The organism is Halorubrum rubrum (assembly GCF_024494685.1).
GTDB classification, from domain to species: domain Archaea; phylum Halobacteriota; class Halobacteria; order Halobacteriales; family Haloferacaceae; genus Halorubrum; species Halorubrum rubrum.
Window position 1 is genome coordinate 1 of the sequence record NZ_JANHDM010000003.1, and the last position, 110555, is coordinate 110555.

121 protein-coding genes, 4 tRNA genes and 5 pseudogenes (1 of these 130 running past the window's edge) are annotated in these 110555 nt (G+C 66.7%); 80 read left to right on the forward strand and 50 right to left on the reverse strand.

All coding sequences use genetic code 11. From position 1 onward, the window contains the following. From NO889_RS04150 to NO889_RS04160, 3 genes and pseudogenes are all read right to left on the reverse strand, one after another. Window positions 1-1266, reverse strand: a pseudogene (locus tag NO889_RS04150) (RNA-guided endonuclease InsQ/TnpB family protein); the annotation flags it as partial. Window positions 1267-1638: 372 nt separating this feature from the next. Next, window positions 1639-2061 (reverse strand): CoA-binding protein, encoded by a 423-nt coding sequence (locus tag NO889_RS04155; RefSeq protein ID WP_256411004.1) that lies wholly within the window; start codon window positions 2059-2061, stop codon window positions 1639-1641. A 41-nt stretch (window positions 2062-2102) separates the two neighbouring features. Next, the gene (locus NO889_RS04160; RefSeq protein WP_256411005.1) at window positions 2103-2702 is read right to left on the reverse strand and encodes an RAD55 family ATPase; all 600 of its coding nucleotides are present in this window, start codon (window positions 2700-2702) and stop codon (window positions 2103-2105) included. Between the two features lie 263 nt (window positions 2703-2965). Between NO889_RS04160 and NO889_RS04165 the strand changes: the two genes are divergently transcribed. Further along, window positions 2966-3040 (forward strand) — tRNA-Arg (locus NO889_RS04165). Between the two features lie 166 nt (window positions 3041-3206). Here NO889_RS04165 and NO889_RS04170 read toward each other — a convergent pair. After that, a complete protein-coding gene (locus NO889_RS04170; RefSeq protein ID WP_256411006.1) occupies window positions 3207-4397 on the reverse strand; it encodes an amidohydrolase family protein in 1191 nt (396 codons plus the stop codon). Between the two features lie 200 nt (window positions 4398-4597). Here NO889_RS04170 and NO889_RS04175 point away from each other — a divergent pair, with 200 nt between their 5' ends. Next, window positions 4598-5800 carry a redox-regulated ATPase YchF gene (locus NO889_RS04175; RefSeq protein ID WP_256411007.1) on the forward strand — a complete coding sequence of 401 codons (1203 nt, stop codon included), beginning with the start codon at window positions 4598-4600 and terminating at the stop codon, window positions 5798-5800. A 50-nt stretch (window positions 5801-5850) separates the two neighbouring features. Here the strand turns inward: NO889_RS04175 and NO889_RS04180 are convergent, their stop codons facing one another. Beyond that, entirely contained in the window at window positions 5851-7797 is a 1947-nt protein-coding gene (locus NO889_RS04180; RefSeq protein ID WP_256411008.1) for an aldehyde ferredoxin oxidoreductase family protein, read from the reverse strand. Between the two features lie 134 nt (window positions 7798-7931). On the opposite strand from NO889_RS04180, the gene yqeC reads away from it, so the two are divergent. Further along, a complete protein-coding gene (gene yqeC, locus NO889_RS04185; RefSeq protein WP_256411305.1) occupies window positions 7932-8687 on the forward strand; it encodes a selenium cofactor biosynthesis protein YqeC in 756 nt (251 codons plus the stop codon). Window positions 8688-8747: 60 nt separating this feature from the next. Here the strand turns inward: yqeC and NO889_RS04190 are convergent, their stop codons facing one another. Together NO889_RS04190 and solA are read right to left on the reverse strand one after the other, a co-directional pair. Beyond that, window positions 8748-10250, reverse strand: a complete 1503-nt coding sequence (locus tag NO889_RS04190) for a hypothetical protein (protein WP_256411009.1) — start codon at window positions 10248-10250, stop codon at window positions 8748-8750. A gap of 112 nt (window positions 10251-10362) precedes the next feature. Continuing rightward, a complete protein-coding gene (solA, locus tag NO889_RS04195; protein WP_256411010.1) occupies window positions 10363-11508 on the reverse strand; it encodes an N-methyl-L-tryptophan oxidase in 1146 nt (381 codons plus the stop codon). Window positions 11509-11649: 141 nt separating this feature from the next. Here solA and NO889_RS04200 point away from each other — a divergent pair, with 141 nt between their 5' ends. Together NO889_RS04200 and ptsP are read left to right on the forward strand one after the other, a co-directional pair. Then, the gene (locus NO889_RS04200; protein WP_256411011.1) at window positions 11650-11988 is read left to right on the forward strand and encodes an HPr family phosphocarrier protein; all 339 of its coding nucleotides are present in this window, start codon (window positions 11650-11652) and stop codon (window positions 11986-11988) included. Next, complete coding sequence (ptsP, locus tag NO889_RS04205; protein ID WP_256411012.1) at window positions 11985-13733, forward strand: phosphoenolpyruvate--protein phosphotransferase; 1749 nt, start codon at window positions 11985-11987, stop codon at window positions 13731-13733. The genes NO889_RS04200 and ptsP overlap by 4 nt, the downstream gene beginning before the upstream one ends. Window positions 13734-13751: 18 nt before the next feature. On the opposite strand, the gene NO889_RS04210 is transcribed toward ptsP, so the two are convergent. Genes NO889_RS04210 through dhaK form a run of 3 tightly spaced genes read right to left on the reverse strand, consistent with a single transcriptional unit; the run spans window position 13752 to window position 15888 of the window. Next, on the reverse strand, window positions 13752-14171 hold the full coding sequence (locus NO889_RS04210; RefSeq protein WP_256411013.1) for a PTS-dependent dihydroxyacetone kinase phosphotransferase subunit DhaM: 420 nt from the start codon (window positions 14169-14171) through the stop codon (window positions 13752-13754). Beyond that, the gene (dhaL, locus tag NO889_RS04215; protein ID WP_256411014.1) at window positions 14168-14893 is read right to left on the reverse strand and encodes a dihydroxyacetone kinase subunit DhaL; all 726 of its coding nucleotides are present in this window, start codon (window positions 14891-14893) and stop codon (window positions 14168-14170) included. The genes NO889_RS04210 and dhaL overlap by 4 nt, the downstream gene beginning before the upstream one ends. Further along, entirely contained in the window at window positions 14890-15888 is a 999-nt protein-coding gene (dhaK, locus tag NO889_RS04220; protein WP_256411015.1) for a dihydroxyacetone kinase subunit DhaK, read from the reverse strand. The genes dhaL and dhaK overlap by 4 nt, the downstream gene beginning before the upstream one ends. 414 nt (window positions 15889-16302) lie before the next feature. On the opposite strand from dhaK, the gene NO889_RS04225 reads away from it, so the two are divergent. Next, window positions 16303-16788 carry a universal stress protein gene (locus tag NO889_RS04225; RefSeq protein WP_256411017.1) on the forward strand — a complete coding sequence of 162 codons (486 nt, stop codon included), beginning with the start codon at window positions 16303-16305 and terminating at the stop codon, window positions 16786-16788. On the opposite strand, the gene NO889_RS04230 is transcribed toward NO889_RS04225, so the two are convergent. After that, window positions 16789-17826 (reverse strand): bifunctional biotin--[acetyl-CoA-carboxylase] ligase/biotin operon repressor, encoded by a 1038-nt coding sequence (locus NO889_RS04230; RefSeq protein WP_256411018.1) that lies wholly within the window; start codon window positions 17824-17826, stop codon window positions 16789-16791. Between the two features lie 151 nt (window positions 17827-17977). Here NO889_RS04230 and NO889_RS04235 point away from each other — a divergent pair, with 151 nt between their 5' ends. The 3 genes from NO889_RS04235 (at window position 17978) to NO889_RS04245 (ending at window position 20652) form a co-directional block, all read left to right on the forward strand. Then, window positions 17978-19462 carry a cobyrinic acid a,c-diamide synthase CobB gene (locus tag NO889_RS04235; RefSeq protein ID WP_256411019.1) on the forward strand — a complete coding sequence of 495 codons (1485 nt, stop codon included), beginning with the start codon at window positions 17978-17980 and terminating at the stop codon, window positions 19460-19462. Window positions 19463-19465: 3 nt separating this feature from the next. Continuing rightward, window positions 19466-19858 (forward strand): 2Fe-2S iron-sulfur cluster-binding protein, encoded by a 393-nt coding sequence (locus NO889_RS04240; protein WP_256411020.1) that lies wholly within the window; start codon window positions 19466-19468, stop codon window positions 19856-19858. A 191-nt stretch (window positions 19859-20049) separates the two neighbouring features. Then, window positions 20050-20652, forward strand: a complete 603-nt coding sequence (locus NO889_RS04245; RefSeq protein ID WP_256411021.1) for a hypothetical protein — start codon at window positions 20050-20052, stop codon at window positions 20650-20652. A gap of 78 nt (window positions 20653-20730) precedes the next feature. Here the strand turns inward: NO889_RS04245 and NO889_RS04250 are convergent, their stop codons facing one another. Both NO889_RS04250 and NO889_RS04255 read right to left on the reverse strand, forming a co-directional pair. Continuing rightward, a complete protein-coding gene (locus NO889_RS04250) occupies window positions 20731-21645 on the reverse strand; it encodes a DUF8054 domain-containing protein (protein ID WP_256411022.1) in 915 nt (304 codons plus the stop codon). A gap of 69 nt (window positions 21646-21714) precedes the next feature. Further along, on the reverse strand, window positions 21715-22686 hold the full coding sequence (locus tag NO889_RS04255; protein WP_256411023.1) for a DMT family transporter: 972 nt from the start codon (window positions 22684-22686) through the stop codon (window positions 21715-21717). A gap of 183 nt (window positions 22687-22869) precedes the next feature. Between NO889_RS04255 and NO889_RS04260 the strand changes: the two genes are divergently transcribed. After that, window positions 22870-23352, forward strand: a complete 483-nt coding sequence (locus tag NO889_RS04260; protein WP_256411024.1) for an Lrp/AsnC family transcriptional regulator — start codon at window positions 22870-22872, stop codon at window positions 23350-23352. Window positions 23353-23371: 19 nt separating this feature from the next. Here the strand turns inward: NO889_RS04260 and NO889_RS04265 are convergent, their stop codons facing one another. The 3 genes from NO889_RS04265 to NO889_RS04275 all read right to left on the reverse strand — a co-directional run bounded on the left by NO889_RS04265 (window position 23372) and on the right by NO889_RS04275 (window position 24721). Further along, on the reverse strand, window positions 23372-23704 hold the full coding sequence (locus NO889_RS04265) for a methyl-accepting chemotaxis domain-containing protein (protein ID WP_256411025.1): 333 nt from the start codon (window positions 23702-23704) through the stop codon (window positions 23372-23374). A 563-nt stretch (window positions 23705-24267) separates the two neighbouring features. Then, window positions 24268-24340 (reverse strand) — tRNA-Arg (locus NO889_RS04270). A gap of 66 nt (window positions 24341-24406) precedes the next feature. Then, window positions 24407-24721: a Sec-independent protein translocase subunit TatA/TatB gene (locus NO889_RS04275; protein WP_256411026.1), complete on the reverse strand. Its 315-nt coding sequence runs from the start codon at window positions 24719-24721 to the stop codon at window positions 24407-24409. A gap of 163 nt (window positions 24722-24884) precedes the next feature. Between NO889_RS04275 and NO889_RS04280 the strand changes: the two genes are divergently transcribed. From NO889_RS04280 to NO889_RS04440, 33 genes are all read left to right on the forward strand, one after another. Beyond that, window positions 24885-25022: a hypothetical protein gene (locus NO889_RS04280; RefSeq protein ID WP_256411027.1), complete on the forward strand. Its 138-nt coding sequence runs from the start codon at window positions 24885-24887 to the stop codon at window positions 25020-25022. Beyond that, window positions 25015-25488 carry a hypothetical protein gene (locus tag NO889_RS04285; RefSeq protein ID WP_256411028.1) on the forward strand — a complete coding sequence of 158 codons (474 nt, stop codon included), beginning with the start codon at window positions 25015-25017 and terminating at the stop codon, window positions 25486-25488. The genes NO889_RS04280 and NO889_RS04285 overlap by 8 nt, the downstream gene beginning before the upstream one ends. A gap of 181 nt (window positions 25489-25669) precedes the next feature. After that, on the forward strand, window positions 25670-27766 hold the full coding sequence (locus NO889_RS04290; RefSeq protein ID WP_256411029.1) for a minichromosome maintenance protein MCM: 2097 nt from the start codon (window positions 25670-25672) through the stop codon (window positions 27764-27766). Between the two features lie 2 nt (window positions 27767-27768). Next, window positions 27769-28221 carry a hypothetical protein gene (locus tag NO889_RS04295; protein ID WP_256411030.1) on the forward strand — a complete coding sequence of 151 codons (453 nt, stop codon included), beginning with the start codon at window positions 27769-27771 and terminating at the stop codon, window positions 28219-28221. Further along, window positions 28218-28682: a hypothetical protein gene (locus NO889_RS04300; RefSeq protein ID WP_256411031.1), complete on the forward strand. Its 465-nt coding sequence runs from the start codon at window positions 28218-28220 to the stop codon at window positions 28680-28682. Before NO889_RS04295 ends, NO889_RS04300 begins: the two co-directional genes overlap by 4 nt. A 95-nt stretch (window positions 28683-28777) precedes the next feature. Continuing rightward, entirely contained in the window at window positions 28778-29077 is a 300-nt protein-coding gene (locus tag NO889_RS04305) for a hypothetical protein (protein ID WP_256411032.1), read from the forward strand. Then, a complete protein-coding gene (locus NO889_RS04310; RefSeq protein WP_256411033.1) occupies window positions 29074-29340 on the forward strand; it encodes a MarR family transcriptional regulator in 267 nt (88 codons plus the stop codon). The genes NO889_RS04305 and NO889_RS04310 overlap by 4 nt, the downstream gene beginning before the upstream one ends. Before the next feature lie 181 nt (window positions 29341-29521). Beyond that, window positions 29522-30157, forward strand: coding sequence for a peptide ABC transporter substrate-binding protein (locus NO889_RS04315; RefSeq protein WP_256411034.1), 636 nt, complete (start codon window positions 29522-29524; stop codon window positions 30155-30157). Continuing rightward, a complete protein-coding gene (locus NO889_RS04320) occupies window positions 30154-30333 on the forward strand; it encodes a hypothetical protein (RefSeq protein WP_256411035.1) in 180 nt (59 codons plus the stop codon). Before NO889_RS04315 ends, NO889_RS04320 begins: the two co-directional genes overlap by 4 nt. Next, window positions 30324-30395: transfer RNA gene (locus NO889_RS04325), tRNA-Phe, on the forward strand. Before NO889_RS04320 ends, NO889_RS04325 begins: the two co-directional genes overlap by 10 nt. Before the next feature lie 320 nt (window positions 30396-30715). After that, entirely contained in the window at window positions 30716-32179 is a 1464-nt protein-coding gene (locus tag NO889_RS04330; RefSeq protein WP_256411036.1) for a helix-turn-helix domain-containing protein, read from the forward strand. A gap of 290 nt (window positions 32180-32469) precedes the next feature. Further along, window positions 32470-32784: a hypothetical protein gene (locus tag NO889_RS04335; RefSeq protein WP_256411037.1), complete on the forward strand. Its 315-nt coding sequence runs from the start codon at window positions 32470-32472 to the stop codon at window positions 32782-32784. Then, window positions 32784-32945 carry a hypothetical protein gene (locus NO889_RS04340; protein ID WP_256411038.1) on the forward strand — a complete coding sequence of 54 codons (162 nt, stop codon included), beginning with the start codon at window positions 32784-32786 and terminating at the stop codon, window positions 32943-32945. The genes NO889_RS04335 and NO889_RS04340 overlap by 1 nt, the downstream gene beginning before the upstream one ends. 21 nt (window positions 32946-32966) lie before the next feature. After that, complete coding sequence (locus NO889_RS04345; protein WP_256411039.1) at window positions 32967-33521, forward strand: hypothetical protein; 555 nt, start codon at window positions 32967-32969, stop codon at window positions 33519-33521. A gap of 56 nt (window positions 33522-33577) precedes the next feature. Further along, window positions 33578-34327, forward strand: a complete 750-nt coding sequence (locus tag NO889_RS04350) for a hypothetical protein (protein WP_256411040.1) — start codon at window positions 33578-33580, stop codon at window positions 34325-34327. Then, a complete protein-coding gene (locus NO889_RS04355) occupies window positions 34324-34947 on the forward strand; it encodes a hypothetical protein (RefSeq protein ID WP_256411041.1) in 624 nt (207 codons plus the stop codon). Before NO889_RS04350 ends, NO889_RS04355 begins: the two co-directional genes overlap by 4 nt. Window positions 34948-34949: 2 nt before the next feature. Beyond that, complete coding sequence (locus NO889_RS04360; protein WP_256411042.1) at window positions 34950-36593, forward strand: hypothetical protein; 1644 nt, start codon at window positions 34950-34952, stop codon at window positions 36591-36593. Window positions 36594-36604: 11 nt separating this feature from the next. After that, the gene (locus NO889_RS04365) at window positions 36605-36853 is read left to right on the forward strand and encodes a hypothetical protein (protein ID WP_256411043.1); all 249 of its coding nucleotides are present in this window, start codon (window positions 36605-36607) and stop codon (window positions 36851-36853) included. Further along, the gene (locus NO889_RS04370; RefSeq protein WP_256411044.1) at window positions 36846-38567 is read left to right on the forward strand and encodes a hypothetical protein; all 1722 of its coding nucleotides are present in this window, start codon (window positions 36846-36848) and stop codon (window positions 38565-38567) included. The genes NO889_RS04365 and NO889_RS04370 overlap by 8 nt, the downstream gene beginning before the upstream one ends. After that, the gene (locus NO889_RS04375; protein ID WP_256411045.1) at window positions 38564-38977 is read left to right on the forward strand and encodes a hypothetical protein; all 414 of its coding nucleotides are present in this window, start codon (window positions 38564-38566) and stop codon (window positions 38975-38977) included. The genes NO889_RS04370 and NO889_RS04375 overlap by 4 nt, the downstream gene beginning before the upstream one ends. Then, a complete protein-coding gene (locus tag NO889_RS04380) occupies window positions 38977-39312 on the forward strand; it encodes a hypothetical protein (protein WP_256411046.1) in 336 nt (111 codons plus the stop codon). The genes NO889_RS04375 and NO889_RS04380 overlap by 1 nt, the downstream gene beginning before the upstream one ends. Next, window positions 39309-39998, forward strand: a complete 690-nt coding sequence (locus tag NO889_RS04385; protein ID WP_256411047.1) for a hypothetical protein — start codon at window positions 39309-39311, stop codon at window positions 39996-39998. The genes NO889_RS04380 and NO889_RS04385 overlap by 4 nt, the downstream gene beginning before the upstream one ends. 98 nt (window positions 39999-40096) lie before the next feature. Then, window positions 40097-41131, forward strand: coding sequence for a hypothetical protein (locus tag NO889_RS04390; RefSeq protein ID WP_256411048.1), 1035 nt, complete (start codon window positions 40097-40099; stop codon window positions 41129-41131). Further along, complete coding sequence (locus NO889_RS04395; protein WP_256411049.1) at window positions 41128-42363, forward strand: hypothetical protein; 1236 nt, start codon at window positions 41128-41130, stop codon at window positions 42361-42363. Before NO889_RS04390 ends, NO889_RS04395 begins: the two co-directional genes overlap by 4 nt. A gap of 6 nt (window positions 42364-42369) precedes the next feature. After that, window positions 42370-42585 carry a hypothetical protein gene (locus NO889_RS04400; protein ID WP_256411050.1) on the forward strand — a complete coding sequence of 72 codons (216 nt, stop codon included), beginning with the start codon at window positions 42370-42372 and terminating at the stop codon, window positions 42583-42585. Between the two features lie 7 nt (window positions 42586-42592). After that, window positions 42593-43363, forward strand: coding sequence for a hypothetical protein (locus NO889_RS04405; protein ID WP_256411051.1), 771 nt, complete (start codon window positions 42593-42595; stop codon window positions 43361-43363). Between the two features lie 6 nt (window positions 43364-43369). Further along, window positions 43370-44080: a hypothetical protein gene (locus NO889_RS04410; protein ID WP_256411052.1), complete on the forward strand. Its 711-nt coding sequence runs from the start codon at window positions 43370-43372 to the stop codon at window positions 44078-44080. Beyond that, window positions 44077-44343, forward strand: a complete 267-nt coding sequence (locus tag NO889_RS04415) for a hypothetical protein (protein ID WP_256411053.1) — start codon at window positions 44077-44079, stop codon at window positions 44341-44343. The genes NO889_RS04410 and NO889_RS04415 overlap by 4 nt, the downstream gene beginning before the upstream one ends. Next, on the forward strand, window positions 44340-44813 hold the full coding sequence (locus tag NO889_RS04420; RefSeq protein WP_256411054.1) for a hypothetical protein: 474 nt from the start codon (window positions 44340-44342) through the stop codon (window positions 44811-44813). Before NO889_RS04415 ends, NO889_RS04420 begins: the two co-directional genes overlap by 4 nt. Continuing rightward, window positions 44810-45334 (forward strand): hypothetical protein, encoded by a 525-nt coding sequence (locus tag NO889_RS04425; protein WP_256411055.1) that lies wholly within the window; start codon window positions 44810-44812, stop codon window positions 45332-45334. The genes NO889_RS04420 and NO889_RS04425 overlap by 4 nt, the downstream gene beginning before the upstream one ends. A 52-nt stretch (window positions 45335-45386) precedes the next feature. Further along, complete coding sequence (locus NO889_RS04430) at window positions 45387-46346, forward strand: phage tail tube protein (RefSeq protein ID WP_256411056.1); 960 nt, start codon at window positions 45387-45389, stop codon at window positions 46344-46346. Beyond that, window positions 46346-46891, forward strand: a complete 546-nt coding sequence (locus NO889_RS04435) for a hypothetical protein (protein WP_256411057.1) — start codon at window positions 46346-46348, stop codon at window positions 46889-46891. Before NO889_RS04430 ends, NO889_RS04435 begins: the two co-directional genes overlap by 1 nt. Window positions 46892-46999: 108 nt before the next feature. Next, window positions 47000-48301, forward strand: coding sequence for a hypothetical protein (locus NO889_RS04440; protein WP_256411058.1), 1302 nt, complete (start codon window positions 47000-47002; stop codon window positions 48299-48301). On the opposite strand, the gene NO889_RS04445 is transcribed toward NO889_RS04440, so the two are convergent. Continuing rightward, window positions 48298-48483, reverse strand: coding sequence for a hypothetical protein (locus NO889_RS04445; protein WP_256411059.1), 186 nt, complete (start codon window positions 48481-48483; stop codon window positions 48298-48300). The genes NO889_RS04440 and NO889_RS04445 overlap by 4 nt on opposite strands. A 69-nt stretch (window positions 48484-48552) precedes the next feature. Here NO889_RS04445 and NO889_RS04450 point away from each other — a divergent pair, with 69 nt between their 5' ends. The 7 genes from NO889_RS04450 (at window position 48553) to NO889_RS04480 (ending at window position 57881) form a co-directional block, all read left to right on the forward strand. Next, complete coding sequence (locus NO889_RS04450) at window positions 48553-49218, forward strand: hypothetical protein (RefSeq protein ID WP_256411060.1); 666 nt, start codon at window positions 48553-48555, stop codon at window positions 49216-49218. Then, the gene (locus tag NO889_RS04455; protein WP_256411061.1) at window positions 49215-50399 is read left to right on the forward strand and encodes a hypothetical protein; all 1185 of its coding nucleotides are present in this window, start codon (window positions 49215-49217) and stop codon (window positions 50397-50399) included. Before NO889_RS04450 ends, NO889_RS04455 begins: the two co-directional genes overlap by 4 nt. Continuing rightward, window positions 50399-52867, forward strand: coding sequence for a fibronectin type III domain-containing protein (locus tag NO889_RS04460; protein WP_256411062.1), 2469 nt, complete (start codon window positions 50399-50401; stop codon window positions 52865-52867). Before NO889_RS04455 ends, NO889_RS04460 begins: the two co-directional genes overlap by 1 nt. Continuing rightward, window positions 52867-55650: a fibronectin type III domain-containing protein gene (locus tag NO889_RS04465; RefSeq protein ID WP_256411063.1), complete on the forward strand. Its 2784-nt coding sequence runs from the start codon at window positions 52867-52869 to the stop codon at window positions 55648-55650. The genes NO889_RS04460 and NO889_RS04465 overlap by 1 nt, the downstream gene beginning before the upstream one ends. A 185-nt stretch (window positions 55651-55835) precedes the next feature. Continuing rightward, the gene (locus tag NO889_RS04470) at window positions 55836-56501 is read left to right on the forward strand and encodes a hypothetical protein (RefSeq protein WP_256411064.1); all 666 of its coding nucleotides are present in this window, start codon (window positions 55836-55838) and stop codon (window positions 56499-56501) included. A gap of 61 nt (window positions 56502-56562) precedes the next feature. Continuing rightward, on the forward strand, window positions 56563-56829 hold the full coding sequence (locus NO889_RS04475) for a hypothetical protein (RefSeq protein ID WP_256411065.1): 267 nt from the start codon (window positions 56563-56565) through the stop codon (window positions 56827-56829). 236 nt (window positions 56830-57065) lie between these two features. Then, window positions 57066-57881: a S8 family serine peptidase gene (locus tag NO889_RS04480; protein WP_256411066.1), complete on the forward strand. Its 816-nt coding sequence runs from the start codon at window positions 57066-57068 to the stop codon at window positions 57879-57881. A gap of 57 nt (window positions 57882-57938) precedes the next feature. On the opposite strand, the gene NO889_RS04485 is transcribed toward NO889_RS04480, so the two are convergent. Beyond that, window positions 57939-58076, reverse strand: a complete 138-nt coding sequence (locus tag NO889_RS04485; RefSeq protein WP_256411067.1) for a hypothetical protein — start codon at window positions 58074-58076, stop codon at window positions 57939-57941. A 629-nt stretch (window positions 58077-58705) separates the two neighbouring features. On the opposite strand from NO889_RS04485, the gene NO889_RS04490 reads away from it, so the two are divergent. Continuing rightward, window positions 58706-59269, forward strand: a complete 564-nt coding sequence (locus tag NO889_RS04490) for a hypothetical protein (protein ID WP_256411068.1) — start codon at window positions 58706-58708, stop codon at window positions 59267-59269. Window positions 59270-59637: 368 nt separating this feature from the next. Here the strand turns inward: NO889_RS04490 and NO889_RS04495 are convergent, their stop codons facing one another. From NO889_RS04495 to NO889_RS04525, 7 genes are all read right to left on the reverse strand, one after another. Further along, window positions 59638-59793: a hypothetical protein gene (locus NO889_RS04495; protein WP_256411069.1), complete on the reverse strand. Its 156-nt coding sequence runs from the start codon at window positions 59791-59793 to the stop codon at window positions 59638-59640. A 78-nt stretch (window positions 59794-59871) separates the two neighbouring features. Next, on the reverse strand, window positions 59872-60099 hold the full coding sequence (locus NO889_RS04500) for a hypothetical protein (protein ID WP_256411070.1): 228 nt from the start codon (window positions 60097-60099) through the stop codon (window positions 59872-59874). A gap of 1 nt (window position 60100) precedes the next feature. Next, window positions 60101-61138 carry a hypothetical protein gene (locus NO889_RS04505; protein ID WP_256411071.1) on the reverse strand — a complete coding sequence of 346 codons (1038 nt, stop codon included), beginning with the start codon at window positions 61136-61138 and terminating at the stop codon, window positions 60101-60103. Between the two features lie 167 nt (window positions 61139-61305). Then, entirely contained in the window at window positions 61306-62946 is a 1641-nt protein-coding gene (locus NO889_RS04510) for a hypothetical protein (protein ID WP_256411072.1), read from the reverse strand. Window positions 62947-63044: 98 nt separating this feature from the next. Continuing rightward, a complete protein-coding gene (locus NO889_RS04515) occupies window positions 63045-63275 on the reverse strand; it encodes a hypothetical protein (RefSeq protein WP_256411073.1) in 231 nt (76 codons plus the stop codon). A gap of 2 nt (window positions 63276-63277) precedes the next feature. Continuing rightward, complete coding sequence (locus NO889_RS04520; RefSeq protein WP_256411074.1) at window positions 63278-65068, reverse strand: ATP-binding protein; 1791 nt, start codon at window positions 65066-65068, stop codon at window positions 63278-63280. Continuing rightward, on the reverse strand, window positions 65052-65294 hold the full coding sequence (locus tag NO889_RS04525; RefSeq protein ID WP_256411075.1) for a hypothetical protein: 243 nt from the start codon (window positions 65292-65294) through the stop codon (window positions 65052-65054). Before NO889_RS04525 ends, NO889_RS04520 begins: the two co-directional genes overlap by 17 nt. A gap of 200 nt (window positions 65295-65494) precedes the next feature. On the opposite strand from NO889_RS04525, the gene NO889_RS04530 reads away from it, so the two are divergent. The 13 genes from NO889_RS04530 (at window position 65495) to NO889_RS04590 (ending at window position 71066) form a co-directional block, all read left to right on the forward strand. Next, complete coding sequence (locus NO889_RS04530; protein ID WP_256411076.1) at window positions 65495-65863, forward strand: hypothetical protein; 369 nt, start codon at window positions 65495-65497, stop codon at window positions 65861-65863. Beyond that, a complete protein-coding gene (locus tag NO889_RS04535; RefSeq protein ID WP_256411077.1) occupies window positions 65863-66330 on the forward strand; it encodes a hypothetical protein in 468 nt (155 codons plus the stop codon). Before NO889_RS04530 ends, NO889_RS04535 begins: the two co-directional genes overlap by 1 nt. Continuing rightward, on the forward strand, window positions 66323-66718 hold the full coding sequence (locus NO889_RS04540; protein ID WP_256411078.1) for a hypothetical protein: 396 nt from the start codon (window positions 66323-66325) through the stop codon (window positions 66716-66718). Before NO889_RS04535 ends, NO889_RS04540 begins: the two co-directional genes overlap by 8 nt. Next, a complete protein-coding gene (locus tag NO889_RS04545; RefSeq protein ID WP_256411079.1) occupies window positions 66711-67082 on the forward strand; it encodes a hypothetical protein in 372 nt (123 codons plus the stop codon). The genes NO889_RS04540 and NO889_RS04545 overlap by 8 nt, the downstream gene beginning before the upstream one ends. After that, window positions 67082-67594, forward strand: coding sequence for a hypothetical protein (locus NO889_RS04550; protein ID WP_256411080.1), 513 nt, complete (start codon window positions 67082-67084; stop codon window positions 67592-67594). The genes NO889_RS04545 and NO889_RS04550 overlap by 1 nt, the downstream gene beginning before the upstream one ends. Then, window positions 67587-67871, forward strand: a complete 285-nt coding sequence (locus NO889_RS04555; protein ID WP_256411081.1) for a hypothetical protein — start codon at window positions 67587-67589, stop codon at window positions 67869-67871. Before NO889_RS04550 ends, NO889_RS04555 begins: the two co-directional genes overlap by 8 nt. Beyond that, on the forward strand, window positions 67871-68044 hold the full coding sequence (locus NO889_RS04560; RefSeq protein WP_256411082.1) for a hypothetical protein: 174 nt from the start codon (window positions 67871-67873) through the stop codon (window positions 68042-68044). Before NO889_RS04555 ends, NO889_RS04560 begins: the two co-directional genes overlap by 1 nt. Beyond that, window positions 68041-68286: a hypothetical protein gene (locus NO889_RS04565; RefSeq protein WP_256411083.1), complete on the forward strand. Its 246-nt coding sequence runs from the start codon at window positions 68041-68043 to the stop codon at window positions 68284-68286. The genes NO889_RS04560 and NO889_RS04565 overlap by 4 nt, the downstream gene beginning before the upstream one ends. A gap of 66 nt (window positions 68287-68352) precedes the next feature. Continuing rightward, window positions 68353-68859 (forward strand): hypothetical protein, encoded by a 507-nt coding sequence (locus NO889_RS04570; protein ID WP_256411084.1) that lies wholly within the window; start codon window positions 68353-68355, stop codon window positions 68857-68859. Then, window positions 68834-69418, forward strand: a complete 585-nt coding sequence (locus tag NO889_RS04575) for an alkaline phosphatase family protein (RefSeq protein WP_256411085.1) — start codon at window positions 68834-68836, stop codon at window positions 69416-69418. The genes NO889_RS04570 and NO889_RS04575 overlap by 26 nt, the downstream gene beginning before the upstream one ends. A 71-nt stretch (window positions 69419-69489) precedes the next feature. Continuing rightward, window positions 69490-70557, forward strand: a complete 1068-nt coding sequence (locus NO889_RS04580; RefSeq protein ID WP_256411086.1) for a Cdc6/Cdc18 family protein — start codon at window positions 69490-69492, stop codon at window positions 70555-70557. A gap of 37 nt (window positions 70558-70594) precedes the next feature. Continuing rightward, window positions 70595-70852: a hypothetical protein gene (locus NO889_RS04585; protein ID WP_256411087.1), complete on the forward strand. Its 258-nt coding sequence runs from the start codon at window positions 70595-70597 to the stop codon at window positions 70850-70852. Between the two features lies 1 nt (window position 70853). Continuing rightward, window positions 70854-71066 (forward strand): SH3 domain-containing protein, encoded by a 213-nt coding sequence (locus NO889_RS04590; RefSeq protein ID WP_256411088.1) that lies wholly within the window; start codon window positions 70854-70856, stop codon window positions 71064-71066. 5 nt (window positions 71067-71071) lie between these two features. Here the strand turns inward: NO889_RS04590 and NO889_RS04595 are convergent, their stop codons facing one another. Then, window positions 71072-71329 carry a PhiH1 repressor gene (locus NO889_RS04595; RefSeq protein WP_379787388.1) on the reverse strand — a complete coding sequence of 86 codons (258 nt, stop codon included), beginning with the start codon at window positions 71327-71329 and terminating at the stop codon, window positions 71072-71074. Between the two features lie 472 nt (window positions 71330-71801). Between NO889_RS04595 and NO889_RS04600 the strand changes: the two genes are divergently transcribed. The 6 genes from NO889_RS04600 to NO889_RS04625 all read left to right on the forward strand — a co-directional run bounded on the left by NO889_RS04600 (window position 71802) and on the right by NO889_RS04625 (window position 74913). Next, window positions 71802-72539 carry a hypothetical protein gene (locus tag NO889_RS04600; protein WP_256411090.1) on the forward strand — a complete coding sequence of 246 codons (738 nt, stop codon included), beginning with the start codon at window positions 71802-71804 and terminating at the stop codon, window positions 72537-72539. Next, a complete protein-coding gene (locus NO889_RS04605; protein WP_256411091.1) occupies window positions 72529-72741 on the forward strand; it encodes a hypothetical protein in 213 nt (70 codons plus the stop codon). Before NO889_RS04600 ends, NO889_RS04605 begins: the two co-directional genes overlap by 11 nt. Window positions 72742-72743: 2 nt before the next feature. Continuing rightward, window positions 72744-73652, forward strand: a complete 909-nt coding sequence (locus tag NO889_RS04610; protein ID WP_256411092.1) for a helix-hairpin-helix domain-containing protein — start codon at window positions 72744-72746, stop codon at window positions 73650-73652. Then, window positions 73649-73783 (forward strand): hypothetical protein, encoded by a 135-nt coding sequence (locus NO889_RS04615; RefSeq protein WP_256411093.1) that lies wholly within the window; start codon window positions 73649-73651, stop codon window positions 73781-73783. Before NO889_RS04610 ends, NO889_RS04615 begins: the two co-directional genes overlap by 4 nt. Then, a complete protein-coding gene (locus NO889_RS04620; protein WP_256411094.1) occupies window positions 73773-74483 on the forward strand; it encodes a hypothetical protein in 711 nt (236 codons plus the stop codon). The genes NO889_RS04615 and NO889_RS04620 overlap by 11 nt, the downstream gene beginning before the upstream one ends. Before the next feature lie 88 nt (window positions 74484-74571). After that, the gene (locus tag NO889_RS04625; protein ID WP_256411095.1) at window positions 74572-74913 is read left to right on the forward strand and encodes a hypothetical protein; all 342 of its coding nucleotides are present in this window, start codon (window positions 74572-74574) and stop codon (window positions 74911-74913) included. 145 nt (window positions 74914-75058) lie between these two features. Here the strand turns inward: NO889_RS04625 and NO889_RS04630 are convergent, their stop codons facing one another. Beyond that, window positions 75059-76336, reverse strand: a complete 1278-nt coding sequence (locus NO889_RS04630; protein ID WP_256411096.1) for a tyrosine-type recombinase/integrase — start codon at window positions 76334-76336, stop codon at window positions 75059-75061. A 134-nt stretch (window positions 76337-76470) separates the two neighbouring features. Between NO889_RS04630 and NO889_RS04635 the strand changes: the two genes are divergently transcribed. Next, a complete protein-coding gene (locus NO889_RS04635) occupies window positions 76471-76953 on the forward strand; it encodes a redoxin domain-containing protein (protein WP_256411097.1) in 483 nt (160 codons plus the stop codon). Window positions 76954-76981: 28 nt separating this feature from the next. On the opposite strand, the gene NO889_RS04640 is transcribed toward NO889_RS04635, so the two are convergent. The 8 genes and pseudogenes from NO889_RS04640 to NO889_RS04665 form a co-directional block, all read right to left on the reverse strand. Beyond that, on the reverse strand, window positions 76982-78994 hold the full coding sequence (locus tag NO889_RS04640; protein WP_256411098.1) for an AMP-binding protein: 2013 nt from the start codon (window positions 78992-78994) through the stop codon (window positions 76982-76984). Between the two features lie 114 nt (window positions 78995-79108). Continuing rightward, window positions 79109-79483 (reverse strand): hypothetical protein, encoded by a 375-nt coding sequence (locus NO889_RS04645; RefSeq protein ID WP_256411306.1) that lies wholly within the window; start codon window positions 79481-79483, stop codon window positions 79109-79111. Window positions 79484-79514: 31 nt separating this feature from the next. After that, window positions 79515-82016: a DNA gyrase subunit A gene (gene gyrA, locus NO889_RS04650; protein WP_256411099.1), complete on the reverse strand. Its 2502-nt coding sequence runs from the start codon at window positions 82014-82016 to the stop codon at window positions 79515-79517. Next, window positions 82013-82432 (reverse strand): annotated as a pseudogene (locus tag NO889_RS16420) (DNA topoisomerase IV subunit B); the annotation flags it as partial. The gene gyrA and the pseudogene NO889_RS16420, both read right to left, overlap by 4 nt. A gap of 6 nt (window positions 82433-82438) precedes the next feature. Beyond that, a pseudogene (locus NO889_RS16575) lies at window positions 82439-84127 on the reverse strand (helix-turn-helix domain-containing protein); the annotation flags it as partial. Next, window positions 84113-85621 (reverse strand): annotated as a pseudogene (locus NO889_RS16580) (DNA gyrase subunit B); the annotation flags it as partial. The pseudogenes NO889_RS16580 and NO889_RS16575, both read right to left, overlap by 15 nt. 76 nt (window positions 85622-85697) lie before the next feature. Further along, window positions 85698-86912 (reverse strand): threonine synthase, encoded by a 1215-nt coding sequence (locus NO889_RS04660; RefSeq protein ID WP_256411101.1) that lies wholly within the window; start codon window positions 86910-86912, stop codon window positions 85698-85700. A 283-nt stretch (window positions 86913-87195) separates the two neighbouring features. Next, window positions 87196-88851: an NADH-quinone oxidoreductase subunit D gene (locus NO889_RS04665; protein WP_256411102.1), complete on the reverse strand. Its 1656-nt coding sequence runs from the start codon at window positions 88849-88851 to the stop codon at window positions 87196-87198. Window positions 88852-88935: 84 nt separating this feature from the next. Between NO889_RS04665 and NO889_RS04670 the strand changes: the two genes are divergently transcribed. Next, entirely contained in the window at window positions 88936-89604 is a 669-nt protein-coding gene (locus NO889_RS04670; RefSeq protein WP_256411103.1) for a helix-turn-helix domain-containing protein, read from the forward strand. 55 nt (window positions 89605-89659) lie between these two features. Here NO889_RS04670 and NO889_RS04675 read toward each other — a convergent pair whose 3' ends face one another. The 6 genes from NO889_RS04675 to NO889_RS04700 form a co-directional block, all read right to left on the reverse strand. Beyond that, window positions 89660-90403, reverse strand: a complete 744-nt coding sequence (locus NO889_RS04675; protein WP_256411105.1) for a ThuA domain-containing protein — start codon at window positions 90401-90403, stop codon at window positions 89660-89662. Between the two features lie 82 nt (window positions 90404-90485). Next, on the reverse strand, window positions 90486-91325 hold the full coding sequence (locus NO889_RS04680) for a DUF7847 domain-containing protein (RefSeq protein ID WP_256411106.1): 840 nt from the start codon (window positions 91323-91325) through the stop codon (window positions 90486-90488). 62 nt (window positions 91326-91387) lie between these two features. Continuing rightward, window positions 91388-91840 carry an ArsR/SmtB family transcription factor gene (locus NO889_RS04685; RefSeq protein ID WP_256411107.1) on the reverse strand — a complete coding sequence of 151 codons (453 nt, stop codon included), beginning with the start codon at window positions 91838-91840 and terminating at the stop codon, window positions 91388-91390. A 90-nt stretch (window positions 91841-91930) separates the two neighbouring features. Next, a complete protein-coding gene (locus tag NO889_RS04690) occupies window positions 91931-92734 on the reverse strand; it encodes a DUF7847 domain-containing protein (RefSeq protein WP_256411108.1) in 804 nt (267 codons plus the stop codon). A 205-nt stretch (window positions 92735-92939) separates the two neighbouring features. Then, window positions 92940-93077 (reverse strand): chemotaxis protein CheW, encoded by a 138-nt coding sequence (locus tag NO889_RS04695; protein WP_256411109.1) that lies wholly within the window; start codon window positions 93075-93077, stop codon window positions 92940-92942. Next, window positions 93074-94030, reverse strand: coding sequence for a methyl-accepting chemotaxis protein (locus tag NO889_RS04700; protein WP_256411110.1), 957 nt, complete (start codon window positions 94028-94030; stop codon window positions 93074-93076). Before NO889_RS04700 ends, NO889_RS04695 begins: the two co-directional genes overlap by 4 nt. Before the next feature lie 143 nt (window positions 94031-94173). On the opposite strand from NO889_RS04700, the pseudogene NO889_RS04705 reads away from it, so the two are divergent. Then, a pseudogene (locus tag NO889_RS04705) lies at window positions 94174-94374 on the forward strand (IS5/IS1182 family transposase); the annotation flags it as partial. Window positions 94375-94411: 37 nt separating this feature from the next. Further along, window positions 94412-94612, forward strand: coding sequence for a hypothetical protein (locus tag NO889_RS04710; protein ID WP_256411111.1), 201 nt, complete (start codon window positions 94412-94414; stop codon window positions 94610-94612). Window positions 94613-95006: 394 nt separating this feature from the next. Here the strand turns inward: NO889_RS04710 and NO889_RS04715 are convergent, their stop codons facing one another. The 5 genes from NO889_RS04715 to NO889_RS16585 form a co-directional block, all read right to left on the reverse strand. Continuing rightward, window positions 95007-95174 carry a DUF1059 domain-containing protein gene (locus NO889_RS04715; protein ID WP_256411112.1) on the reverse strand — a complete coding sequence of 56 codons (168 nt, stop codon included), beginning with the start codon at window positions 95172-95174 and terminating at the stop codon, window positions 95007-95009. Window positions 95175-95654: 480 nt separating this feature from the next. After that, a tRNA-Trp gene (locus tag NO889_RS04720) sits at window positions 95655-95828 on the reverse strand. Window positions 95829-95909: 81 nt separating this feature from the next. Next, a complete protein-coding gene (locus NO889_RS04725) occupies window positions 95910-96134 on the reverse strand; it encodes a DUF5795 family protein (RefSeq protein ID WP_256411113.1) in 225 nt (74 codons plus the stop codon). A 77-nt stretch (window positions 96135-96211) separates the two neighbouring features. Continuing rightward, entirely contained in the window at window positions 96212-97207 is a 996-nt protein-coding gene (locus NO889_RS04730; RefSeq protein ID WP_256411114.1) for a DUF5794 domain-containing protein, read from the reverse strand. Beyond that, entirely contained in the window at window positions 97208-97411 is a 204-nt protein-coding gene (locus tag NO889_RS16585) for a DUF8099 family protein (protein WP_465261018.1), read from the reverse strand. It lies immediately after the preceding gene. A gap of 342 nt (window positions 97412-97753) precedes the next feature. On the opposite strand from NO889_RS16585, the gene guaB reads away from it, so the two are divergent. The 4 genes from guaB to NO889_RS04750 all read left to right on the forward strand — a co-directional run bounded on the left by guaB (window position 97754) and on the right by NO889_RS04750 (window position 103199). Then, window positions 97754-99241 carry an IMP dehydrogenase gene (gene guaB, locus NO889_RS04735; protein ID WP_256411115.1) on the forward strand — a complete coding sequence of 496 codons (1488 nt, stop codon included), beginning with the start codon at window positions 97754-97756 and terminating at the stop codon, window positions 99239-99241. A 73-nt stretch (window positions 99242-99314) separates the two neighbouring features. Further along, the gene (locus tag NO889_RS04740) at window positions 99315-100415 is read left to right on the forward strand and encodes a TrmB family transcriptional regulator (protein ID WP_256411116.1); all 1101 of its coding nucleotides are present in this window, start codon (window positions 99315-99317) and stop codon (window positions 100413-100415) included. Window positions 100416-100565: 150 nt separating this feature from the next. Next, on the forward strand, window positions 100566-101150 hold the full coding sequence (locus NO889_RS04745) for a response regulator transcription factor (RefSeq protein WP_256411117.1): 585 nt from the start codon (window positions 100566-100568) through the stop codon (window positions 101148-101150). A gap of 75 nt (window positions 101151-101225) precedes the next feature. Beyond that, window positions 101226-103199, forward strand: a complete 1974-nt coding sequence (locus NO889_RS04750) for a DEAD/DEAH box helicase (protein ID WP_256411118.1) — start codon at window positions 101226-101228, stop codon at window positions 103197-103199. Between the two features lie 61 nt (window positions 103200-103260). Here NO889_RS04750 and NO889_RS04755 read toward each other — a convergent pair whose 3' ends face one another. From NO889_RS04755 to NO889_RS04765, 3 genes are all read right to left on the reverse strand, one after another. Further along, a complete protein-coding gene (locus NO889_RS04755; RefSeq protein ID WP_256411119.1) occupies window positions 103261-104328 on the reverse strand; it encodes a phytoene/squalene synthase family protein in 1068 nt (355 codons plus the stop codon). Window positions 104329-104414: 86 nt separating this feature from the next. Beyond that, window positions 104415-106253: a PH domain-containing protein gene (locus NO889_RS04760; RefSeq protein ID WP_256411120.1), complete on the reverse strand. Its 1839-nt coding sequence runs from the start codon at window positions 106251-106253 to the stop codon at window positions 104415-104417. Further along, window positions 106250-106714 carry a PH domain-containing protein gene (locus NO889_RS04765; protein WP_256411121.1) on the reverse strand — a complete coding sequence of 155 codons (465 nt, stop codon included), beginning with the start codon at window positions 106712-106714 and terminating at the stop codon, window positions 106250-106252. The genes NO889_RS04760 and NO889_RS04765 overlap by 4 nt, the downstream gene beginning before the upstream one ends. A gap of 199 nt (window positions 106715-106913) precedes the next feature. On the opposite strand from NO889_RS04765, the gene NO889_RS04770 reads away from it, so the two are divergent. Next, window positions 106914-108206: a Glu/Leu/Phe/Val family dehydrogenase gene (locus NO889_RS04770; protein WP_256411122.1), complete on the forward strand. Its 1293-nt coding sequence runs from the start codon at window positions 106914-106916 to the stop codon at window positions 108204-108206. Window positions 108207-108262: 56 nt separating this feature from the next. On the opposite strand, the gene NO889_RS04775 is transcribed toward NO889_RS04770, so the two are convergent. Next, entirely contained in the window at window positions 108263-109204 is a 942-nt protein-coding gene (locus tag NO889_RS04775) for a cation diffusion facilitator family transporter (protein WP_256411123.1), read from the reverse strand. Window positions 109205-109345: 141 nt separating this feature from the next. Between NO889_RS04775 and NO889_RS04780 the strand changes: the two genes are divergently transcribed. Beyond that, window positions 109346-110555, forward strand: the 5' portion of a protein-coding gene (locus NO889_RS04780; RefSeq protein WP_256411124.1) for a DUF7289 family protein. It continues 203 nt past the right edge of the window; the window shows 1210 of its 1413 coding nt (coding positions 1-1210); its start codon is at window positions 109346-109348; its stop codon lies beyond the right edge, outside the window.

Consider the following 110555-nt stretch of genomic DNA (forward strand, 5'->3'; position numbering starts at 1 on the left):
GTTCTTGAGGCGCGAATGCGCCAGTTTCCGTGTCAAACAGGAACGCCGATGGCTGTGCCAACCAGCCGTTACTCCTATTCACCGAGAGATTCGGTGAACTCGGAGATACTTTCTGCCGAATGTTTTCTGCACCGTTTACGTCCGCGTTCGCCACTGTACCGCACTCATCGCAGACATACAGTCCGCGTTCAACACGGTTCGCGTCACGCTTTCGACCACAGCACGAGCACGACTTCGAGGTATCCCGCTCAGACACCTTTTCAACCGTGATGCCTTCCATCTCGGCTTTGTATTCGAGGAGGTCGGTGAACCGGTCGAACGCCCACGAGTGGAGGTCAAGATTGCCATGCTTGCCCCAGTTCTTCGCCTCGGCGTTCTCTTCATCCTCACGGATGCCGGAGAGATCACCCACCACGATCGTTCCAATTTTCTCGTCAACACACTGCTGGATGATGTGCTTGGAGAGGGTGTGAAAGTAGTGAGTACGGCGGGCCGACTTCTTTTCGTTCAGTCGCGTGGCCGCTCGGAGTCCGAGTCGTCACACCGAGCGATTCGCTTGCTGAAGTAGTAGTCGTCCTGTTTCAAGCAGTTCAGCGGGTATAGCTCGCTGTGACCGTCTTCATACGCGAGTGCAGCGAAGTTGTTGATCCCGAGATCAACACCGACCGTCTTCTCACCGGGGGCTTCGTTCACGTCGATCTTGACCTTACAGACGAAGTGGAGTTCCCATTCCTCACCCGTCCAGGCAATTTTGACTTGTTGGACGCTCTCCACGGTGGAGAGGTCAACATTCGGGCGAGTCTGGTACTTACACAGGACAAAGTCCGACCAGTACTCCTTCAGGTTCGATCCGTTTGAGAGCCGAACGCGGTTGTACTGGGTGTCGAGTTTGAAGCCTTTCTGCTTGAATGTGACCGTGGAACGCGGGTGGTCGTCACCGTGTTTGCGGTATCCGGGCGGGTTCGCTCGCGTGTCTCCGTTGCGTCGCTTGCCGTACCAACCGTTGAACGCCTCAGCGAGTTCTTGAAGGACTCGCTGACTTGACTGCGAATGCAAGTCATCATAGCGTTCGTGATTCTTGAGATACGTGGTGAGTTCGTTGTGGTTGGGAATGTGATCGATTTCATCCCAGATCCGACTACACGTCCACCGACCGACGTTCCAGAGCTTACTGGCTGCGAACCCGAGCGAATCAAGGTCGCCTTGCACCCGAGACTGATTCCTGATGGAAGCAGTGTAGGTGCGAGTAACGACCTGTTTCGCCATATGTAACCTATGTAGATAAAATTACTTGAAAGTATGTATTGGCGCAGCGTGGAATATCCAGCCGTGCCATCGAACGGTGGACTGCGAAGGGTAGTGTCGGATTCATCCCCGCGCTAAAGCGCGAGGCTTTCTCCTCGATTCTCCGTAACTCCGCACGAAACAGGTGGTTGCTGAGGGATGCGAATACTACGAAATCGTCGCCAGTGCGGTGACGACCGCCAAAGCCCCAGCACCGCACCTCACGCCTCCCCAGCCTCGCGGTCGAGTTCGCGCCCTCCGGGCGCTCACCGGCGCAGGGCGAGAGCGAAGCTCTCGCGTGAAGCCGGCGGCAGAGCCGCCGCCGACGCCACCGCGATCGGTCGCTGTTTCACCTCACCCGACCAGCCGTCCGTGTTCCACCTTCATACACCGGTCCTGGATCACGTCGATCCCGTCGGCCTCCGCCTCGGCGGCCGCCTCGTCGTGACTGATCCCGAGTTGGAGCCACGCGGTCCCCGCATCGCCCCGCTCGGCGTGTCGCTCGCGGACCGCCTCGAGTATCCCCGGCACCTCCTCGCTCGGCCGGAACACGTTCACCACGTCGACGTCCTCCTTTACGTCCGCGAGTTCGTCGTAGGCGGGCTCGCCGAGCACCTCGTCGGCGAACGGGTTCACCGGGATCACCCGATAGCCGTGCCGCTGGAGGTACGCCGGCACGTCGTGAGCCGCCTTTCCCCCCGTCGTCGAACAGCCGATCACGGCGATCGTCTCGGCCGAGAGCGCACGCTCGAGTCCCGCGTCGTCGGTGATGGGCATACGCGAAGGTCGGTCGGCGAGGATGGTAAACCTTGGCCGCGTCAGGCCAGCCGGATCCCGATCTCCTCGTCCTCGGAGATCGTCACGATCCCGTCGAACAACTGTTTGAGGGTGTTCAGGCTCTGGTCGTCGTGGGCGGTCGAGTCGATGCTGAACAGCCCGAGGCCGTCGACGCTCTGAACGCGGCCGGTGAAGACGTGGAGAAACCGGAAGACCGTCTGGAGGTCCGAGTACATCAGAAGCGTCGACAGCGAGTGGACCATGATCCGGTTGCGGTCGAACCCGCGGTCGCCGAACGCCTGGAGGAACTCCGAGAGCTTGATCCCGATCCCCGTCATGTCGACCGGCGAGGAGGCGTACTTGATCCGGTCGGAGTCGCGAACGTCCGACCCCTGCTGTCGGGTCACGCAGTCGACGACGGCGACGGGTTTTCCCTCGTAGGAGACCCGCTTCTCGTAGTCTTTCAAGACCCGATCCGCGCCGTCCTTCGTCGTGACGACGATGGCACCGTCGCCCCGTTCGGTCCCGTCCGCGAGAACGTCCATCGCGAGCGAGCGTTTCCCGGTGAGCGGGGGTCCGATGAGAAGCAGGTTCGTCCCCGGCTCCACCTCCGCATCGAGGTGGGGAGTCAGATCATACATGAGTGTACCTCGATCGCGGGGGGATCGACGCGGACCGCTCGTTCGACGACCGTCTCCGACCGGGATACATCGACTACGGAAAACATCTCCAGTCCCGATAATATTCTTTTTGATCGGTGGTCGATCCGTCGAGTTCGGATCGAACCGCTCGAAACGACTACCCTTTCGATGACGGGAAAGTAAGAGGTTCGACGACGATGGTTCCGGAGCCGATCAATTCGGATCGCGGGACTTAAAACCGTCAGCGGGATAGCGGGAGGTACGGGCGCTTAGCTCAGTCTGGATAGAGTGCTTGGCTTCGGACCAAGTTGTCGCGGGTTCAAATCCTGCAGCGCCCATCCTTCTTCACCACACTTCAGATTCACACGACGGCAGGGGGTTCTATATAAAACATCCCGTAAACCCCGTCAACACGGCTGAGTTCGCCTTGGCTGCCGTTCCGGGCCTCGAGATCGGAGCCCTCGTCGGGCGTCTGACCGCTGCGTACCTCTCGGAGCCCCTTGGTTACCAGTCGTACTCCTCTCCGGGGTCGACGGCGTCGCGCTCGCGGTCGAAGACGTGCTCGCCGTCGACGAAGACGTGTCGCGTTCGGGTCCCGTTCTCGTGGAAGACGCCGTCCCAGACCGCCACGTCGGCGTCGGTACCGACCTCCAGGGTGCCGACGCGGTCGTCGATCCCGAGGATCTCAGCGGGATGGCGCGTGACTGCCTCCAGCGCCTCGGACTCGGGGAACCCCTCGCGGACCGCGAGTCCGACGCAGACGTCGAGGTGCTGTTGGGGCAACACGGGCGCGTCGGTCTGGATCGCGACCTTCACGCCGGCCTCGTGGAGGATCGCCGGCGTCTCGAAGGTGATGTTGCGAAGCTCGTACTTCGCGCCCGAGTACAGCGACGGCCCGACGACCGCGGGCACGTCCCGCTTCGCGAACTCCTCGGCGATCAGGTGGCCCTCGGTCGCGTGCTCGATGGAGATCTCGTCGATCCCGAACTCCGCCGCGATCCGGAAGACGGTCATGATGTCGTCGGCGCGGTGGGCGTGGACCCGGAGCGGGAGGCCCTCGGTGAGCACGCGAGAGAGGTTCTCCATGCCGAGGTCGCGCTCGAACGGCTCGCCCTCGGTCCGGGCGTGCTCGCGCCGGTCGACGTAGTCTTCCGCCTCCATCAGCGCCGCGCGGAGGGTGGCCGCGACGCCGGGGCGCGTCGACGGCTGGCGGCCCTGCTCATCGCCGTGGAAGCGCTTCGGGTTCTCGCCCATCGCGGCCTTCATGCCGTCCTCGCGGATCAGCATGTCGTCGGCGGTTAGCCCGTGGGTCTTCATCGAGCAGATGATCCCGCCGATCACGTTCCCGGAGCCCATTCGCGCCGAGACGGAGGTCACGCCGTTCTGGAACGCGTGTTTCAGCTCCTCGTCACGGGGGTGGAAGCCGTCGAGCGCGGTGACGTGCGGGGTGACCGCGGCGGTCCCCTCGTTGTAGTCGCGGTCCTCCGGCTCGCCCCACTCGGCGATCCCGGCGTGGCTGTGGGCGTCGACGAGCCCCGGCGTGACGTGGAGCCCCTCCACGTCGAGGACGGTCGCCCCCTCCGGCGGTTCGACGTCGCCGACGGCGACGATCTCTCCATGGTCGATGACGACGGTTCCCGCGATCGTTCCCCGCTCCGTTGCCGTGTGGACGGTCCCGCCGTCGAGCGCGTACATGGGTCGGAGTTCGACGTCCCGGTACATAAGCGGTTCAGGACGGGGCTCGTCTTCCGCGACTCGCGGCCGCGTCTGTGTCCGATCGCCTCGTGGCTCGTCAGCGCGCCCGCGTCCGAGCGCTCGTTCGTGTGTCATCAGTGCTCTCGCATGCGCTCTCTCCTCTCGCATCGCTTTTCACCTCGGACGGCGGAATCCGGGTAATGAGTTACCGGATCGGCCTCGTCGGTAAGCCCTCGGTGGGCAAATCGACGTTCTTCAACGCGGCGACGATGAACGACGTGCCCGAGGGAGCCTATCCCTTCACGACGATCGACCCCAGCGTGGGCGAGGCGTACGTCCGCGTCGAGTGTGCGGCCCCGGAGTTCGACGAGACGTGTACGCCGAGCGTCGGAGTCTGCCGCGACGGCACGCGGTTCGTCCCGATCGAACTCGTCGACGTGGCCGGACTGGTGCCGGGCGCACACGAGGGGCGCGGGCTCGGCAACCAGTTCCTCACCGACCTCAACGAGACGGACGCGCTTGTCCACGTCGTCGACTTCTCGGGGACGACGGACGTCGAGGGCGAGCGGACCGAGGGCCACGACCCGCGCGAGGACATCGACTTCCTCGAGGAGGAGCTCGACGCCTGGTACCTCGACGTGCTCACGAAGGGGCTCGAGAAGTACGCGACGCGCTATCAGGGATCCGAAGCCGCCATCGAGGAGGAGCTCGCCGAACAGATGTCCGCGTTCGGGATCACCAAAGACGAGACGAAACGGGTCATCCTCGCTCAGGGGCTCGAACTCGACCCCGAGACGTGGGACGGGGAGGACCGCGAGGAGCTCGCCCGCGAGATCAGAAAGCGCACCAAGCCGATGGTCGTCGCGGCCAACAAGACCGACACGCCCGAAGCGCGGGAGAACTGGGCGGAGATCACCGCCGACCCCGACTACGACCACCTCTCGTTCGTCCCCGTGAGCGCCCACGCCGAGAAGGCGCTCAAGAACGCGGACGAGGCGGGCGTCGTCGATTACACCGCCGGCGACGACGACTTCGAGGTCGTCGGCGACGTCTCCGGCGAGCAGGCGGCGGGCCTCGAGGCGATCCGCGACCACGTGGGCGAGTACGGCGGCACCGGCGTCCAGGCGGCGCTGGAGGCCGCCGTCTTCGACGTGCTCGGCTGTATCGCGGTGTTTCCGGGCTCGGCGAACGGCTCGACCGACGAGAAGGGCGTCTTCCGCGACTGCTTTCTCCTGCCCGAGGGCGCGACGACGGAGGACTTCGCGTACCACATCCACTCCGACATCGGCGAGGGGCTGCTCCACGGCACCGACTGCCGGAGCGGCCGACAGGTCGGGGCCGACCGCGAGCTCTCCCACCGGGACGTGATCGAGCTGATCTCGACGAAGCAGGTCGCTCCCTAGGTCCTGGCATCGCCATCGACCGCCTCGGTGATCGTCGTTCCCGCCAGTCGTCACTCCGTCTCTGTCGTCGTCGTGTCCGCCGCCGCCTCCTCGTCGACGAGGCGGGCGAGCCCGAGCCGATCGAGGAGGGAGTCGGTCGGCCGCCCGTTCTCGTCCCACTCGCGGACCGCGTAGTAGCGGTCGAGGAGCTCGTCGAACGCCTCGGGGTCGAGCGCGTCCGAGCGTTCCGAGTCGTCCTCGTCGCCTCCGCCGCTTTCACCTCCGCCCTCGTCGCTCCCCGCGTCACGTCCGGCCCCTGCGATCGCCGGCGGCAGGGCGTCGTCGTCGCGGTCGAACCCCTCGCGGACGTTGTACAGCCGCGTGAGCGTCCACACCCGCTCGCCGAGGGCGGCCAGGTCCGCGGGGTCGTGGTCGTACCCGCGGGCGGCGAGCCACTCGGCGGCGACCGCCGGGTCGAACACGTCCTCGAGGAAGTCGTCGCCGATCAGACACCACAGCGCGGCCCGGCGGTCCTGCTCGGCCGCGACCGCGGCGGCGACCTCCTCGGGCTCGCGCGAGCGCGGCGCCATCGCGTCCACCTCCACCGGCCGGGCCCGGCGGTGACAGGCCCCGCGGTCGCTCGTGGCGTACGCCAGCGCCATCGACGTCGCTCCCCGAGGGTCGTACGAGGAGAGCTCCATCCCCTTCACCGTCGGGATCAGGTCCCCGCCCCCGAACCGCGACGCGGCGGCCGCGACGCCGTCGGCGAGGGCGTCGCCGAGCGGCGTCTCCCGCCCCGCGATCTCCTCGATCGTCGATCGCGCGGCCGCCTCGTCGCCGAAGGCGACCTCGCGGTCGATCAACCCTTCGTCGCCGGCGCGGACCGCCCAGGCGACCGCGTTTCCCGCGGAGATGACGTCCATCCCGAGCCGGTCGCAGACGCCACCCAGCGCGGCGACGGCGTCGAAGTCGTCGATGCCGAGCCCCGCCCCGAGGACGATCGGCGTCGCGCCGCGCGGGACGCTGTCGCCGCCGACCGCGTTGCCGGACGCACCGCGGCCATCGTCGTCGCCGTCGGTCCCGTTCTCTGCCGTCTCTTCGACCGTCTCGCCGTCACGGTCGCCGCCGCCCTCGGCGTCGTCGACGTCGGCGGCGGGGATCCGGAACCCGCCGGGGACCGGGTCGCCCTCACGCTCGCGGCCGGTCGCGCGCTCGGCGGCGCGCTCGATCCCGATCCCCTCCGCGCCGTCGAACCGGGACTCCTGCCAGCCGCGGGTCGGGAGGACGCCCGCCTCGTTCGCGAAGTCGACCGTCTCCAGGGTGTCGCCCGCGGCCAGCCAGCGCCCCGCGTCGCTGTCGGCGAACGCCGCCTCCTCGCGCGCTCTGAGGGCCGCGAGCCGGCCGGACGGCTCCGGCGGCGGGTCGCGGGCGACGACCGCCTTCAGGCGTTTCGATCCCATCACCGCGCCCGCGCCCCCTCGACCGGCGTGGTGGTCGCCGCCGTCCGAGGCGATCGTCGCGTACCGAACCCCGTTCTCGCCCGCCGGACCGATACAGGCGACGGCCGCGTCGGGGAACTGATCGTCCGTTTCCACGGTATCGAGCCCCCAGAGGTCGCCCGCCGGCTCGACGGTTGCCTCCCCGTCCGACAGCGAGAGGGCGACCGGCTCGTCGGCCGCGCCGGTGACGATCACGCCGAGGTGCGAGCCGAGCGACCCGGCGAGTCGGGCGGGAACGGTGCCGCCGCCGTAGGAGTCGAGGAACGCGCCCGTGAGCGGCGACTTCGTGATCGCCGCGTACCGCTGTTCGCCGGGGGTGTACCCGGTCAGCGGTCCGGTCATGAACGCGAGGGGGTTCGCGGGCGACTCCGGATCGATCCCGCCGCCGGCCGCGTAGAGGTAGCGCGCGCCGAGCCCCTTCCCGCCGACGTAGGTCGCGAGCCACTCCTCTGGAACCGGCTCGCTGTCGACCCGGCGGGTCGAGAGGTCGACGCGGAGGATCCGGTCCGGTGGGTCCATCGTCCCCGTTAGCCGTCGAAACGGGATTAAACCCCACGGTGCCGGCGAGCGGCGGGAGCCTCCTTCGGGTCGAGCGCGCGCTGCCGGGACCGACGCGCTTTCGACGCGGGAGCGCGATCGTCGAACGGACCCACATGAACGTCGTCGACGCGCTCGACGCGGCGGAGGGAACCACCTGTCTCGTCGGGGCCGGCGGGAAGAAGACGACGCTGTACGCGCTCGCCGCGCGGCTCGACCGGGCGGTGCTCACCGCGACGGTGCGGATCCCGATCTTCGACCGACAGGTCGCGGCGGTGCGCACGGCGGAGGACCCGGTCTCCGAACTCGCCGCAGTCCACGAGGCGTCCCGCGAGAGCGACGAGACGGCACCGTTCCCGCTCGGACTCGTCCCGGAGCGGGAGCGCGACGATCGGTATCGCGGATACGATCCCGAGACGGTCGACCGGCTCTCGACGGCCCACGACGGACCCGTGCTGGTGAAAGCCGACGGCGCGCGGACGCGGCTGCTCAAGGCCCCGAACGACCGCGAGCCGCAGGTCCCCGCCGGAGCCGACACGGTCGTCCCGGTGGCGAGCGCCCACGCGGTGGGCGAGCCGCTCTCGGAGGCGGTCGTTCACCGCCCCGAGCGCGTCGCCGAGCTCGCCGCCGACGTCGAGCTCGGCGACGAGATCACGCCGGAACTGGTCGGCCGCGTCGTGGCTCACGGGGAGGGAGGACTGAAGGGCGTCCCCGCGGACGCGACCGCGATCCCGCTCGTCAACATGGTCGACGACGAGGCGGACGAGGCGATCGCGCGCGATGTCGCGGCGGCGATCCACGAGCACGCCGACGTGCCCCGGGTCGTCCTCGCGCGGATGCGGGAGCCGGCGGTCGTCGCGGTCGTGGAGTAGCGAGCTTGGCCGCAGAGCGCCCGCGACCGCGGCGCCGCCCTGCCCGCGACCCCGGCGTCGTCAGGTCCCCGGCGGTCCGTGGACCCCCGATCCCTCGGTCCCGGAATCGCCGGACGCGTCCGCGGTCCCGTCCGACTCATTCCCGTCCGAGTCGGCCGTCGACACCACGCCGACCGCGTCGGTCATCCAGCAGCCGTCGTAGCCGCCGCCGTACCCGGTGAGCGACGCGTCCGTCCCGTTCACCTTCCGCATCCGGAACTCGTAGCTCCCGGTCGCGGAGCCGTTCTCGTAGGTGACGACCCCGACGGTGGCGCGATCGTCGTCGATCTCGAGCGGGGCGTACAGCGCGGCGTCGTGGTCGAGCATCGGCGCGTAGTTCGATCCCTCGAAGAGGTCGACGAACTGCGAGAAGGTGCTCACTGCCCGGCGGTTCTGCGGCGACGCGAACCGCCTCGTCGCCCGGATCCCGTCGTTGGTCGTCGGGTCGTTGTACCGTAGCGCGTTCAGCTGGATCTGGACGACGTGGAGCGGCGCGCGCTCGCAAGTCGGCTCGAGCGTGGTCGCCCGTGCGGCCGCGGTCCCGTTGTGGTCGGTTCCGTTCCCGTCACCCCCCTCCGCGAGTTCGATCGATCCGCCGGGGTCGATCACGCCGGTGTACGTCCCGGAGTCGCCCGGATCGATCGATTCCGTCGAGCCGGTCGCGGACGAGTCGTCCGGCTCCTCATCTCCGTCGACGGGGTCCTCGCCGCTCGCCGTCGAGTCGGTGCCCGGATCGAGCCGATCGCTGACACCGTCGGTGAGCGACGGGCCGGCCAGCGACGCGGCACCCGCGACCGACGCGAGCAGGACCACGACGACCGCGACCGCGACCCGGTTTCGGGACGCGTCGCGGTCGCTGCCTCGAGATCCCGTGAGGCGATCGTCGGACCCCCCGCCCGCGAACTCCCCGCCGTCGTCGTTCGACCCGTCGCCCGCCAGGTCGTCCGGGACCGTCCGACCCGCCGGGACGCCCGGACGCGAACCGGGACCAGACGGCGACGATCCGGAACCGATCGTGGGTCCCCCGATCGACGGCGTTCCGGTCTGCGTCTCCCCGACCGGCGGCGTTTCCGTCGCCGTTTCCGTCGCCGATCCCGCCGTCGGCGGGTCGCGGGGGTACGACTCCGAGCGGGCGGCGGTCCCGAGAAATCGCTCGCTCACCGAATCGGCGTCCGCCGCGGGAAGGGCGTAGAGGAGGCGGCGGCGGAGGTCCGCTGCGCTGACGGACTCGACGCCGAGCGCTTCAGGCCTCGAACCGTCGGCAGCGTCCGGATCCCTCCCGGCGAGCACGACCGCGTTCACGTCGCCGTCGACCTCGTCGAGTTCCGTCTCCGACCCCGATCGGGCGACGACGAGGTCGGTCCGGGCGTCGCCGTCGCGAACCGTGATCCTCGGCGGATCGACCGCGACCTCGTCGGCGGTCGCCGCCCACAGCTCGGCGACGAACGCCGCGAGGTCGTCCGGGTCGAGCGCGTCGAGGGCGGTCTCGAACTCGTCGGGCGGGATCGGCGCGGGACCGGTCACTGGCGGACCTCCATGCGATACCGATCGTACGTCCCGTGTTCACTTGCCACTTCCGGCGGGGCGAGCGAGACGCGCGAAACGCGGGAGTGCGGACCTGGCGTCCGAGTCGCCGTCAGAGTCGGTCGATCGAGTGCGTCGAGACGTCGACGTCGGTCTCGCCCTCGGTCGCGAAGTCCGCGAGGACCTCGCCGGTCGCGCTCGCGAACTTGAAGCCGTGGCCGGTGAAGCCGGTACCGACCGTGACGGAATCGTAGTCGGGCACCCGCCCGAGCACGAAGTCCTCGTCGCCCGAGTACGACTGGAGACACGTCCGCAACGCGACGGTGGGGCCGGCTCCCTCGGGGAAGAACCGCTCGGCGAAGCGCCGGTGAAGCTCCTCCTCGGCGGCGGTCGGCTCGCGGTCCATCCGGTCCGGGTCGACGACCTCTCGCTGATCGCCGGAGTAGCCGAACTTGAAGCCCGGCACGTCGTGGACCGGGAAGCCGTACCCGCCACCCTCCTCGTCCCGGAGCACGAACACCGGGAAGCGATCCGGCGAGAACAGCTCCGGCTCCTCCGGCTGGAGCCAGGCCATGAGCGCGCGGACCGGGACCGCGTCGTCCGCGACCGAGGGGAGGAGCTCGGCGGTCCACGGCCCCGCCGTCACCACGAGCTCGTCCGCCTCGTAGCGCCCCTTGTCCGTGCGGACGCGGACGCCGTCGCCCGTCTCCGACCAGTCGATGGCGCGCTCGCGGGCGCGGACCGTCGCCCCCTCGGCGTGGGCCGCCTCGACGTGGGCGGTCACGCAGCGCTCGCAGTCGAGGTACCCGCCTTCCGGCTGGAACATCGCCTCGTACTCCGCCGGCAGGTCGTAGCCGGGGAAGCGCTCGTTGACCTCGGCCGCCGAGAGCTCCTCGTAGTCGATTCCGTGGGCGTCACACGCCTCGCGAGCGTTCGCGACCACGTCGGTCCCCGGCGCGCCCGCGTGGACCGACCCGGTGACGGTGAGGAGGTCGCGGCCGGTTCGCTCCTCCAGCTCGCGCCAGCGCTCGTAGGCGCGCTCGACGAGCGGCACGTACTCCGGCCCCTCCTGTTGGGCCTTCCGGATGATCCGGGTGCTGCCGTGCGAGGAGCCCATCGCGTGAGGCACGTCGTACCGCTCGATCCCGAGCACGTCGAGCCCGCGCTTCGCCAGCTGGTAGGCCGTCGCGCTGCCGACGCCGCCGACGCCGACGACGATCGCGTCGTATCGGTCGTTCCCGCTCCGCGTCTTGCTCATGGCTCCGCCAGGCGGGCGGGGAGCAAAGTCCCCCGAGATCCGGCGGTTCCATCCGGAATCGATCGCCGAGGGTCGCGATCGGATCGAACGGAACGACCGACCGAACCAGGGTATAAGACCGCTCCCGACCCATCGGAGGATATGGAACAGATCGTCGAGGTGGTGCCGGCGGCGGGATTACACGCGAGACCGGCCTCGAAGCTCGTGAAGACGGCGAACCGGTTCGACGCCGACCTGTCGATCGGCCGCCCCGACGACGGCGACGACGGACTGGTCCGCGCCGACAGCATGCTCGCGGTCACCGGGCTCAACGTCGCACACGGCGAGTCAGTCCGGGTCGTCGCCGAGGGACCGGAGGCGACGGCGGCACTCGACGCGATCGAGGCGCTGTTGACGAACCCGGTCGAAAACGGGGATGGGGAAGCGGGGAACGGGGAGGACGGGAATACGGAAGCGGGGAACGGGGAGGACGGGAAGTGACCGGGTCCAGGACGCTGACCGGGATCGGGAGCACTCCCCGAACCGGGGTCGGGACCGCGCGGTGGTACCGGTCAGCGGCGGACCTGGCCCTCCCGGAGCGTCCGGACCCCGCCACGGTCGATCCCGAGACCGAGCGCGATCGGTTCGCGTCCGCACGCGAGGCGGCCCGCGAGGGGATCCGCCGGGCGCGCGATCGGGCCGCGGAGCGCGTCGGCGAGGAGGAGGCCGCCGTCTTCGACGCCCACGAGGCGTTCCTCGACGATCCGGGGCTCGTCGACGACGTCGAGGGCGACATCGACGACGGAACCCCCGCCGAACACGCCGTCGACGACCGGTTCGCGGACGCGATAGAGCGGTTCGAGGGGATGGACGGCCGGATGGCCGAGCGCGCGGACGACCTCCGGGACGTGCGTGACCGCCTGCTGCGCGCGCTGCTCGACGCCCCGGCGGCGGCCGACCTCTCCGCGCTCCCGGCGGGTACCGTCCTGCTGGCCGACCGGCTCACCCCGAGCGACACGGCCGAACTGGACCCGTCGGCGGTCGCGGGGATCGCGACCGTCGCCGGCGGCCGGACCTCCCACGCCGCCATCATCGCGCGCTCGCTGTCGATCCCGGCGGTCGTCGGGGTCGGCGAGCCGCTCCGGGAGGTCCCCGACGGCGCCGAGGTCCTCGTCGACGGCGAGGCGGGCGAGGTCGTCGTCGACCCCGACGAGGACCGCCGGAGCGCGGCGCTCGCCGGCGAGGAGGCGTCGGTCGTTCCCGAGCCCGTCTCGACCGCGGACGGCCGGCCGATCGAGGTCGCCGCCAACGTCGGGAGCGCGGCGGAGCTTCCCCCCGCGATCGACCGCGGCGCGGACGGAGTCGGGCTGTTCCGAACCGAGTTCCTCTTTCTCGACCGCGAATCGCCGCCGGACGAGACGGAGCAGTACGAGGCGGTCGTCGCCGCGCTCGAGGCGTTCCCGAAGGATCGAATCGTCGTCCGAACGCTCGACGTCGGCGGGGACAAGCGGGTCCCGTACCTCGACCTCCCCGAGGAGCCGAACCCGTTCCTGGGGCGGCGGGGGATCCGGCTGTCGCTCGAGGAACACGCCGACCTCTTCGAGACGCAGTTGCGCGCGCTGTTGCGGGCGGCCGCCCGCGGAGGCGGCGGTGACGGCGACCGTGACCGCGGCGGCGATGGCGACGCCGGCGACCTCGCGGTCATGTTCCCGATGGTCTCGCGGGTCGAGGAGGTCGACGCCGCGCTCGATCGGGTCGAGTCGGTGGCCGCCGACCTCGCGGACGAGGGGGCAGCGTACGCGGTCCCGGAGCTCGGCGCGATGATCGAGACGCCGGCCGCGTCGTACATGGCGGACGCGCTCGCCGGCCGGCTCGACTTCCTCAGCGTCGGGACGAACGACCTGGCCGGCTACGTGATGGCCGCCGACCGCGAGAACGACGGGGTCGCCGACTACCACGATCCGCTCCACCCGGCGGTGTTGCGGGCGATAGACCGGACGACGAGGGGCGCGGAGGAGACCGACGCCTGGGTCGGGATGTGCGGCGAGATGGCCGGCGACCCCGCCCTGACGGAGCTGTTGGTCGGGCTCGGACTCGACGAACTCAGCATGAGCGCGGTGACCGTCCCGGCGGTCAAAACCCGCGTCCGGGAGGTCGACGCGGCGGCCGCACGCGACCTGGCCGAGGCGGCCCTGGCGTGCGAGACGCGCGCGGAGGTTCGCGACGTGCTGAGCCTCGACGGCTGAGGCGTCCGATCCGCCCGGTCAGACCTTCGAGATCTCCGCCGCCGCCTCGGCCTGCTCGCGGACCGACTCGAGCGTGGCGCTCGGGTCGGTGGCGGCGACGGCGGCGTTGACCGCGCCCTCGAGCACGGGCGCGTCCGCGATGACCGCGTCGACGTCGGAGAGTTCGATGGCGACCTCGGCGTTCATCACCGCGCTCCCGAGGTCGACGAGGACGACGACGCCGTCGGCGGGGGGTTCGTCCGCTTCGGCGCCGCCGGCCGCCTCGCCGGCGACGGCCGCGAGCGCCTCTCCGATGTCGTCGGGGACGGTCCCGATCCCGCCCTGACCGTCGCCGCCGACCGCCTCGATCCGCGTCTCGCCCGCCATCTCGGCGGCGATCTCGACTATCCCCTCCGCGGCCCGCTCGCTGTGCGAGACCACGACGAGCCCGACCGTCACCGCCCTTCCTCCGCCTCTGCGTCGTCAGGGATCGTCGGCGAGGTCGCGTCGGCGTCCGGAACCTCGCGGTCGAGCCGGTCGGCCGAAACCGCGAGCACCTCCTCGAGGATGAACAGCGTGCTCGTCGCGCCTGGGTCCTGGTGGCCGACCGACCGCCAGCCGAGATAGGAGGCGCGCCCCTTCCGCGCCCGGACGGGGACCGTGAACGCGACGCCGCGCCCGGCCGCGTCGACCGCCTTCGCGAGCGCTTCCAGTGGCGGGAGGTCGTCGACCTCGATCGACTTCTTGAACGTGTGGACCGCGGGCGTCAGCGCGTCGACCATCGTCGCGTCGCCGATCCGCGCGTCGCCGCGGTCCTGGACCTTCTCGAGGTACGTCTCCGCGAACGCGACGGCGGTCTCGGCCGTGATCCCGCCGTCGAGTTCGGCTGCCGCGAAGACGAGCGAGCCGCCGAACAGCGGCCCCGACGCGCCGCCGACCTCGGACATGAGCGTCTTGCCGACGGTCTTCGCGACGGTCTCCGGGTCGGGGTCCTCCAGGTCGCTCGCCGCGTCCGCGGCCTTCGCCCACCCGCGGGCCATGTTGCCGCCGTGGTCGGCGTCGCCGATGGCGGAGTCGAGGTCGGTCAGGTGCTCGCGTTCCGCCTCGATCCGCTCGGCGACGGCCGCGACCGCCGCGACGACCGCCTCCCCCTCCTCGGTCACCTCTCTCTCCCCGCTCATCGGACGGTGAGCGCGGGGGTGTCGGCCGCCGCGTCGAACAGCTCCTTCAGCTCGTCGTCGACGGCACAGACGGTGATCGAGACGCCGGCCATGTCGAGCGAGGTCATGTAGTCGCCGACCCACGCGTCGTGGACCGACAGATCGCGCTCGCCGAGCAGCTCCTGGAGCCGGCGGTTGACGACGAACAGCTCCATCTCCGGGGTCCCGCCCATCCCGTTGACGATCGTGACGACCTCCTCGCCCGCGTCGAGATCGAGGTCGGAGAGGACCGACTCGGTCAGCGCCTCGGTCACCTCGTCCGCCGGCATCGCGTCGGTCCGCTCGGTCCCCGGCTCGCCGTGGATCCCGATACCGAGTTCGATCTCGTCGTCGCCCAGGTCGAAGGTGGGCTCGCCCTTCTCGGGGGTGACACACGAGGTGAGCGCCATCCCCATCGTGGCGACGTTGTCGACGACCTTCTCCGCGACCCGCGAGACCTCGGAGAGGTCCGCGCCCGCCGCGGCCTTCGCGCCCGCGGCCTTGTGGACGAGGATCGTCCCGCAGACCCCGCGCCGGCCGGAGGTGTACAGCGAGTCCTCGACGGCGACGTCGTCGTCGACGACGACGCTGTCGACGGTCGCGCCCTCCATCTCGGCGAGCTCGATGGCGGTCTCGAAGTTCATCACGTCGCCCTCGTAGTTCTTGATGACACAGAGGACGCCCGCGTCGCCGTCGCAGGCGGCGATCAGCTCCTCGAACTCGTCGGCGGTCGGCGAGGAGAAGACGCCGCCCGCGGCCGCCCCGTCGAGCATGCCGTCGCCGATGTATCCCGCGTGGGTCGGTTCGTGCCCGCTTCCGCCGCCGGTGACTATCGCGACCTTTCCGTCGACCGGCGCGTCCTCTCGCACGAGGACCTGCGTGTCCGGGAGCCTGCGGAGCCTGTCGGGGTGTGCCGCGGTCATCCCGTCGAGCATCTCGTCGACCACGTCGTCCGGATCGTTGATGAGTTTCTTCATGATCGATTAGAATGTCACTCCGTGATCAATTAAAGATAGTGGCGAGATCGGGATCCGATCGGCGTATGCGGGCGTTTCATGCCGGTCTGCGCCGATAATTAAACGGTTTGACAGTATGAACGGACCCCGACGGACCCGTCGGACGACTCCCCGACCGAGGTCGCGTACCGCTCCGACACCGGCGGCGGGTCCGGGGGCGCGTGCCCGTCGCCCGACGAACTCTCGGTCGAGAACGCGGACTGGGCGATCGACCTCCGGGTTCGCGGCGACGGCGGCAACGAGGTTCTCGTGACGCTGCCGCGCCGGACGTGACCCTCGCCGATGCCCGACCGACGCCCGGCCGACACCCGAGTCGATCCCGTCGTCGGGATCACGGGGAGATATATATCCTCCGAGCGAATGGGTCACGGTAACATGGCCCTATACGACCGGATCCTGGTTCCGACCGACGGCTCCCCGAAGGGGAACCGCGCCGTCGAGCACGCGCTCGCGCTCGCGGCGGTCCACGACGCGGACGTTCACGCGTTGTACGTGGTCGATACTGCGAGCTACGCCGGGACCGGCATGGAGGCCACCTGGGCGGGGATCGACGACCTGCTCCGCGAGGACGCCGACGAAGCGGTCGCGACGGTCGCGGCGCTCGCGGAGGGGACCGACGTCGCCGTCGAAACGACCGTCGCGGAGGGCGCGCCGGGCCGGGAGATCGTCCGCTACGCGACCGACGCCGGCTGCGACCTGATCGTGATGGGTACCCACGGTCGCGGCGGGATCGACCGACTGCTGCTCGGCAGCGTCGCCGAGCGTGTCGTGCGCCGCTCGCCGGTTCCGGTGTTGACGGTTCGGTTGGGCGAGGAGGCGGAGGGGTCGACGGTCGACGACGCTGAAACGACGGAGCCCTGACTACCCGGCGTCCCGCAGGTGCTCGCAGTCGCCGGCGTGGATCCGCCTCCGGCCGTCGTCGGTCTCGACGACGAGCGCGCCGGGCGGCTCGACGTCGACCGCCCTCCCGACGACGGTCCCGCCTGGCGTCTCGACGCGGACCCGCCGCCCGAGCGTGCTCGTCCGCTCGCGCCACGAGGGAAGGATCGCGTCTGGGTCGGCGGTCAGGTCGGCGTACCGTTCGAGGAGCCGGGCGAGGAACCGACGGCGGTCGACGTCCCCGCCGCGCTCGGCCCGCAGCGAGGTCGCGCCGGCCGGCAGCGTCTCCGGGTCGAGGTTCGCGTTGACCCCGATCCCGACGACGAGCCAGGAGACGCGGTCCGCCTCGCCCTCCATCTCGGTGAGGATCCCGGCGAGCTTGCGGCCGCCGCGGTCGACGGGGTCGGCGCGGCCCTCGTCGTTCCCGCCGTCCCTCCCGTTCCCGCCGTCCCTCCCGTTCCCGCCGTCCCTCCCATTCCCGCCGTCCCCCCCGTCCGAGTCACCCACCAGCACGTCGTTCGGCCACTTGATCGTCGCGTCCACGCCGACCTCGCGGCAGGCGTCGGCGACCGCCACCGCCCCCGCGAGCGTGAAGAGCGGCGCGCGGGCCGGGGACACGGCGGGACGGGTCAGAACCGAGACCCAGACGCCGCCGCTCGGCGCGACCCACTCGCGCTCCAGCCGCCCGCGCCCGCCGGTCTGCGCGTCCGCGACGACGGCGACGTCGGCGCCTCTCTCGGCCGCCAGCGCCCGCGCCCGGTCGTTCGTCGAGGGGAGGTCCTCGTGGTACTCGACGGCGTACGGGGCGTCGAGCCCGAACTCGATGCCCGCCGCACAGTACGCGGGGTCCGCCGGCGCGACGTAGCCGTCGTCGCCGGACTCGACCGCGAACCCCTCCTCGCGGAGCGCCTCGACCGCCTTCCAGACGGCCGCGCGGGAGACGCCGAGTTCGTCCGCGAGCGACGGCCCCGACACCGGTCCCGACTCGAGCGCGGAGAGGAGCGCGCGACGCGTGTCCATGTCGTCCGAATGCGGTCGGCTCCGGAAAGCCGTTCCGAGTCGCTGTCGGGTCGTCGTCGAATCGCCGCCGAGCCATTGTCGGGTCGTCGTCGAATCGCCGCCGAGCCGACCGGACGAACGGCTTTTCTCCGGGGGGCCGCTACCGGGTCGCATGTACGGACTCGTCCTCGGCGGAACCGCCTCGGGGGTCGGGAAGACGGTCGCGGCGCTCGCCGCCTCCCGCGCGCTCTCCGACGCCGGCTACGACCCGGTCCCGGCGAAGGCGGGCCCGGATTACATCGACCCGAGCCACCACGCCGCCGCGCTCGGCCGCCCCTCCCGGACGCTCGACACGTGGATGCAGGGCGTCGAGGGCGTCCGGCGGAACCTCCATCGGGCGGAAGGTAACGGTCGGAACGGGTCCGAGATAGCCCCCGGAACCGGCGGCAGCGCCGACGCCGACGCGGACTCCGACGCCGTCGCCGTCGTCGAGGGGATGATGGGACTGTACGACGGCTCCGCGACGTCGACGGCGGCGACCGCGGCGGCGCTCGACGTCCCGGTCGTCCTCGTCGTCGACGCGGGCGCGGGGATGCAAAGCGTCGGCGCGACCGCCCTCGGGTTCCGCGAGTACGCGGCCCACGCCGATCTGCCGGCCCACGTGCGGGAGCACGTCAACGACCCGCGCGTCGACGTGGTCGGGGTGATCGCCCAGAAGGCACACACGGGGCGTCACGCCGACGGGATCCGCGAGGCGCTTCCCGACGGGATCGCCTGGCTGGGCCACGTCCCGCCGGCGGACGATCTGGAGATACCCGACCGCCACCTCGGACTGGAGATGGGCGACGAGGCACCGATCCCCGAGGCCGCGCTCGCAGAGGCGGCGGAGACGATCGACGGCGAGGCGGTGGCGCGGGTCGCCGAGGCGGTCGCACTCCCGACACCGAGGAGCGGAGCCGCTCGACCGGACCACGGAAGCGGCGGGCTCGACGGCGACGACCGCCCGACCGTCGCGGTCGCCGCGGACGACGCGTTTCGCTTCGTCTATCCCGCCACCCGCGAGCGGCTCCGCGAGCTGGCGACCGTCGAGCCGTTCGCGCCGGTCGCCGGCGACGACCTCCCCGACTGCGACGCGGTCTACCTCCCCGGCGGCTATCCCGAGAACCACGCCGCCGCGCTCTCGTCGTCGCCGGCGCTGTCGACGCTCGCCGATCGAGCCGCGGACGGGCTTCCGATCCTCGGCGAGTGCGGCGGGCTGATGGCGCTGTCGGCGTCGCTGACGACGACCGACGGCGAGACTCACGCGATGGTCGGCGTCCTCCCCGGCGGCGTCCGGATGCACGACCGGTACCGCGCGCTCGACCACGCCGAGCTCCGCGCGACCGGCGACGGCGTCACCGCGGCCGCGGGCGAGCGCCACCGCGGCCACGAGTTCCACTACTCGAGCCACGCTGTGGGGGAGGGCGGCGATGCGAGCGTCTCGCCCGACGCGGACGCCCGGTTCGCCTTCGAGGTGGAGCGCGGCGAGGGGATCGACGGCGACCGGGACGGGCTCGTCGCCCATCGGACCGTCGGGACCTACGCGCACCGTCACCCCGCGAGCGGCGCGTTCGACCGGCTCGTGGCGGCGGCGGCGGAGTACGCGAGGGGACCGTAGGCCATGGCGCAGAGGAGCGGCGATCCGACCGGGACCGGCGATCCCGGCGACGACACGGTCCGGGTCGTCGTGATCGGCCCCGACGCCGACGCGGCGGACGAGCCCGATCGAACCGAACTCGCCGTCGAGCGGGGACGGACGCTCCGCGACGTACTGCTCGAAGCGGACCGCTCGCCGTACGCGGCCGCCACGGAGCGACTCAACTGCGGCGGCCGCGGCCTCTGTGCGACCTGCGGCGTGCGGATCCGGGACGGACCCGCGCCGAGCCACTGGCACGACCGGCTCGCCGACCGGTTCGGCTACCCGCGGCTCTCCTGTCAGGTGGTCGTCGACCGACCGATGACCGTCGAACTCGTCGACAAGCGGATCTGGGGCGGTCGCGAGCGCTCCCCGTGACCGGGCTTCCGCCGAACGGGATCGTCGACCGATCCGACGCCGACAACACCGCGTTTCCGGTGAATCCGACCGCCCGGCAGCGTCGCCGTTTCCGAGCGTGCGCTCGCTTCGATCGGGCGGCGCGCCCGCTCCGACCGGAGTTCGATCGCGTGGGCACAAGACACAAGGCGCCGCGGGCTGGATCTGCGGGTATGCAACCCTCCAAGGAGCGGGACGCCGGAGAGACCGGGGACGCCCCCGACGGCGACCCGCTCGAGGACCTCGACGACCTCCTCGACGACGACCTCGCCGGCGGGGGAGCCGGCGTCGAGGACGGCGCGGTCGACGCCGGCGAGGCGACCGCTCCCGGACCGCCGACCGCCGACGCGACCGCCGGTTCCGGGTCCGGCGACTCCGGCCGAGTCGGCCTCGACGGCCGGTGGTTCTCGCTCAAGGCCTTCGCGATCGCCGTCGTCGCCGTCGCCGTCGGCACCGTCCTCGTCGGAATGGTCCCGCTCGTCGGCGGGACGATCGGCGCCGTGGCCGGCGTGCTGCTCGGGACGTTCCTCGTCGGGGTGCTCTCCGCCTCGCCCAACTACGTCGAGACGGGTCTCGCCGGCTCGCTCGCGGGGGCCGGAACCGCCGTCTCGAGCGTTCTCGGCGTCGGATTCCTCCCGATCGGGATCGACTACCTCGGGCAGTGGGGGCTCCCGCTGCTCGCCGTCGGCGGCGGGGTAGGCCTCCTCTGCGGGCTCGTCGGTCACTACTTCGGGCGCGACCTCCGGGCCGGCGTCACCGGCGAACTCCCGGAGTGAGACGAATCGACTCCCTCGATCCCGCCCCCGGCAAAGCGAAGGGGAGGCCCGGAGCCGGACGAGACGCGGATCGCTCGGTTACTGGAGGTCGAACTCGAAGACCAGTGCCGAACACTCCTCGCAGGCCAACACCGGCAGGTTCGGGTCGCGTCGGACGCCTCCGGGGCCGCCACAGCAGTCCCGTCTGACCGTCTCGGAGACGTCGCCGCCGCAGACCGGACAGGTCCGGACGAAGGTCCGGAGCGGTCGTGCGGCGGCCGCGCGGATTTCGGGGGGAACGTCGAACCCGGCGAGCGTCTCCGCCGCCGCGGCCTCGGCGATCGCCACCGGCCGGGAGAGCCAGACGGGGCGGTCGCCCCCGATCCGGATCCGTTCGCCGTGTACCTCTCCCTCGAGGTCGTCGCCGGCGGCCGCGGCGGCCCGGTCGGCCAACTCGGCGTCGTCGAGCGCTCGAAGCGCGGCCATGCGCTCTTCGAACGCCTCGCGATAGTCGTCCGCGAGCCGGAGTTCCTCGCCCGCCACGACGAGGACGCCGGCCTCCGAAAGCGCCGCGAGCAGCGCCTCGGGGTCGGCGGTGCCGTCGGAGCCGGCGGCGAGGTGATCGGAGCCGGCGTCGGCGGCGGCGTCGGAGTCCTCCTCGGCCGGGACGCCGGACCCGTCGGCCGCGGGTTCGCCGGCACCGTCGGCGGCCGGTTCGCGACCGACGCCGTCCGCGATCGAGCCGCTCTCGACCCGATCGCGTTTCCCCGGGCCGACGTCGAACGGGAGCGGCTCGACGAGACGCGGCGCGAACCGCGGCGTTCCGGGCACGACGTATCCCCGGAGGTAGACGAGCACGCCGCCGCCGAGCAGGACGAGCGGGGCGATCGGGGCGAACGCTATCCCCGCGAGCGCCGAGACGGCGACGACGGCCGCGAGGTTCACCGCGGTACACGGCCAACAGCGATTCTCGCCGGTGTGTTCGGGTCGGCGGAGCGTGTCGAATGCTGTCACGTCGGCCCGTGGGCGCTCCGGCCCTAAGGGCGTTCCGGGGAAGGCGGCGTCCCCGTCCGAACCGCGGCGTTACGACCGGAACTCACGGTGTGTCGCGACGTAGGCGGCGATCTCGCGGCGTTCCAGCGCGGCGAAGCCGGCGAGGATGGCGACGAACCCGAGGATCGCCTCTCCGCCGATCAGGTGGCCGAGCACGACCCAGCTCCCGACGGCGGCGACGACGGGCTCGACGTAGCTCACGAGGTGGAGCTGCGTCGGGCCGACGGCGTCCAGAAGCGCGAAGTAGAGGAGGAACCCGACGATCCCCGAGAGGACGGTGAGGTACGCCAACGAGACGATCGACGTGGCGTTCCACGCGATCCCCGCCGGTGACTCGCCGGTCACCGCCGCCCCGCCGAAGAGCAGTCCCGCGCCGACCACCATCGCCCACCCCTGGAGGGCGGCGATCGGAAGATCGGTTCGAAGCGGACGCAGGAGGACGGCTCCGATCGAGAAGGAGACCGCGGCGAGAAACACCAGCGCGACGCCCAGAAGCTCCGGCGAGACGAACCCGAGCGGGCCCGCTCCGCGCCCGGCCGCGAGCCCCGCGCCCCCCGGATCGGCGATCACGGCGACGCCGACCACGCCGAGGGCGAACCCGGCGATCTCGAGGGGACCGAGCCGCTCGCTCGGCAACAGGAGCGCGGCGAACGCGGCGGTCAACACCGGCGAGAGGCTGACGACCACGGCCGCGATCGCACCCGAGACGTGAAGCTCGCCGACGTACAGGAGTCCGTGGTACGCCGCGATCACGAAGCCGCCGGCGACCCCGACCCCGAGCCACTCCTCGCGCCCGCGAGGGATCCAGCGGTCGGAGACGACGGTTGCGTACGCCAGCACGGCGGCTCCGGCGAGCGCGTACCGAACCCCGGCGAAGAGCAGCGGCGGGAAGTACGCCAGCCCGGCCTCGATCGCGACGAACGAGCTTCCCCACAGTACCGCGAGCAACAGGAACGCGCCGACCGCGGCGGTGGGAGACGAACGGAGAGATCCCGAGTACATTGGATACCGTATCGACGTTTTCCCATCTATTTAAATTAATCTCTCATAAATCTCAGAATCTTTGATTATTTGATACACATATGATTCTAATCCGGTATCCATTCGAATTAGATAGTGGATGTTGGATTTGACTCCGAGTATATCGGTCGAAATATATACGGATTCCTAAGATGAACTCGGGCCATGGACGAGCGCGACGTGCGACTGTTGAAGGCGATCGCGGACCTCGGAACCGGTAGCCCCGAGGCGCTTCACGAGACGACCGACATTCCGGTGTCGACCATCCACTACCGGTTGAACAACCTCCGAGAGGCAGGCGTGATCGAAAACGACCTCTACGACTTCGATCACGAGGCGCTCGGGCTCGGCGTCACCGTCATCGTGGAGGTGCTCGCCCGCTACGAGGACTCCCACGAGGAGTTCGGGCAACGTCTCCTCGATATCGAGGGCGTCACGGAGGCATTCTTCACGATGGGCGAGACGGACTTCGTCGTCATCGCGCGGCTCTCCTCGTCGGACAGCGTCGAGCGGCTCATCAGCGAGTTCGAGGCGATAGAGGGCGTCGAACGCACTAACTCGACGTTCACGATCTCGACCCTGCGCGACGAGTCGCGCGCGCCGGCGACCTACGAACTCGACACGCTGATCGACGAGCTGACCGAGTGACCGCCACGGCGATCGCCGGTCAGCGCTCGGTCAGTAACCCGTCGACGGTTCCCTCGATCCGCTCCGCTTCGCGGAACTGGTCGGGCGCGATCCCGCTGAGTTCGGAGAGCCGTTCTTCCAGCTCGGTCAGCTCGCCGACCGCCTCGTCGACGGTGGCGACCACCTCCTCCGTGCTCGCCGCGTGGTCGTCGGTCGCGCGGGCGACCTCGTCAACTCCCCTGGCCGTCTCCTCCACCGCCTCACGGATCTCCCGGAGTGAGTCGACGGTCCCGCCGACCGCCTCGGTCGCCGCGTCGAGGTCGTCCGTCGTCTCCTCGAGTTCGCTTGCGGTCCGTCGGGTGGTCGAGACCACGTCGCCGACTGGTCCGACGCCTCGTTCGCGACCCGTTCCATCCGTTCCCGTTGCGTCTCGGAGAACGACTCCGTCGCCTCCGTGAACGCGACCACTCGATCGATCGTGTCCGAGAGGTCGATCAGTTGCGTCCTGACGGTTCCGCTGACCTCCCGCTGGAGCGACTCGAGTTCGCGCTGGCGATCGACGTGTTCGGAGACGGCGGAGGCGATCTCGAACGGCCCGGCGACGGTCCCGTCGGGCCCGCGGAGCGGGACGCCGTAGTTCTGGAACGTGGCGTCCGTCGTCGGGCCCTCCCGGATCTCGACCTCCTCAATGGCGATCGCCTCCCATGCGATCGTCTCGGCCAGTGTCTCGTCTTCGTTTTCGGTCCCGATCACGTCGTAGGCGTGCTCGCCTATCGCCTCCGACCCGTCGATGGTGAGTGGGCGGCCAGCGTCCGATTCCAGTGGGTGAGCTCCCCGTCGGCCTCCGTCACCAGTACGGCCTCCGGAAATTCGCCCACCAGTTGGTCGAACATCGATCGCCAGAAGTCGCGCTCGTGAGTGAGCGAAGCGAGCGAACGGGCACGGCGGGATTCGAACCCGCGATCGAGGGGTTAGGAACCCCTCGCCCTATCCGCTAGGCCACGCGCCCGAGATGAAGAAGCGGGACGATCGAACGGGGACCGCGGAGAGAGACGTCCGCTACGCGTTCTGCCGGTTACGCGCTCGATTCTTTCTCGGTTTCGGTCTCGGTCTCGAGATCGTCGTCGGTCGGGGTCTCCGTCGTCGTCTCGGTCGGAGTCTCCGTCGTCGTCTCGGCCGACGCGTCCGTGTCCAGGTCGCCCTCCTGCATCTTCTGTAGCTCCTCTTCGACCTCCTCGCGGCCCTTCTTGAACTCGCCCATCGCCTGTCCGGTCGACCGGGCGAGCTTCGGGATCTTGTTCGCGCCGAACAGCAGGACCAACACGAGCAGGATTATGAGGAGCTCCGGACCCGCCGGAATGCCGCCGATCAGTGGAATCGCGCTTGTCATCTCTACCCGGTCGTAACCCTGTAGCGATTATAGTCTTTTTGGACGCGCAGGGTTCTCGGAAAGGGCTCAGAAGGACGCTCAAGAAGACACGAAACCCGATCTAGACCCTTCTTTCGAGCCGACGACTGTAGGGTTTGCGGCTGGAATGGAGGTGTCCGCGTAGATGGCGGTCGCATCCGGGCCGTTCTGCGGCGCACTCGGCTGTCGCGACGAGGCCGACCACGTCATCCGCGACGGCAACGGCGAGTACTTCGTCTGCGACGAGCACGCCGACGCCGGCGAGGTGGTCGGCGATGTCTGAGGACGACGTCTCCGCCCGTGACGCCCTCGCCATCGCCCAGCGAGCACTCGCGAAGGCCAACGGCCTCGAGGACGATCTCGACGAAGCGCACACCGAGCTCGAAGAGCTCCAAGAGAACATCACGTCGCTCGAGCTCCGCCTCTCCGAGCACGACGACGAGCGCGACTACGCGGACCTCACCCGTGACGACAAGGTCGGGATGGTCCGCGAACACGCCTTCGAGAAGGCGACGCGTGGCTCCGGTGTCGCCGCGCTCGACTACGACGACATCATGTGGGAGGTCTTCGACGGCGAGCCCTCGGCCGACCACTGCTACACGCTGATGAAACTCGCCGCGAACATCCGCGGCTTCGAGGTGAAGACGCCGCCGAGCGGCAACCGGAGTCTCACCGTCACCGCTCGCGAGGCGAAGCGCGGGGCTGCGTTTTCGTCCGCGAATAAAACCAACTCGGAGGAGGTGCGCTAGCGATGGCGGCCTTCTCTCGTGGGATTCCACCTCCGCTTGTACTCGCTGTAGATCAACGCAAGCGTAGCTGTGTAAGCAAGTGTCCGTTAGCTGCGAGGCCGTCGTTCTGGCCGGCGTCTGGCCGGCGTCGTCCGACGGTCCGAGCGGTTCGACGGGCTTTATTCGCGGACGAAAACCCACGATGTCCACCACCCACGACCGACGAACGGAGAACGAGACGCTGACCGAGACGCTGATCCGCTTCATGCGGGAGCGGTACCGCGACGAGATCGGAACGCTGGCCCAGCGGTATCCGAACGAGCAGCTGTCGCTCGTCATCGACTACGACGAGCTCTACGAGTTCGACCGCGGCCTCGCCGAGGACTGCCTCGAGAAGCCCGCGGAGATGCGCGAGTATCTCGAGGAGGCACTTCGGCTGTACGACCTCCCGGCGGACGTCGACCTCGCGAACGCCCACGTACGCGTGTCGAACCTGCCGCCCGAGCACACGTACTATCCCGGTGGGTTCAGCCCGACCGACCAGGCGGGATCCTACCGGGCGATCACGGGCGAGGTGAGCAAAGCCACCGACCAGTACTCGAAGATCGTTGAAGCGGCCTTCGAGTGCCAGCGCTGCGGAATGTTCACCTACATCCCGGAGAGCGACTCGGGATTCCAGGAACCGCACGAGTGCCAGGGGTGTGAGCGACAGGGCCCCTTCCGCGTCAACATCGACCAGTCTGAGTTCATCGACGCCCAACAGTTCCGGCTCACGACGCCGCCGGAGATCGCGGAGGGCGGCGGCACCGAGATCGACGTCTTCGTTGAGGACGACCTCGCCGATGTCGTTACCGCGGGCGATCGCGTCACCGTCGCCGGGACGATTCACCTCGATCAGCAGACGCAGGGCAACCAGAAGACGGGGAAGTTCGAGCCGTACGTCGACGCCGGTGCGCTCGCCGTCGACGAGACGGACCACACCGAGGTCGACACCACGCCCGAGGAGCGCGAGCGCATCCAGGAGCTCGCCGCCGGCGAGGAGGGTGACCCACTCGATCTCGCAGCGGCCTCACTCGCACCGAAGATCCACGGTTACGACGACATCAAGCGCGCGCTGATCCTCGCGATGGTCGGCGGCTCCAAAACGGTGTACGGACCCGACGACCACGACCGCGGCGAGTTCCACGTCCTGCTGCTGGGTGACCCCGGAACGGCGAAGTCGAAGCTGATCGACCGCGTCGAGGACCTCGGCTGGCGGTCGGTCGGCGTCTCGGGGAAGGGCGCGACCGTCGCGGGCGTCACCGCGAGCGCCGTCCAGGACGACTTCGGCGACGGCGGGTCCGCCCTCGAGGCCGGCGCGTTCGTGAAGGCGCACAAGGGCGCGGTGTGTATCGACGAGCTCGACGACATGCCGGCGGACGTCCGCGCGGCGATGCTCGATCCGATGAGCAAACAGAAGATCCACGTCAACAAGTGGGGGATCAACGCCACGCTCCGGACGGAGACGGCGGTCGTCGCGGCCGGCAACCCGAAGTACGGCCGGTTCGACCCGTACGAACCCGTCCAGGAGCAGTTCGACCTCGAGAGCAACCTCCTCTCGCGGTTCGACCTGGTGTTCACGCTCACCGACCAGCCCGAGCCCGACCGAGACAGCGACATCACGAGCCACATCCTCGATGCTCGGGATGCGGCCAAGCGGCAGATGGCCGGGCTCGACGTCGACGACGAGATCGCCGAGACCATCGCGACGCCGGTCGACCGCGACCTGCTCCGGAAGTGGATCGCCCTCGCCAAACAGCAGCCTGAGCCGGTGTTCGCGAACGACGAGGTGAAAGCGTGGCTCGAGGAGAGTTTCACGAACCTCCGCGGGATGAACGGCTACGACAACGAGTCGCCCGTGCCGGTGACGTTCCGGAAGCTCGAGGGGATCGTTCGGATCGCGGAGGCGGCCGCGAAGTTCGAGTTCTCCGAGACGATCGAGATGGAGCACGTCGAGTTCGCGACGAACGCGGTCGGCCAGTCGATGAAGGACTACGGCATCGATGAGGACGGCACCTACGACGCCGACGTCCAGGAGACGGGCACGTCGAAGAGCCAGCAGCAGAAGATGAAGATCCTCGGAGCAGTCATCGAGGAGCTCCAGCCCGACGGGACAGGCGGCGCCGAGACTGAGGCAGTCGTCGAGAAGCTCGAGGAGGAAGGCATCGACACCGGCTGGGGGCTGATCGACAAGGCGAAAGAGCAAGGTCTCGCCTACGAGCCGCAGGGAGAGGGCATCCGCTGGGTCGGGGGTGCGTAACCATGCCCTCGGACACTCAACCCGCCCAGACGGGCGACGCGATCCCGAACCCGATGCCGGAGTCCGCGGCGAAGCACGCCGAGAACCCGGCGCGGTTCCTCGTCGACGAACTCCACATCGACACCGGCGACGGCACCACCGGAGAACTGATCCTCGCACGGATCCGTGGGATCCAGACGGTCGAGCTGTGTCGGTTCTGGCTCGGCGTCGAACGGTGGCTCGCTCGCGTGCAGGATCGTGAGCCGCGGGACGACGTCGTCGACGCCCTCGAGGAGCGCGAGGAAACCCTCCGGAAGCGAGGTGAAGGGCTCGCGCAGGCCGGGCTCACCCCGGAGGAGCGTCGCGAACGCGCTGCCGAGCGCGACAGCGAGTCCGTGGCGGTGCTCCTGGACGAGGACGGAGAGGAGCGGCCGTGGTCATCACAGCGTGGTGCTGTCGTGGGGGCGAGTCGATGACAGGCCGCCAGCCTAAGATCCCGGAAGAGTACCCTGGCGTCGCACAGAGCGACCGGGGAGAGAAGGTCACCGACATCGACACGACGCAACTCGACGGCGGTGAATCCCTACTCCGTGTGTGGACCACCGAGCGTGACGAGCCGCTCGAACTTGCGCTCACGCCGACGCAGGTGCGACAGTGGGACGCGCTGTTCAACATCGAAGCGTGGCGGGTCGATGTCGGCCTGATCCGTGACCGACCGGATCTCGACGATACTGTCTTTGTGAGCACGATCGGGAAGTCGTTCCACGATCCGCGAGCCGAGTCGTGCGCGGCGGTCAACGCGTACGACACCGCGATCGACCACGAGACTACCGTCGCCGAGGCCGTCGATGACGGCTACCGACCCTGTCGGCACTGCTACGAGATGGACGACTGGAGCCCTGACGAGCTCATAAACGAGGTGCGTTTCCGTGAGTGATACCGAGCGCAAGGTCGCGTACCTCGCCAAGAAGTGGCGGATCCCTCGAGAGGAGGCGCGCCGCCTGCTCAACATCCAGCGTGCGGAGGGCAACGATGACTGAACCCTGTCCGAACTGCGAGACGGACCTCCTCGTCGGGGGCGGACAGGGTCCGTACTACCGCTGGCAGTGTCACGGATGTGGCGAGCAGTTCGGCGCGGTCGACACCGAGCCGATCGCCTACGACGACGTCGACGAGTGGTACGAGTCGGCCTCTCCGGATGGGGTGCGCCTCCACACCGAACGCGGCTGTATCCCTGTGGACAGGCCTGTCGTTACCCACACGCCCGAGGAAGCGGAGGACTCGCGTCACGGTCGCTGTATCACGTGCGGCCACGAGGTGGTCGAGTCGTGAGTGAGACCGTCGACGTCGCAGACCTCCCCCGGTCCAAGCGCGAACACCTCGCCGAACTCCCGCCGACGGCGACCGTCGTCTACCTCCACCTCCGCAACGAAGGCGGGCCACGGACGCTTCGGCAGATCGCCTACGAGACGGTCCGTCCACGCAAGTCAGTCCACCGCGCCCTCCGAAAACTCCACGACGAAGACCTCGTCACGTGCTCGCCACGCCACACCGAGCCGCCGGCCTCAGAATGGACGATCGCCGGGATGTCATAATGACACAGTACGGTCGATATAAGCGTTGGGCCAAGCAACACACGGGTGACGACAGCCCGGCGACGGGTGACCTCACGCCTCGCACGCGGAGGTCGATACGACAGGGCCGGAGAGACGGTCGCCCTGGACCCTTCTGTACGTTGATAGCGCATGAGTAGTTATTACACCCACAACCAGGCTGGTGAGCGGACAGAGTGGTGCCCTCACTGCCAGCGGCACGTTCGAAGACCTCACCTACAACACGATGCCTGAGCAACCCGCCTATCACGAGCACGTCCTGGACGCCTCGGACGTGTGCCTGAGCTGCCACCGCATCGTCCGCGTCGAGCGGCAGGACCCGACACGCGGCGGGCTCACCCGCGAGTACGAGACGCACCACGAGCGCCATCGCGACCACACCGTGATCGACTATGGACCTGCCGACTCGGTTGGCGACCAGCAGGGGACGTTCTGTGAGCGCTGCGGAACCGAGTCACCCTGGGACCGTTACTGGGACGACCACCGGACTGACACCCACGAGATCGCGACGGCTTTCGGCTGGCTCGACGACGTCGACGACCCCGCGACGACCCCGTGCCAGGAGCGCGAAGTCTCCACGGCGAAGTTCCGCGAGCTGCTCAAGGCGACCATCCGCACGCTCGAGGAGAAGGGCGTCACTCTCGACCGGCAGACGCTCGCTCGGGAGGCGCTGGATCGCCGTCGCGACGGCGAGCACGTCGACGACTGTCTCGGCGAGGCGACCGGGGCCGCGATCACCAGGGCCGTCATCCGGAGTGATGCCGACCGGACTGACGCCCGGCGCGAGGTGCCGGCATGAGCACGTCGCAGTACGACCGCGTGACCTTCGACTTCGCCGGTCGAGAGCTCGTCGGCGACGTCATCGACTATCTCGCCGCCGGTGACGTCTCCGGGCCTGATGGCTTCCTGGTTGTCGACGTCGACGGACAGACGTACCGCGTCGAAGAGTCGAACGCAGAGCGGCTGGATCGATAGCTCAGTGGGAGAGCACGACCCTGAAACGGTCGCGTGCCTCGGTTCGAATCCGAGTCGATCCATCTCCCGACGGCGCGATCTCCCGGCTTTTCTCCGGAAGGTCAGGTCAGCGCCCGAGGGAGCGTACTGACCCACGAGCGGCCGGCAGCCACGAGACGGCACCGTGACATGCTCGTCCGAACGCGAGGAGATTCACGTCGATCGTTCCATATCGGCTTAAAACTGCCAAGTCCGGTCGCCTTGCTGTGCCCGTGGTCGGGTGACGAGCGCGCCTATTGGGAGTGGCGAGACCCAAGCCCTCTACGGCGCTACCTCGTCGGCGGTTCGAAACCGCCCGCAGCGTTTCGAGACGCACTGACAGACCCCACCGCTTCCACTCCAGATGGACGACAACACCCCTGAGTTCACAGAGCGGCAACGCGAGTTGATCGCGATGCTCCCGGCGACGACGTCGGAGATCGCCGAGGAGTTCGACGTCGCGCCGACCACAGTAGAGAGCCACCGAAACGCGCTCAAGGACAAGGGCGTCCCGCTGGAGTACGACCGCGAGACGAACGAGTGGTACGTCGACGGCTCGCCCGGGTGGCAGGCGATGGCCACCGAAGAAGACCCGGAGGGCACCAACGAGGTGGATCTCCCCGACCTCGAGGACGTCGACGTCGATCCCGAGGCGGAGGCAAACCCGAACGACCTAACCGACCGCGAGCGGGTCGTCGTCTCCGAGCTGGAGACGGGCGCCACGGTCGACGAACTCGCGGAGCGGCTCGACGAGCGCGAGTCGATCGTCACGGAGCACATCCGCGACCTGAAGCGGTCGGGATGGCACGTCTATATCGACGAGTCAGCGGAGATGGTCGCCATCGAGGGCGACCAGCCGCTCCGGTCGTCGGAGCACAAAGGCACGCGGACGCGGAAAGCGAACCGCTGGTGGGAACTCCGGCACAACGAGCTCGTCCGCGAGTTCCGCGGGCTGGAGACACCAGAAGCGAAGTATCACGACACGTCGGGCGAGGAGGACTGGGTGACTCACGTCACGGACCTCCACGCCGGCGACCTCGTCCGTGACGACGACGGCGAAGTCGTATACTCGACGGAGTCGATCCCCGACATCGTCGACTACATCACGTCGCAGTCGCTCGGGCTCGCGGAGAAGCACGCGAGCACGTACGAGACCGCCCACCTGCTGTGGGGCGGCGACATGGTCACGAACGAGGGCATCTACGAGGGGCAGTGGGAAGATCTCGACGCGTGGCTCGACGAACAGCACGAGAGCCTCATCGACCCACTCGTTCGGCAGATCAAGGCGTTCGCCGAGCGATTCCCCCACGTGGATGTCGTCTGCCAGGTGGGAAACCACGGCAAGAGCCGTGCGAGCGGGACGTCGTCGCAGGCGAATGCGGACCTCATCTTGTACAAGTCGATCCGGAACGTCATCGCGCAGCTCCAGGACCACGCGGACATCCTCGATAACGTGTCCTTCGACATCGGCGAGGCGCGGGCGTACAAGAACTTCGAGATGCGCGGCGGGGAGATCGCGGGCCACCTTCGACACGGCCAGCACCGACGGCCGCAGGCGGAGACGTCGGCGCGCGACAAGGAGTGGACGAAGACGCTGCTCGACCACGACTTCGACGTCGCGTACATGGGCCACTATCACGTCAGCGGGCGCATCCCGTGGGACGGCCCGCCGATCCTCGCGAGTCCGAGTCCAAAGCCCGCCGGCGAGTTCGTCGAGGCGATCGGCGCGCGGACGCCGTCGGAGCACCAGGGCGTCGCGACAGCACACGGAGTGAGCGACGACGGCGTGACTGGAGTGTTCCCGATCGACATGAGGAAGTACGCATGATGCACCAGAACCCAACCGCCTCGAGACAGTTCGATACTCCATCCGTCTCAGTGATGGCCGTCGACGGTGTCGGTGATGCCCCCGACCGACTCGCCTTCTACGATGGCACCTCGACGCGGTCGTGGCTCTCGATGGACGATCCGCTCGACCTCCGCGACTACCGCTAGGACCATGAGTACCCGACCGAACCCACCACGACCGTCGACGTACCGCCCGGACCGCTGCTCGGAGTGTGGCTGCCTGTTCAGTTCCGAGAACCCATGCGACTGCCAGCCCTTGATGGATGTCTCATGAGCGTCCCGCAACCTGCCCGGCCGTGGTACTGCCGCGATCGGTTCGTCGACGAGTACAAGACCACGCTCAAAGAGGACGATGAGAAGCTACCGATGCTGAAGACGCTGAAGATCCTCCGGTCGATCATCGTCAACGTCGGCATCTTCGGGATCGGTGGGTACGGGATGTACATCGGGAACGACCCGACGCTTCTTGCCGTCGCGACGCTCGCCGTCGCCGGCGCCTACAACGGGCTCGAACTCGGCGACTACCTCGCTCTCGTCCAGGCGTACAACGAGATTCAGACCGAGAGCAGCGACGGCGAGGACTGATGCCGACCTGCGAGGAGTGCGGTGACGAGCTCCAAGAGACGAACCCCGGCGGCCGGTACCGAGACAAGTGTATGGACTGTATCGAGGAAATCGCCGAGGACATCCCGAGCCACCGCGAGCAGTGTGACGACCCTGACTGCTTGACCTGTACTACACCATGACCGAGGGCCTCGAGTAACCCCATGGAGGACACAGTCGCTGTCGAGTACGAGCGCGACGGTCGTGACGTCGTCGGCACTGCTGCGTGGCGCATCCTCGAGCACTACGCGGAGCACGCTGACGACGACGTCCTCGAGACGATCACTCGACGACTCCCGATCGCGCTTCCGGACTTCTCGGCGCTCGCTCACGAGACGATCAACGTCGGGATCCTCTACGAGAACGCCGACGCCGCGGCCCAGGCGTTCGGATACAACCGACTACTGTGTTTCCCACCCGAGACGTACATCTCGAACGTCACACTCTGGCACGAGCTCGGACACGTCGCGATCCGCGTTCGCCACGAGCGCGGCGAGGATGTCTCGAAGACGAGCGAGGAGTACTGCTCGATCTTCTCGGTCGCCCGGATGCCGCCCGAAGCCATCGACGAGGATCGCATCCCGTATCTCGGTGAGCCCGAGGTCGCACGCGAGGAGTGGCCGCGGATCTGCCGAGACGCGCTTGACTACCGCGACGAGCGAGGCGCGAACAGCCACTACATCAAAGAGGCTGAGACGCGGCTCGGAATCGCGGATTAACACGCGAACGCGCATTACCAGCGGGCTTCGACCCGCCTGTGAAACAACACAACCACATGGCACACCGAGAGGACTTCCACGAAAACGCCCATCTCGAGGCCACCGAGATCACTGGTGATCGGGACTACGGCGAGTGGGGACAGTGTATCGTCGACCCTGCGAGCTCGACCGGCGAGCGCTGTACCCAGCCGGCGAAGGGCAGCCATGGGAAGTGTCACAGCCACGGCGGCTCTTCGTCCGGAGCTCCTGAAGGCAACAACAACGCCGAGGGCAACGACGGTGGAGCTCCCGAGGACAACACGAACGCGGTGACCCACGCGCTGTACGTCGAGAGCAACCGCTTCTACCAGGAGGTCATCGGCGACGCGCTCCGAGATCTCTGTGACGAGATCTACCAGAGCTACGTCGAGAAGTTCCACGACGTCAACGGTGAGCCGATCGTCGGCGAGAAAGCACGACTCTCGGAGATCGCGGTCAACCACATCAAGGTCATCCACGCGGACAACTGGGCAATCAATCGCCCCGACGATCTCGACACAGGGAACGCCCTGGTCGATCGCGAGACGCGGGTGAAGGCCTCCCAGAGCGAGTTCCGTGAGGAGGTCCGCTACAAGGAGTCGGTCGTCGTGAAGACCCAGCAGCGACTCCGGAAGGAGGACCGGAAGTGGCTGAAGGAGATGGGCCTGCTCGGCGCGGATGAACTCGACGTCAACGTCGACGGACAGGTCGACCACGACCACAGTCACGGCCTCGACGAGGACACCCGCGAGATGATCGACGACCTCGAGGAGGACCTGAAGGCATGACGCCGCTCGCTCTCCACGTCGCGGCCCGTCTCTACGATCCCGACGACGTCGACGTCCCGGACACCGTCGACCACAAGGCTCGGTTCGGCCGCTACGAGAACGAGCAGCCGGAGTTCGCCCGCTCGCAGAACATGCCGGACCTCGTCCGGGACAACATCGTCGACGTCGCCCGTCGCGAGTTCGCGCTCGAGCCGCCGGCGACGCCGGACGATCAGGAGGCGATCCGGCAGAGCGACTACCGCGAGTTCTGGATCGACCAGCTCGACACCGAGCCGTGGGACATCTACTCGATCGCGGAGTCGATGGCGGCTCGGTTCGACATCAATCCGGGCTGGGCGTTCAAGACCGCTCGCCAGCACCTCAACCAGCTCGTCCTCCAGGCGCGGATGCGTGGCTACCGTCAGGAGCGACTCGCCGGTCGGCGCTTCCGCTGGGCGGGCCCCGAGGCAGACCACCCGGCGTGTCAGTGGATCCGCCAGCAGATCCCTGAGGAGGGGCTGCCCTATCACGAGGTCGTCGACCTGATGCAAGAGGCGAAGAAGCGGTTCGTCGAGGACCCACCGTCGAGCGCGCACGTCGTTCACGACTGGTGCCGCCACGAGATGCGCGAGGTCCTGTGACCATGTCGACGAACACGGCTACCGACACGACCGCGTCGACGTCGTCGGGGTCGATCGCCCAGCTGGTCGAGGAGCGACCGACGTCACACCCGCTGCCCTTCTCGATCCGACACCTCGGCACGGACGGGATCCTCGCACCGCCCCGGCACCTGCGCGACTGGTACCAGCACATCTGGGAGGCGGTGTACAAGCCACACGCGCCGACGAACCTCGCGCTACTGGGGCCGCGCAACTACGCGAAGACCGTCTCGACGATCGACGTCGCGCCGGCGTGGCTCGCCGTCAACTTCCCGGAGATCCGGATCGCGATCGTCTCGCACAAGAAGACGCACGCCGACAAGCGGGCGAAGACGGCGGTCGCGTCCATCGAGGAGGCCTGCGAGCGGTACGGCGTCCCGGTGTACGACTCCTCGAAGACAACGCTCCAGCTGGAGGCCGGTACGCACAACATCGAGCCGACGCTCGAGCCGCTCTCCATCCGGACGTCGGACACGGGGTCGCACTACGATGTCATCATCTACGACGACATCGCGACGCTCACGAACCAGACGACGGCGCTTCGGGACTCCATCTCGGAGAACTTCGAGGAGTTCTACGATAACGTCGCGGCGAAGGCCGGCGCGACCTGTCTCCCGCACAAGTCGCTGAACATCGTCATCGGGACGCGCAAAACCCCGGAGGACGTTTACCGCGAGCACGCCCTGTCGACGAACACCCCGGAGTGGGACGGCTGTATCGCCCGTGGCGTCTCCCGACCGGGATGGGCGGCCCGCGTCTGGCGGGCGACGCCGGACTGGCACGTCATCGAGAACGAGGCCTACGAGATCCACGCGACGGACGGCGAGATCTACGACACCATCCGGGACGTCCCGGCGGAGGTCGAGATCATCGACGACGGGATCCGCTCGGAGTCGGACACCGAGTTCCGCACGCTGTGGCCCGAGTTCGAGGCGCCCGAGACCCTGCTGACGAAGGTCGTCTCGAAGGAGGGCAGTGCGGGCCTGTGGCGCGCGGAGAACCAGCAGAATCCCGAGGCGGCGATCGGGCGCGTCCTCGACCTCGACTGGCTGCGCTTCGTCGACCCGATCCCGCGGGACGACTGGTCGGCGCTGGAGTGGTACGCCGGGCTCGACTTCGCCAACCCGAACAACCTCGCCGCCGAGCAGCGCGGGGAGACGGACTACTGGGCGCTCGCGGTGTACGCGTACGACCGGGAGAACGACCAGGAGTACGCCGTCGACCTCTGGCGCGACCGCGGCTACATGTGGGAGGAGGCGGCGACGGACTTCGTCGACGTCCACCTTGCGGACTACCCGGTCGGCGAGCTCCTCGTCGAGAGCAACTTCGACGGCAAGGAGATCGCCGACGTGATCGAGGACAACGTCGACGTCCGCGTGACGCCGAGCAACTCCGAGGGCGAGAAGGAGCAGCGTCTCCACCGGCTCGCGAACCGCTTCCAGCAGGGCAAGGTGAAGGTCGCGAGCGCGGAGAACGAGCGCTGGGAGTCGTTCATCCGCGAGGAGTGGCTGCCGTTCCCGGATGCTCCGCACGACGACCGCTTCGACGCGCTCGAGATCGCGTCACGTGGTCCCGACGGCTCGGTCGACCACGTTTCGAGTGACGACTTCGAGCACCTCGACTGGTGATTCACTCATTCATGACTCCAACTTCACCCCGTCCCGAGCACCGCACACTCGATCCCGAGACAGACGACGTCGAGCCCGTCGGCGAGCGTATCCCGACGCCTGGCTTCGCGTACAAGCTCCAGTGTACCGCGTGCCGGCCGTTCTACACGCGCCCGGTGCGGAAGGCAGACGACCCGCCGACGGTCGCCCGGTGCGCACAGTGCGGGCGCAAGCACTCGATGGACAGCGTCGAGATCACCAAACACGATCGCTATGAGTGACGACGAGATCCGCACGACGACGCTCGGCGAGGACGATGGTGGCGAGCTGGTCGCGATCGACTGGCCCGGCGGCGACGTCGAGCAGATGCTCCAGGGGCAGATCACGGCGACGCCCCAGGCGTCTGGCGGCCGGTCGAACACGCACACCGACGACGTCGGGCCTGTCTCTCGCATCTCGGATCGCGGCGGGATCTGGAGCAAGATGGACCTTCAGTCGTTCACGCTCAACTCGACGGAGCTCGCGACGACGGTCAAGCGCTTTCGCGACGAGATGTACCGGAACCAGTTCCCGGTGCTCACGCCCGGGTTCGCCGTCCGCTGTACCACGTGCGGGACGTCGTACGACGAGGAGCGCGACGTCTGTGAGGTCTGCGGCGAGAGTGACTTCGAGACGCCGTCGCGCGCCCAGAAGGAACGACTCGCCGGCCTCTTCGCGTCCGTCAACGACGACGGCCAGTCGCTGGCGTCGCTGATGAAGTTCGAGGAGGATTACCAGTCCTACTACGGGATCTCGACCATCCTCGCCCGCCTCCGCTACCAGCACGTCGACCACGAGACGCAGGTCGCGGGGCGCACCCTCGAGTCGGCCAGTCGCTGGGAGGCGACCGAGATCGAGGAGCTCGTCCACGCGGACCCGCTGCGTGTCCGGCCGGTCCTCAACAAGCGGAACCGCCACGGTGGCTGGTGGACCTGCCCCGCCCATCGCGAGGAGTACTGGGAGCGCGACGACCTCACGTTCGAGGGCGACACCGACCACCCGGTCGAGATCTGTCCGGAGTGTCACGCCCAGCTCGAGGAGGTCGGCTACGCCGAGGTGAAGCACCGCGGCGACGACGTCAAGCGCCTCTTCCTCAAGCACGAGGTCATCGACTGGGCGCGGCACTTCCCTATCCTGAACGGGCTCGACGGCCGGTCAGCGATCCTCCCCCTGATCAAGCTCCAGGCCATCCTCCAGTGGTCGCGCAACTACGAGCTCCAGTACCTCAACCCACAGAACGACCAGCAACTCCCCGACAAGTTCCTCGTGGCCTACGGGAAGAACGTCCGCGAGAGCCTGCGCGCCTCGCTGACCGAAGAGGAAGGCAAGAACCCGTGGGAGGAGGGCCGGCTCATGTACGAGGGCAGCCCCGACGACGTCGAGATCGAGATCCTCGACCTGTCGACATCGGCCGGGATCAACGGTCGCGAACCGATGGTCGAGCGGCTCATGTCGCAGATCCGGGCGATGTTCGGGGTCACCGACGCCTTCGAGAACGAGCTCTCGGACGCGGGCGGGCTCAACGCCGAGGGGACGCAGGTCGAGATCACGAACGGCGCCATCGCGAGCGCGCACCAAGACACCCAGGACAAGGCGCTCGACACGCTCTGTCAGCTCATCGAGCGCGTCGACGGCCACTGCGACTGGGAGCTCGCGTACGTCAACCCTGAGAGTGAGGAGGCGTCGCTGACGCCGCTCGAAGTGCTCCAGGGGATCGAGAAGGCCCAGCAGACCGGCACCGCGGTGGCTGTCGAAGATGGCCAGCTCCAGATCCCGGACCAGGAGATCACGCCGATGGACCCGAGTACTGCGTCGCCGGCTGATGAACCGCCCCCCGAAGGCGACCAGCCCGACGGTGGCGGCGACGCCGGCGCTGCGGGCCCGCCTGATGACGCCGCCGCGAATCGCTCCGATCCCGACCAACCCGCTTCCGACGCCCCTGACTCCCAGACATGACTGACACACTCGCACCCGTCGAGAATAGCGCGCTCCCACTGTCCACGCTCATCCGCGTCGTTGCTGACGACGTCGAGCAGGCCTCGAGCACTGACGACCTTCAACGCCACTCGCCGACCGAGGGTCGCGTTGCGGAGGTCACCGCCGGCGACCGTCCGTACGATGTCTACATCGGCACGGGCGACGCGTGGATCCTCGCCGCTTCGGAGCTCGGCCTCGAGGCCACAGTACTCCGAGCGACGCCCCAGGACCTGACCGCCGGCGACGCCCCAGCCCCGACCGCCACCGGCGTCCAAGCCACCCACGACGGGACGGGCACGCCGCCGGCGGGTACGTACACGTCGGATCCGACGAACAACCAGTGGGTCGGCGCTGGCGACACCACGAGCGGCACGACGATCGCGTACTGATGCCCGATCCTGATCTAGACGGCGAAGTCGACCTCAAGACGGTAGTCCAACAGCACATGGCGACGAGCAACGACACAGGGTTCGCGTTGGACGCCTATCGCGTACTCGCTCCCGACGATGGTGAGTTCGTCGAGCCGGTCCTCGGGATCGCCGTCGAGTTTCCGAACGGCGGTGTGTACGCTGACTGGAACGTCAACGCGTGGCCGGAGGGCGAGCGTCTTCGCTACCCACATGTCAGCATCTACGGCTCGCTCGAGGACTTCCGACAGGTCAGCGAGGGCACGATCGAACACATCGACTCCGTTGATGCCGCCAAGAGCGGTGATCCACGATGAGCATCCGCGTTCTCAACCAGCCCGCGACAGACGTCGACCACAAGGCGGCGGTCGGACAGTCCGTCGATCCCGACGGCCCGATCCACGACCGCCGGATCACCCGCGAGGACGTCCCGGACGAGTGGGAGCACGCCGTCTTCGGGGCGGAGAATTTCATCATCGAAGGCCCGGCGTCGGTCGAGATCGTCGACCGGAGCGGCCAGCAGATCCAGATGGACGCCGTCGCGGATAGCCTCGAGCGCTACCTCGAGAGCACGCGCGAGCCGGGTATCATCTCGACGAGACACGACGACGTCCCTGTGGGCGTCCCAGTGTGGGAGTGGACCACCGACGATGGCACGCACTACGAGACGACCGTCGACGACGAGGAGTTCACGCTCGTCGCGAACCTCGGCAACGAGACAACGAAGAGCAAGATGGCGCGACTCCGCTGTCTCAGCGGTGACTACGGCGGCTACTCGGTCACCGTCTACTCTAACCAGGAGCATCGGCGCAACGACGGCACGCGGGTGACCGTCGACTGCGACCTCCACGCCGTCACGCTCGGTCATCCGAGCCAGGTGATGAACCCCGCGGCGGACTTCGACGTCGTCGACTTCAAACACGGCGGCGTGCTCGAGGCGGCGATCCGCCGGCGGCTCCGTCGACGGCAGAGCCTCGCCGGCCGGATCGAGGACCGCCTCTAACCGACTGACATCGCAGAAAGACGTGCCGCGCCGACGGGGCGCGAGACAGCGGCCGACCGCCGCCATCCGGAAACTGGTCATCGATTCTGACAGCACACATGGACATATTCGGGAGAAACCCGACCGTCGACGGCAAAGCCCGTACGGTCCTGGGTGACCTTTCGGAGGACGCCTCACCGTTCGAGATCCTCCAGACGGTCGACCAGAAGGCGGGCGACGACGTCGACCGAGACGCAGTTGTACAGAAGATACGCGCCCTGGACGAGTCGGTCGACCAGAAGCTCGCCGCCCTCGAGGACGGCAACGACGTCGACCAGAAGGACATGCGGGAAGCTGCCGGCGCGGTCGCCGCCCGGACACCCCTCTCGCAGGCCGGCGCGATGGAACTTCTCTCGGCTACGATCGACGCGGCCGAGCAAATGGATCCCTCGGTGTTCGTCGACGAGTTCGGCGCCGTCGCCGAGGACCAGCACGTCGACGAAGACGAGCTCGACCAGCGAGCGCAGACCAACGACAACACATCAGACATGGACGACAACGACAACGACAACACGACCCCGGACGACCCGGACGTCGACCAGAAGCAGGAAAACGACAACGACCAGATGGACCCGATCGACCTCGTCGAGGAGATCGGCGGCTCGGATGCCCGAGACACCGTCGAGAACTACGCCGAGTCGGTCGGCAAGGATCCGCAGGAGGCCGCCGCCGAGTGGGTCTCCGAGAACGTCCCCGGCGTCACCGTCGAGGGCCACGGCAGCGACGCCGGTGCCAACGGTGACGGCGGCGACGTCGACACCGCGGGCAACGGCCCCGCGAATCCGGACCCCAACGCCCAGCCGGACCAGCCGGTCGACCAGATGCTCGAGGAGAAGGTCGACCAGAAGCTCGGCGACCTCAACATCAACGAGCGCGTCGCGGACGCCGTCACGGCCGACGAGGTCCTCTCGGAGATGGCCGGCGCGGTCGCCCAGAAGCTGGCGACTGACGACGACCTGGCCGACCAGCTCGTCGACACGGTCGACCAGAAGGGCGACTTCGCGACGACCGACGACACCGTCATCCCGGCCCCGGGCGACGACTCGCAGACCGTCGGTGAGGCCGGCGCGGTCACTGGAGGTGATGACGCATGAGCACTGCTGAGACGCATCCGTTCATGAACTACGCCGGCGGGAACAGCCCCAGCCGGTTCATCGAGCAGAATCTCGCCGGCGACGTCCCGCTCGACTGGGACGACGGCCTGCTCCAGCGGGCACAGTACGACACCTCGACCGAGGCGCACGTCAACGCCATCTTCACGGCGACGCTGTACGCGCAGTACAACCAGGAACACGAGTGGATCAACGCCCTCACGCAGGTCGACCGATTCAACGCCTCGCTCGAGGGGCCGGTCACCGCGAAGGCGTACCGTGCGGCCACTGACCCGGTCGACCTCCAGTCCCACACCGAGGGTGGACAGGTCCCCGACGGCCAGACGATGGGCGTCGAGGAGGTCGAGTTCGACCCCAAGCGGTCCGACTCCGTCATCGAGGTGTCGGACCTCCAGGAGATCTACGCGGCCATCGAGGACGCGGTCGGCTTCGAGGAGTTCTGGCAGCTCCAGCAGGAGCAGCTGGACCTCGCGATCGACCGGGACGGGATCGCCCAGGCTGTCATGGCCGGGGACACCCAGTACGGCAGCACCGACGAGATCACCACCCTCGACCGCGTCATCGCCTCCAGCGACGAGGAGGCGCAGGCGCAGGACCCCAACGGGACCGCCTACAACCCTGGCGATCTCGACTACGGGAACATCGAGCGGGCGAGTGACGACTGGGCGGACTCCTACGTCGACTTCGACGCGTCGAGCGTCCGCCAGCTGAACAACGACCTGTTCCCCTCGTTCCTGAACTCGATGAACGAGTTCGCCGACGTCGACGTCTTCAACGACACGGCGATCCTCACGGGCCACGACACCGCGGGCGTGCTCTCCGAGCTCGCCGCCGAGCGGAACAACGTCCGCAACCAGGCCGCGATGTCGGACTTCCGCACCGAGAGCGTCGGCGATGGCGAGACCATCAAGGGGCTCTCCGGGACGGCTCGGTACCGCGACTACGACGGCATCCCGATCATCGGCAACCAGCACGCGATCAAGCACGGCGACATCTCGTCGATCTTCATCGTCCCGACGGACACGATCCGTGGGCAGCCGCGGCTCGCGATCGAGCAGTTCGCCGAGCCGTACGTCGAGACGGCCGGCCGTGGCCAGTCGCAGGGCTACCTCGCGACCGGCAACTACCGGGACCAGGCGCTCATGACGCTGAACCACGAGGTCGTGAACCGCGACTTCGCTTCCGGTGGCCTGCTCCGCGACATCGGCGAGTAACCACCCATGAGCGACCGCGACACTACCACCATCACCATCACCGTCCTCATCGACGACACGCAGTACGTCCGCCAGGTCGAGGGGACACACTGGCGCCGAGACGACGAGCGCACGGTGTACGTCTACAACGACGACACCACGCTGCTCGAGGTCGAAGCCGAACACTTCGTCGAGGCGTTCCGCGAGGACCGCGTCGACACCATCACCACCGTTACTCAGTGACCACATCATGCCCATCAGTACACTCCCAAGCGCACGCGATTTCGAAGAGAAGGATCACGCCGAAGTCGAGTTCGTCGGCTTCCGGTACACTGGCGATCAGTCCACGAAGACCGACCACGACATCCGACAGCGCGTCGGGTACAACGGTCCGGCCAAGTTCCAGGCCGGCCGCGTCTACCTCGCGCTGCTGCCGACGTATCTCGACCCGAACCATGTCGAGAACAACAACATCGGCGTCCACGCCCTGGAGTCTCGCAACGACTTCGAGGTGATCTACGACCCCGAGCGGCTCGCGGAAGCACTGCTCGACCGCAACTACCTGCCGCCCGAGGTGTTCTACGAGGGCTTCGACCGGTGGAAGCGGCAGAAGGTCCTCGAGAAGCTGGACCTCGACGACGTCGGTCGGGTGTTCGAGAAGGACGACGAGGAACCCTACCGCAACCAGCTCCGCGAGATCGCCGGCGTCGAGTCCGACGACGAAGCGTCCATCTCGACGCAGCGCTCCGACGAGTACACCGGCCGGTTCAGCCGGTCGGAAGCGTCGGACGTCGTGAAGCTGCTCCGCCAGGACAGCGATGAGATCGACCTTCGGACGGCTGGCCTCACCGACATGGCCGACTACCTCACCCGGTTCGATCCGGCGACGGTCGAGACTGCGGCCGACGTCGTCAACGGCGACGCCGACGAGTCCGACCTCGAGATCTCCCGCGCCGATGACGGCGACAGTGACGACGAGAACGAGGACGACGCCGACGAGGACACCGACAGCGAGGGGTGACGCCCGATGTCCACCTCCGGTGACCCGATCCGGTACGCTACAGCCAACGAGGTCCTCCTCGCGCTCGATCCTGATACGGACCCGGAGACGGTCCCGGAACACACTCGCGAGCGGGCGATCAAGCGCGCTGCGAGCGCGACGGAGAAGTGGATCAACCGCACCGGGCGAGCGTTCCACCCCGTCCGCGTCGGCGCCGTCGACGAGCCACGGAGCTGGGAAGTCCACGACGTCCAGGACGCGAGCTCGTGGTCGCCAGCGACCGTCATCCTCGACAACGCCCGACCGATGCCGCTGGATCCGGCCGAGGGTGACGCCATCGAGATCCGCACCGGGCGCAGCCAGTGGGACGACGTCACCGACGAGGAGGGTGACGCGTGGGCGATGGACTACCGCCGTCGACGGCTCCGTGTGTTCGAGCGCCGGCTCGCCATCACGCCGCGTGACGATCCGAACACGAGCTTCGTCCGGATCACGTATCGCTACGGCCCGCTCGGCGAGGACGTCCAGATCAACGCGGACAACGTCGTCGAGAGTACTCCTCCGGACGTCCGTGAGGCGGTTGCGGCGAAGGCGGCGTCGATGCTCGCGCTCAGTGACGACACGAAGACTGGCATCCCCGATGACGGGCAGCTAGCCAGCCGCTCCTCGCGGAGTGAGGCGTTGAAGGCAGCCTACGAGGAGACGGCAGCCGAGTACAGCGGCTTCTCAACGGTATGAGTGACGAGCCTACCAACGACGGCGACGAGTCGGCCGCCGGCACAACTGAGGCAGACTATCGGTGGCGCTGGCTGTCGACGATCTACGCGTTCGCGTACGGCCTCGGTCTCCCGGCGTGGATCCTCACGAAGGGTACGGCCGACATCGGCGCAGTGTGGTCGTCGGCGCTCCTTCTCGCGTGGGGCTCGACCGTCGTGTACATCGTTGGGCCCGAGAACGTCCGCGCCTGGCAGGATCTTCGAGGCTCGGGAGGTAAGGGATGACCCTCGAGAACAGCTGGGACGACAAGGCTTCCGAGGCCATCCTCGACGATGCTGCGGCGAAGTTACTCGCGAATGACGGCCCTGTGATGGACGCTATCGAGGCGGCTCACGAGCGGCTCCGCGAGTATGGGCGTGAGTTCGACTACCACGTGGAGCCGATCATCGACTCGCTCCAAGGTCCGGCGATCATCGAGCAGTCCGACCGCCACTTCACGATCCGCTGGGGGTGGGACCACGAGGCCGCACCCTATCTTGAGTGGGGTACGCCCGAGCACACGATCGAGGGCGACCCGGTTCTCTCGTTCATCTGGGAGGACCGACACAACCCGCCGGACTGGGTCGCCGAGGAGTACGAACGCGAGGGCGGCGGCTACCGTGTGTTCCTTCCTGAGGTCGAAGTCGCCGGTATCCGTGAGACGCGCTTCGCGAGGCACGCGTTCGACTGGCTCCGGCGCGAGGTGGCGTCGTGACAGCGCCTGAGACACAGTGGGTGTTCGACACGGTCGCCGGGATCGTCGACGATACGTCGCTCGCGTGGGGGACCTCACAAGATGTCGACACCGACGCCGGCGAGGTGCCGATCCGCCGAGTCGACCGAAACGAGTCAGAGATTTTCGATGGGAGTATCCGGACACGGAAGTCCGAGCTCCAGACGTCGAACTACATCAGCGCCGCACTCGTCGATGACGACGAGTCGCACGGCGGGTTCGGCGGCGAGTACGACGCCGAGGCGATCGTCTCGCTCCGGATCGAGGGACTCACCCATCGAAAGCGAGGGCACATCGACCCGGACGGGCAGGAGGGGATCGACTTCACGACGCTGTACCGGCGCGTTCGCGAGGCGCTCAAGGCGGCCGACGAGTGGCCTGGCGTCGCCGGTGCCGACTACCACACCGTCTTTCTGGAGAACGGGACGAACCGGAGCAGCGACTGGCGTGACTTCTACGACTACCGCGTCGACGTCCGCTTCGACGGCTACGCGGACAGCTGATCACAGACCATGATTCCAACGACCAACACGACTGACGGAGGCGGAGGCACAGATGACCAGCGGTGGTAACGTCGATGTCGCGTTCGATCACGAGCCGGTCGGCGACTACGCCGGCGATCCGACTGATTCGACGCCGAAGACACCCGGACGAAACGGGACCGTCGAGACATCAGAGTTCGACAACGACACGACGCGACAGCGCAACTGGGGCAACGAAACCGTCGAAACGATCGAAGGCATCTTCGACGGTGCGGTCTCGTACTCGTTCGACCTCGTCGATCCCTGGTTCCTCAACCAGGTGTTCGGCCAGCCGCCGACTGCCGGTGGCGAGTCAGAGGCTCCGTACTCCTACACGTGGGAGTTCGTCTCGAACGAGATGCAGTCCGCGCGGTGGTACCTCGGTGCCGACCTTGTCAACGGGTACGCCGAGCGTGCGCTCCACGGCGTCGTCTTCACCGAGATGGAGATCTCCATCTCCATCGGCGACCCGGTACGCGTCTCGCTGTCTGGGTTCTACGCGACCGAGGTGCCGAACACACAGTTCACGCCGAGTTCGCAGCCGACGGCTGACGGGACGCCGCTCATCTTCCACGGTGGGTCGATCGAGATCCCGACGTCAACCGAGATCGTCCGACCGCAGTCGGGGACGCTCTCGGTGTCGACCGGTGCTCGCCCGCAGCGCGAGTGGGCGCGCGAGCCGGTCGCCGCCGTGATCGGCAACCCCGAACCGACGCTCAACCTGACATCGATCGTCATGGACACCGACCTGCTCGAGCTCGGGCTCGGTGCGAGTGACGGTCCGGCGACGAGCGTCGACGGCGCGGCCGACGGCGAGCTTGCGTTCCAGTCGCCCGGCGCGAACGCACTGCGATTCCCGATGGAGGGGATCACCCACTCGACGTACGGTTGGAACAACATCGGGAACGCCGAGGAGGACCTCACGGACGACAACGAGCTCGTGATCGATCGGCTGACGGCGGTCGCCGAGACGGCGTCCGCGGAGGCGAAGTGATGCCCCGCGACATCATCGAGCTTGACCTCGACGAGGAGGCCGACCGCCTCGCCGAGCGCCTCGACTCGATCGCGGCGGCCGAGGTCGACGGCGAGATCACCTCGGAGCAGGCGAACCAACTCGCCGGCAGCGTCGAGCAGCAGATGTACGCACTCGAGGAAGCGCTCGAGGAGCATGGCTCGGATGCGACGTGGTCGATCCGCGCGTTCACTCCCGGGGAGAAGGCGGAGCTCACCGGGCTGATCAGCCGTGCGAAAAAGCAGGCCGACCGGGCTCACCGAGACGTCGATGTCGAGGCGATGCTTGACAACTACTGGGCCGGCGCCGGCCTCGTCGACGCGCCGTTCCTCGACACCGACCCGAGCCTCCAGGAGCGCATCGCTGCCGTTCGGGACAAGCCGAACCCGTACCTGGCGGAGTTCATCGCGAACCGGGTGACCGAGGAGAACACCTTGGGAAACGGGCAGAGGCAGAGTTACTCCGAGCGTGTCGCGGCCGAGAGACAGGCCGCGTCGGACGAGCCTACCTCGGACGAGCCATCCTGATGTACTGCGGGTTCTCACCCGCACAGTTCGACGAGTTCCGCTGGGAGGATGTCGAGCTTCTCATGAGCGCGTTCCCATACCTCCAGCACCCACCCGTCGAGGTGACCGATGATTGAGTTCGAAACCCAGAACACCGTCGACGTCGTCGTCGACGACCGGTCACTCACCGAGGCGAAGGCTGACATCGAGGACGCGCTCTCCTCGGTCCCGCTCGACGTTCAGGCCGAAGTGACTGGCGCCGGCGGCGGGGGCGGCGAGGTCGCCGCTCGCGATCGGGCGCGACAGCGGCAGCTGCTCACGAAGCAGACTGACTCGATCGAAGGGCTGCGCGAAGAGCTCGCCGAGGGTGACGTCAGTAGCGAGTGGCAAGAGCAGCACTCGCTCTCCCGAGAGCGGAACCGACTGCTCCGCGAGATCGCCGAGCGAATCGACGAGGGCAACTTCGATCGGGCGGCTCGGTCGGGCGGCGGCCTCCTCGGCGGCGGCGCTGCGATCCTCGGCGGCGGCGCACTGCTCGGCGTCGGCGCGCTGTCGAGCGTGCTCTCGAGCTTCTCGTGGCCGTCGCTCCCGGAGTTCTCCTGGCCCGAGCTGCCGGACCTCGACCCACCCGCGGAGCCGGACTGGCACCCGCTCGACGTCGTCGAGCCGGATCCCGCTCCGGTGGAAGAACCGAGCGAGGCTCCGGTAGAGAAACCGAGCGAGGCTCCGGTAGAGGAGCCGGGCGAAGCGACCGTCGCGGAGCCGGATCAGGTGGAGGTGGCGGAGCCGGACCCGATGGAGGTAGAGGATCCTGGAAAGATGGAAGTCGCCGAGCCCTCTTGGACGCCGCTTGAGGTAGCTAACCCGACGACGTCCGAGAGTGGGTCGACGAGCGGGACGGAGTCTGGCTCTGGGATCGGTCTGCCCGAACTGCTCGCAGGTGGTATTGGTGGTGCGTTTGGGATCAAAGCGATCCAGCAGTTCGGATCCCAAGCAGCTATTCGGGGGTCATCGGCCGCATCTGGCGGTGCGTTCATGACGCCCGAAGGGCTCGGGATGACCGACTTCGAGGGCGCGAACCAGGCTCGCGGCCGATTCAACCAGTTCCTCGACAACCAGGGAGCTCCAGAGTCGTTCCGACTTCGACGTCTCGATCCAGAGAACGAGTCCCCCGGATCAGTGTTCTCGGCAGAGGGGCGTCAGGCACAGGCGGAAGGGCTCAAAAATATCGCCAGCCGCATCGAGGACGCGATCGCGAACCTCTCGGGCGGCGACGACACCCAGGGACGAACCGAGATCAACGTCGAATCGCGTGTCGAAGCAGACGGCATGACGCGCCGGGAAGTGGAACGAGCCACTGAGCAGGCGAAGCAGGAGGCACTCCGCGAGTTCGATCGTGCGATCCGGAGCAGCGCCAGCGGACAGTACTAGGTGACGCTGTGGTCGTATGCCCGTCTAAGTTGGAATATCGAGAATATAGAGATTGCTAGCGACGCAGACACGACAACCACGATGAAGTCACCTAGAGCCCACCCGTGGTAGATTCCACCGAGAGCTATCAGCGCCCCTAGAATCTCCATGATCCACTCTCGCGGGTCCTTCCCGATCGCCATACTCGCGACGTCTCACCCAGTTAGTAAAGAGGTTCGGGCAGTCCACGACGCAGTTTCCATTCATACCACATGACATCACTACCAACAGCTGACCGCGTCGCCTCGATCTCGATCGAGGGCGACCCAGACGGACAGGGGCGTCGGACGGCCACCTTCGAGCTGTTCACCGGCGGCGAGCAGGGGCTCCAGATCCATCCCGAACAACGTACCCAGGTCCGGGCGACACCGGGGGCTGGGCTCCTCGCGCTCGTCGACGGGACGATCAGCGAGTTCGTCGACGTGCCGATCAACAAGGATCTCTTCATCAACCTCGGCGGGTCGCAGTTCGCCGTCACGCTCGACTTCAACAGCTGGGAGGGCGCGACCGGACCCGATGGCAACCCGCTCCAGTGGGGCGACACGGGCGACCCGAGCGAGCACACGAAGAGCGACGCCACGGGCGAGCACCCGATCAACCAGGTGTCGTGTCTCTTCTGGTGGCTCCGCAACACGCGCGTCTCCTCGGTGAGCGGCGAGCTCTTCCCCGGCGCAGGGATCGCCGGCGACGGCCCGGCGACGCTTCGCTACGGGCAGCATCGCGAGGACGGCGTGTACGACCCACTCGACGTCGTCTTCGAGAACCCGGGCTCGGACTTCCCCGGTGAGTCGATGTCGACGTACAGCGGGTCGATCACTTGTATCGAGGCGATCGACGCCGGCGAGCCGATCGACGCAACTGCGAGGTCGACACGATGACCCGTCGCTACTACCGGTCGGAAGTCCCCGAGAGCAGCCTCGCGAGCAACCGGCTCGATGCCGCTCGCTCGCGGCTCTCTCGCCAGGGCGCTCTCGGCGGGAGTGGCCGTGTCGACCGCGTCTCGGGTGAGTCGCCGGACATCCGCCTGGATGTCGACTACCGCGGCCGCTACGCCGAGCGGATCGCACGGGAACTCCGTGAGGTGCTCTCCGCACCTGGCATCGAGAAAGCGCCGTTCGCGACGGTCGAGGCGAAGCAGGACGCGGATGCGTACTACACGGCCGAGCTCGTCGACGACGAGCCGGCGATGGTCCAGGCGCCGGGCGCGATCTCGGTCGGGGCAAACCTCGTCGAGGTCGGCACCCGCAACACGCACTGGGTCGGCGTGGACACCGCACCGAGCCAACCCGATCCAGGGCATCCGTTCGGGAACGGCACTGACGCGCTCGTCGGCATCCCTGCCGACGCCCGCCGCGTCCAGATCGTCGACTCGACGAGTGAGCCGACCCAGCGCGACCAGCCCATTCCGGTCGCGACCGTCACCGCCGAGCACGGCGACGTCGACCTGTACGACGCGAGTGCCGAGTCGATCGACGAGCCGATCTACCTATTCGACCTGGAATACGATCCGCAGGGCGACGTCGATCCGGGCGTGTGGGACACCTACGGGAACGCGAGCATCCTCGATTCGGACGACGTCGTCGCGTGGGGGCGCGTGTTCGACACGGGCCACGACTTCGGGGACGGTGAGCTCGTCATCGAGAACGGCCTGCTCCGCCTCCGAATCGACGAGCCCACCAACGCGGACGCCACCGCGACCCTCGAGGCCGAGACGTACGACGCCGGCGCGGACAGCTGGACCGCGGTTGATCTCCCCGCCTACCAGGACGGCGATCTCGACACGGACTGGCAGCCGGCCGACGTCGACCTCACCCGCATCAGCCAGGCACGTGTCGCCGCGCAGATCGAGTTCTCGGCCGAGGCCGGCACGAACGCGGGCGACACCTACGCGGCGGACGCCCAGCTGGACCGCGGGCGCGAGGCGCTGTTCGTGACGGAGACGAGCGACGGCGAGCTCCCGCCGGACCTGGAGGCGTTGCTCGCGCCGATCGCGGCGACATCAGTCGTGGATCCGGGCGTCGAGCAGGCGCTCGTTGCGCGTGAGGAGGTGCGTCGCTGATGGTCACCGAGAGTTGGTCGAGCCCAGGTGAGTACACGTGGACGGTTCCGGGCGACGTGCCGGGGCAAGTAACTGTTGAACTGTGGGGCGCGCAGGGTGGCGACGGTGACGGTGGAGCCACCGGAGGCGAAGGCGGATATGTCCATGCCACCATCCCTGTTTCGACCGGCGAGGATCTGGTAATCAACGTCGGTGGCGCTGGTGCGACCCCTTCAAACATCGATAGTGAAACCAGAAGCGGGGGCGGGCACAACGGCGGGGGCGATGCCTATCGTGTCGATAGCATAGTTGGTGGTGCGGGCGGTGGTGCGTCCGACATTCGGCAGGGTGGGTCAACACTCTCAGATCGGCTTGTAGTTGCGGCTGGCGGTGGTGGTGGAGGCCATGGCTGGGACTACAGCGAAAACGGCGGTGCTGGTGGTGCGAACGAGGGTGAATCGGGCGACGATACGTTCGAGTCGTACGGCGGAGGGGGTGGTACACAGGTTGATGGTGGCTCCGGCGGCGGGCTTCAGTACAACGGGAGCGATGGACTTGACGGGTCGTTGGGACAGGGGGGAGACGGCGTCCATTACTATACTAGTTCAGCCAGCGGAGCGGGCGGCGGCGGCTACTACGGCGGCGGGTCTGGCGCTTGTTCGGACCGTGGCGATGGGGACGCTGCTGGCGGTGGCGGCGGCTCGAACTACACCGGGGGCGCGACGGCCGTCACGACCAACCAGCGCGGCGGCTCGACCGGTGACGGCGAGGTCGTCATTACATACGAGACGCTTACGATCCCCTCGGTGTCAGCATCGTACGTCGCGGATGACCAGATCGACGTGACGATCACGGACTCGTCGGCCGACGAATACGACGTCCAGATGCGTCGGGACGGCGGGTCGTGGGAGTCGCCGGCCGGCGGCCCGTCGTCGCCCTCGTCGACGGGGACGTACAGTTATGGCCCTGCGGGCGACACGGCGTACGGCCGGCAGGTCGGGGTCGACTCGTCGTTCGAGTTCCGGGTGCGGTGGGTCTCGGGCGGCACGACGGGCGACTGGGCGTACTCCGGGACGGTGAAAACGAGCCCTCTTCCGCCGCACGATCCGAGCGTGAGTCGGCCGGACGCGTCGACGATTCAGATACACGGGACAGTACAGTCCGACATCAGTTCGAAGATCCGCGTCGAATTCCGCGAAGACATCGGGAACGGGTACAACGATTGGAGCGGCTTCGATTTGGTCGCCGAAGGAGATACAGATCAATTGACATCGGGGTCTGTTGAATCCAAAGGATCCGATTTCACGTTCACCTACGAGACAGGAGAGAGTTATCCCGGATACAGCGGAGACCCGCTCAACGACAACGCTCGGTACCAGTTCCGGCTCCGCACGTGGAACGACCCCAACGGTACGGAACGGAAGGTGTCCAAGTGGGTCTACGCCGACTACGGCAACGAGGGCAACGTGTTCCTCGATACTCAATTCGATACAGAAAGTTGGGATTACGAGGCTGGTTCACCGGAACTTTGGTCAAGCGAGATAACTGATATTGCCGGTGGTGGACCACAGTACGGCAGCAACTCCGCCTTGATACGCGGTGGCGAAGACATAGAGTTCGATTTGGCGGGCCTCGACAGCAGCCCGACCGATGACGTGGTCGTCCTTGCGTGGGTCGGTGTCGGGTCGATGGACGCCGCCAGTGAGGACGGGATCGTCGAGTGGTACGACGGCAGCAGTTGGCAGCAGATAAGCGGCCCGTACGGATGGGAGTACAACAAGCAGGGGTGGTTTCAGGTCCACGCAACCGTGCCCGCATCCTACATCGAGGGCGGCAACAACAACCTCCGAATAGGGAACGTGGCCGGTTCGGCGGACGACTATCTCGCCGTCGATCGTGTCGTCGTCTCGGACATCCTCCACGAGTACACGGAGCCCGCTACGCCGTCGAACCTGTCGCTGGACGTGTCGACGCAGCGAGAGATAACCGGGACGTGGGACCTGAACGCGTCGGTCGCCGACACGGCCGTCCGTGACACCGAAACGTGGTTCGCCCCCACCGACGAATCGCTCAACGGCGCGAACCGTGCCGGCGGGCTGGAGTCGTACACGTTCGACGGGCTGCTCGACGGCGAACGCTACCGACTGGAGGTGAACGACTCTATCATCCAGTACCGCCGCGGATCGGCGGGTCTCGAGATGGACACCGACCGCATCGGTACGGAAGCGACGACCATCCTTCCCGCGCCGACCGGCTTCGCCGTCTCGAACGTCACCGACTCGACCGCCGACTACGCGTGGCAGTCGAACCACAACTACGGGGACGTGCTCGTCCAGTTCAAGCCGACGGACGCGGGATCGTGGACGACCGTCGCGACGCGCGACCTGAACGCGACCACTGAGACGGTCACCGGGCTGCGGAACGGCGAGGCGTACGACGCCCGCGTGGTCGCGAACACGGAGCACGCCCAGACGGAGGACGATTCCTGATGCCCCGACAGTTCACCACCGGCCTCCCGGACGAGGACCAGCCGCTGCTCGGCAACGGCGTCGAGGACGAGATCGCCGTCGACCGCGAGAGCGCACCCACGAACTACGGCGATGTCCGCATCCAGATCCGCGAGACTGGGGCGTCGTCGTGGGACGGATCGGCCGCCGGCTTCGGGGAGTTCATCGGCGCGTTCGACACGATCACGATGGAATTCGTCGGCCGCGAGGACGGCGAGAGGTACGAGGTCCGCGCCCGCACCGAGACCGAGCACGTCACGGGGGGATGGACCGAGCCGGTCGCGATCACCACGCAGTTCCCCGGCGCAACGGCGCTGACAATGACAGCCGCCGGGACGACGACTGTCGACCTCGCATGGACGGACAACGCCGACAACGAGACGGGCCAGCGCGTCATCCGCGAGCGACAGCGTGCGGACGGCACCTGGCGTCGGCAGCGGGTGGTGGCCGACGCCGGCGTCGACGCCGAGACGTTCACCGACGACACGGCCCAGCCCGACCGGACGTACCGCTACCGGGTCGAGCCGTACACCGAGCACACGAGCGCGCAGTCCGACACGGTCACGGCGACGACCGACGCCCTCGCCGGCGTGCGCGACCGCCGCGTCGCCGCCCGGGGCTGGACCGTCGAGGTCGACCACCCGTCGGGCGACACGCTCCGGCCGACCGTCCTCGAGGGCGCGGAGTGGCGACCGCGACTCAAGGCCAAGCCCCAGGTCCGCATCCCCGTCCCGAAGTCCGACACCTGGGAGGCCGAGGGCGTCGAAGGCTCCACGATCCGCGCCTGGAAGCACGGCACGCGTCTGCCGATCGGCGAGGTCCGCAGCGTCGAGCGCGAGGAGGGCCAGGGTGGCACGCGGGACGTCATCATCGCGGCCGGCGGCGTGGCGCTGGATGACGACGTCGAGGGCATCGAGTACCCCGAGGAAGACGCGCACATCGCCGCCGAGGAAGTCATCACCGACGAGCTCGGCTGGGTTGCGAACGTCGACGACCCGCAGACGAGCGCTCGCGAGGACGTCCGCATCTACCAGGCGAGCGACAGCGCGGACTTCAGCGGCGGTATCGAGGGCGAGAGCGGCGGCGACCCGTTCCCGGCGACGTCGCCGCTCACCGTCCAGGACAACGAGGTCTATGCCGAGGCCACGGGGTGGTTCCAGGAGGCCGAGGACGCTGACGGTGGTGGCGTCACGAACACCACGCAGGGCGGCGAGTGGTCGGACGGACAGGCCGTCGAGCTCCGGTCAGGCGACAGCCGGACGTTCGACCTCGACACTGAGCACACCATCCCGCAAGGAGAGCTCTACCTGACGCTCGTCTACGCGATCCCGAGTGATACGGGCCCGGGGCTCGAAGTGACCGTCGACGTCGACGGCGGCAGTGAGATCGTCGTCGAGTCGTTCGGCGAGGGCGGGCTCAACCCGACCGGTGGCGACTTCGATCTCGCGGCCTTCGAGGTGCTGCTGACGGACGGGGACGTCGGCGATCTCCCGCCCGGGAACCACAGCGTCGAGGTCGGCATTCCCGTCACGTCCGGCGGGGAGATGCTTCTGGACTTCGTCCACCAACGCGACGACCGCTTCAGCTACGATCTGGGCGACACCACGCCCGTCGACGGCGTGGTCACTGGCTGGCAGCAGCACCCGGCGGACGTCGACGTCGTGTTCGAGCCGATCTCCTCGGTCGAGCAGGTGGTCGCCGGCCAGCTGGACGTCGAGATGGCGACCGACCAGGGCCCGGTCGCGCTCGGCCTCCGGAACGACACGACCGCGTCGTGGACGGAGGGATCGGGCACGTCGTTCGCGACCGACTTCGCGTCGCCGAGCCAGCTGCTCCAAGCACGCGTCACGCTCGGCCGTGAGGACTCCGGCTCGCAGTCCGGGCAGTTCGGCGACGTTCCGCATCGGTTGGACTTCCTCAACCTCTACGCCGATCTCGTGAACACGCCCGTCCTCATCGACTTCGTCCATCGCGGGTCGATCCTCGATCTGCTCAACCGGATCGCCGACGCTGGAAACTTCATCTGGGAGCTCCGTCGCGCGAGCGAGAGTGCCGACGCGGAGTACCGCATCGAGTGGACGCAGCCCGGCCAGCGGGTCGCCGACCGGGAGCCGACGCTCGTCTCCTATCAGGGCCGGCGGACGATCGAGGGGAGCTATCAGCGCGTCATCGCGGAGGGCAAGACCGCGCGCGTCGAGGCCGAGACGGTCACGACCAACGACTACGGGCTCAACGTCGGCCTCGACGAGGGGCCGGTCGACGCCGGCTCGGAGACCGTCTACGACGTCGGTGATCGCTCGAGCACCTACGAGCGCAACATCGACTACACCATCGGCCACTCCGAGGGGACGCTCACCATCCTCGAGGGCGGGTCGATGTCACCCGATACGGACTACCAGATCGATTACGAGTGGCGCTACGAGGGGCGGTACGCACAGCCCGGCGTCGCCGACCCGAACACGCTTCGCGAGCAGTTCCCCGACGCGACGTCGGACCGAGAGTGCGAGCAGCTCGCGCTCGCCGTCGTTCGCGAGGTCGCGGCGCCGCTTGAGGAGGCCGAGGTGACCATCCGCGAGGACGACCCCGACCGGCCGCTCGTCGCGTCGATCCCGGCCGACCGGCTGCCGTTCGAGGGCCCGCTCAAGGTGCGCGAGGTGAGCGCCGATGCTCGCGAGGTGACGCTGACGCTCGGGAGTCGAGAGAGTGCGGGCGACGTCGTCGACAACTTCAACGACCGGCTCTCGGCGGTCGCGCGGAACGTCTGAGGCGCGGCGCCGAGGCAGTCGGGGCCGCGACGCACGGCAGGACATGGTTAGGGAGGAGGACAAGAAGGCGGATGGGATGGGGAGGGAAACCGTCTTGCCTCCAACAGGGACCAACGGTCCCTAAGAAATGCTGGGGAGTCAGGAAGTGAATGCCTTTCGGTGGTTCCGATATCGCGAGAAACAGTATGTTCGACACAGTCACACCGTCAGCTAGTCGTATCGTTCTCGAACACGCGACCCTGATCGCGCCGGTCGTCGGCCTTCTGTTGCTGCTGGCCGCGCGTCACTACCTTGGTCGGTGGCCCGATCTGTGGCGCTTCCGGCGCGCGGTCCTCCCGGTCGTCGACCGGCTCGCCGACGGTGACTACGACGAGGAGCTCGATGTCGTCGAGGGACACACCGCTATCGATGTGTCCGCGGCGACCGACGCGCTCCCGGAGAAGACCGGGCTGCCGCTCCAGGCGAGTGAGTACGTCGGCGTCCTGGACGCGCCGCCCGGCGACGTTCGCGAGGAGCTCCGTGGGATGCCGCGAGTGTGGCCGAACACGCTCGCGTCGATCCAGTTCGACGTCGTCGACGGCGAGCGCGTGTGGGAGGTCGGCAGCTACGCCTACAGGCCGCAGGGGTTCTTGGGCTCGTGGCAGTATCACGTCCGGCTCACGCCCGCCGACGGCGGGCAGAAGACTGCGCTCTGGGCGCACTACGAGAAGTCGGCCTGGCGGCATCCGGTGGATCACTACAACGCCGTGGGATGGGATGCCGACGAGGGCGTCCGTGAGATCGCGTCGATGTTCACGAGCGACCAGCGGTTCGCTACGAGCGACCGGGCTGTAGAACTGACAGTGAAGTAAGGACCCTTATGGGTTTGTATGCGAAGATTACATTACAAGGGTACCATAATGTACTGTCGTAATGGTGCCTCACATCCACCCCGACGTTGAGGAGGTGCGTGCGAACCCGACTAGTGGTGAGCACATGACTCTCGTGCTTGTGGTGGATGAAGAGAAATCCCTCGAGATCGTAAACCGAATCTCTGAGACAACGGGAGTCGAATTGACTCGTGAGCTAGACGAAGGTGTACTCATACTCAATAGTCTAGAAGAACAGGTTGAGACCGTTGTGGCTCTTCCAGGAGTCCGCTCAGTTTCCCCTGACGGGGAAGCCGAAATCCTCCAGTAACGTCCGTGTTGCCTGAATGGGTTTCATCGGCAGAAGAATATCGCGAATTTATTTTCCGTGCTCATCGAGAGAGCACAAATGCACTCTCTGTTGGAGAGGGTGGCTTTGGTGTTCATGTAGGGATCCTTGATTCAGCTCGAACACTACCGAATGCCGACGGCACATCCACGCAGATCAAGCACGAACGACGCTTTATCGACACGGATCAAGACCTCACGACACCACACGCAACCCGTGTGTTCGATCTTATCCAGCAGTATGCTCCTCATATCACAGTCAGCCTCTATCAGGTGATCAATTCAAACGGGGATCTGGAGGTGGCTGGATATCATGACGCAATTGATGCGGCTATCTCCGATGAGGTAGACATTCTCAATATTTCAATCGGGGATCCGTGGGACATTCCTGTGTACGCTCACCCCCTCTACAGTAAAACACAGAAGGCGGTGGATTCAGGCATAACAGTTGTCGCAGCAGCGGGGAACAATAAAGGTGACCAGCCGAAGCCACCAGTACACATTCCGGCTGTAGTTGATGACGTAATCGCGGTGAACGGGTTCGTCACACGCTGTCCTCAGTCAAAATCGGATACGCACGAACGACGGGAGTCTGGACCATACTACCTTGATGTGGAGACCTCTAATACAGAAACACAACTCGCAGAGGGTGTGTACTGTGGGTACAATGGTTGTGATGGCCGTAGCTGTATAAAAAAACAGACAGAAACTGGATGGTGGGGTAACCCAAGTGTCAAGAACGACAAACCCGATGTCTCAGCACCAGTTATTTACCCCTATGGATCTGGGGATAAGGTGGACTTTTTTGAGGGATCAAGCTACGCAGCACCGATAGTCACAGGCATCTTAGCAGAGGCTTACGGAGAAATTAAACACAGTGTACAAAATCTGCCAACTCCAGCAGAGGTGAGATCACTAGTTCGAGAGACAGCAACACCCGTTAGAGAGAGTGAGATTAGGAAAATAAACGGCTTCAAGATCCACGAAGAGATCTCGAAGAGATACGGAAGTGGCGAGGCGCCTCTCAGTCACTAATTAGTCACAGGCTCCAAAGGCTCTTCACCACCCTGCTGACAGGTGACCACGCGCTCGTCAGTCGTCTCGTTTGCCCGCGGCTCGATACAGCTGGAGTGCCTGGCGGATGTGATAGTTCTTTTCCGCGCTATCGACCGTCTCAAGTGCGTCGTAGAGATGCTGGGCAGCGTCGCCGTCCTGGAGGGAAGGGGACATACCCGGCGGTGCGTGCTCGCCATAATAAAGATGACTTTTTGTGATGTTTCTGATTAGCGAGAGGTTACGCGAAGTCGCCGGCGATCGTCGTGTGCTTGGTCGCCATCCCGCAGCGACGTACGGACGCTTTGATACGACCGCCTCTTCACCCCTCGTGACATCACGTGTGAACCCTGTACTCGCGGTGGGATCAACTAGCGCTCCCACCACTAGTCGATGTCGCGCGCCTCAATGTCGACGCTGAACGTCACGCCGCACGAGCAGTGGACACCGACTTGGATCGCTTCGACCGAGATCGGCGACCGCTCTTTTCAGCAGTTCGGACACGCGGCAGTGAAGGTCTCAGTCATGGTCACCGAGACAGACAGCGCACGCAACTGTAAGTCCAAGGCGTAGGCACTGAGCACACCGAGAACCGCCGTTGGAGACACCGTCGCTAGAGCATCGAGAACTGTCGCAACGATATAGGCTATCAGTCAAAATAGTACTTGAGAAAAACTGTCTCGCCTGAGTTGTGGGCAGTCGCTCTCGCGGTGTCGTCGTTGACGGGATGCCCTCCGCAGCACGAGTCACTCGTTGGGAACGCACAGAAGAGCTATACCTCGGAAAGGGACGATGGTACACGAGCAATGACAGATGGGACAAATCGCCGATCCTTCCTCGCCGTAACTGGGACGAGTACCGCTGCGGCCCTCGCCGGCTGCTCCGGAGGGTCGCCGTTCCAAACCGATGATGGTAACGAGACGACGGAGGATGGCGACGATTCCGAGACAGAAGCGACAGAAGCGACAGAAGCGACGGAAGCGACACTAACGCTCCAGGTCCAACCGGACCAGGACGCACTGACGACCGCCCAAGAGGACCTCCAAGAAGCGATCGACGAGGGGGAGATCACCCGACAGGAGGCGCAAGAAGAGTACCAAAGCACACAAACGGAATTGACGGCAGAAGCGGTGAGCGCCTACGAAGAAACCGCGGCGGACACCGACGGCGTCTCGGTCGAGGACGCGGAACCAGAGGACGGCCTTCTCCGTGTCAGCGCACCCGCTGCGACGTTCGTCAGCGGGCTTCAAGACGGCGATGTTAGGGCGGTTCTGCCCAGTGAGTACTACGATCAGTATCTCCAGCAGCAGCAGATTCAAGAGCAGATCGCCAACCAGCAGGAAGACGACGGGAACACGACCGACGAGTGAAGTTGTCGAGCGGTCGCACGATCGTCGACGAGGGCGTTCGGGAGGTGGCGTCGTGGTTTGCGAGTGACGAGTGGTTCAGGTTGTTTCGTACCAAGAAATAAATAGGAGCCATCGAAAGCACTGGTATCCACCAGCGCTTTCAATAGAGGACCGTCACAACCTGGGACAGAACCCAGATCCCGACGATCGCAACGAAAGCTGCTCTGAACAGCTCATTCACGATTTCGGCGTTCATTTGTCTTGTGTCGCTGGTGGATTCATTACCGTCCAGCGACATCTCGAAGCACATTCTCGTGGTATAAAAACACCCATGTGCCGGGTAAGGACAGTTGGGATACTCTTATCCCTGTATGCTTTTTCGGACTCCGCTATCGCTCCCACCACTCGTTGACATCCCGCGCCTCAATGTCGACACTGAAGCTCACGCCACACGAGCAGTGGACGCCGATCTGCCCGGCGTGGTCGGTCATGTGCTTTTTTTCCTCGCCGCAACCAGGGCAGGCGACGCTGAAGTGCTCGGCCATACTGGACAGTCGCTCGCGAGAGCTAAAAGAGCGTGCGGCTAGGGTTCGTCGAGCAGCTCGTCGCGCGCCTGCTTCAACTCATGATATCGGATGGTCGTACTCGTGGAACGCGTACTCGCCTTTCCGCATCACCCAGTAGTGACCGCCCGCCTGGACGACATCGCCCCGCTCGAGGGCGGTCGCGAGCAGCTCCCGAGCGTGGTCGTCGTCGACGTCGAGCTCGTCGTTCGCGAGGTCGCCGATCTCGTCTTCATCGAGTGCTGGATTCTCGGCGACGAGTCGGACGATCGCGTCGTATGCCGTCATTTCATACCCAACAGCTGCGGTTCCGCGCGTCAACAGCCTTATTCTCCGATTCACGTGCGTTCTCGTAGTTGCCACCCTCGGCCGCAGCGGAAGCATCATTCATGTGGGTCGCGGAATCCAGCATCGCTCCCGCAGCGCAGGTTCGCTCGATGAATACGTCTCGGATGGAGGCCGGGACTTCGGATTCGGCTTGTAGATACTGTGTCTGAGCAGTACTTAGATGCTGGCTCGCCTCGAGGAACGTTTCCTCGGCGTCCGCGTACTCCTCTTCATCTTCGTACGTCTCCATGGCGGCCCAGTACAACTCCAGACCGGTGTAGAAGGGGATCGTCGCATCCGTGTAGATGAGATACGCATCTGTAAGTTCAGCCAGTTCGTCGAACGCCTCGGTTGTGCGCGTTCGACTGATCGCATCCGTGTCGACGACGTCGATCTCGATTCCATCGAGACGTTCGCGGGCCGATGTGATCGGTTCAGATCCATCCGAAAACAGCCCACCTGCCTCATCCAATTTCTCGATCGAATCCTCATATCGTTGCGTGTTCCGATACGCCTCCGCCGTCGAGAGCGTGTTGAGTGCCTCGCCGATCGTCTCAAGCCCGGTTGTGAACTCACGGAGCACTGAGACGTAGTCGCGGTAGGCCTGGAGTTCCTCTTCAGAAATCACGTCGGTAGGCGACTCGATCCGGTCAAGTGCTTCATCGGCCTGATCAAGCGCGAGATGGATCGCATCCGTCGAGACCGAGGCATCTGGTCCAATCGAAAACGAGAACGTCGTCTCCTGCTCGATGAGCCGAACCGCGCGGTCGATGTTGTCCTCCGCGTCCTCGAGCGCTTCCTCGACATCGACATCTGACTCCCCGCTGTCCGACCCATCGCTCGTGTTGCCTGATGCTTCCGTCGACGAGTCAGCACTTGTGTTGTTCGACGACTCTGGTGACGAGTCGTCAGTGGCGGGAGGCTGGCCGTCCGATACGCAGCCGGCCACTGCGATCGTCCCCGTACTCCCGAGTAGCTTGAGTGCCCCCCTCCGATTCATAGCTCGTTGTCACTTGCCGTGAGCAATAAATCCGTGCTTAATCTTGGTAGCTAATTAAGCAGACTCGAGAAGTGTGTCGCCAAAGTTCATCCATCAATTCCTCCGTCTTCACCCGCAGAGCGGCCACTTATCCGACCTCATTGAGCCCGCCGGTGCCAGGTCAACGGTCATGAGAACTCTACCTCAAGCAGTCCAGCCGCTGCGGAGACATCGAATACATCCGACCCATAAAACACCGATAGTGGGAGCTCCCGCTCAGGGTTCGCGTATTCCTCCTGCCAGAGCAGGGCGAGCTCTTTCAGATCAGACGCCCGAACCAACCGGATATCCGTCCCGATCTGCATCTCCAATTTCATCGCATTCGTCTCCGCTTGGTCTGTGAAGTCCGGGGCGATGATGAGGAACCACTCGACATCGTGCTGCTTGCTCTTGGTGTCGATGTAGCTCTTGATCTTACTCCGGGTGTCACTCCCCAGCTTGAACTTGTTTCGACGTCGCTTGTTATCCCACAGCAGCCACTTCCCACCCTGCTCGATCTCACCGTCTGCGACCATCCCCGTTGCCTGCTGGCCTAACTGGTTCACCCCCTCGAGGTTGAACGCCTCACGGAAGATCTCTCCAGTCGCGTCTTCGAACAGGATATCGAGCTTCTCCTCAGCGTTATCGGCGTCGACGAGGTCCTGGAGCTGCGGTGGGACCTGGTTGACTGCGCCATCGGCGATCTCCTCATAGGCACCAAGATAGAGGTCGACCGCCGGTTCGCCCTCCTCGACGGACTTCTGCGACTGCTCAAAGTACTCGATGATGGCCGAAACCATCTCGTCGGTCTTCTGCTTGTGAGCGTCGAGGCCGTACTGATCGACGATATTCTTCAACTCGTCTTTGTCAACGACTTCTTTCAGCAGTTCGCTCGGGTAGATCCCGGCTTGGGCGATGTTCTCGCGACGGTTCTCGTTTTTACCGTAGTTTTTCCCCTCGACCCCGAACCGTTCACGAGCCTCGATCAGAACGGACTGCTGGTCGAATACATCGAGCGTCTCCAGCATCGCCAGCAGATTCTCCTCCGACATCTCATAGTACAACCAATCGCGTACGACCTCGATGTAGTCCTCCGGGATCCCGACGAGTTCCTTGGTATGCTCTCCGTTCACCTCATACACGAGCGCCTGCTCCTGAAGCGACCAGAGTCCCTTTTCGATCGTATCGAGTGCGTGCTCGGGACTATCCGACCGGGAGACCTTCGGGAACCGTCCGATCGACGAGAGACGTCTGAAAAAGTCCAGCCAGGTGTAGTACTCGTGTTTGCTCTCCTGGGCCCGGTTGTGGAGTTCGAAGTAGCTGTACACCATGTGGAGCTCCGAGTCGTCGACTTGGTTCTGATAGTCGACGGCCGCCTGGGAGAGATGGAGGAGATCGTCCGTGTCGTCAAACGACTCTTCGTCGTACTTCTCGATAAATGAGCGCTGCCAGTCCTGGACTGCGTCGAGGAGATCTCCTTTCTCCATGTTGTAGTCGGGCTGTTGGATGAGCTGACGCAGAATCCCGTATCGAATGACGAGCGCCTGGTATGGAGAATCGTTGATCGCAGTCACCCGCGGCGGAGTAAAGTCATTCAGTTCGGTCCGGAGGCGCTCCGGATCGGCGAGTGCCGGAACATACGTCTTCAGGTACTTCTCCCGGTCATCAAACCCGTCATGTTTGAACGACTCCGGGTCAAAGTCGTCCGTTTGAGCCTTCGTGTCGTCTTTCACGAAGCGCTTCCGTTCGTAACTGTTCCAATCTCTATCGATGAGATCGATTAGCTCCATGGGATAAGCTGTCATCATTACCGTTACACTTCAATCTGAGTGATCGTTAGGATTCGTGAGATCTGCCTGTTGGAATGATCCGCAGTCGAAAGTGGGAGTTACACGAAGTCGCCAAGTGCACCCTGCCCGTCTTCCCGTGTCGTCTCTTGTCCCCGTTGGACCTCCTGACACTCCGAGCAGAGGAAGTCACCCGCGATCGTTGTCGCCTCGGTCTCGGTCCCGCAGCGTTCGCAGTGACCGTCCGCGCAACTCGTACAGAGCGTCTCGCCGTCGACATCGACGAGGACCGCGCCGTTCGAGGCGACGCCGCAGTCGGTACACTCACTCATGATCAGTTCGACGCCAGCTCTGCCAGCACCTGCTCGTACGTCTCTTCGATCGTCGCGTCGTCGACATCGTAGTTCCCGAGCTCGGCCTCGACCTTCTCACGGATGTTCGGCGCGATGGAGCCGTTCTTGTTCTTCCGGACGAAACCGTGGTCGATCACTGTGCTCATGTCCTCGTAGTGCGAGCTGCTCGGGTTGCTTTGTAGGCCGAACGTCCGCTGAGCCCACTCTTTCTGGCTGCTGACCGTCTTGCCGTGCGCCTCGATGTACTTCAGAAGGCGACGCTGGCGCTCGTTCAGGTTCTCGATTGTCGAGACGATCCGGTCGACGGCGTCCTGCTGGAACTCCGCCATGATCGAGCTCTCAACCGTCGACGACGTCGGGGATTCGGGGGCGGCGTCATCGGTCGTGGTCTCGGGCTCGGCCGGCGGTGCTAGGTCGACATCAACCTCGAACGTCTCGACGAGCGCGGCGACGTCCTCACGCGCGCCCTCGAACGCCGACCGGAACTCTTGGACGTCCGCTTCGAGGTCGGCCACCGCCTCCTGTAGAGCCTCGTTCTGCTCGGCGAACTCGTCGCGCTCGTCCTGGACGTCATCGAGTTGGTCCTGGATCCGGTCGCGCTCCTGCTTCAGCTCGTCGACGCGGCCTTGGAGCTCCTGGACGCCCTCGCCGACCTCCGCCGCAGCGCCGGCGCCAGCGCCGCCGTTCCCCGAGCCGACGAGGCGCTCCATCGCATCCGAGAGCTTGTCGACGTTCGCGAGCTCCTCCTCCAGCTCTGCCTTCTCCTCGCGAAGCCGCTCGTTCTCCTCACGGAGCCGCTCGAGTTCGTCCTCGCGCTCGGCACGGCGCTCGCGTTCGGCCTCGACGTCGTCCTGGATCTCCTCGAGGACGTTGCTCAGTTCGTCGGGGGTCTCGGGGAGCTCGAAGGACTCCTCACGAGGGTCCGGCGACCGGCGCTTCCGGACCTTCGTCGGGCCCACGAGGTCGCCGTCCGTGATGGACTCACCGCGCGCGAGGATCTCTCCGGTACCGAGGTTCGCCAGCTCGTCCTCCGAGCAGCGAAGCGCGTCCGCCGTCCGGTCGACGTCCTCGTCCCCCGGCTTGTGGGCGATGTAGTCGTCACACAACTGGATCACTCCGTTGTGGAGGAACGCCCGACGCTGGTAGCCGGACACGACGGAGATCCCCTTGTTCCCGCCCTCGGTCGCGACCTTGATGAGCTGGCCGCGGCACCGCTTGACGTGCTCGTCGAGCTCGGGCTCGGGCGCGGAGTTCTTCGGCGCGAGGTAGTGAACCTCGTCGACGACCAGGAGGCTCTTCGTCCGGTCCCCGCTCCGGTATTTCTCGTGGGCCCGGTCGTTCAGGCTCCGGACTGCGCGGGCTGCGGCCTCGTGGACGCGAGAGCCGTCCTGCTCGTAGTCGGCGTACGTCGAGACGTCGAGGAGGATCTTCATCCCGCGGTCGAGGATCCAGCTGCCGATCTGGTCGAGGTCCTCGAGGCCGACCGCCAGGTCGACGCCCTCCTCTTCGCGAGCGCCGACGACGACGATGTCCTCGTCCTCGAGGCGGACGGGGCTGAGCGCGCCCAGCCGCTCGATGATCAGCGTCGGGATCGAGACGTCAGCGAGGTCCTCGAGGATGACGGCGAGCGTGTTGGACTTGCCCGTCCCAGAGGTCCCCTCGACACTGAGTCTGAAGTCTTGTGTCGCGACCGGATCGAAGCCGACGTCGCCCAGCGTGACCGTGGAGTCGGCGGTCTCGCCCCCGTCCGCGAGTTCAGTCTGGGCGCTCATCGCACACCTCGTCGACGACCATCTCGTACGCTTCGGGGAAGTACTCCTCGAGGAACTCGACGTCGTCTCCGAATCGTTTCCGGATTCGGTTCCGGACGATGCTCTTCACTTTGTACTCGTAGTTGTCCGACACATCGGCGTCGCCGCTGATGATCTCCCGCTCCCGATCGGTCACCAGGGCGCGACCCTCCTCTGACATCAACTCCTCTCTTTCTGGCGTGGCCATATATTACCTCATGTCGTAATCATACGCCATACCGTAAATAGATTACCCTAAAGAGTATGTACTCTAAAGAGTGTATACGCTATGGAGTAAGATATAAGTGGGTGGCCGATAGACTATGGAGTAGGAAGCACCGGAACGCGGTCAGAATATGGCCGCCGGCGCTGGAACGCCGACGACCGGTGCTGTCCACTAACGACAGCATGTCAACAACCGAAACCCGACCCCAAAACGGTACTGGTAGCACAGAGCAGATCACCGACCTGCGCGACCTTCGCGTCGGCGACCGCGTCCGGCTAGAGGGACGCCCCAAGCCCGTCGAGGTCGTCGAGCTCGGCGTTCGCGAGAAGCACGACGCCCGCATCCCGAAGACGATCGAGACGCCGCTCGTCCGCGTCCGTGGTGACTGGGCGAACGCCGTCGACGTCGTCCTCGCGCACAAGCTCAACCGCTGGGACGACGGTGCCGTCCTCGAGGAGCTCGACGCCATCGTCGCCTGTGAGGACGAGACGCTCGAGCGTGGCGCGACCGTGACCGTCGAGCGCGTGGCCCGCGCCGAGGAGGTGGCCTGATGCGCGACATCATTCCCGCCGCGGAGAAGCGGATGAACGATATCGAGTCGGACGCGGCCGACGGGTTCGAGGCGACGATCTTGGAGAATCGGATGTACGAGGCGATCGGGCAGTCCGACGAAGTCCGCCAGCTCGTCGACGTCGCCGAGCGAGCATACGCCGTCGAAGAGGACAAGCGGTACGTGCGGCGCGCTCGTCGGGCGGCGTTCGGCGCCGCCGAAGAGCTCAACGAGCAGATAGACCTCGTCGTCGACGCCGCGATCGCCGCCGAGTGCGAGGCAGTGATCGAGGACGCCCGCGACGGCTGGTTCGATGACCATGCCGACGACGAGACGATCGAGGCTGCGTTCCAGGAGGCGTGTTCGTGGCTCGTCGAGCACGAACGTGCGGCTCGAGACGCCGGCATCGACGTCGATGGTGTCGTCTGGGATGAGGACGCCGACGAGGAGGTGTCGGCCGATGTCTGAGCAGGGTGCGATCGACCAGGACTTCGACGATGCCGAGCTCCCGTACGAGGAGCGCGTCGCGGCTGCCCTCGAGGACGTCCGTACGGAACCGATGCCGGGTGGCGTCGCGATCGACGTCGTCACGCGGCAGGCCGTGTTCGTCCGCCAGGAGAAGTACGAGAGCCTCGAGGCGCACTACGAGGCCGAAGGGTACGACCTGGCCACGTACAAGATGCATCCGTACCTGCCGGGGATCGGCGTCGACAACTCGGTGTACGAGTGCGTCTACCTCGACGGCAACCCGCAGAACGCCCACAAGCCGGGGAAGACGTACGACTTCCCGAGCGCGCGGCTGATGCACTTCCCCGCGGAGCAGGCGTGGGATGACTCGGAGGTCGGCGATGTCTAAGGCTGCCGAGTCCGCGTCGTCGACCGAGTCGTTCGAGGACCGTGCGGCACGCGCGCTGACCGAGCCGATGACTGTCATCGACGACCGGCTCGACCAGAGCCTCCGCGACGAGGAGTTCCTGGTCGTCACCGGCAGCGGGACGTACGTCGTCGACATGGTCGCCGAGGCGTGCGACTGTCCGGACGCGCTTCACCGCGCACCCGACGGCGGCTGTAAGCACATCCAGCGCGTGGCCTTGGCACGGGGCGAGCGGACGATCCCTGGCTGGGTCGACCGGTCGGCGATCGATCCGGAGCTGGGGCAGCACCTCACGGCGAGCCCACGCATCGCGACGCCCGACGGCCGGACGGAGGTGCTCGACTGATGACTGACAACGAGCACGCGAACTCGGCCAACGAGCAGGTTCGCCAGGCCCGTGAGAACAGCACGATCCCCGACTCGCGTGAGAACTACAGTTCGATCCGGCTCGTCGTCGACGGCGAGAAGCTCAACGCGAACAACCCGATCGACTTCCTGGTGCTCAAGCTGCTCCGTGGAAAGCGCTACGACGGCGCGTACGACGGCGACGAAGAGGCAGTCGCGAAGTGGGCGATCGCGTCGTGGTGTCAGGAGATCGGCTGGGCTCCCGACCTCACCGACTACGACGTCGGCGAGCAGGTCGATCTCGGCGACGAAGTGCCGTACCTCAACGCGGCGTTCTACGAGCACGAGCACGTCGACGACGATGACCTCAGCCGGGAGGTCGTGGAGTCTACCCTCGACATCGTCGAGGAGACGATCGTCGACGAGGACATGACCGGCGCGTCTCGGGAGCAGGTTGCTCGTGGGACGATCCAGCGTATCCGTCGGAAGCTCAACGAGGACGACGATGAGTGATCCAGAGCGCACGCCCGAGTCCGTTACAAGTACTTGTAATCGGTCGTCGTCTGGCGATCTCCCGACGCTCGAGTACGTCGGCGTCGACGGCGTCCGTCGCGTGCTCGACTTCCAACGCTGTCCGCACGCACCCTGGAACGCGCTCCTCGTCGAGCGTGAGCAGCGCCCCGGCGACGAGGGGATGCGTCACGTCGGCACCGAGCAGCTGCGCGAGCTCCGCGTCGACGGCGAGCCCGTGACCGCGATCTCGCTGGTCGACGTGCTGGAGGGTCCGTGATGCGCCTCCGCAACGTCATCGCGGACGTCCTCGAAGAGGCGGCCCGCGGTCGTCGTGCGAGCTCGAGTGCGTCCGCCGCGGTCGGTCGGATCCTCAAGCACCTCGGCGTCGCGAAGGCGTTCGAGGCGACCGCTCGGTGGATTCGGGTGGACGTCGAGGAGGAGTCGGCATGACCCTACGCTCATTCGCCGACTCCGAGACCGAGTTCCGGATCGTGGCCTCAGGGAGCCCGCCGTCGGTGGATGGCCTGTCGATTACAGAGCCGAAGTGGCTCGAATGCGTCTCCTGTGGTGCTCGCGTCCGGATCGACGCTGGTGACGAGACGCAGACGACGATCGACAATCTGCCGCACGACCGCGACTGCCCGCAGCGTGACGTGACCTCGCGCTACTACGTCGATCGGTTCGTTCGGTAGGCGATCTACCCTCTCCTTTCCAGAGCCGGCGTCGGATCCGCGTTAGATCTTCTGTTCCGATACGAGGTGATCGGAGAAGACGGGTTCTTCTACCAAAAGAACAGTATCCCGGACGCCCGGTACAGATTACTGCAGTCGATGACAGTGAGCTTCACTGAGTGGGTCTCCGAAAGCCTCTCACACCTCCAAACCGAGAACAGATCGCTCCCAAGCCGGATCGCACGTCCGCTCTACTACGCCTACGTCGGGGCGTTGTTGAGCGTGACCAAGCGGTATCGCTGGGGGACGAACGTCTTCGACCGCGACTGGGATCTCCTCGTCGTCCTCGACGCCTGTCGAGTTGACGCGCTTCGCGAGGTTGCCGACGAGTACGGATTCGTTGGAGATGTCGAGTCGATGACCTCCGTTGGTAGCACCTCCTTCGAGTGGATGAACCACACTTTCGACAGCAAACACCGAGGAAACGATCTCGCGGACAGCATACATCACTGGCAACACCTATACCCAGCGCGTTCTGGCGCAAAACGGGGATACGGGACATGCCGCGATGCCGTTTGGTCCCGGTGGGTATGATATCGTCCCTCCTGACGGGTTAGAGTATCTTGAGGAGTTATGGAAAGCAAAGTTGTCGGACGACTCGGACTGGGTCGTCGGCAGCGGCGACGAGACACGCCGATCGCCGCGCCATACCACCGACCGGGCGATCGAGGCCGGCCGGACGGTCGACGCCGATCGGCTCATGGTCCATTACATGTATCCCCACGACCCGTTCCCGCTCGCCGAATCAGAATTGTTCGAACCGTTCGACCCGTTGCGGGCCGGCGATGTCTCCCGGGAGATTGTGTGGGAGCGGTACCTGGATAATCTCCGATTCGTCCTCGATGAAGTCGAGGTGTTACTCGAGAACATCGACGCGGACGACGTGGCCATCACCGCCGACCACGGAGAGGCGTTCGGCGAGTTCGGCTTCTACCGGCACGTGATCGGCTGTCCACTACCCTGTATGCGTCGCGTTCCGTGGGTGAAGACGAAGGCCTCCGATACCGGCACGTACGAGCCCGAAGCACCGGACCCGACGATGGGCGAGACCGCTTCCACGAGGGATCGGCTTAAGCAGCTCGGGTACCTGTAACGTCTGACACAAACCACCCTCCGAACTCCACCCCTTCTTTATAACCTCGTCTCGCGTCATCCGTCGATGAGATGATAACTCAGTCGGAGGTCTTTCGCGAGGGTCGCCTCCCGCGGACGCTGGTCCACCGCGAGCCGGAGATGGACCAGGTCTCTCGTGCGCTCCAGCCCGCACTCCGTGGCGATCGCGCCGAGGACCTGCTCATCTCGGGCCCTTCTGGTGTGGGAAAGACTACGCTCGCCCGCCTCTTTCTCGACAACTCGCGGGCGCCGACGAACGTCGACGCGACGATCGTACGCTCGCTCGGGGAGACGACCGGGTCGATCCTCCGCGATGCCATCAACGAGCACCCGAGCGACGCGAGCGTCCACCGCGGCGTCGCGACCGACCAGCTGGCGGGCGTCCTTCGCGATGCCGTCGACGCGCCGTTCATCCTGGTCCTCGACGAGGCGGACGACCTTCCCGAGACGGATGTCCTCGAGGAACTCTCGAGCGTTCCGGGCGTGGCTGTCATCGCGATCGCACACGACGCCGACGACTGGCTCGCACGGATCGACCAGCGCCACCGCCCGCAGTTCGCCGGCGAGCATCACGTTCACCTCGACCGCTACTCGCCTGGAGAGCTCGCGGACATCCTCCAGCCCCGGGCCGACCAGGGTCTCGAGGCGGGCGCGGTCTCACGCGAGCAGCTCGAGCAGATCGCCGACGACGTCGCCGGGCGCGCTCGCAACGCCATCCAGACGCTCAAGTGGGCGGCGCGGCTCGCCGGTCGGCGCGGTCACGACTCGATCACGACGGCCGACATCGTCGACGCTCGCGAGGAGGCGCAACGAGAGATCCGTGCGGCCGCCCTCGAATCGCTGCCGTACCATCATCATGTGATGTTCGAACTCGTCCGTCGCGACGCCCCGATCGAGAGCCACGACCTCCACGAAGGGTACGAGGCGATCGCCGCCGAGGCGTACGCGGACCACGTCGGGACGCCGATCGGGAAACGCTCGCGAACGCTGAAGCTGCGGAAGCTCGCGGAGTACGGCCTCGTCGAGTGGACGGACCACGACGACAACTCGCGGACCTATCGCGTGACCGATCCCGGTATCGAGTCGCAGTTCGATATCCCGACCCCCCTCCGAAATTAACCCTCTCTATATACTGTCAACCATCGAATCGCTGGGTATGCCTTCCACGGCAACCCGCAAAACGATCGACGTTCGCGAGCTCGGGTTCGAACCAAACGGCTCCTTCGGGACCGATGTCGACGTCCAGGTCGACGACGCCGGCGACGAGACGGTCGTCGAGGTCGCCTACGAGGGCTGGGTGTGGACATTGGAGTTCGACAAGTACGGCCAGCTGACGGACGCGCCGACGGACTCGTCGCCGGCGTGGCTGGGCCCGGTGATCAAGAAGGCAGACCCAGCGCTCAAGGTGTGTTGAGATGGGCGACGTGATCGTCATCGACGAGTCAGAGCCCGGTGGGCAGTGGCGCTACGGCTGCCCGAACGGACACACCGATTGGATCAAGCGCGACGGCATGATCCAGTGCCGGAGTTGTCCGCATCCGAAGATACCCGGGCGCGTCAGCTACGACGTCGTCCTCGATCTGAAAACGGGACAGCAGATCGCCGTCGACGAGGTGCGCGTACGATGACTGGGCTACTCCCGCGCCTCGAGCTCGGCGGCGTCGAGCTCCTCGTCGAGGTAGGCGCGGCCTTCATCGGTGATTCCATAGAGGCCGCGGTGGACCTGGTCGAGGAGGCCGTAGTTAGCCAGTTCTTTACACCGGGTACTGGCGTACTGCCGGACCGGTCCGCCCTTCGCCTCGATCGCGATCGGCGTCAGATTCCCGTACTCCCGGATCAGTTCGAGAATCCGGTCATCAGACGGGGTCATCCAGTCGGCCGACTCGCGCATGACGTCCGTTGCTCGCGTTGCGGTGCTCATAGACTCACCGATACATGGCGTTTTGATACGGTTGTACTTGTAGCTATGGTTAATCGTCTCTTAACACTTTACAACCGTCAGTAACTTATTTGTAATAGGCAGAATAATGGCTAGTTGACCTGGCCTTCGCGGGACAAAACCCCGCCGGTGTGACAGCACCGACGGGCCGGGTCCCAGAGCGCCCCTCTGACGAGGGGATTTGACAGAGACCCATGAGAAGATCAGACAACAGGGACCTTAAGAATAGTCCCAATACGGCACGAGACGGCGCAGAGATTCTCGAGAGCGCATCGATCCTCGACGACGGGCACGTCCCGGCACCAGCTGGGCACGCGCCACGGATCGACGTCGAGCAGACCGACCCGGATAGTGAGACGCTCCGCGTGAGCGAGCGCGGTCGCGATGGCGCGTGGATCGAGTACGAACGCGTGGGGGTGCGCTGATGCGCGCGACCATCATCGCCCTCGCCCGCGACGACATCGCGGACCCGCACATCGAGAGCCGCGTCGAGAACGCCACGTACCCCGCGATCGACGCGACGGCGTACGAGCGGCTCGACGGGACCACGATCTACGCCGGCGACGCGGCGGCGAAGATCGACACGGAGCGCGAGGAGATCTACGTCTCCGACGACGCGATCATCACCGAGACCACGAAGGGTAAAGAGGACGCGTACTGCGAGTGGATCGCCGACCTCACCGCCGGCTGGGTCGGCGTCAATCGGTCGGACGGCGACTGGCTCTTCGACTCGCTCGGCGCGACGAACGGGACACTGATCCGGCGGGCCGTGATAGACGTCGACGGCTTCGCGAGCTACCTCTCGGACTACCCGAACGCCGACGCGTGGAACACCACGCAGACGCGCAGCCTCGATGCGGATGACGACGCCGAGGAGTCGACCATCAAGTACCACGACGCGGCACACCTCTCGGAGACGGGCGGCAGTCGTGAGACGACGATGCTCGGCTTCGAGTACTACTGGAACGACAACTACACCCGCGGCGTCGTCGCCGAGAGCGGCTACGTCGCGCTCTTCGACGGCGGTGACCGGGCCGGCGAGTACGCGGCCTTCATCAACTCGGAGATCCTGCCGTTCGCGAGCCTGCCCGAGGAGTTCCAGGGCGCGCTCAGCGACGCCCGCGGGACCGACGACCAGGGGGTGGAGGCCGATGGCGAGTGAGGATCGCGTGCTCCCGAACGGAGGAGAGATCCACTTCACCGACGAGCGAGATCCACACAGCGCCGATCGAGTCGAGTTCCTGCCCGGCGGCATGGTGAAGGCGATCTACAAGAGCCAGTATCAGCTCGAAGTGTACCCGCCGCACGTCATCGAGGGCGTGTACACGTTCACGAAACACCTCGAGGACGAGGAGTGGTGGTAACGATGTCTGAGCTAAGCGCGACTGACCACGTCCACGACCTCGCCGATCGGAACGCGATCTCGACGGCGATCGCCGACCGGCTTGACGACAACGGCTTCGAGACAGTCGCCGACCTCCTGATCGCTGATGTGAGCGACCTCGAGGACGTGCCGTACATCGGTGGGAAGCGGGCGGCGGCGATCCTCGAGGCAGTCGACGCTGTCGAGAAGCCCGCGCCGGAGCCGCGCGATGTCGACCTCGAGGCGACCGAGAGCGTGGTGAGCGAGGCCGCGATCCCGCTGTCGGTCCGGCGAGGCGAGAAGGTGCTCACGAGCCGCACGACTTCCGACAGCTATCACACGACCGCCTGTCGAAACGTTCGGAAGGACTCGAACCTCGCAGAGCGCTCGTGGAAGTACGCCGACACCCACGATCTTGAGGAGTGCGAGTACTGCTCGGGCGAGTGGAGCCCAGGCATCCGAGGCGACACCAGCGTCTCCGCCGTCACCGAGCCCCTCGAGTTCGATCCGGTTGCGGACGTTCTCGACGTCGGGCTCGGCGAGAAAGTCGCGATCGTCACCGAAGATGGAGAGTCCTGGGCGTCACCGTGGTGTGTTGTCGACGTCGACGAGACCGTGTCGTGGACGGCGCCGCTCGGTGAGGACTTCGAGACGCGGACAGTGACCGTCCGGACGAGTCCGCAGTCGGGTCGACAGTACGACCTCCTTGTCACGGGCGACGAGGTATGGATGGCCGGCCAGTACAAGGGCCAGCCGTATCAGCGACTCTGGCGCGTCGAACAGGTGAATCCGGTCGGCCGCATTGCGCAGTCGAGTTACTACCAGCTCGTCGGCCAGCAGCAAGAACAGGAGGATGCGAAGCCAGAAGGCGATGACACCTGGCGGCAGTACCAGTCGCTGGGTGAAGCATGAGCACGCAGTACCGCGTCGTCGACCGCGTCGAGCGTGAGACGGCCGAGATGCTCGAGCAGACTAACGCCGTCCTCGCGCACGATGACGACTCGACGTACGTCCTCGAGGAGGTGGATGACGATGGCGAGTGACGCTGGAATCACACCCCGTGACATCCTCGATGAGCGCGACGGGTGCGGCCCGACCAACCCTTCTATCGAAGAGACGCGAGCCGACTCATCTAGTGAGGAGGCACGGGCCGTCTGTACGCGCTTCGTCGCAGAGTTCGTCGACGACACCCGGATCGCGTCCTCTTCGCAGATCCACGCGGCGGTGGACGCCCCCGATGAGATGCGTGTTCAAGCGATCGGCCGAGCACTCGGCTGTCGGATGGCCGGGGTAACGCCCGAGGGGTTCCTCGCCGACGTCGAGATCTCGAAGTGGCGCGACTCTAATCCCACGAAGTGGCAGTTCGAACGCGTCTCGGGTGCCGCCGATCCGTCGATACCGGCACGCCCGCAGCGGAAGATCGACCTCGTCCGTGCGATCGAGACGGTCACCGATATCGACGGCCCGACAACGGTCGACGAGGAGACAGGCGGATCCCCACGCATCCGGATCTGCGTCGGATGGATGCGCGATGCGCTCGTGGCCGTGATCGACGCAGTCGACGCCGATGTCGACGACGACCTGGAGATCGAGGAGCTGACGAAACTCGAGTGCTCCGGCGTCCTCGAGCGCGTCGTGAGTGACGAGGTGAGCGGCTTTCCAGGTGATTGGAGCAAGCCGACGATCGCGGGGCTGTACGACATCCTCGTCGCCGGCCGCGATCCCGCGGAGGTGGAACTGTGAGGTCCTCCGTGTCGTTCGCGACGCGGTGGGTGCTGGTCGGTTCAGTCGTCGTGCTCGCGTGGATGCTCCTGGAGAGCGGTGGTGCGCTGTGAGCACGCGCTATCCGGTTCGGCGTCCGTCGGACCACCTTGACGAGCGGTTTCGCGTCCGCGCGAGTAGCGAGGCGGTGTCGGTCGCGACTGCGTGGGAGCGCGGGCTCCGCCTGGAGGTGCCGGCAGAGGCGCCGATCCCTCGTCACGATGAAGCGCGGTACGACGCCCGCGGCGACGTCGTCATCTTCCGGCGTGAGCAGACGCTCACGACGTGCTACGGCCTCCGGCCGGAGTACCTCACGGACATCCACGGCGTCGCGACGGCAGCCACCGTCGACGAACAGTTCGGAACGGCGTACTGTGCGGCGATCAACCCGCGGAATCTGGAGACGCTATAGCGATGAGCACTATATCAAAAGGTACGAGCGCTGACGAGCCCGATCCGGGAACGGATGACTGGGTTGAAGCGAACGAAGGATGGCTCGAGGAGGTCGCCGAGAGCGACCGGCAGGATGCGTGGGTCGCCAAGCGCGTACTCGAGAACTACCGGTCGTCGGATGAGGACGAGGAAGGTGGAGCAACATGATCGCCACGAGAGTCAACGTGGCTGTGGAGCTCCCGCGTCTTCAGGCGCTCGAGCCGGTCCTCGAGCTCGGCGATCGTGTCGAGCGTGGTGTCGCGAGCGGCATCCTGGACTTCACGGGCGTCTCGAGAGACGGCGTCGCCGCACTGCGGACAGTAGTCGTGGTGCGGGGCGACGGTCTCGGTACAGTTCCCACACCGACGTCGCGTCCGGTCGAGGGTGTCCTCGTCGGGCTCGAGGATGCCGGCCTTCTCGAAGATGGACTGGTTGTGCTCCTCGGCGGCGATGTGCTCGTAAGTCTCCCACATGTCCGTGTCGATGCTCCAGTGGACGCGGTGCTCGACTTCGGCCCGGTCGTACCCCTCGCGGCGCATCCGCGTCACGGCGCTGTGTCGGAAGTTGTGCGGGTTAGTCGGCTTGTCGACGCCGGCGTCGGCAGCGATCGAGTTGAGCAGCGAGCGGATGGTGTTCGGTGCGACCGTCCCGTCGCGCTCTTCGAGCTCGAAGCCGTTGCCCGGCAGCCGGTGGATGAAGGCTGCGTCCGGGTCGTTCGGCCGCGGGTGCGCGTTCCGGAGGTACGACCGGAGCGTCGCCCGGCTGTCGATGAGGGGGTACTCGTGGATGGGTGCGCCCTTCAGGCCGGCGGCGTCCTCGTTCGGCGTGTACGTCGCGACCTCGCCCTCGAGGTCGACGTCCTTGACGCGGAGGGTCGCCATCATGGAGAGTCGCGCCGCCGTATCGGAGAGGAACTCGATGATGGCGGTGTCACGGAGGCGCTTCGTCGCGTCGCAGAGCGCGCGGATGTCCTCCTCTTTGAGCATGTCCTCCGGCCGCACGTTGTTGTCGGGCTGGGGTGTCAGCTCGTAGTCGTCGGCCCACTCGGAGAGTTCGAGGTCGGTGTGGAGCTTCCGGATGACGAACTCGACGTTGCGGATCGTCCCGTCGGAGAGTCCGGGGTCGCTCCCACGGCCGTACTCAGGGTTGTGTCGGAGGTCGTAGACGTGCTCGTCCATGAGCGCCTCGGAGAGCTCGACGATCGGCGTGTCAAGGCGCTCGGCCGTCTTCCGGAGGTTTCGGAGGTAGGTCTGGATCGTCCCTTCGGTGACGCTGCCGTCGATCTTGGTGACCCAGCGCTTGACGGCACGGGCGTCAGCCTCGCAGTAGGGCCCGTCATCGAGAGCATCGAGCTCGCGCTGGAGGTACTCGCCGTAGCGCTGGTAGTCGTTGATCCGACTCATACACAGTGCGATGAGATGGCTTTCAATAAAACCCGGTTTAGAGAAAATAGTCTTTTTGCCTTCGGGGGGTGTCACGACCGGGTCGGGACGACGTCGATCGCCCGGTATATACGCGTTCGAGACCACGCGTCCGTATGGTCGACGTAGGCGACGACGCGCCCGACTTCTCCGCTTCGCTCGCGACCGACGACATCGAACCGTTCCGCCTCGCCGACCGGATCGGCGACGGGCCGATCGTGCTCGCCTTCTTCCCGGCGGCGTTCTCGAGCACCTGTTCCGACGAGATGCGAACGATCCGCGACGAGTTCGACCGATTCCCCGAGGCGTGTACCGTCCTCGGCGTCAGCACGGACCTCCCGCACGCGCTCGCGGCCTACCGCGAGGAGTACGACCTCCCGTTCGGCCTCGTCGCGGACCCGGACCACGACGCGATCGAGGCGTACGACGCGGTCGCGGACTTCGAGGGCTACGGCGTCGACGTGGTCGCCCGCCGGTCGGTGTTCGTGATCGACGCGGAAGGAACGGTCACGTATCGCTGGCTGGCGGACGAGCACGGCCAGGAGCCGGACTACGACGCGGTCGTCGACGCCGCGGCCGGCGCCATCGCCCCGAACTGAACGGGTCGAGCGACTCGATCTCCGACGCTCACTCCGGATCTCGAAGCCCCTCGAGCGCCTCGGGGTTCTCCATCGACGAGAGGTCGCCGGGGTCGTCGCCGCGGTGGACGGCGGAGATGGCCCGACGGATGACCTTCCCCGACTGCGTCTTCGGGAACGCGTCGACGAAGAGCACCTCGCGCGGCCGGAACGGCTTGCCGTGTTCCGCGCCGACGAGATCCCGCAGCTCCTCGCGGAGCGTCTCCGTCGGCTCGACGCCGGGCTCCAAGACGACGTAGGCGACGACCGCGGTCCCCGTCGTCCCGTCGGGGACGCCGACCGCGGCCGCCTGATTGACCGCGTCGTGGTCGATCAACACCCCCTCGATCTCGGCCGGGCCGACCTTTCGTCCGGCGACGTTGAGCGCGTCGTCGGCGCGGCCGTGGAGGAACCAGAAGCCGTCCGCGTCCTTCTGGGCGAAGTCGCCGTGGTCCCAGAGGTCGGGCCACGTCGACCAGTACTCCTCGAGGTAGCGCTCGTCGCCCGACCAGAGACTCCTCGTCATCGAGGGACACGAGTCGCGTGCGACGAGGTATCCCCGTTCGTGGTTCTCCATCACCGACTCGCCCGCCTCGTCGACGATATCGACGGCCATCCCGAGTCCGGGTCCGCCGAGGGTGCACGGCTTCAGCGGCTGGTTCGGCATGGGCATCAGAAAGCAGCCGCAGATCTCCGTGCCGCCCGAGATGTTGACGATCGGGCACTCGCCGCCCCCGACTTCCTCGTAGAACCACGTCCACGACTCGGGGTCCCACGGTTCGCCGGTGGAACCCAAGATCCGGAGACTCGAGAGGTCGTGGCCCTCGACCCACCCGTCCCCGTGCTTTCGCAGCGCCCGGATCGCGGTCGGCGAGACGCCGAACTGGGTGATGCCGTGGCGGTCGATCAGCTCCCAGTATCGATCCGGCTCGGGGTGGTCGGGCGCGCCCTCGTACATGAACACCGTGCCGCCGAAGGCGTGGTTGCCGATCAGCGTCCAGGGACCCATCATCCAGCCGATGTCGGCGACCCAGAAGAACCGGTCCGCCGGCTTCCGATCGAAGCCGAAGTGGATCTCCTTGGCGCACTGAACGAGGACGCCGGCGTGGGTGTGGACGATCCCCTTCGGCGTCCCGGTCGTCCCGGACGAGTAGAGGAGCATCGACTCCGCGTTCGAGGGGAGCCGTTTCGTCTCGTAGTCGGACGAACACGGACCGATCGCGTCCGACCACGTCGCGTCCCGTCCGTCGGTCCACGGGGCCGACTCGTCCGCGTCCCCGTCGGGAGTCGCACCGAGCCGGTCGTAGACGACCACGTTCTCGACGTGGCCCGCGTCGGCGATCGCGGCGTCCGCGGTCGCCTTCAGCCGAACCTCGCTCCCGCGGCGGCGGAAGCCGTCGCCGGTGAAGAGCACCGTCGGCTCGGCGTCGTCGATCCGGGTCGCGGTCGCCTCCCGCCCGAACCCCGAGAAGATCGGGACGGCGATCGCGCCGACCTTCAGACAGCCGTAGAGGATCGAGACGACCTCCGGAACCATCGGCATGTACAGCCCGACCGTGTCGCCGGTCCCCACCCCGACGGACTGGAGGTAGTTGGCGACGCGGTTGCTCTCTCGACGGAGCTCGTGAAAGGTGACCTCCCGCACGTCGCCGGGCTCGCCCTCCCAGATCAGCGCGACGCGGTTCCGGTTCGGCGAGTCGACGGCGGCGTGGCGGTCGACGACGTCGTGTGCGACGTTGATCTCCCCGCCGGGGTACCACTCCGTGAACTGCGGGCCGTTCTCGTCGTTTCGGACCGCGTCGTAGTCGGTGTAGAAATCGATCCCGAGGTAGTCGACGACCTCGTCCCAGAACCAGTCGACGCCCGACTCGGGCTCCCCGTCGACGGACGAGGTGGTACGCGCGATCAGCTCCTCGTAGTCGTCGATCCCGTACTCCCGCATGAACGCGGCGACGTTCGTCGACTCCGCGAACGCGGGATCGGGCTCGTGGACCACCTCGAATGTCGCCTCGTGCTCGTCCATCTCGACCGACCGTTCCCGCGGGGACAGTAAGTAACTTTCCTGAAGGTTCGTCGTCGGCGAGGGAGGTCCGCCCCGGCTCGCGGCGGCCGATCCGGCGGGATGGAGGCGACGCGGCTACCGGAGGTCGAGGCACTCGCCGGCGACCTCGACGGTCCCGTCGTCGACGACGACCGTCCCGTCGAAGGCGGCACAGACCCCGGCGTCCCACGCGAGTCGCCCCTCCCAGTCGTCGCCCGTGGCGGCGACCTCGTGGCGGCCCGCCGCCGCGACCGTCGCCTCGAACGCGCGGGCGACGCCGGAGCCGATCCGGTCGGACTCCTCCGCGTAGGTCGTCCCGTCGTCGCCGCGTACGACCACCGCCACGTCGACCGGCTCCTCGCCGCCGTTACGAACCGTGAGATCGAGGCGACCCGGCTCGTCCCCGCCCGAGCCGAGACAGCCGGCGAACGCGCCCGCCCCCGCCGCGGCGAGGAGTCGACGGCGGTCGATAAGCATCGCGGCTCGACTCGTCGGCACGGGACTACTCGCCGGGAGCGTCACCGCTCGCGTCCCCGCCCGTTCCCTCGTCGGCGTACGCCGTCTCGGGGACGATGTCCACCGAGGCGACCTCGTCGTCGGGTTCGAGGTCCATCACGATGACGCCCATCGTGTTCCGGCTCACCGTCGAGATCTCCTCGACGCGGGTCCGCATGATCTGGCCGTCCGCGCTCATCGCGATCAGGTGATCGCCGTACGTCACCGCCTCGATGGCGACCACGCTGCCGTTTCGATCCCCCGTCTTGATGTCGACGAGTCCCATCCCGTTGCGCGACTGCGGTCGGTACTCGTCGAGGTCCGAGCGCTTCCCGTAGCCGTTCTCGGTCACGGTGAGTACCCAGTTGTGGTAGTCGGCGTCAACCGCGGCCACGCCGGCGACGCGGTCGCCCTCCCGTAAGTCGATCCCGATCACGCCGCGGGCGGTCCGACCCATGGGTCGGACGTCGTCCTCGTCGAATCGGATCGCCATCCCGTCACGGCTCCCGATGACGATGTCGGTGTCACCGTCGGTCACCTCGACGTCGACGAGCTCGTCGCCGTCCTCCAGCCGGATCGCCCGGATCCCGGTCGACCGGATGTTGCCGAACTCGTCGACGGCGGTCCGCTTGATGTACCCGTCGCGCGTGACCATCGTGAGGAACTCGTCGTCGTCGAGGTCGCCGGTGTTCACGACCGCCTCGATCTCCTCGTCGTCGTCGAGATCGAGGAGGTTGACCGCGGACTTCCCGCGGGCGGTCCGGGACATCTCCGGGATCTCGTAGGTCTTCAGCCGGTAGATCTGCCCGTGGTTGGTGAACACGAGCAGGTAGTCGTGGGAGTTGGCCGCGAACACCGAGGAGACGCGGTCGCCCTCCTTGAGGTCCGCGCCGATGATCCCCTTCCCGCCCCGGTTCTGCGCCCTGAACGTCTCGAGGGGCATCCGCTTGATGTAGTCGTCCTCGCTCATGACGACGATACACTCCTCTTCCGGGATCAGGTCCTCGTGCGTGACCGATCCCGTGTCCTCGATGAAGCTCGTGCGACGCTCGTCGCCGTACTCCGCTTTCATCTCCTCGAGCTCCTCGATTATCACCGAGTCGAGCTCGTCGGGATCCTCGAGGATCGTCTCCAGCCGCTCGATCCGCGCGGTCACGTCCGCGTACTCCGACTCGATCTCCTGCGTCTCCATCGAGGTCAGCGACCCGAGCTGCATCCGGACGATGTGTTCGGCCTGCGGCTCCGAGAAGTCGTACTTCGCCTCGAGCGCCGCCCTCGCGGCGTCGCGGTCCTCGGAGTCCTGGATCGTCTCGACCACGCTGTCGACGTTCTCGAGCGCCTTCAACCGTCCCTCGAGGATGTGCGCGCGGTCCTCCCGCTCGTCGAGCTCGTGTTCGGAGCGTCGGCGGACCACCTCGCGGCGGTGCTCGACGTAGTGTTCGAGCGTCTCCTTCAGGTCCAGGACCTGCGGCGAGCCGTCGACCAACGCGAGGTTGATCACGCCGAACGTCCGCTCGAGGTGGCGCTCCAACAGCTGGTTCTTGACGACCTCCGCCATCGCGTCCCGCTTGAGCTCGACGACGACCCGGATCCCGTCGCGGTCGGACTCGTCGCGGAGGTCGCGGATCCCCTCGATCGCGCCCTCGTTGACGTCCTCGGCGATCCGCTCGACGAGCCGGGACTTGTTCTGCTGGAAGGGCAGCTCCGAGATAACGATCCGCCCCTCCGCCTCGTCGACCTCGAACTCGGCGCGGACCCGGATCCGGCCACGACCCGTCTTGTACGCTTTGTGGACCGCGTTGCGGCCGACGATGTTCGCGCCGGTCGGGAAGTCCGGCCCCTTCACGTGTTCCATCAGGTCCTCGACGGTGGCGTCGGGGTCCTCGATGAGTTCGACGGTGGCGTCTATCACCTCGCCGAGGTTGTGCGGCGGGACGTTCGTCGACATCCCGACGGCGATACCCGACGAGCCGTTGACGAGCAGGTGCGGCACCGCCGAGGGCAACACCGCCGGCTCCTCGAGTCGGTCGTCGTAGTTTGGAGTGAAATCGACCGTGTCGCGCTCGATGTCGGCGAGGAGTTCCTCGGCGATGGGGGCCATCCGCGCCTCCGTGTACCGCATCGCCGCGGGCGGGTCGCCGTCGACGGAGCCGAAGTTCCCCTGGCCGTCCACGAGCGGGTACCGCATCGAGAAGTCCTGGGCCATCCGCGCGAGCGTGTCGTAGATGGCGCTGTCGCCGTGCGGGTGGTAGTCACCCATCGTCTCGCCGACGATGGAGGAGGACTTTCGGTGTGCGGAGTTGCTCGTGACGCCCGCCTCGTGCATCGCGTAGAGGATGCGCCGGTGGACGGGCTTGAGCCCGTCGCGGACGTCCGGGAGCGCGCGGCCCGCGATGACCGACATCGCGTAGTCGATGTACGACTGCTCCATCTCGTCCTCGATGCGGGCGTTCGTCACCTGCGCGGCGCGGACGTCGCTCGGGTCGACGTCGGGGACGTCCGAGCTCATATGTCCACCCACTCCGCCTCGGTCGCGTGCTCCTTGATGAACTGCTTTCGCGGCTCGACCGCGTCGCCCATCAGGACGTTGAACATCCGGTCGGCCGCGGCCGCGTCGTCGACGTTGATGCGCTTGAGCCGACGGTTCTCCGGGTTCATCGTCGTCTCCCACAGCTGGTCGGGGTTCATCTCGCCGAGCCCCTTGAACCGCTGGACCTGCGTCGGGTTCCCGTCGCACTCCTCCTCGATTATTCGGTCGCGCTCGGCCTCCGTCATCGCGTCGTACGTCTCACCGCGGTAGCGCACGCGGTACAGCGGCGGCTGGGCCGCGTACACGTAGCCGGCCTCCAGAAGCGGTTTCATGTGTCGGTAGAGCAGGGTCAAGAGAAGCGTTCTGATGTGGGCTCCGTCGACGTCGGCGTCGGTATTGTGGGCGCACAGTCCGCCCATCCCCGCAATGAAGTTCTCGTCGGTTTCGACGGAGAAGTCGTATACGTACCGTCCGGACGGTTCCACTTCTTCGACCCGCCTCACCGTCAGTCCGACGAGGTCCTCGGATATGCCACGGTACTTCCGCGTTCCGTGGTTGTCCCACCCGGTCTCGACCTTCGAGCGCAGACGGTCGCCGTTTCGGTGCGGCTCCCAGACGTCTCGTATCTTCGCGAGATCCGACCGTGCCGACACCGTGACCGTGTGTCTAGCCGAGTTTGTTTTGTACCCGCATTCCAGATCATCAACATTCGTCTTCGAGTGGGACGCCACCACGCCCTGCGCGGAGAGCAGGTACATCACTCCGCTGGCGAGGTGACGCGAGGTCGTCGACCACGCGATCCGCTCTTCGTTAACCGTCCCGTCTCCGTGGAGATAGCCGCGGAGGAACGCCTGCTGGCAGTCCGACGAAACGTCGAAGACGAGGTCTGGGATCGTTTTCTCGCTCGCTCGGGAACCGTCGAATCCGAACACGTGTTCCCAGACGACGGCCGCAACGCGATTGACGATTTTTACCTCGTCGACGCGATCGTGGTTCCGAATCCGCTTCGCCGAGATACCGAACACGTGATCGAACGCGTCCTGATACCTCTCGGCCAGCGACTCGTTGTTCGCACCTATCGCGAGTCGGACGCCGTTCCGCGGTGAACTCGACCCGTCCGCCGCGTAGATACCGAGCAACTCGAAGAGGGTCTCGTCGAGTTGGACGTACCGATCGACACCGTGATCCGCGTGGTGTCGCGGCGTCAGTCGTACGGTCGCGTCGTCGGGTATCTCGTCGAGGTCGTCCATGGTGAGGTCGCTCACTCGGACGTAATCGCGGACGCGATTCGCTTGTGCGCCCTCGTACAGGTCGTTCCAGCGCTGATCGAGGAGCGAGTCCGTGACGGACACGTTTTCCATCGCGGCGGATGCCGACACGCCGACGGCGTCACAGTACGCCTGGAAGTTCGAGACGGTCGGACGCGAGTTCCCCCGCTCCCACTGCGACACCGTGATGGGCTGGGAGATCCCGATCGCGTCACAGACGTCCTGTTGAGTGAGGCCGGTCTCCTCCCGCCGTTCGCGAAGGGTCGTTCGAACCGGTTCGGGAGCCTCGACTCGCGGTTCGGCCCGGGCCACGGCTCCGCCGTCCGTCGCGTACTCCTCCCGAACGCGCCGTTTGAACAGTTCCTCGATCCCGGGACCGCGCGCGAACAGTTCGGAGTCGAACTCGTCGGATCGTTCGACGAGCTCCGCGAGAAGATCGATCTCCTCTCCGTCACGGTCTCCGGAAAGCGGAACGGACCGGGGTGCGACTACCCGGTCGCCGACGCCGATCTCGTCGCCTCTCGCGAGCTCGATCCCGTCGTCCCGGTGGACGAACACGCTGTGTGAGGCGGTGACTTTCAGATTCCGTCCGTAGGCGGTCTCGATCTCGTACAGCGGCTCGTCGATCTCGTGCCGGATGACCTGATCGATCGGTCGGAATTTCGTCCGATCGTCGTCCCTCCCGAAACAGAGGACCTCGTAGCCCTCGTAGCCGCTTCCGTCGGCCTCAACCACGCGATCGACGAACTCTCCGATCTCCACGAACCGTGTGTTTCCGTCAGCGTCGCGAACGAATCCGTGTTCTTCGCCGTCGACGCTCATCAGGATGATCTTGTTGTACCGGACGTCCTCGATGTCGAACTCCTCGCCGATCCCCGCGCCGATCGCGGTGATCAGCGCGCGGATCTCGTCGTTCTCGAGGATGCGGTCGAGCCGGTGCTTCTCGACGTTGAGGATCTTGCCCTTGAGCGGGAGGATCGCCTGGTTCTCTCGGTTGCGGCCCTGCTTGGCGCTACCGCCGGCGCTGTCGCCCTCCACCACGAACAGCTCCGCCTCCGCGGGGTCGCGGGTCTGACAGTCCGCGAGCTTGCCGGGCAGCGCGGTCGACTCCAGCGCGGACTTCCGGCGGGTCAGCTCCTCGGCCTTCTTCGCGGCCTTCCGCGCCCTGGCGGCCTCCGCGGCCTTGTGGACGATCTTGCGGGCGGTGTCGGGGTTCTCTTCGAGGAAGGTGCCGAGCTTCGCGTGGGTCGCCGACTCGACGACGCCGCGGACCTCGCTGTTGCCGAGCTTCGTCTTCGTCTGCCCCTCGAACTGCGGGTCGGGGTGTTTGATCGAGATGACGGCGGTGAGCCCCTCGCGGACGTCCTCGCCCTTGAGGTTGGCGTCGAGGTCGTCGACGAGCCCGTGTTCGTTCGCGTAGTCGTTGACGACGCGGGTGAGCGCCGTCTTGAACCCGGTGAGGTGGGTGCCGCCCTCGCGGGTGTTGATGTTGTTCGCGAACGCGTGGACGGAGCCCTGAAGCTCCTCGGTCGCCTGCATCGCGACCTCGACGTGGACGCCGTCCTCCTCGTCCTCGAAGTAGATCACGTCGTCGTGGATCGGCGTACGCGTCTCGTTGAGGTAGCCGACGAACTCGCGGATTCCGCCGTCGTACCGGAACGTCTCGCGGTTCCCGTCGCGTTCGTCCGCCAGCGTGATCGCCACCCCGGAGTTGAGGAAGGCGAGCTCGCGGAGCCGGTTGGAGAGCGTGGAGAACTCGAAGTCGGTCGTCTCGAAGATATCCTCGTCGGGCCAAAACCGAATGTAGGTGCCGGTCCCCTCCGCCGAGTCCAGATCCCGGACGCGTTCGAACCCGTCGGGCTCGGGCTCGCCCCGCTCGAACTCGTGTCTGTAGACGCCGCCGTCGCGTTTCACCTCGACCTCCAGGCGCTCGGAGAGCGCGTTGACGACGCTGACGCCGACGCCGTGGAGCCCGCCGGAGACCTGGTAGGACTTCGAGTCGAACTTCCCGCCGGCGTGGAGGACGGTCATGATGACCTCGAGCGCCGGCCGGTCGTACTTCTCGTGGGTGTCGACGGGGATGCCGCGACCGTCGTCCCGGACGCTCACGGAGCCGTCCTCGTGGACCGCCACGTCGATCTCCTCACAGTACCCCGCGAGCGCCTCGTCGATGGCGTTGTCGACGACTTCGTAGACGAGATGGTGGAGCCCGCGTCCGTCCGTGGACCCGACGTACATCGCCGGACGCTTTCGGACGGCCTGAAGGCCCTCGAGGACCTGAATCTGGCCGGCTCCGTATTCGGTCTCCTCTGGCATAGAACTTGACGGGAATAGTCCGTGCCGGGTTATAAACCCGACGCACGCGCGCGGGCGTACGACCAGTTAACGACGGTCACTCGCCCCGCGGCGGAAGCAACGACTCGAGACGGTCCGCGAGGTCCGTCCTGTGAACCGTCTCGGTCGCGACGTCGGTCTCGCCGGTCCCCAACTCCTTGAAGCCCGTTCCGGTCGGGACGAGAACGATCGACTCCGCTGCGGAGATCTCACCGCGATCCGCGAGGCGCGAGACGCCCGCCAGCGTCGTCGCGGACGCCGGTTCGACGCAGAATCCCCCCTCGACGGCGAACCTACGCTGTGCGGCGCGTATCTCGTCGTCGGTGACCGAGACGACTGCCCCGTCCGTGTCGCGGACCGCGGAGAGCGCACGAGCGCCGCTCGGCGGGTCCGGGTTGCCGATCGAGCGGGCGATCGTCTCGCCGGTCTCGTCGGATGACATGGGCGTCGGATCCGTCGAGCCGTCCTCGAACGCCCGCGTTATCGGGTCGGAGGCGGCGGTCTGGACGAGACACAGGCGCGGCGGCTCGTCTATCAGCCCCGCGCGCTCGAGCTCCCGAATTCCGAGCCAGACGCCCGAGGCGAAGCCGCCGGAGCTCGCCGGCAGCGCGATCACGTCGGGCGTCTCGGGGGCGAACGACTCGCAGATCTCGAACAGTGCGGTCTTGTACCCGCTGATGCGGGCCGGATCGTCGCTCACGAGGGCGGTGATCGGGAGCCGGTCGGACAGTTCGAGCGCGTCCTCGTACAGCGCGCCGTACTCGCCGCCGACCCGTACGACGGTCGGCTCGTACTGGGCGATGAGTTCCAGTCGCACCGGCGAGATGTCCTCGGGAACGAACACGATACACTCCCGGTCGAGGCTCGTCGCGTGGGCGGCGGTGCTGATCGCCATGTTCCCGTACGAGACCGTTCCGACGACGTCGTCGCCGGCCGCGATCGTCCGAGGAACCGCCACGGCGCTCCCGCGGTCCTTGTACGATCCGGTCGGATTTTCGCCCTCGTCCTTGATGAACACCCGACCGCCGGCGACGTCGTCGAGTCCGGGGCTTCTGACGAGCGGCGTGCCCCCCGCGGCCCGTGCGACGCCGTCCGGTCGATCGATCGGTAACGCCGCCTCGTACCGCCACATTCCGGATCGGTTCCCGCAGTCGTCCCACGCGAACGAGGTCGTCTCCGCGTCGATCCAGAGCGGTTCCCCGCAGTCACACCGGACGCGGGTGTCGTCGTCGTATCGGGTTTCACAGCGGTGACAGCTCAAGGAGACGGACATGGCGGCTCTGGGACCGCCGGTTAGGTATGCGTTTTCGTTCCGCCGTCGACGCGTCGGGCCCGAACCCGCTCGCTCCGCCGTTCGAAACGCGCGGTGGAGACGCCGCCGGCGCGAACGAGGGTTTATGCGTGACCGCGGACGAGATCCACGTGACCGGCCGCCGGTGCGTGACACCGCTGGTCGTCTCGCGTTCGCGCGAGGCGGTCACCTTTCAACGTCCGCACCGTAGCGGCGGTCGCCCTACAGTCGCCAGCCGACGGCTCGTCGAGGGCGGCCCGTCTCCTCACCGATCGACTTCCCCCATGATCGTGTCCAGGCTTCCCAGCGAGGCGATCAGGTCCGGGATCGCCTCGCCGTTGGCCATCTCGGGGAGCGCCTGGAGGTTCGAGAAGGAGGGACCGCGGATCTTGAAGCGGGCGGGTTTGTCGGTGCCGTCCGCGCGCATGTAGATGCCGAGTTCGCCCTTGGCGGCCTCGACCGCGCGGTAGATCTCGGCGTCGTCGTCGGGACGCAGCGTGCGCGGGACGTTGGCCTGGACGTCGCGTTCGTCCTCGGGCCACTCTTCGAGCAGGTCGACGCACTGCTCGATGATCTTCGCGGACTCCTCCACTTCCCGCATCCGGACGAGCAGTCGCGAGTAGTTGTCACAGCCGTCCTCGGTCACCACGTCCCAGTCGAGCTCGTCGTAGTACCCATATGGATCGTCGCGACGCAGGTCGTAGTCGACGCCCGACCCGCGGAGCACGGGGCCGGTACAGCCGTACTCCTTCGCGACCTCGGGCGGGAGGATCCCCGTGTCGATCGTCCGCAGCTGGAGGATCTCGTTGCGGGTGAGGAGGTCGTGGTACTCCTCCAGTCGACGCGGGAGGCCGTCGAGGTACTCGCGGACCGTCGAGAGGAACTCCCCGCGGGGCTCGGGCAGGTCCCAGACGACCCCGCCGAGCCGGAAGTAGTTGAACATCAGCCGCTGGCCCGTCAGGTCCTCGAGGATCTCCTGGACGCGCTCGCGCTCCTGAATGGCGTACATGAACGTCGCGGTGAAGTCGCCGATCACGTCGAGCGCGTACGCGCCCATCGCCAGCATGTGCGAGAGGATCCGGCTGAACTCCGCGCTCATCGTCCGGACCACCTGTGCGTACTCGGGAACCGCGATGTCCGCGAGGTCCTCGGCCGCCCGCGCGTACGCCCACTCGTTGAGCAGGCCGCCGCCGCCCCAGTCCCAGCGGTCGGGGTACGGCATGATCTGGTGGCGGTAGGTGCCCGACTGGGCCATCTGCTCTTCACACCGGTGGATGTAGCCGACGTCCGGCTCCACGTCGACCACGTCCTCCCCGTCGAGGGTGACCTGGAGGTGGAGGACGCCGTGGGTCGCCGGGTGGTGCGGCCCGACGTTGAGGAACATCGTGTCGCTCCCGGTCGCCGTCGACGATCCCGGTTCGACGGGCTCGGTTTCCGAGAGCGAGACGATCTGCGGGCGGTCCTCGTCGTAGTCCAGAGACAGGGGATGACCCTGCCACGTCTCGGGCAACAGGATCCGCCGGAGGTCGGGGTGGTCGTCGTACTCGATCCCGATCAGGTCGTACGCCTCCCGCTCGTGCCAGTCCGCCGTCCGGAAGACCGCCTCGCCCGACTCCGAGACCGGCTCGTCCTTGTCCGCGGGCACGACCACGCTGACCTCCCGGGTCGGATCGTCGAACGAACGGAGGTGGTAGATCGTCTCGTACCGGTTCTCGTACTCCTGGGCCGTGACGAGCGACAGGTGGTCGTAGCCCGCCTCCGACTTGAGCGTCGAGAGCGTCTCTTGGACCGAATCCGGTCGTATTCGGACGGCGGGCGCGTTCAGATGCGTCTCGCGTTCGACGATCAGCCCCTCGAGCGTCGAGAACGGGTCGGGCTCCGCGTCGACTTCGACCGCCTCGCTCGTCGCGTCGATCGACATGTGTGGACCGACGTGTCCGGAGCACCCGGAGCTTCTGCCGGATGAGTACGGGAATTTATAAACCGCCGGTCGACACTGCCCGGCGTGAAGTACCTCCGGGTCGAACTCCGGTACCCGCCGGATCTCACGCATCCGATGCACCGGCTCGTGGACGAGTCCGAGGCGGTCGAGCGCGATGTCCTCGTCCACGGGACGGTGTTCGGCGAGCCGAACGACACCTTCCTGTTCTACGTCGAGGGGGACATCGACGTGTACACAGAGGCGCTCCGGGCGGTCGACCGGATCCGGGAGTTCGAGGTCACCCGGATCGACGAGACGGGACACTACGTCCTTCTCACGCAGCGACGCGACCCGGTCGACGACGCGACCTTCGACCCGCTCCAGCGGACCGGCGTCGTGGTCGTCCCGCCGATCGACTTCCGCCCGGACGGGGTCGCCCGCCTGACGATGGTCGGCAACGCCGGTCCGCTCCGGGAGGCGCTGGGGGAGCTTCCGGATCCGATCGAGACGACGGTGCTCCGGGTCGGCGAGTACGACTGGCGACAGGCGGTCTTCGATCCGGCGCTGACCGACCGGCAGTTCGACGCGCTCGCGGCCGCCGTGGATATCGGATACTACGACTCGCCTCGGGAGGCGACCGTGGAGGACGTGGCCGAACGGATCGACGCCGCGCCGAGCACCGCCTCCGAACACCTGCGGAAGGCCGAGTCGGCCGTGATGGCCGCCTTCATGGAGTTACGCGAGGTGTCGTGAGACGGCCGTCTGCGGCCGAACCGACGAGCGGGAGAGGGCGGGTCGCGCTCCCCGATCAGTGGATCGTGCGGTCGTCGCTCGTGTCGATCTCCTCGATCGGGTCGGCGTTCCCGAACTCGGGCGTCGGCCCGTCGCCCGGGGCCGCCCACTCGACCGCGTTCCGGAGCACCTGCCGGACGTCCTCGTCGTAGTAGATCGGGTACGTCTCGTGGCCCGGTCGGAAGTAGAACACCCGGCCGTTCCCGCGCCGGTAACAGCAGCCGGAGCGGAACACCTCGCCGCCCGCGAACCAGGAGGTGAACACGAGCGAGTCGGGTCGGGGCACGTCGAACCGCTCGCCGTACATCTCCGTCTCCTCGAGTTCGATGAACTCGTCTATTCCCTCCGCGATCGGATGGCCGGGCTCGACCGTCCACAGCCGCTCCGTCTCGGCGGCCTCGCGCCACTTGAGCGAACAGCTCGTACCCATCAGCCGCTTGAATATCTTCGAGTAGTGCGCGGAGTGGAGCACGAGGAGGCCCATCCCGTCGAGCACGCGCTCGTGGACGCGGTCGACGACCTCGTCGCGCACCTCGTCGTGGGCGGCGTGACCCCACCACGTGAGCACGTCCGTGTCCGCGAGGACGTCCTCCGTGAGCCCGTGGTCCGGTCCCGCATCGAGGGTGGCGGTTCGAACGTCGTAGCCGCCCCCCTCGAACACGTCTGCGAGTACTTCGTGGATCCCGTCGGGATAGACGTCGGCGACGTCGTCGCTCTCGCGCTCGTGACGGAACTCGTTCCAGACCGTGACGCGTACCATACGGATTTTCCCGTCCGAACGGACTTGTAGGCTGGTATCTCGGGAGGCCCGTACCGTTCCGTCAGCTGGGAGGGTCCTCGGGTCATGAAACGATCCCCTGGACGTAGACGTGCGCGTACGCGCTCGCCCACACGACGGAGAGCAGTTCACCCACGCTCGAGGAGATCACGCCCAACACGGGATGTACCACGGCCAGCCCCGTCCCTAGTTCCGGGAGAACTGCCGACAGGTAAAAGCCGATCGCGTTTCCGGCAGCGATCACGGCGACGAGCAGGAACTTCCCGCGGTAGTTCGTGGTGATACGCCAGCTCACTCGCAGTGACTCGAGAGGGCCGTACCGCCCGATGACGCACGCCTCGGGCGCGAACCAGAACTTGAACAAGAGGAAGAAAAACGGCACGGCGAACACGGTCCCACCGACCGCCGCAACGACGGGAAAACCGACCGTCTCTACCGGCGTGGCCGGCATAGCACCGACGAGAAGAACGAGCGGAACGGCCACCACGGACGGAACCGTCATCACCGAGAGGACGACGAGAAGAAGGACGCCGACTAACGCCGGCGTTCGAGCGACGCTTCGACGTAGCCCCTCGCGCATCGCGACGGAGTCGCCGGTCAGCTCCCCGGCGACGATCGTTGCCACGTAGGCGCGAATCGAGACGACGAACGCAAACGCCGTCACGGCCTCGACTGCCCCGACCGCGGGCGTCGGGAGCGCGGCGAGTGCCCCCGTTTCGAGAAGCCGCTCGGTGACGACGATCACGCCCGCGAACGCGACGATCGACGGGTAGGACCGAAACAGGCGAGCGGACCAGACGAGCGCGTCGAGGACGGTCCGATCGATGGTCGTCGTCTCGACGTTTCGGCACTCGAGACACCCGCATCCGTCGACGTCGTCCCGTGCCTTGATCGTCGGTGCCACGTCACACACGCTCGCGTCTCGAACGCGAGAAGTGCTTCGGCCCGATGCGTCGGTGGAATCGCTCATTCGGGCGTGACGAACCGCGAGATCGCTTCGCCGGCCGCGAGCAGGATCGACGGGGGACCGAGCAGCGACGCGAACGACTTGAACGCGCGCTTGAGTCCCGGCCGGTCGTCCTCGGTGCCCAAAAAGAGCAGCGTCGGGTCCTCCGAAACGACGAACACGCTCATCTCACGGCCCTTCTCCGAATAACACGTGTCCGTGACTTCGATCACGCCGGCCGCTTCGAGGTTCTCCAAGTGGTAGTGGACGTTCTGAATGCTCTGATCGAGTCGGTCAGCGATCCGTGACGGCGTCGCCGGCGTCTCGTTGAGTAGCCGGAAGATCTCGTAGGCGGTCTCGGAGGACAACGCCTCGATCACGTCCCTCGTCGCTTCGTCGTCGAGACTCAGTACGGCGGGCGTATCGCTTCGTTCGACGGTCGCGTCCGTCTGTGTGGGGAGGAGTCGTGCCATGGGTCTCTCAGGTTCTCCGTGGGCTCCTTGCGGGGATCTGATCCGATCGGTTGCCGTTCGGAGTCACGACATGTAGTTGTTGGTGAAACCTCATGTCGATTCCGGAGTGGTAGACGAGATGGCGATCAGTCGCAGGTAGTAGGCCGTGTACACCGCATAGAGGTACGCGAAGCCGACCGCGGACAGGGCGACACCGACCGGAAGCAGAACACGCGTCGGAATCTCGATCGGTACCACGTCAGCGGGCCCTGCGTCCGTCAACGTGGCTTGGAGCAGGTACTCGGGCAGCAAGACGGCGTTGAATGAAACGAGCCAGACGAGCGAGAACCCGACGACGCTCCCGAGATTCGAGCGGACGAGTTCGACGCTTCTCTGGAAGGACTCGACGACGCTTCGGTGTTCGATGACGATCGCGGCCTCGTAAAACTGGACGAACGTGACGACGCCGAGAACGCCAGCCAGCCAGACGAGCAGCGACACGGCACCCATCGCTAGGGCGGCCGTCTCGTGAACGGCCACGAGTGCGGCCGACGCGACGCCGAGGACGAACCCGACGAGTGCGAATCCGACGGCCGTGCCGAAGACGAGCAGTACGAACACCACGGTCCCGAGTAGAAGCCGGACGTAATGCGTTCGTGCCGTGCCGAAGAAGTGAGCGAGCGACGGGTCCCCTCCGTCGATCGCGGCTCGGGCGGTTCCGATGAAGCCACCGAGAACGAACGGAAAGGCGATCAGCCAGGCGAGCGACACGACCGCCGAGAGAAGCGAAGATTCGATCAGCTGATCCGCGTATTGGAGCTGGCTTCCGATCCCGACGACGAGACCGGTGACGAACAGGACCGGATTCGCTCGGAGGGCGGTGAATCCGTCTTCGAATGCGGAGACCGTGACCATCGTACCTCCGGATAACGGCCATCACGTATTAGCTCGGACGTAGCATCAAACTCGGATTTGATCGTCTCGAACGGCCGTGCGATCCCCTTTCGATCGACGCGGTGCCCGACGAGCGACCCGTCGACGACCCGCGCGTCGGACTGCCAGCCGAGTTCGTTCGCCGCCTCGATATCGACGCTGAGCGTGGCGTTCGCGTCGACCCTGATCATCCTTTCACGCGAGTGTCGGTGTCGGGGATCGACGTGACCGTTCGTTCGTCGACGATCTCGGCAACGTAATCGATCTCGACACAGTACTCGTCGTCGAGATCGAAGGTGAGGAGCGAGGTGGTGTCTTTGCTCATTGGCGCTCCTCGGTTCGGCCGTCCGCTTCACGCTCCTTGCCAAGAGATTCAATGACGTTTACGACCTCACTGATTTCGGCGGTCTGTTCTTCGTTTGCAGCGGCCAACTCGTCTATTTCTCCCTGCATTTCCCTCGCGCGATCGTTGACCTGCTCCGTCACTGCCGCCACCTCTTCGGTGCTCGCCGCCTGCTGGTCGGTCGCGTCCGCGACTTCCTCGATTCCCTCGTTAACCTCTCGTACGGCATCGCCGATCTCATTCAGACTCTCAAGCGCCGTGTCGACTTTGCCGGTTCCGTCGTTGATCCGTTCCTGCGCTTCGCCGATGCTCTCGGCGGTCTGATCGGTGTTCGATTTGATTCGCGAAGCCATCTCTTCGATGTCGACGGTCTGTTCCTGCGTTTGCTCGGCGAGAGCTTTGATCTCTTCAGCGACGACGGCGAATCCGTCACCAGCCTCACCAGCGCGTGCCCCCTCGATCGAGGCGTTGAGCGCGAGCAGATTCGTCTGATCGGCGATGTTTTGAATGACGGACACCACGTTGTCGATGTCATCGACATGATCACGAAGCGTGGAGACGTCCGCTGCGATCTCGGCGGCAGTCTCGCCGACGATGTCCATCGCGTCGATCGCCTCATTGGCGGCTTGCTGGCTCTCAACGGTGAGTTCCCGTGCCTTTCGGCTTTTTGCGCTCACCTCGTCCGCACTGGAAGCGATCTCTTCGACCGTGGCACTGAGTTCTGAGATCTCCTCAGTGACTTCCGCCATGTTGTCGGCCTGCTCGGCAGCGACGCCATTAATCTCATCAGTGCTTTCTGCTATCTGTTCGGCGGTGGAAACCAGCTCCTGCGTGGACGTGTGTATTCTTTCTAACTCAGTCTGTTGGATTACAACCCCGTGAGAATCGGAGCGCTCTCGTCCGACGGTGCCATCTTGTCGAGTCTTTGACGGCATAGTTCATTCGATGTGTGTGTTAGTGTTAAGCGCATAGGTCTGGCTATCAGTCCGTATAATTTTATCGCCCAATTTTCGTACATTCTTCCATCAGATCCGTTGTATTTCTTGAAAAGCTAACGTTTTGTCGGTAGTGTAATCGAATACAGACCCTCCCAAAGACACGATCGCTCCGGTTTTGTCGAGGGAGCATCTCAGTTAGCGCACCGTGCCGTGGCTCGATACTACTCGAAATTCTCGAAACCAGGCTACACGCTCCATCGGTACATCGTTCTCCTGTGTCTCGAGGTCCGAAAGGACACGACGTATCGAAACTTCTCGACGAACGCATTGAGATGCCCCGTTCTTCGACAGAATAACAGCTACTTTCGCTGATTCAGTATGACAGACTGCCTCCGCAAAGAGACGGAGCGTGTCGTCAATATCGACGACCAAGCTGCGGAGGTGTTAGACGACTACATTGAGGCTCCGCGCCAGAACGTGACTGACGACTACGGGCGCGAGCCTCTGATCACTACAAGTTACGGCCGGATCACCCTCAACCCTCCGAAAGAACTTCTACGCGATTACCCGTCCATGTAAAGTCATCGGCAACTGCCTGCATGATCGAGACATTGAGGAGTGTGATGCGGCCATACGCAAGAAGGACGCATCCAAGTGTCCGTCCAGCCGCGGCCCTCACCCGGTTCGACGGGCGGCTATCACGTACCATCTGAACCGTGACTGGCCGGGAGAGAAGATCAGCGAACGAGCCAACGTGAGTGTGGACGTACTGGAGAACGTTACGACAGTCGAAGTGAGGGAGAGCGAGCAAAAACGAGGAAACAGTATTTAGATAACCTATAATGGCTCTGTTGAAATCCACAGATGCTGATAGGAACTGGCTGCTGAATACAGAGCGCGTATCTCGTACAGGTGTTCTGTGAAAGCCAACTGGTCGGATCGGCCAATACTTCGATCAATACAGTCCCTACCCTTAGACCTCTATAATACTTGATCTAATGGTTTCGACGGTCTCGTCGTCCAGTTCGAGTTCGGGGTGTGAACTGTTCGCGTGCTCTTCGGCTTGAGCCATGACCTCTTGTTCAGTCTCAGCTTCAATGGTCGCGCTACATCCGTCTACGGGGCACTCAAGTCTCTGCATAGTCCAACGGTAAGGTATGTGTTACCGCGTTATTGGTATTCACCCTCTAATGGAATATACGCACGTGCTACCGGGCCGACTCCACAACCCCAACGACAATTGGCGTACTCGCGACAGGTCGGTACGTTCAACGAATGGGTGGTTCATCCGATTTGGCGGGAAGTAAGCGAAGTCGTCGTGCTGACTTCAGCCTCTGTATTCAGCAAGTCTCCAAGAATATATCACCGATTGAGGATTTCAACAGAACCTAACATTTGTACTTTTGTCCCTGTGTTGTTTAGCTCTCGGCGCATTTAGAATGACAAGATTCAACGCATTGAAGGGGATTACCTCGGACCACTTTTACTGGACATCATCTCTTCAAATCGTAATAGGGCGCGTGTCATCATCCCCTGATCGAATGAAATCTCACTACAAGTAAGATTGGGAACATAAACAACAGTGCCTTTACTGCCAATTACCGAGCGTTTCGAAGGAAGATGGGGCCGGAGGGATTTGAACCCCCGATCGACTGATATCTCCGGTACGCCTCGGAACTCCAGAGGGTCGTCAACGCGGGCGATGATCAGTCGCCCGCTCGGTATATCAGTCTGGAGCGTCGTCCCGGGCGTGGCCTCTGGAGTCAGTCGCCATGCCTGGCTTGGCCACAGCCCCGCCGTCTGCGATCGAACGTTGCCGAAACACGGATAAAGGGGTTTCGATCCGACGCGATCGGTAGACGCGACGCCCCTCGTCTCACTCCCGGTCGTCGTCTGACCAGTCGCACTCCTGGCACTTGTATCCCGTCACGAACTCGGTGACGCTCGGCATGTACCCGACGCTGATGACGTCGCCGCCGCAGTCGGGACACTCCCGGTCGGCGTCGGCGATGTCCTCGGCCTCGAGGACCGACTCGCCCTCCACCAGTTCCGCGAGCGTCTCCGGCGTCACCATCCGCCCCTGCACCACGCGATTTGACATACCCGACGTACGCGACGGAGCTACCTAAAACCCGTCAAGCCGGTCGACGACACGGCCCACGTGGAGGCCCGGATGGGCTACAGCCACGGCGCGCGGGAGTCGTCCTCGGTGAACGGGTTCGAGGGGTCCTCGCCGTCCCCGTCGTCGCCGGTCGCGGTCACCGCCACGTCGTCGACGGGACCGTTCGGCGCGTCCGCCGGACCCGGCGACGTCGGACCGGCGGACTCCGCTTCGGAATCGCCGTCGGCGTCGTCGCGTCCGTCAGTCGTCCCGTCGGCTGGCTCGTCCGATGAATCCTCGTTGGGGGCGTTACCAGTGCCGACGGCTCCGAGTCCCTCGGCGTCCGGGTCGTACGCGAACAGCGCGGTGACGCCGAGCACCGCCAGCGCGATGGGGGCCTCCGTCTGCATCAGCCCGAACGGCCGCAACAGGATGGGAAGCGCGAGCACGCCGAGCGCGACGGCCGACCCGAACCGGAACCGGTCGATGTCGACGCGGCCGCGCAGGTGCGGGGACATCAGCGCGACCGAGAGCGCGAAGCCGACGCCGATGGCGGCGGCCGCGGTGCCGTTCACGACGTACTCCGTCGACGTCTCGACGGCGAACCCGCTCGGATCGAAGCTCGCGACGAGACCCAACCCGATGATGACGGCGGGGCTCGGGAGGTACTCGCCGAACTCGGCGCTTGCGGTCTTCGCGGCGATGGACAGGATCACGAGTCCGGCGAACCGCTCGAAGATGGCGAGTTCCAGGAACCCGCGGAGCGTGGGGGCGAAGGCGGCTTCGATCGCGGCGACCGGTACGATGACCGCGCCGATGAGCAGCACCGAGGTCACCATCTCCCTGCGGCTGCCGTCCATCTCCGCGAGGATCACGGCGATCGTCGCGGAACCGCCGAAGATGAGGATTCCCGTCTCGACGACGCCCGCCGCCGATCCCATCACGCCGGCAACCACGAGCGCCGGGAAGATCCCGTCGACGAGCGGCAGCGCCATCACGGTCGCGAGCAGCTTCGTCGCGCCGCCCACCTGTCGCTCCAGGCGGAGCGCGACGGGGTGACGTGAGACGCTCATTCAGGGATGATGCCCGTGACCGTGGGACAGGCGGCGGGAAGCGGACGACCTCCGATAACCGGTCCGGTCATCGGAATCGGAGCCGACCTGAGTCCGACCAGTCCGTGTAAAGACGGGGTGCGTGTTGCCGGCTGTAAAGGGCGCGCCGAGTTCGAGCGTCGGCTGACCGGCGATACGCACGTTCACGGGACTGTCGGAGTCCATACCCGTAATATGTGTTGCGTTTGGGTTAAACGTTGTGTGAGGATTGATCGCACTACACTACAGTTTCCAAACCATCATTTATATACAGTGGTAGCGATGTTCAGATAATAGTCAGAATAATTCGAATCATTTTCGGTAAACGGATATCATGAGAGACGATCCAGATCCCGTCTATCACCGGATCGGCCACGACGACGATCCCCGCGGGCACGGGACGGATCGACCGGGATCGCCGAGCGGATCAATCCACGATCCTGATCAACCGGGCATGCTTGGGTGTGAATTACCTCCACATCCGTGCTGACTCGCAACGTTTTTCATTCCGCTCTCACGACGGTTTACATGGCGACAGATTCCGATCGATTCTCGGCGAAACTCGACGTTCCGGAAGCGCTGACGTTCGACGACGTGCTGCTCCGTCCGATGGAGAGCCACGTCGAGCCCGACGACGCCGACCTCTCCTCGCGCGTCTCGCGGAACGTCGAGATCAACGTTCCCGTCCTCTCGGCGGCGATGGACACGGTCACCGAGAGCGATCTCGCGATCGCGATGGCCCGCGAGGGCGGCCTCGGGGTCCTCCACCGCAACATGACCGTCGATGAAACCGCCGCGGAGGTCGAACGCGTCAAACGCGCCCACGAGCTCGTCATCCGCCGCGAGAACGTCGTCACGGTCTCACCGGACGACACGGTGCGGGAGGCCGACGGGTTGATGGAGCGCGAGGGCGTCTCCGGCGCGCCGGTCGTCGACGACGACGACGTCGTCCTCGGCATCATCTCCGGGACGGACATCCGCCCGTACCTCGAGGTCGGCGAGGAGGACGCGGTCCGGGAGGCGATGACCGACGAAGTGATCACCGCCCCCGAGTCGGTCGACGCCCGCGAGGCACTCGAGCTGATGTACGACCACAAGATCGAGCGCGTCCCCGTCGTCGACGACGGCGACCACCTGGTCGGGCTCGTCACGATGCAGGGCGTCCTCCAGCGGCGCGAACACGAACAGGCCGCCCGCGACGAGGACGGCCGCCTGCTCGTCGGCGTGGCCGTGGGGCCCTTCGAGGAGGAGCGCGCGGTCGCCGCCGACGAGGCCGACGCCGACGTGCTCTTCATCGACTGCGCGCACGCGCACAACCTCAACGTCCTTGAGTCCGCGGAGGCGATAAAGGAGACCGTCGAGGCGGACGTCGTCGTCGGCAACGTCGGCACGCGGGAGGCCGCCTCGGCGGCCGTCGACTTCGCCGACGGGCTCAAAGTCGGGATCGGACCGGGATCGATCTGTACCACGCGCGTCGTCAGCGGCGCGGGGATGCCGCAGATCACCGCCGTCTCGGAGGTCGCGGACGTGGCGAGCGAACGCGACGTGCCGGTCATCGCCGACGGCGGGATCCGCTACTCCGGCGACGCGATCAAGGCGATCGCCGCCGGGGCGGACGCGGTCATGCTCGGCTCGTACTTCGCCGGCACCGAGGAGGCCCCCGGACGCGTCATCACGATGCAGGGGAAAAAATACAAACAGTACCGCGGAATGGGCTCGGTCGGCGCGATGAAGTCCGGCGGCGGCGACCGCTACCTCAAGGACGACGACGGCGACGAGGAGTTCGTCCCCGAGGGGGTCGAGGCCGCGACCCCGTACAAGGGAACCCTCGCCTCGGAGCTCCACCAACTCACCGGCGGCATGCGCTCGGGGATGGGGTACGTCGGGGCGGACACGATCCCGGACGTCCACGAGACCGCCCGGTTCGTCCGCGTCTCCAGCGCGGGCCAGACCGAGGGACACCCCCACGACGTGATGATCACGGACGAGGCACCGAACTACAGCCCGCAAGAGTGAGTCGACCGTCCGACGGTCGCCGGACCGTCCGCCACGCGTTGGACTTAATGCCCGCGTGCCTGTGTACGAAGACATGGACGCATCCGAGCTGTGCCGGGTGTTGCGCGACGCCGGCCTCTCGAAGTACCAGTCGCAGGCGTACACCGCGCTCCTTCGGCTCGGTACGGCGAGCGCGACCGAACTCGCGGACACCAGCAACGTCCCCGCCGCGCGGATCTACGACGTCCTCCGTGATCTCGAAGAGAAGGGCTACGTCGAGACGTACGACGGCGACACGCTGAGGGCCCGGACGACTGAACCGGACACCGTCCTCGCGGATCTGCGACGACGCTCGGAGTCCTTCTCCGAGGCCGCAGACGAGATCGAGACGCGCTGGGAGGCTCCCGCCCTGGAGCATCACCGCGTCGACATCGTCACCCGGTTCGACACGGTGTTCGAGCACGCACGCGAGGCCATCGCCGGAGCCGAAACGGAGGTACAGGTGGCCGTGACGCCGGCGAACTTCGACGAGCTCCGGGAGTCGCTGGCGGCCGCCCACGACAACGGCGCGATCGTGAAGGCGTCGATCCACACCCCGGACGGGGAGGAGGGGCTCCCGACGGAGTACGAGGGCGTCGCGACGGAGGTCCGCCATCGGACGCTCCCGACGCCGTTCGTGGTCATCGTGGACCGGACCACCACGTGTTTCGCCCCGCACCGACGGTCCGTCAACGAGTACGGCGTGCTCGTTCGCGACTTCTCTCTGACGTACGTCTTCCGCTGGTACTTCGACACCAGCCTCTGGGAGGTGTGGGACGTCGTCTACGACGGGCGACCGGAGGACCCGCCGCTCGTGTACGCCAACCTCCGCCGGTTCGTCCGCGACATCGAGCCCCTCTTCGCGGAGGGGGCCGACGTCCACGTCACCGTCGAGGGATCGGAGATCGGGTCGGGCGACGCCGTCACCGTCTCCGGGACGGTCACCGACGTGGTGTACGCCGGCGAGCCGCGGAACGACGGCGAGATACCGATCGGACAGCTCGCCGGACAGGTGACCGTCGAGGTCTCAACCGAGGACCGGCGGTGGACCGTCGGCGGCTGGGGCGCGGTCGTCGAGGACATCGAGGCGAGACGCATCACCGTAACGGGGTACGACGGACCGGAGGAGGCGATCCCCGGAGGCGTCGACGCGTGACCGGGAGGAAGACTTCGGCGGCCCGCGGGCGGGCCGCGGCTCCCGTTCCCCGCGGCGCTCTCGTCTCTCGGTCGGGATCGAAGAGGTATTTTAATATAGTCCGCGGCGAGACGAAACGTGTGAGCGAACTCGTCGTCGCTCGGGTGACACATGAGTGAACGACCGCCGCTCGTCCTCGTCGTGGAGGACGAACCCGACCTAGCAGACTTGTACGCCGCCTGGCTCGGCGACGAGTACCGGGTCCGGACGGCGTACGGCGGCCACGAGGCACTCGAAACCATCGACGACCTCGACGACGACGTCGACGCGATCCTCCTCGACCGGCGGATGCCCGGCCTCTCCGGCGACGAGGTCCTCGCCGCCGTCAGAGAGCGAGGGATCGACTGCCGGGTCGCGATGGTGACCGCCGTCGAGCCCGACTTCGACATCCTCGAGATGGGGTTCGACGACTACCTCGTCAAGCCGGTCTCGAGCGACACCCTCAGAGAGACCGTCCAGGGGCTTCTCCGGCGCGGAAAGTACGACGCCGGCGTCCAGGACCTGTTCGCGTTGACCTCGAAGAAGGCCATGCTCGAGGCCGAAAAGAGTGCCAGCGAACTCGCAGACAACGAGGAGTACCAGGAGCTGACCGCCCGGATCGAGACGCTCCGCGAGGAGGTCGACCGCTCGCTCGAGGCGGTCACCGACAGGGACGACTTCGAGGGACTCTTTCGGGAGTTCGACGTCGAGGAGTGAGCCGGTTGGGACGGTCCCCCCACCCACCGATCTCCGGGCACTTTTTAAATACGGTCGCGGCGAACTCACGACCGGATGCGCGTCCGTTCACTGCCGCTTCCCGAGCGGTTCGTCGATCACTTCGCGGACCGGGGGATCCGCGAGCTGTACCCGCCGCAGGTCGCCGCCGTCGAAGCCGGCGTCTGTGACGGCGCGAACGTCGTCGCGGCGGTCCCGACCGCGTCGGGGAAGACTTTCATCGCCCAGTCGGCGCTTTTGACCGCCGACGGTCCGGGGCTGTACGTCTGTCCGCTCCGCGCGCTCGCCCGCGAGAAGTACGAGTCGTTCGCGGCGTTACCCGGCGTCGACGTGGCCATCTCGACGGGCGACTTCGAGGCGAGCGGCGAGGAGTTGGCGGGTCACGACGTGGTGGTGGCCACGAGCGAGAAGGTCGACTCCGCGATCCGGAACGGCGCGGAGTGGGTCGACGACCTCGCGTGCGTCGTGGTCGACGAGGTCCACCTGCTCGGCGCGGAGCGGCGCGGCCCGACTCTCGAGGTGACGTTGGCGACCCTCCGTCGGCGGAGCCCGTCGATCCAGGTCGTCGCGCTCTCGGCGACCGTCGACAACCCCGCGGAGATCGCCGACTGGCTCGACGCGACGCTCGTGGAGTCGGAGTGGCGGCCCGTCGACCTCCGCACGGGCGTCTGCGTCGGCCGCGAGGTGACGTTCGACGACGGCAGGACGCGCCGCGTCTCGGTCGGCGACTCGGAGACCGGTTCCGGAACGACCTCCGAAGACGCCACCGAGGAGGGTCCCGACGCGACGGAGATCACGGCCGCGCTCGTCGTCGACGCGGTCGCGGAGGGAGGACAGTGTCTGGCGTTCGTCCGCTCGCGGGCGGAGGCCGCGGGCCTCGCCGAGCGGCTCGCCGAGGATCGCCTCGCCGAGCGGATGGGGATCGAACCGGCCGCGGCCGCCGTCGGCGACGAGGTGGCCGACATCGACGGGACGGTCACGGGTCAGGAGCTCGCGGACCGTCTCCGAGCGGGCGTCGCGTTCCACCACGCGGGGCTCCGCGCCGGTCACCGCGCCGCGGTCGAAACGGCGTTCCGCGAGCGCGAGATCGCGTGTATCTGTGCCACCCCGACGCTCGCTGCGGGCGTGAACGTTCCCGCGCGCCGCGTCGTGGTCCGCGATCAGAAGCGGTACACCGGTTCGTCGATGGAGTGGCTTCCGACGCTCGAGGTCCACCAGATGTGCGGGCGGGCCGGCCGGCCGGGGCTCGATCCGCACGGTGAGGCGGTCCTCGTCGGCGAGGACTCCACCCGCGAGGAGCTGGTGGAGCGGTACGTGGAGGGGAATCCCGAGGCCGTCGAGTCCAAGCTCGCGGACCCGGCCTCGCTCCGGACGCACGTGCTCTCGGCGGTCGCGACCGGTTTCGCGGAGACGGAGGCGGAGATCCTCGACGTCCTCGACGGCACGTTCTACGCCCGCGAAACGGGGGCCGGCGGCCTCGCCGACGCGGTCGCTGTCGCCGTCGACGACCTCGTCGACGCGGGAATGGTCCGGCGACGAGGGGACGCGGAGAGCTACCGGATCGTCGCGACGGCGGTCGGGGAGACCACCTCGAAGCAGTACGTCCGCCCGGAGACCGGCTCGCGGATCGTCGACGGACTCCGGACCGCGGCCGGGATGGAACGCGCCACGACGCTCACCGTGTTCGAGGTGATCTGTGACACCCCGGACATGCAGGACACGTACCTCGGGAACCGCGAGCGAGCCGAGATGTACAGATTCGCCCGGAAGAACGCCGCTCGACTGACGACCGGAATGGGCGAAGCCGACGACTTCGAGGGATGGCTGGAGTCGGTGAAGACGGCACGGATCTTAGCGGAGTGGATCGGCGGCGCGACCGTGGAGGAGTTGGTGGAGGCGTACCGGATCGGCCCCGGCGACCTCGACTCGCGCGTCGAGCGCGCGGAGTGGCTGTTGAGCGCGGCGGAGGCGCTCGCGGACACGATCGGCGTCTCGGTGCCGGCAGTGACGCGGGCGCGAAGCCGGATCTGATCGGTCCTCAGCGATCCGGTCGACCGTCGGTACGGTTCGGAAGGGGGTCGTGAGGAGGGTTTCAGTCCGCCGGTTCGACTGCCCGGTGGTACGGCGTGTTCGCGATCGTCTCCCTGAGGTCCGCGAGCGAGTCGCGTCCGGCCTCGCCGGCGACGGCCATCACCGCGAACACCTCCTGTCTGGAGACTTTGACCCCGCGCTCCGTCAGCGCGTCCTCGGGCCGCGATCGAAGCTCCCGGAGGGTTCCGACCGCGAGCAGGTACGGGACGGTCCACGCCTCCATCGTGTTCCCGTGTGAGAGCGGCATGGTCTCGAGATACGCCTGCGCGTCGTCGAGGAACGACCGCGCGTAGTCGGCGGTGCGGTCGACGACGCGGGCGGACGACTCGCGGTTCTCGGGGTCGATCACCGCGTCCTGGTCGACGCCCTCGTCCTCGAGCCACTGTGCGGGGAGGTAGACGTTGTTCTCCTCCGTGAAGTCGTCGTAGACGTCCTTCGAGACGTTCACGAGCTGTAAGAGGAGTCCGAACTCCTCGGCGGTCTCCCGGAGCCGCCGTGCGCGCGCCTCGCCGACCTCGCCGCGCGTCAGGAGGTTCGTGATGAGGTTGCCGACCGTGCCGGCGGCGTAGTAACAGTACTGTTCGAGTTCGTCGCGGTCGTCGATCCGGAGTCCGCCCTCCTCGGCGTGGCGGTCGACGAACATCGCCATCCCGTCGACCATCTCGAGGACGGGCGGGACGATCGCCTCGCGCGCCTCCGGCTCTAAGTCCTCGAAGGTCGCGACGATCGTCGGTGACTCGGCGACGACCTCCCAGTCCTCGTCGCGCTTCCCGGAGTCGGGCAGCCACTCGTCGACGGCCGCGCGGAAGTCCCCGATCTCGGCGTCTCCGTCGGGGTCGATCGCCTCCCGATAGGTCTCGAGTACGGCGGTCTGCTCCGCCGGCGGGATGTGGCCGGCGTCCTCGACGGTGTCGGCGACGCGACAGAGGAGGTAGCCGAGACAGATCTGTGAGGCCATCGGCTCCTCCAACACGTCCACGGTCAACGCGAAGGTGCGGGACACGCCTTGAACCGCCTCGTGACACCACTCGAGGTCGGGGTCGGCCGTGCCGTGTTCTCGTCCGCTCATTCAGTTACCCGTTCTTACGGCACGACCTATAAAAAAGCCTCGCGGACGGAGCGGACGGTCCCACCGTTCCGATCCGGAACCGTCCCTCAGCGCGCGGGATCGTCGTCGACCCCGGTCTCGCCGGAGTCGTCCGGGTCGCCGTCGCCCTCTTTCGCGGCGTCACCGCCGTCCGCGTCGTCATGGCCGTCGCCGCCGTCGACCGCGTCGGTCGAACCCTCCTCGCCGTCGGGCCGGTTGGCCACGTCGGCGTCGGAGGGGAACCGGTCGACCGCGTACTCCCCGGTGTCGACGCGCTCGGCGGGCTCCGAGTAGTCGCGGTTCGACGCCGAGAAGTCGGGCCGGACGGCCTCCTCGTCGGGGACCTCCCGGCCTGCGTCGCCGTCGAGGCTCCCCGCGGCGTCCCCGGCGTCCTCGACGTCGTCTTCGGCGCCCTCGGCACCGGTCTCGCGGCCGCCTTCGAGCCACTCGAACGACCCTCCGCTTCGACGGTCTCGAAGCGCCTCCTGAAGCCGGTCGCCGAGCGTCGACTGGAGCTCTTCGACCTCCTCGACGTCGAAGTCGACGGCCGCGGCGTCGCTTCCGGTGAGCGAACTCGTTCCGGCGGTGTCGGCGACGACCGTCGCCACGTCCCACCGCCGCTGGAAGACGGACCGGCTGTCGATCACGGTCTGGATCCGGTAGTACGGCACCACCCGCACGCTACGGCTCCAGAACCCGTTTCGAGTCACGAGGTGGTCCTCGCCGAGCCAGTAGCCGCGGTGTTTCCACTTCAGGTGTGCGGCCGGTGGAACCGCGAGAAGCAACGCGGCCGACGCGTACCACGGGATCCCGGCCGCGAGGTACCAGTCGACTGCGAAGGCGACGCCGACGAGGACGGCGAGAAGCAGGGCGTACCGGAACGCGTACCGCCAGCGGATCCGCCGCGGAGGGCGGCGGAACGACGGTTCGCCGAACGACTCGACCTCGCGGGCGAGGTCGTACACGCGACCGACCCTCGCGATGGGGACCGCCGCCTCGCTCCCGTACTCGCCGCCCTGGCCGGGCGCGTACCCCGCGGTCTCGATCGAGAGCGTCGCGTATCCGAGCGCGCGCTTCGCGGGGTTGTCGGAGACCGTCAGCGTCTGGACCTTTTCCGTGGGAATCGAGCCGCTGTACCGCCGGAACAGCCCGCGCTCGTACCGGAGCTCGTCGCCGGCGCGGGAGAGCCGGAAGCCGTAGTAGTTCGAGAACGACACCGCCGCGCCGATCGCCCACGAGACGAGGAACAGCGCGCCGGCGGCGGCGACCGCGACCGCGCTGAGCGCCAGCGCGGAGACGTCCGGCAGGTATCCCGACACCACCGGGATCGACCCCGATCCCGCGAACGCGAGCAGTCCGATGAGCCGGCCGTCGAACGACAGCGCGCCGACGAGCGCGAGCTCGCGCGGCGAGATGGCGAACAGGTCCTCCTCGACCGGACCCGTCGACTCCCCGGACGCGTCGCTGCCCCCTGCCGCCGAATCCGCGGACTTTCGCCGCTGGACCTCGCGCTGGAGCCGCGTGGCCTCCGCCGGGGTCACGAAGCGGATCGACCCCTCGGTGCTCGACCCGCCCGCGGTCTCGAGGTCGACGGCGGCGACCCCGATCGCGCGCTGGATCACGCTCCGGCTCACGTCGACGTTCTGGATCCGCCGGTAGGGGATCTCCCGCTCGCGTCGCGAGATCACGCCCGAGCGAATGTCGAGCGTGTTCTCGGTGAGTTCGTACTCGAACCGCCGATAGTACGCGACCTCGTACGCGCCGGCGACGAGCAGCGCGGCGAGTCCCGCGCCGGCGGCCACGGGGAACCCCCACCCGCCGTCGTTCACGACGAAGAAGAGGACGACGGCGACCCCGGCGGCCTTCTGGAGCGCGCGGTACGGGATCGACTGGGGTGCGAGCTTCACACCGCGTCCTCCCCGTCCGCGCGGATCGCCAACCGTTTCAGCTCCTCGCGGAGGTCGCTCGCGCCGTCCGGCGTCAGACCGGGAATGCGGACGTCGGCCCCGCGGGAGCCGGCGGTGTACACCACACACGACGCCAGCCCGACGCCCCGCTCGACGGGGCCGCGCCGCGAGTCGACGTGCTGGATGCGCACGAGCGGGACCGTCGTCCGGACCTGCGTGATCACGCCGCGGTCGAGGTAGAGGGCGTCCTCGCGGATCTCGTAGCTCCACCGTCGGTATCGGAGGAGCGCGTGGACGACGCCGAGAGCGAGCAGGACCGCGCCGGCGACGACCGGTGCCCACCGGGGCGCGTACCCGAGGTAGTGCGCGCCGGCGACGGGGGCGGCGAGTATCGCGGCCGCGAGGACGGCGCGGAGGACCCAGACGACCCGGACGCGGGGGTGGAGTCGCTGGGCCGTCATCGGGCGTCCTCCGTCACGTGTCGAGGGGTCATGGGCCACCGTTGTCGACGGGCACTTATAAGATCCGGCGGAACCTCCGATGCGTCGAGCGCCCGTCCGTCGTTCCTTCCGATCGAGGATCGGCTTCCGTGCGTGTTATTTACACGCTCTCGCAATATTTGCGAAAGGAATATAATCGATCATAAAGGACTCTCGGACGATGGCCGACGACCCGTTCGAGAACATGCTCGCACAGATGGACCGCGCCAAGGCGTACGCGGACGTCGATCACGGCGTCTTCGAGCGGCTCAAACACCCCGAGCGGACCCTGAAGGTCACGCTGCCCGTCAAGTTGGAGTCGGGCGAGGTGGAGGTCTTCGAGGGGTTCCGCTGTCAGTTCGACGGCGCGCGCGGGCCGTTCAAGGGCGGCGTTCGCTACCACCCGACGGTCTCCCAGCGCGAGGTCGAGGCGCTCGCGGGGTGGATGACCTGGAAAGCGGCGCTCGTCGACCTCCCGTACGGCGGCGCGAAGGGCGGCGTCATCTGTGAACCGAAGGACCTCACCGAGCGCGACCTCGAACGGCTCACCCGGCGCTACACCGAGGGAATCCGCCGAATGATCGGTCCCGACATCGACGTGCCCGCGCCGGACATGAACACCAACCCGCAGACCATGGCGTGGATGATGGACACCTACTCGATGTACGAGGGGTACACGGTCCCCAAGGTCGTCACCGGCAAGCCGCTCGAGATCGGCGGGACGCCCGGTCGCGTCGAGGCGACCGGCCGCGGCGTCTCGCTCATCACCCAGAAGCTCTTCGAGTACCTGGAGCGGGACCTCACCGACGCGAGCATCGCGATCCAGGGCTTCGGGAACGTCGGATCGAACGCGGCCCGCCTGCTCGACGACGCGGGAGCGCGGGTCGTCGCGACCTCCGACGTGACCGGGGCCGCCTACGACCCCGACGGACTCGACGTGGCCGCGCTGGGCGCGCACGTCGAGGCGGGCGGCATGATCGAGGAGTACACCGAGGGCGAGGTCCGCGGAACGGGGGCCGGCGGCTCCTCCGGGGACGACGCGGCCCTCATTTCGAACGAGGAGCTGCTGGCGCTCGACGTCGACGTCCTCATCCCCGCGGCCGTCGAGGGCGTGATCACCGCAGACAACGTCGACGACCTCCGCGCGAGCGCGATCGTCGAGGCGGCGAACGGCCCGACGACGGTGGCGGCGGACGAGGTGCTCACCGACCGCGACGTCCCCGTGGTTCCCGACATCCTCGCGAACGCCGGCGGGATCATCGTCTCGTATCTCGAGTGGGTCCAGAACTCCCAGGAGTTCTCCTGGCCGCTGGAGACGGTCAACGTCGAGTTGGAGCGCCGGATCGGCTCCGCCTTCGACGAGACCATCGAGCGTTACGACGAGGGCGCGGTCCCGGACCTCCGGACCGCCGCGTACACCCTCGCGCTCGAGCGGACCGCGAGCGCCCACGAGTACCGCGGCCTGTTCCCGTAGACGGGCGCCGGTATCCGTTCCCGTCTCGCCGTCAGCCGTCCCCGTCCCCGCCGTCCTCACTCGCCCCCGCCGTCTCCCGTCCCGTTCGCTCCCGCGTCGTCCGCGTCCTTCCACTCGCCGACGCCGGAGGGGTCGAGGTGGACGTGGACGTCGCCGACGTCCTCCAGTCCGCGGAGCCGCGTGACGAGTTCCGTCTCGATCTCGTGCGCGTGCCGGAGCGTCATCTCGCCGTCGACCTCGACGTGGACCTCCACCTCCAGGTCGGTCCCGTCGTAGAAGACGCGCAGGTCGTGGACGCCGACGACCTCGGAATGCTCGCGGAGCGACTCGGTGATGCGGTCGCGATCGCCCGCCGGCGGCGCGGCTCCGACGAGGTACGTGACGTTCTCGCGACCGATCTCGACGCCCTGATACACGACGAGCAGGCTCACGACCGCGCCCGCGAGCGGGTCGAGGATCGGGAGGTCGAAGAAGACGCCGAGCACGCCGACGACCGCCGCAACCGTGGTGTAGATGTCGTTGAGGCAGTCGACCGCGAGCGCCGACAGCGCGGTCGATCCGAGCTCCGCGTTCACCCGCATCGTGTACCAGTAGAGGACGTACATGTCGACCAGCGCGAACGCCAGGGCGGCGAGCAGCAGCCGGCTGAACCGCACGTCGGTGCCGAACCGGATCCCCTCGATCGAGCTCCACAGGAGGTTGAGCCCGAGGAGGGCGACCACCGCGCCGACGAACAGCGCGGTCAGGGGCTCGATCCGCTGGTGGCCGTGTGGGTGTTCGGCGTCGGCGTCGTCGTAGCGGGCCCCGCCCCAGACGAACACCACGCCGCTGGCGACGAGGTCGGCGACGGAGTGGGCCGCGTCGGCCAGGAGCGCCACGCTCCCGAAGGCGAGTCCCGCGGCCCCCTCGACGGCGATCTTCGCGGCGTTGCCGAGGACGTTCACCCCGGCCGCCCGCCTGAACCGTCGCTTCTCGTTCCGTCGCGGGCGAGCCGTCATGTCTCAACGTCGCTCGCCGTCGGTGTTAAGTCGTGCGTCCCGTCGCGGGAAGGGTCGGCGGACGGAGCGACCGCCCGGTTCGCTATCAGACGCGATAGCCGGCGGGCGGTGTTTAACCGTTCCGGGCACCGAGGTCGGGACATGTACCCCGAAGCGCGCGCCCAGAGCGAGGTGATCGGGACCGTGCTGCTCTTGGGGATCACGATCGCCGCCGTGACGGCCACGGTGGCGACGGGGAGCGTGGCGCTCGCGACCGTCACCGACGAGGCGCAGGCGACGGGCGTCGAGAACGGGATGTCCCAGTTCACCTCACGGGCCAGCCTCGTCGCACTCGGCGGGGCGGACGCCAAGCGGTTCGACCTGGGATCCGTCGACGGCGGCGACCTCCGGCTCGAGGAGGACGCCGGGCACGTCGAGGTCCGGATCGAGCGACCCGACGGGAACGTGACGAACGAATCGTACTCGCTCGGGACGCTCGTGTACGCCGGCGAGGGCCGGGAGGTCGCGGTCCAGGGCGGCGGCGTCTGGTCGAGCGACGGCACCAGGGGCCGGATGGTGTCGCCGCCGGAGTACCACTACCGCGGGGAGACGCTCACGTTCCCGATCGTTCGGCTCACCGGCGAGGGCGAGCGGCGCACCTCCGATCGCGGAACAGGCGTGGTTCGACAGCGGACTGCCGAGGAGGAGGTCTTCCCGAACGTCTCGAACCCGCTCGAGAACGGGACGGTCGTCGTGGAGGTCCGGAGCGACTACTACGAGGGCTGGTACGACTTCTTCAGCCAGCGTGCGGAGGGTGACGTGACGAAGGACGACGCGAACCGGACGGCGACCGCCCGGCTCGTCGTTCCCGGCGAGGTCGAGCTGGACAAGCCGCTCTCGCTCGGGAGCGAGGACACCCACACGGACATCCCGCTCGACGAGGACGACTACGAGCTCGGGGTCTCCCACCCGTCGCCGTCCGCGGTCATCGACGAGCGGATCGAGAACGCCTCGACGAGCGGCCAAGCGGTCGACGACTGTTTCGACGGCGGAACGTGTACCGCGGGAGTCTACCACGCCGACGGCGACGTCACGTTGAGCGACGACGTCGAGTTCGACACCGCCGGCGGCAACGTGACCGTGGCGATCGACGGGGACTTCGACATCGGCGGAAACGACCTTCAGATCACCGACGGAAGCGACAACGCGGTCACGTACTACGTCAACGGCAGCGTCGATATCAACAACCCGACGATAGGGACCACGGCGTCGTCGATCGACGCGGAGCGAACCCAGTTCTACGTGAACGGCGGGATCGCGGAGAACACGAACGGGATCGGAAACGCCGATATCGACGCGGTCATCTACGCGC

Coding starts and splice junctions, on each gene's coding strand:
- NO889_RS04155 (WP_256411004.1), bottom strand. CDS start 2,061: ATGCCCATCACCGACGACGCGGGACTCGAGCGTGCGCTCTCGGCCGAG.
- NO889_RS04160 (WP_256411005.1), bottom strand. CDS start 2,702: ATGTATGATCTGACTCCCCACCTCGATGCGGAGGTGGAGCCGGGGACG.
- NO889_RS04170 (WP_256411006.1), bottom strand. CDS start 4,397: ATGTACGCGCTCGACGGCGGGACCGTCCACACGGCAACGGAGCGGGGA.
- NO889_RS04175 (WP_256411007.1), top strand. CDS start 4,598: ATGAGTTACCGGATCGGCCTCGTCGGTAAGCCCTCGGTGGGCAAATCG.
- NO889_RS04180 (WP_256411008.1), bottom strand. CDS start 7,797: ATGGACCCACCGGACCGGATCCTCCGCGTCGACCTCTCGACCCGCCGG.
- yqeC (WP_256411305.1), top strand. CDS start 7,932: ATGAACGTCGTCGACGCGCTCGACGCGGCGGAGGGAACCACCTGTCTC.
- solA (WP_256411010.1), bottom strand. CDS start 11,508: ATGAGCAAGACGCGGAGCGGGAACGACCGATACGACGCGATCGTCGTC.
- NO889_RS04200 (WP_256411011.1), top strand. CDS start 11,650: ATGGAACAGATCGTCGAGGTGGTGCCGGCGGCGGGATTACACGCGAGA.
- dhaL (WP_256411014.1), bottom strand. CDS start 14,893: ATGAGCGGGGAGAGAGAGGTGACCGAGGAGGGGGAGGCGGTCGTCGCG.
- dhaK (WP_256411015.1), bottom strand. CDS start 15,888: ATGAAGAAACTCATCAACGATCCGGACGACGTGGTCGACGAGATGCTC.
- NO889_RS04225 (WP_256411017.1), top strand. CDS start 16,303: ATGGCCCTATACGACCGGATCCTGGTTCCGACCGACGGCTCCCCGAAG.
- NO889_RS04230 (WP_256411018.1), bottom strand. CDS start 17,826: ATGGACACGCGTCGCGCGCTCCTCTCCGCGCTCGAGTCGGGACCGGTG.
- NO889_RS04235 (WP_256411019.1), top strand. CDS start 17,978: ATGTACGGACTCGTCCTCGGCGGAACCGCCTCGGGGGTCGGGAAGACG.
- NO889_RS04240 (WP_256411020.1), top strand. CDS start 19,466: ATGGCGCAGAGGAGCGGCGATCCGACCGGGACCGGCGATCCCGGCGAC.
- NO889_RS04245 (WP_256411021.1), top strand. CDS start 20,050: ATGCAACCCTCCAAGGAGCGGGACGCCGGAGAGACCGGGGACGCCCCC.
- NO889_RS04255 (WP_256411023.1), bottom strand. CDS start 22,686: ATGTACTCGGGATCTCTCCGTTCGTCTCCCACCGCCGCGGTCGGCGCG.
- NO889_RS04260 (WP_256411024.1), top strand. CDS start 22,870: ATGGACGAGCGCGACGTGCGACTGTTGAAGGCGATCGCGGACCTCGGA.
- NO889_RS04275 (WP_256411026.1), bottom strand. CDS start 24,721: ATGACAAGCGCGATTCCACTGATCGGCGGCATTCCGGCGGGTCCGGAG.
- NO889_RS04280 (WP_256411027.1), top strand. CDS start 24,885: ATGGCGGTCGCATCCGGGCCGTTCTGCGGCGCACTCGGCTGTCGCGAC.
- NO889_RS04285 (WP_256411028.1), top strand. CDS start 25,015: ATGTCTGAGGACGACGTCTCCGCCCGTGACGCCCTCGCCATCGCCCAG.
- NO889_RS04290 (WP_256411029.1), top strand. CDS start 25,670: ATGTCCACCACCCACGACCGACGAACGGAGAACGAGACGCTGACCGAG.
- NO889_RS04295 (WP_256411030.1), top strand. CDS start 27,769: ATGCCCTCGGACACTCAACCCGCCCAGACGGGCGACGCGATCCCGAAC.
- NO889_RS04300 (WP_256411031.1), top strand. CDS start 28,218: ATGACAGGCCGCCAGCCTAAGATCCCGGAAGAGTACCCTGGCGTCGCA.
- NO889_RS04305 (WP_256411032.1), top strand. CDS start 28,778: ATGACTGAACCCTGTCCGAACTGCGAGACGGACCTCCTCGTCGGGGGC.
- NO889_RS04320 (WP_256411035.1), top strand. CDS start 30,154: ATGAGCACGTCGCAGTACGACCGCGTGACCTTCGACTTCGCCGGTCGA.
- NO889_RS04330 (WP_256411036.1), top strand. CDS start 30,716: ATGGACGACAACACCCCTGAGTTCACAGAGCGGCAACGCGAGTTGATC.
- NO889_RS04335 (WP_256411037.1), top strand. CDS start 32,470: ATGAGCGTCCCGCAACCTGCCCGGCCGTGGTACTGCCGCGATCGGTTC.
- NO889_RS04340 (WP_256411038.1), top strand. CDS start 32,784: ATGCCGACCTGCGAGGAGTGCGGTGACGAGCTCCAAGAGACGAACCCC.
- NO889_RS04345 (WP_256411039.1), top strand. CDS start 32,967: ATGGAGGACACAGTCGCTGTCGAGTACGAGCGCGACGGTCGTGACGTC.
- NO889_RS04350 (WP_256411040.1), top strand. CDS start 33,578: ATGGCACACCGAGAGGACTTCCACGAAAACGCCCATCTCGAGGCCACC.
- NO889_RS04355 (WP_256411041.1), top strand. CDS start 34,324: ATGACGCCGCTCGCTCTCCACGTCGCGGCCCGTCTCTACGATCCCGAC.
- NO889_RS04360 (WP_256411042.1), top strand. CDS start 34,950: ATGTCGACGAACACGGCTACCGACACGACCGCGTCGACGTCGTCGGGG.
- NO889_RS04365 (WP_256411043.1), top strand. CDS start 36,605: ATGACTCCAACTTCACCCCGTCCCGAGCACCGCACACTCGATCCCGAG.
- NO889_RS04370 (WP_256411044.1), top strand. CDS start 36,846: ATGAGTGACGACGAGATCCGCACGACGACGCTCGGCGAGGACGATGGT.
- NO889_RS04375 (WP_256411045.1), top strand. CDS start 38,564: ATGACTGACACACTCGCACCCGTCGAGAATAGCGCGCTCCCACTGTCC.
- NO889_RS04380 (WP_256411046.1), top strand. CDS start 38,977: ATGCCCGATCCTGATCTAGACGGCGAAGTCGACCTCAAGACGGTAGTC.
- NO889_RS04385 (WP_256411047.1), top strand. CDS start 39,309: ATGAGCATCCGCGTTCTCAACCAGCCCGCGACAGACGTCGACCACAAG.
- NO889_RS04390 (WP_256411048.1), top strand. CDS start 40,097: ATGGACATATTCGGGAGAAACCCGACCGTCGACGGCAAAGCCCGTACG.
- NO889_RS04395 (WP_256411049.1), top strand. CDS start 41,128: ATGAGCACTGCTGAGACGCATCCGTTCATGAACTACGCCGGCGGGAAC.
- NO889_RS04400 (WP_256411050.1), top strand. CDS start 42,370: ATGAGCGACCGCGACACTACCACCATCACCATCACCGTCCTCATCGAC.
- NO889_RS04405 (WP_256411051.1), top strand. CDS start 42,593: ATGCCCATCAGTACACTCCCAAGCGCACGCGATTTCGAAGAGAAGGAT.
- NO889_RS04410 (WP_256411052.1), top strand. CDS start 43,370: ATGTCCACCTCCGGTGACCCGATCCGGTACGCTACAGCCAACGAGGTC.
- NO889_RS04415 (WP_256411053.1), top strand. CDS start 44,077: ATGAGTGACGAGCCTACCAACGACGGCGACGAGTCGGCCGCCGGCACA.
- NO889_RS04420 (WP_256411054.1), top strand. CDS start 44,340: ATGACCCTCGAGAACAGCTGGGACGACAAGGCTTCCGAGGCCATCCTC.
- NO889_RS04430 (WP_256411056.1), top strand. CDS start 45,387: ATGACCAGCGGTGGTAACGTCGATGTCGCGTTCGATCACGAGCCGGTC.
- NO889_RS04435 (WP_256411057.1), top strand. CDS start 46,346: ATGCCCCGCGACATCATCGAGCTTGACCTCGACGAGGAGGCCGACCGC.
- NO889_RS04440 (WP_256411058.1), top strand. CDS start 47,000: ATGATTGAGTTCGAAACCCAGAACACCGTCGACGTCGTCGTCGACGAC.
- NO889_RS04445 (WP_256411059.1), bottom strand. CDS start 48,483: ATGGCGATCGGGAAGGACCCGCGAGAGTGGATCATGGAGATTCTAGGG.
- NO889_RS04450 (WP_256411060.1), top strand. CDS start 48,553: ATGACATCACTACCAACAGCTGACCGCGTCGCCTCGATCTCGATCGAG.
- NO889_RS04455 (WP_256411061.1), top strand. CDS start 49,215: ATGACCCGTCGCTACTACCGGTCGGAAGTCCCCGAGAGCAGCCTCGCG.
- NO889_RS04460 (WP_256411062.1), top strand. CDS start 50,399: ATGGTCACCGAGAGTTGGTCGAGCCCAGGTGAGTACACGTGGACGGTT.
- NO889_RS04465 (WP_256411063.1), top strand. CDS start 52,867: ATGCCCCGACAGTTCACCACCGGCCTCCCGGACGAGGACCAGCCGCTG.
- NO889_RS04470 (WP_256411064.1), top strand. CDS start 55,836: ATGTTCGACACAGTCACACCGTCAGCTAGTCGTATCGTTCTCGAACAC.
- NO889_RS04475 (WP_256411065.1), top strand. CDS start 56,563: ATGGTGCCTCACATCCACCCCGACGTTGAGGAGGTGCGTGCGAACCCG.
- NO889_RS04485 (WP_256411067.1), bottom strand. CDS start 58,076: ATGTCCCCTTCCCTCCAGGACGGCGACGCTGCCCAGCATCTCTACGAC.
- NO889_RS04490 (WP_256411068.1), top strand. CDS start 58,706: ATGACAGATGGGACAAATCGCCGATCCTTCCTCGCCGTAACTGGGACG.
- NO889_RS04495 (WP_256411069.1), bottom strand. CDS start 59,793: ATGGCCGAGCACTTCAGCGTCGCCTGCCCTGGTTGCGGCGAGGAAAAA.
- NO889_RS04500 (WP_256411070.1), bottom strand. CDS start 60,099: ATGACGGCATACGACGCGATCGTCCGACTCGTCGCCGAGAATCCAGCA.
- NO889_RS04505 (WP_256411071.1), bottom strand. CDS start 61,138: ATGAATCGGAGGGGGGCACTCAAGCTACTCGGGAGTACGGGGACGATC.
- NO889_RS04510 (WP_256411072.1), bottom strand. CDS start 62,946: ATGGAGCTAATCGATCTCATCGATAGAGATTGGAACAGTTACGAACGG.
- NO889_RS04515 (WP_256411073.1), bottom strand. CDS start 63,275: ATGAGTGAGTGTACCGACTGCGGCGTCGCCTCGAACGGCGCGGTCCTC.
- NO889_RS04520 (WP_256411074.1), bottom strand. CDS start 65,068: ATGAGCGCCCAGACTGAACTCGCGGACGGGGGCGAGACCGCCGACTCC.
- NO889_RS04525 (WP_256411075.1), bottom strand. CDS start 65,294: ATGGCCACGCCAGAAAGAGAGGAGTTGATGTCAGAGGAGGGTCGCGCC.
- NO889_RS04530 (WP_256411076.1), top strand. CDS start 65,495: ATGTCAACAACCGAAACCCGACCCCAAAACGGTACTGGTAGCACAGAG.
- NO889_RS04535 (WP_256411077.1), top strand. CDS start 65,863: ATGCGCGACATCATTCCCGCCGCGGAGAAGCGGATGAACGATATCGAG.
- NO889_RS04540 (WP_256411078.1), top strand. CDS start 66,323: ATGTCTGAGCAGGGTGCGATCGACCAGGACTTCGACGATGCCGAGCTC.
- NO889_RS04545 (WP_256411079.1), top strand. CDS start 66,711: ATGTCTAAGGCTGCCGAGTCCGCGTCGTCGACCGAGTCGTTCGAGGAC.
- NO889_RS04550 (WP_256411080.1), top strand. CDS start 67,082: ATGACTGACAACGAGCACGCGAACTCGGCCAACGAGCAGGTTCGCCAG.
- NO889_RS04555 (WP_256411081.1), top strand. CDS start 67,587: ATGAGTGATCCAGAGCGCACGCCCGAGTCCGTTACAAGTACTTGTAAT.
- NO889_RS04560 (WP_256411082.1), top strand. CDS start 67,871: ATGCGCCTCCGCAACGTCATCGCGGACGTCCTCGAAGAGGCGGCCCGC.
- NO889_RS04565 (WP_256411083.1), top strand. CDS start 68,041: ATGACCCTACGCTCATTCGCCGACTCCGAGACCGAGTTCCGGATCGTG.
- NO889_RS04575 (WP_256411085.1), top strand. CDS start 68,834: ATGCCGTTTGGTCCCGGTGGGTATGATATCGTCCCTCCTGACGGGTTA.
- NO889_RS04580 (WP_256411086.1), top strand. CDS start 69,490: ATGATAACTCAGTCGGAGGTCTTTCGCGAGGGTCGCCTCCCGCGGACG.
- NO889_RS04585 (WP_256411087.1), top strand. CDS start 70,595: ATGCCTTCCACGGCAACCCGCAAAACGATCGACGTTCGCGAGCTCGGG.
- NO889_RS04590 (WP_256411088.1), top strand. CDS start 70,854: ATGGGCGACGTGATCGTCATCGACGAGTCAGAGCCCGGTGGGCAGTGG.
- NO889_RS04595 (WP_379787388.1), bottom strand. CDS start 71,329: ATGCGCGAGTCGGCCGACTGGATGACCCCGTCTGATGACCGGATTCTC.
- NO889_RS04600 (WP_256411090.1), top strand. CDS start 71,802: ATGCGCGCGACCATCATCGCCCTCGCCCGCGACGACATCGCGGACCCG.
- NO889_RS04605 (WP_256411091.1), top strand. CDS start 72,529: ATGGCGAGTGAGGATCGCGTGCTCCCGAACGGAGGAGAGATCCACTTC.
- NO889_RS04610 (WP_256411092.1), top strand. CDS start 72,744: ATGTCTGAGCTAAGCGCGACTGACCACGTCCACGACCTCGCCGATCGG.
- NO889_RS04615 (WP_256411093.1), top strand. CDS start 73,649: ATGAGCACGCAGTACCGCGTCGTCGACCGCGTCGAGCGTGAGACGGCC.
- NO889_RS04620 (WP_256411094.1), top strand. CDS start 73,773: ATGGCGAGTGACGCTGGAATCACACCCCGTGACATCCTCGATGAGCGC.
- NO889_RS04630 (WP_256411096.1), bottom strand. CDS start 76,336: ATGAGTCGGATCAACGACTACCAGCGCTACGGCGAGTACCTCCAGCGC.
- NO889_RS04635 (WP_256411097.1), top strand. CDS start 76,471: ATGGTCGACGTAGGCGACGACGCGCCCGACTTCTCCGCTTCGCTCGCG.
- NO889_RS04640 (WP_256411098.1), bottom strand. CDS start 78,994: ATGGACGAGCACGAGGCGACATTCGAGGTGGTCCACGAGCCCGATCCC.
- gyrA (WP_256411099.1), bottom strand. CDS start 82,016: ATGAGCTCGGACGTCCCCGACGTCGACCCGAGCGACGTCCGCGCCGCG.
- NO889_RS04660 (WP_256411101.1), bottom strand. CDS start 86,912: ATGTCCGTCTCCTTGAGCTGTCACCGCTGTGAAACCCGATACGACGAC.
- NO889_RS04665 (WP_256411102.1), bottom strand. CDS start 88,851: ATGTCGATCGACGCGACGAGCGAGGCGGTCGAAGTCGACGCGGAGCCC.
- NO889_RS04675 (WP_256411105.1), bottom strand. CDS start 90,403: ATGGTACGCGTCACGGTCTGGAACGAGTTCCGTCACGAGCGCGAGAGC.
- NO889_RS04685 (WP_256411107.1), bottom strand. CDS start 91,840: ATGGCACGACTCCTCCCCACACAGACGGACGCGACCGTCGAACGAAGC.
- NO889_RS04690 (WP_256411108.1), bottom strand. CDS start 92,734: ATGGTCACGGTCTCCGCATTCGAAGACGGATTCACCGCCCTCCGAGCG.
- NO889_RS04695 (WP_256411109.1), bottom strand. CDS start 93,077: ATGAGCAAAGACACCACCTCGCTCCTCACCTTCGATCTCGACGACGAG.
- NO889_RS04700 (WP_256411110.1), bottom strand. CDS start 94,030: ATGCCGTCAAAGACTCGACAAGATGGCACCGTCGGACGAGAGCGCTCC.
- NO889_RS04710 (WP_256411111.1), top strand. CDS start 94,412: ATGACAGACTGCCTCCGCAAAGAGACGGAGCGTGTCGTCAATATCGAC.
- NO889_RS04715 (WP_256411112.1), bottom strand. CDS start 95,174: ATGCAGAGACTTGAGTGCCCCGTAGACGGATGTAGCGCGACCATTGAA.
- NO889_RS04725 (WP_256411113.1), bottom strand. CDS start 96,134: ATGTCAAATCGCGTGGTGCAGGGGCGGATGGTGACGCCGGAGACGCTC.
- NO889_RS04730 (WP_256411114.1), bottom strand. CDS start 97,207: ATGAGCGTCTCACGTCACCCCGTCGCGCTCCGCCTGGAGCGACAGGTG.
- NO889_RS16585 (WP_465261018.1), bottom strand. CDS start 97,411: ATGGACTCCGACAGTCCCGTGAACGTGCGTATCGCCGGTCAGCCGACG.
- guaB (WP_256411115.1), top strand. CDS start 97,754: ATGGCGACAGATTCCGATCGATTCTCGGCGAAACTCGACGTTCCGGAA.
- NO889_RS04740 (WP_256411116.1), top strand. CDS start 99,315: ATGGACGCATCCGAGCTGTGCCGGGTGTTGCGCGACGCCGGCCTCTCG.
- NO889_RS04745 (WP_256411117.1), top strand. CDS start 100,566: ATGAGTGAACGACCGCCGCTCGTCCTCGTCGTGGAGGACGAACCCGAC.
- NO889_RS04750 (WP_256411118.1), top strand. CDS start 101,226: ATGCGCGTCCGTTCACTGCCGCTTCCCGAGCGGTTCGTCGATCACTTC.
- NO889_RS04755 (WP_256411119.1), bottom strand. CDS start 104,328: ATGAGCGGACGAGAACACGGCACGGCCGACCCCGACCTCGAGTGGTGT.
- NO889_RS04765 (WP_256411121.1), bottom strand. CDS start 106,714: ATGACGGCCCAGCGACTCCACCCCCGCGTCCGGGTCGTCTGGGTCCTC.
- NO889_RS04770 (WP_256411122.1), top strand. CDS start 106,914: ATGGCCGACGACCCGTTCGAGAACATGCTCGCACAGATGGACCGCGCC.
- NO889_RS04775 (WP_256411123.1), bottom strand. CDS start 109,204: ATGACGGCTCGCCCGCGACGGAACGAGAAGCGACGGTTCAGGCGGGCG.